A 113,075-nucleotide genomic window follows, 5' to 3' on the forward strand; every position below is an offset into this window, starting at 1 on the left:
TGGTGCGGTTCGACCGCGAGGTGCGCGGCATCGTGCGCGCCAACGGCGGCCTCACCACCCGTTCGACGCTGCTCGACGGCGTGTTCTGGTCGAGCGACCTGCAGCAGACGACGTTCGAACGGTCCCGCAAGTTCGACGTCACCCTCGGCGAGGAGGGCCTGCGCCACACCGCGTCCACGATCAGCAAGCAGTTCCGGCAGGAGTCGGTGCTCACGTTCCGCTTCCTGCCCGCGAACTCGCCGGAGGTCGACGCCGTCCAGGTCGAGGTCGACGGCATCACCGCGACGCAGGTCCGCGAAGGCCTGCTCGAGGACGCCGTCGCGCGCGAGAAGCTCGGCGGCGGCAGCGTCACGTTGCAGAACAAGGCCATCCTGATCGCGGACGTCAACGACCTCCCGACGGTGCGGGCGTTCGTCACGAACCTCGGCGGGGACATGCGCAAGGCCAAGGTCCGCAAGGGCACGTGGGAGTTCGTCAGCGCGGAAACTCCTTTGTGGAACCGGCAAAACGCGGCCTAACCTCGTTGTCATGGCAGCAACTGTGGTCCGCGGCCAGAACGTGGACATCCGAATGTGGACTCGGCCGGACGAGGTCGAGGAGTTCGCCATGCGACAGCTCCAGAACATCTCCGCGCTGCCGTGGGCCGTGAAGCACATCGCGGTCATGCCCGACGTGCATTACGGGAAGGGCGCCACGGTGGGCTCGGTGATCGCGCTGCGCGACGCCGTCTCCCCCGCGGCGGTCGGCGTGGACATCGGCTGCGGCATGGCCGCCGTGCGCACCTCGCTCACGGCCAGCGACCTGCCGGAGACGCTGCGCGGGTTGCGGTCCCGCATGGAGGCCGTGGTCCCCGTCGGTTTCGGCCAGCACAAGGCGACCGCGTTCACCGAGAGGGACGCGTCCGACTGGGGCACGTTCTGGAGGAAGTTCGACGACCTGACGCCGGCCGTGAAGGCGCGCGCCGACAAGGCGATGCACCAGATGGGCACGCTCGGGGGCGGCAACCACTTCCTCGAGGTCTGCCTCGACACCGCCCAGCGGGTGTGGGTCATGCTGCACTCCGGATCGAGGGGCATCGGCAACGAGCTTGCGCAGCACCACATCGCGGTGGCGCGCACGCTCGCGCACAACTCCGAGCTGCCGGACCCGGACCTCGCCGTGTTCCTCGCGGGCACGTCCGAGATGGCGTCGTACCGTCACGACCTGTACTGGGCTCAGGACTATGCGCGACGCAACCGCTCGGTGATGCTGCGCCTGGTCTGCGACGTGCTGCGCGCCGAGTTCCCGCAGATCGCGTTCGAGGAGCCGATCAGCTGTCACCACAACTACGTCTCCGAGGAGAACCACTTCGGCGAGGACGTGCTGGTGACGCGCAAGGGTGCGATCCGCGCCGGCCGTGGCGAGCTGGGCATCATCCCGGGCTCCATGGGCACCGGTTCGTACATCGTGCGCGGGCTCGGGAACCCCGACTCGTTCGAGTCGGCGTCGCACGGCGCCGGCCGGAGGATGTCGCGCAACAAGGCCCGCAAGACGTTCACGACACAGGATCTCGCTGACCAGACAAGTGGTGTCGAGTGCCGCAAGGACTCCGGGGTGGTGGACGAGATTCCGGGTGCCTACAAGGACATCGACACCGTGATGGCGAACCAGTCCGACCTGGTCGAGGTGGTCGCCAAGCTCAAGCAGGTGGTTTGTATCAAGGGTTGATGTTTCCCTTGTGGGTGAACGGGAAGCCTCCGGGACAGCAGAGTCTTACAGCCTGTCTTGGAGGTTTTCCATGTCAACGGGCGCCATCATCGGCCTGGTGGTCGCGGTACTCGTGGTGCTGGTGGTCCTCGCGTTCGTGTTGAGGCCCGCCATGCAGCGCAAGAAGCTGCGTGACCGCTTCGGCCCTGAATACGACCGCGCGGTCACCGAGAGCGACAGCAGAACCGCTGCGGAGAAGGAGCTCGCCGAGCGGGAGCACCGCCACAGCGAGTTCGATCTGAAGCCGCTTTCCCAGACGGCGCAGGAGAGTTACCGCCGTCACTGGGCGAACGTGCAGGCGAAGTTCGTCGACTCGCCGGAGAGCGCCATCGCTGACGCGGACCGGCTCGTGACCGACCTGATGGCCGAGCGCGGCTACCCCACCGAGGGGTACGAGGCGCAGCTGAGCGTCCTGTCCGTCGAACACGCGAAGACGCTGGAGCACTACCGCAAGGCGCACGACATTTCGGAGCGCCAGGAGATCGGCGAGGCGAGCACCGAGGATCTTCGCACCGCGATGGTGCACTACCGCGAACTGTTCACGGATCTGCTCGAACACGGCACCGAGCCGCGTAAGAACAGGGAAACCGTGCGGAAGGAGAAGACCGATGTCTGAGGCTCCCACCCACGCCGCTGGGGTTCCCACTCCGGCTCGGCCGCAGCAGGCCGAGCGCACCCCGCAGCAGACGCAGCGCACCGACGCGGAACGGACTGACGCCCAGCGCGTTGAGGCCCAGCGCGTCGATGGTCAGCGCACTGACGCGAACCGCACCGAAGCGCAGCGGACCGACGCCCAGCGCACGGACGCTCTGCGCACGGACGCTCAGCGGACCGAGCACCAGCGCTCCGAAGCGGTGCGCACCGAACGCGAGCGCGGCGAGCAGCACCGCACCGATCAGCAGCCGACGGGGTCGCAGCGCGCCGACCAGTCGCGCACCGAGCAGAAGCTGTCGAGCAAGCTCGAGGACGAGTGGCAGGCAGTGCAGTACGAGTTCGTCGACGACCCGAAGTCGGCCGTGCGCAAGGCGGACGACCTCGTGACCCGCGCGCTCGAGGAACTGAACACCCGGCACCGTTCCCTCACCAAGCAGCTCGAGGGAAACAGTGATCCACAGACCGAGGACCTGCGACTGGCTCTCCACCGCTATCGGGAACTCTTCAAGTCTCTGGTCGCCGTCAAATAAGTGCTGGAAGCCCCGGCGCCGTGGCCGTAACAGGTGGCGGCGCCGGCAGGCGTTTCCAGATCAGCTGGGCAGCTCGCGGATCTCCATCTCGAGGACGTCGATCTCGTCGCTGATGGCCTCGTCCAGCATGTCGTCCAGCAACTTGCGGCACTCCGCCGATCCGCATCGCGGTAGTCCCGTGCCGAACCTCGGCACCTGCTCCCACCACACCGCCGGGTTGTTCCAGAACGACCCGGACCCCTGGTCGACGCCTTCGAGGCACCGCAGTCTCTGATCGGTCGCCGGAAGAGCTCGAACGAACTCGATGAACAACGCGAGAGCGTCGGGATTGCTCACCGGAACCGCACCGTAACCGCGCAAGCAGTCCTCGAGTTCTGCGAGGAACTCCGCCTTGAAGGACACGGCACACCCCCGCTCCTCCGCACCCTCGCGGACGTCCTGAAGTTCGTGACAACAACAGTACCTCCGCAGCGCGGGCGGGAAACGAGTGCGAACGGGCGGTATCTTCCTGTGCGCACACGGGGTCCCGGTGACCCGCAGTCACGTCACCCGGTGGTCACGTTCCTTCGTGCGAGACGTGGTGCGACGCGAGGAAACCGTTGTCCAGCTTGATGCTCTGGCCCACGACCAGCTTGCCGGCCGGGTCTGCGCCGAACGTGCCGCTCGCGCCGGTCCGGTCGAACGTCAGCCTCCCGGACGCGCCCGGGAAGTCACGCAAAGTGCGCAGCATGTCGTAGAGGTTTCTCATGACGCCCCAACGGAGGTGTGCCGCGACACGACGCTGACGGCGTCATGGGCGAGCAGAACGGGTCCGTTGGGGCCCGAAAGGAATGCCTGGGCGCGTGCTTCTTCTGGGCTGCCTCGTACGTGGTGAAGAACTGTTGCGTCGACTGGGAATCGGCTCGCGGCCCGACGTCCACGCGAACGTCGCGAAGCAGAGCCGGCTGTCGACGAATCGTTTGATGTCTTCCAATCCGTGGAGTTCGTCGTCTCGAGCTGCATCAGGTCGTCACCGCCGAACACCACCGGGTCGGTGCAGTTGCTGTGGCTCAGCTCCGACAGCAGCCCGCCGGCCTCCGCGGTGCGGCCGGTGTAGCGGATGAGCGGGTTCGGTGACTTCCTGCAGATGTCCGTCACCAATCGACCCAGCTGCGTGGTCACGGTGCTGGCGGTCGTTGGCCGGGGCGACGCGGAAGAAGTACGGCTTCTGGCTGAAGGTCGTCGACGACAACGACGAGCCGACCATCGGGCCCAGCACGGCGAGCGCGGACTGCGTGGTCTCGCGGCTCTGGCCGAGCCCGGTCACGGTGATCACCGACGGGGTGCGTTCGACGTAGGCGCGGATCTACTCGGCGACCTTCACCGCGTACTTGGACTCACCGCCGAAGTTCGCGAGCACGAGTCGCACCAACGGGTTGCGGCCCAGTCCGTCGAACTGGTTCCGGTCGCACTGCACTCCGTCCACCTTGGACGTCTGCGTGCGTTCGCCGGAGAGGTTCGCGACGATCTCGGCGGGTTCCAGGATGCCGTAGCGCAGGCAGTGCGTTCTTCCTGGAGTTAGAAAGCCTTGCCGCACAAGACAGACAGCACCGCAATGAGATAGGCGGCCACGCGACGCATCGAGTTGCGGCCGGGCCAGGCGCACCACGCTGTCGTAACGGCGGTGCAGGTTCCGCGTGATGCCGCTCCTCAAGCGCTCCCACCAAGTGCGTGGTTCTTCGTCGTGCTCCGGTTCCCTCTCGCCGGGCGGCATCGAGGCTTCGGCGATGGCGGCGAGCTCGGTGCAGCACGAAGTTGTCGCCGTCCTGCCTCACGAAACTGAGCTGTGCCAGCAGAGCGCGCTCCTGCAGTTCCTCCACGAGCGCCTCGAACTCGACCGTGCTGCTGCGCGTGCGGTACCTAGGCACGTCGCTCGGCGAGCAGGCTGAGGAAGTCGGTCGGCCGTGCGGCGGGCCGTGGCCGTCTCGGTGGCAGGTAGGAATCGATGCCGTCGAGCAGCAGAAGGCTGTTCATCCTGCGGTAGCGGCGGAACCGGTAGGCCGCCGTGGATGTCGGCGAGGAACGCGGACACGAGCAGGCGGTCGATCTCCAAAGTCTCGCCGGCGCGGCTCAGGGTCCACATGTGCATGAGCACGGCGTCGAACTTCGGGCGTCCGGCGTAGTTCTCGAACCAGCGCAACGCACTCGCGACCCGCGGCCGACCTTGGCCGTGGGCGCGTCGCGGTAACGGCGGCGGACGTGGTCGAGCAACGACGCCTTGCCACTGCCGCCGGGGCCGAACGCGACGATCACCGGCAGGGGGTGTTTCGCGCGGCGTTCCTCCAGGGACTCCACCAGTGCGGCGATGTCGTCCCTGCCGACGAGCCCGATCTCCGGTTCCAGCGCCATGATCCTCAGTCGCCGCGGGGACCGCTGGTGTTCCGTGCCGGCTGGATCGGACTAGCGGTCGGCGTGCAGCCTCGCGACGAAGCTGAACCGGTCACCGCGGTAGAGCGATCGGGCGCGTTCGATCGGGTGGCCGTCGACGTCGTAAGAGACGCGGTGCAGCAGCAGCATGGGCAGCGCCGGGTTCGTGCCGATCAGCAGCGCCTCGCGGGGCGTGGCGAGCACCGTCTCGACGCGTTCCTCGGCCTCGGCGAACCGCACGCCCAGCCGTTCGGTGAGGCACGCGTAGAGCGATCCGGCGGGGTCGAGCTTCTCCAGCAGGTCCGGGAAGCGGCCGAGGCTGAGGTAGGTGGATTCGAGGCCGATGCGTTCGTCGTCGGCGAGCAGGACGCGCTCGAGGTGCACGATCGGGTCGCCCGGTTCGATCATCAGGTCGCGGGCCAGGCCGTCGTCGGCGCCGAGCTCCTCGACCGTGATCACAGTCCGGTTCGGCTCCACACCCTGCCGGCGCATGCCCTCGGTGTAGCTGACCAGCGACAACGGCTGCACGAGCTTGGGCGGCGCGACGAACGTGCCACTGCCCTGGCGGCGGATCAGCTTGCCTTCGAGCACGAGTTCGCTGACGGCCTGGCGCAGCGTGACGCGCGAGACGGAGAACCGTTCGGCGAGCTCGCGTTCGGACGGCAGGACGGTGCCTTCACCGAGGTTCTCGACGAGGTCGAACAGCTCGGCCTTGACCGCGTAGTAGCGCGGGACTCGGCCGTGTTCTGGGATGCCCGCGCGAACGGGTCGATCAGCGCGGTGCGGCGGGACGCGGTTCACGTGGCGTGAGCCTACGTGACGCCCCGTGTGATCACGGGGCCAGCTTCGGCGGATCGGGGATCTTGTAGCCGGAAGATCCGATGTTGACCTCGAGCGACTTGCGCCAGGCACCCGTGTCGATCATCTTCTGCATCGCGGCCTGGACCTTGGCCTTGCTGTCCGGGTCGTCGCGGTGCAGGCCGACGCCGTACTCCTCCTTGCTGAACGGGTCGCCGACGACCCGCAGGAGCTCCGGGTTCTGGGCGGCGTAGCCCGCGAGCAGCACGTCGTCGGTGGTGACGGCGTCGACGTTCTCGGCGAGCAGCGCCGTGACGCAGTCGCTGAACTTGGCGTACTCGACCATCTTCACGTCCTTCGCGAACTGGTCGCGGACGTACTCGGCGGACGTGGAGCCGGCGGTGGAGCACAGGCGGAGGCTGGCGTTGAGCGACTTCGGGCCCTCGATGCGGCTTTCGTTCATGCGCACCAGCAGGTCCTGGCCTGCGACGAAGTACGGGCCGACGAAGTCGACGATCTGCTTGCGCTTGTCCGTGATCGAGTAGGTGGAGACGACCATGTCGGCCTCACCGCTGGTCAGGAGCGTCTCGCGGTTGCCCGGCTGCGCTTCCTTCCAGGTGATGTTCTCCTCCGGGACGCCCAGTTCGTTCGCGATGTACTTGGCGACGTCGACGTCGAACCCGCGGTAGCTGCCGTCGAGCCTGCGCACCGCCAGTCCCGGCTGGTCGTACGACACAGCGATGACCATGCGGTCGCTCGAGCTGACCTTGCTGGCCATGCCGGACCCGCCGCCGCCGGCGCACGACGCGAGCAGGAGCACGGCAGCACATGTCGTTGCCACCAGGCGGAGAAGTGCTCTCGGCGTCATTCGTCCCTCTTACAGCGGTTATCAGCTACATCGCGTATTCCACGGGCATGCGCCTGCCCACCTCGTTCGGCGCTGCCCGGTGATGCGGGAAACCTAAGCGCCCAAAGGACGCATGTCCATACCTGCGCGCGAATGAAACATCGGAATCGTTGCGGTAACTCATCAGTACCGCGGTCACCTCAGACGGCGTGGACCGGCGTCGTGCAGGGACGGAGGCGGGCCGATCACGATGCGCGCGCTGCTCACGAAAGCCCCTGCGGCAGAAGCAAGAACGGGTTCGAGCTTGAGCGAACGCACCTCCGGAAGGTCCTCGGCCAGTGCCGCCAAACGGAGTACCAGATCCTGAAGTGCTTTCAGGTCCGCTGGTTCATCGCCTCGGTAGCCGGTGAGCAGAGGCGCTGCTTTCGGTGCCGCAACGAGTTCCGCCGCGTCGGTGTCGGTGAGGGGTACCGCCCGGTAGGCCCGGTCGCCGAGTAGGTCGCTGACCAGACCCGACAGTCCGAACCAGACCAGCGTGCCGAAGCTCGGGTCGTCCTGCAGGCCCAGGACGCAGCTGACTCCCTTGGGGGCCATGCGTTGCACGTACACGTCCGGTTTTCCGGAGAGTGCGGCGAGGTCGTGGTAGGCGGCCTTGACCGATTCCCCCTGGGCGATGTCGAGCCGGACGCCGACCAGGTCGGTGCGGTGGCGCAGGCGTTCGCTGGTCGCCTTCATCGCGACGGGGTAGCCGAGCTCGTCAGCCGCCTCGACGGCCTCGGCCTCGCTGTGGGCGATGCGGAACGGGACGACGTCGATGCCGTAGCACTCCAGCAGTTCGACGGCCTTGCGGTCGTCGAGGCGGAGCTCGCTGACCGGGTTGTCCACAATGGATCGGGCTCGGTCGAGGTCGATGCCGCCGGGCCGGACGAAGGTGCCCTGCGGTGCGGCGCGCCAGCGGGCGTAGCGGATGGTGCGGGCCAGGGCGAGCACGGCGCGTTCGGGACTGGCGTAGCTGGGGATCGAGCCCTTCCCGGGCATCTTGAGCTCGTCGGGGATGCCCTCGACCGCGAGGAACGTGGAGACGATCGGTTTCGTGCGGTGTGCGGCTTCCTTGAGCGCGCGGGCGTAGGCGGCGCCGGGGACCGCGATCGGGGGCACGAACACGACGACGAGGGCGTCGGTATCGGAGCGATCCAGGGCCTCCTGGACGGCCTTCGCGAACTCCTCAGGCGTCGCCTGGGCGCCGACGTCGACGGGATCGCCCGCGAGGTCGAGGTCCTGGGCGAGCAGCGTGTCGGCGGCGAGCAGGCCGATCGCGGTGGAGTTGCCGACGACGGCGACGCGCCTGCCCTTGGGCAGCGGCTGGTGGGCCAGCAGGAGCGCGGTGTCGAACAGTTGCGCCAGCGAGTCGACCCGGATCACGCCGGCCTGCTCGAACAGGGCTTGGACGCTCGCCTCGTCGACCTTCGCGCCGGTCGCGGCGAGGCCGGGGACGACGGCGTGCCGGCCGGACTTCACCGCGACGATGGGCTTGGTGCGGCCGAGCCTGCGGGCGAGCCGCGCGAACTTGCGGGGGTTGCCGAACGACTCCAGGTAGAGCAGGACGACGTCGGTGGAGGGATCGGTCTCCCAGTACTGCAGCAGGTCGTTGCCGGAGACGTCGGCGCGGTTGCCGGCCGAGACGAACGTGGACAGGCCGAGGCCCCAGCCCGCGGCGTTGGCGAGGATGGCCGTGCCGAGGGCACCGGACTGGCAGAAGAACCCCGCGCGGCCGCGTGCGGGCAGCTTCGGGGCGAGGCTCGCGTTGAGGCGGACCTTGGGGTCGAGGTTGATCACGCCCAGTGCGTTCGGACCGACGACGCGCATGCCGTGCGCTCTCGCCTCCGCCGCGAGCCTGCGTTCGGCCGACAGCCCGTCGGGTCCCGTCTCGCCGTAGCCGGAACTGACGACGACGAGCGCCTTCACGCCCTTGGCGAGACACCCGTCCATGACCTCGTCGACGCTGGCCGCGGGCACGGCGACGACGGCGAGGTCGACGTCGTCGGGGATGTCGAGGACGGTCGGGTAGGCGCGGACGCCCCGGACCGCCCGGTGCTCGGCGTTGACGGGGTAGACGGGTCCGTTGAAGTCGGCTTCGAGGAGGTTCTTGAGGACCGCGTGCCCGATCTTGGTCGGGTCGGTGGACGCGCCGATGACGGCGATGCTGCGCGGGTGCAGCAGGTTGTGCACGCTGCGGGCCTCGGCGGCCTGCTCGCGTGCTCTGGCGACGGCGACGGACTCGTCGGTCGGGTCGATCGCGAACTCCAGGTGCAGCACGCCCTCCTCGAACGCCCTGCTGACCTGGTAGCCGGCGTCGCGGAACACCCGCACCATCTGCCCGTTCTCGGCGAGCACCTCGGCCTCGAACCGGGCCAGCCCGACCTCCTTGGCCGCGGCGGCGAGGTGTTCGAGCAGGATGCTGCCCAGCCCGCGCCCCTGATGCCCGTCCTCGACGACGAACGCGACCTCGGCGCTGTCGCCCCGATGGGCTTCTCCCCGGTGGTCACCGTGTTTGTCACCCTGGAGCCGGTCGAACCGGCCGACAGCGACGATGTCGTCGCCCAGCAGGGCGATGAGCGCCACCCGGTCGTGGTGGTCGACGGTGCTGAACCGCTCCAGGTCGCGCTGCGGGATCCGCGGGTACGGCCCGAAGTACCGGAAGTACCGCGTCCGTTCCGACAGCCGGCCGTGGAACTCCCGCAGCTTCTCGCTGTCGTCAGGTGTGATCGGCCGCAGGTGGACGGTGCGGCCGTCGCTGAGCACGACGTCCGCCTCCCAGGTCCTCGGGAAGTCGAACGGATCTCTCGCGCTGTCCGGCACCGGTGTCAGTCCCTGGGGTCGTCGGGATCAAGTCCGTGCAAGGGGAATACCGCGCGACGCGTCTCGCGAACCGCCTTGTCCACCGGCTCTTCCGCGTCTCCGCCCCACGGCTGGTACCCAGCGTCGCACCCATCGGTCATGGACGCAGGCAAAGGCCACTCGGGTGCGATCCGCGTCGCATGGGCCACCCAGTCGGCCGGCAACGGCCGGTTCGGGTCGACGTCGCGGTCCAGCACCGTGGCCAGCAGGTGCGTCCACGACCGCGGCACCACCCTGAGCAGCTCGTACCCGCCGCCACCGAGTGCGAGCCACTTGTAGCCGTGCTCGATGACCAGGTCGCGGAACGCCTGATAGATCGCCCGGTGCCCGTCCACGCTCAACGACAGGTCCGCGAGCGGATCCTCCTTGTGCGTGTCGACACCGCACTGCGTGACCAGCACCTGCGGCCGGAACGCCCGCAACAACGACGGCACCGTCGCGTGGAACGCCCGCATCCACGCGCCGTCCCGCGTCCCGGCGGGCAACGGCACGTTGACCGCACTGCCCTCGGCCCCGGCGCCTCCGACCTCACCGGCCCACCCGGTGCCTGGCCACAGGCTCATCGGGTGCTGGTGCAACGAGATCGTCAGCACCCGCGGGTCGTCCCAGAACGCCGTCTGCACCCCGTCTCCGTGATGCACGTCGACGTCGACGTAAGCGATGCGCTCCACCCCGCTGCGCAGCAACCACTCGATGGCCACCGCGCAGTCGTTGTAGACGCAGAACCCGGCCGCGCTGTCCGGCATCGCGTGGTGCAACCCTCCGGCGATGTTGACGGCCCGGTCCGCCTCACCCGACGCGATGGCACGAGCCGCCGCCAGCGACCCGCCGACCACCAGCGCCGAAGCCTCGTGCATCCGCTCGAACACGGGGTTGTCCGGCGTCCCCAGCCCGTGCCCGACGTCCCACCCAGCCGTGGGAGCCGCCTGCACGGCACTCAGGTAGCCCGGCTTGTGCACCAGCTCGATCTCGTCGTCGACGGCCGGCTCGGGCACCCGCATCTCGATGCCGTCGAGCACCCCGAGCGCCGTGGCGAGCCTGATGGTCAGATCGAGCCGCACCGGATTCAGCGGATGGTCGCCACCGAGGTCGTACCCCAGGAAGGACCTGTCCCAGACAACAGCGGCTGGCTTACCCATGCCCAGCAACCTACAGTCGCGAGCCCGGAACCGATCTCACCGAACAGGGGTCAGAGGCGACATGCACCTGCGACCAGCGGCCGTCCTCCTCGCACTGGGCCTGACCCTCGCCGCCGTCTCGGGGTGCGCCGAACAGGTCAAGGGCCAGGCCAGGGCCGACGCCAACGCGACTCAAGAAGCCCCGGACCCCACCACGCCCTCGAAGAAGCCGCCCACCAGCACCGCGGCCTCGAAGCCGGCGGACCCCACCCCGCAGAAGCAGGGCGATGTGAAGATCGCCACCAAGAAGAAGGCGACCGGCCTCGAGACCTGCGGCATCCTCAAGACGGCGGACATCGAGGCGGCCACCGGCGGCAAGTCCTCGGCGGACGGCGGCTGCATCCACACCACCACCGGCCCGTCGACCGTCATCACCCAGATGGTCACCGTCCCCGACGTGGTGGACCAGGAAGGCGAGAAGAAGCAGATCGAGATCGGCGGCAACACCGCGTGGCAGGTCAGCGCCTCCAAGGAGGACTGCCAGGTCACCGTCATGCTGACCGACGACCCGACCGTCATCACGTCGGCCTTCTCGGTGAACGTCCTCGCGATCGAGGAGATGGACACCTGCGCGACGGCCCTGAAGCTCGCCACCGAGGGCTTCAACCGGATCCCCGCCGCCTGACGCGAGCGTCCGGCGGCTCCCGGGCCAGTCAGCCGCCGGTCGCGACCTCCCGGTCCAGCGCACACCAGTTGGACCACGACCCGGCGTACAACGCCGCCGGCCCCCCGGCCGACGTGATCCCCGCGACCTCCAGCGCGAGCACCACGGACGAGGCGGTCACCCCCGACCCGCAGTAAGCACCGATAGCCACATCACCCGACACCCCGAGCCCGGCGAACCGCGCGGCCAGCGCCTCCGGCCCGAGCCACCGCCCGTCTGCTCCGACGTGCCCGGTGGTCGGGGCGTTGAGCGCACCTGGGATGTGCCCGGCCTTGGGATCCACAGGCTCGGTCTCGCCGCGGTACCGGGCGGCCGCCCGAGCGTCGAGCAGCACGCCGTCCTGAGCGAGCGCCGCCGCCTCGTCCGCGTCGAGCACGGGCATCTGCCCGGGCCGCACCACCACGTCACCGGCGGCATCCCCCGTCAGCGGCGCCGGCACCTCCGCGGTCACCGGCAGCCCGGCGGCCTCCCACGCGGCGAACCCGCCGTCCAGCACCGCGACCTCGCCGAACCCCGCCCACCGCAGCAGCCACCAGACCCGTGCGGCGACCGAGCCGTCCGCTGCGTCGTACGCCACGACCTGAGCACCCTCACGCACCCCCGCGGCGCGCAACACCTCCTGCAACCGCTCCGGTTCCGGCAGCGGATGACGGCCCCCGGCACCGGGCGGAGCGGACAGCTCGGTGTCCAGATCCAAGTACACCGCGCCGGGGACGTGGCTGACCTCGTAGTCTTGGCGTCCGGGTGGTCCGCCGAGACGCCACCGGACGTCCAGCACGACGGTGGCCGAACGCGCACTCAGCGCATCGGCGAGGGCCTCAGGAGTGATCAAGGGATGCACGGCTCACATCCTGCACCCGCGCGGACACCTGTGTCCCCCGGCACGACTACCATCGACACCATACGAAGGGGAGCGGGTGTGAACGACCTCATCGACACCACGGAGATGTATCTCCGCACGATCTACGAGCTCGAAGAAGAGGGCGTGGTGCCTCTGCGCGCCCGCATCGCCGAGCGCCTCGGCCAAAGTGGACCGACGGTGAGCCAGACCGTCGGCCGCATGGAACGCGACGGCCTGGTGATCGTGGCGGAGGACCGCCACCTCGAGCTCACCGAGCAGGGCCGCAACCTCGCGATCGCCGTCATGCGCAAGCACCGGCTCGCCGAGCGCCTCCTCGTGGACATCATCGGGCTTGAGTGGGAGCACGTGCACAGCGAGGCATGCCGCTGGGAGCACGTGATGAGCGAGGCCGTCGAGCGCAAGCTCATCAAGCTGCTCGGCAACCCCACCACCTCGCCCTACGGCAACCCGATCCCCGGCCTCGACAAGCTGGGCGACGGCGAGCCCGCCCCGCCCGCCGAGGCGGACCTGGTGCGCGTGGACGAGGTGGCCCGCCGCGGTGGCGGCCGCGTCGAGGTGCGCCGCATCGCCGAGCACGTCCAGCTGGACCCGGACCTGATGGCCGAGCTCAAGGCCGCCGGCGTCGTACCGGGCGGCACCGTGGAGGTCGAGGCGCTCGGTGGCGCCAAGGTCATTCACGTGCGCGGCGGCAACGGCACCGCGGCAGAGCTCGACCCCGCGGTCGCCCACGCCGTCATGGTGCTCGCCCGGTGACCCAGGCGACGACACCGGCGGCGAAGGCGGCCGAGGCGTTCCAGCGCCTGCACGGACGCGCGCCCGATGGGGTCTGGTCGGCCCCGGGCCGCGTCAACCTCATCGGTGAGCACACCGACTACAACGACGGCTACGTGCTGCCGTTCGCGTTGCCCCACCGCATCGCGGTGGCGGCATCGCCCCGTGCCGACGGCGTCATGACCGTCAGCACGATGGGCGACGACGGCGGGCTGCAGGAAGCGGACCCGGTCGTGGTCGCCGACCTAGTCCCCGGCACCGTCAAGGGGTGGGCCGCGTACCCCGGTGGCGTCGCCTGGGCCCTGCGGGAGCAGGGGATCGCCGTCACCGGCGGGGCGGACCTCGTCATCGCGGGCGACGTGCCCGCCGGCGCCGGCCTGTCCTCCTCGCACGCCCTCGAGTGCGCCGTCGCGCTCGCGCTGCTCGGCCTCGCCGGCTCCGACGCCGAGCGGGCGGACATCGCGCGCTGGGTGCAGCGCTCCGAGAACGACTTCGTGGGCGCTCCGACCGGCATCCTGGACCAGACGGCATCGCTGTGCTGCATCGAAGCGCACGCCTTGTTTTACGACGTGCGCTCCGGCAAGCCCGAGCAGGTCGCGTTCGACGCGGCTGCCAGCGGGCTCGAGGTCCTCGTCATCGACACGCGCGCCAGCCACGCCCTCGTCGACGGCGGCTACGGCGCCCGGCGGGCGGGGTGCGAGCGCGCCGCCGGCATCCTCGGCATCCCCGCCCTGCGTGACATCGACATCGCCGAGCTCGACCAGACGCTCGTCCGGCTGCCCGAAGAGCTGCGTCCGCTGGTGCGGCACGTCGTGACCGAGAACGACAGGGTCCTGCGCACCGTCGAGCTGCTCCGCGCGGGCCGGCTCGCCGAGGTCGGGCCTCTCCTCTCGGGCTCCCACGCAAGCCTCCGGGACGACTACCGGGTCTCGTGCCTCGAGCTCGACGTCGCCGTCGACTCCGCGATGGCGGCCGGCGCCCTGGGTGCCCGGATGGTCGGCGGCGGTTTCGGTGGCTCGGCCATCGCCCTCGTGCCCGTCGAACGGCACGACGAGGTCGAGCGGTCCGTGCTCGCCGGTTTCGCCTCGCGCTCGCTCACGCGGCCGAGGCTCTTCACGGCGGTTCCGTCCGCGGGCGCGGGCAGGGACCGGTAGCCAAGAACGATCTTGATCAGGAATGCGAGGACTGTGGTGAAGCTGCTCGTCACGGGCGGGGCCGGATACGTCGGCAGTGTGTGCGCTGCCAGGTTGCTCGAAGCCGGGCACGAGGTGGTCGTCCTCGACGACCTCTCCACCGGCCACGAGGACGCCGTCCCCGCGGGAGCGCGCTTCATCCGGGGTGACATCGCCGAGGTGATCGGCGATGTCCTCGCGGAAGGGTTCGACGGCGTTCTGCACTTCGCGGCGAAGTCCCTCGTGGGCGAATCCATGCAGGACCCAGGCAAGTACTGGACGGGCAACGTCCTTACCGCGATTCGTCTCCTCGACGCGATGAAGGAGCACGGCACGCCGAAGCTCGTCTTCTCCTCGACTGCCGCGACGTACGGCGAGCCGCGGGAGGTTCCGATCCCCGAGACCGCCCCGACCGCGCCCACCAACACCTACGGCGCCACCAAGCTGGCCATCGACCACGCGATCACGTCGTACGCCGCCGCGCACGGCCTGGCGGCGACGAGCCTGCGGTACTTCAACGTCGCCGGCGCCTACGGCAGCATCGGCGAGCGGCACGCGACCGAGACCCACCTCATCCCGCTCGTGCTGCAGGTCGCGCTCGGGCAGCGCGAGCACATCTCGATCTACGGCGAGGACTGGCCCACCGAGGACGGCACCTGCGTCCGCGACTACATCCACGTCCTGGACCTCGCCGACGCCCACCTCCTGGCGCTCGAGAACGCCACCGCCGGCGAGCACCGGATCTACAACCTGGGCAACGGCACCGGCTTCTCGGTCAAGCAGGTCGTCGACACCTGCCGCGAGGTCACCGGCCACTCGATCCCCGCCGTCGTCGCTGCCCGCCGCGCCGGCGACCCGGCCGTGCTGGTCGCCTCCGCCGAGCGGGCTCGCGCCGACCTCGGCTGGAAGCCCGAGCGCGCCGACATCACCGGCATCGTCCGCGACGCGTGGGAGTTCACCCGCGCCCGGCACGGAGCCTGAGCCGGGATGACCGACTTCGCCTCCTTCGAGAGCTACACCGCCACCGCGCGGCTCGCGTCGCTCGCGCTGTCCCCGGACGGCACCCGGCTCGTCACGGTCGTGTCCACACTCGCGCCGGACGGCAAGACGTGGCAGGGGGCTCTCTGGGAGGTCGACCCCACCGGCGAGCGGGAGGCCGTCCGGCTCACCCGCTCCGCCAAGGGCGACTCCTCCCCCGTGTTCGCGGCGGACGGGTCGCTGCTGTTCCTCTCGGCCCGCCCGGACCCGCTCGCGAAGCCGGGCGAGTCCAAGGAGAAGAAGGCGCTGTGGCGGCTTCCGGTCCGCGGTGAGGCCGCCGAGGTGCTGCGACCGGGCGGCGGAGTCGGTCAGGTGCGTGCCGCCGGGGAGACGGTGCTGTTCACGTCGTCGGCGTACCGCTTCACGGAGTTCGGCGACGAGGACAACGCCAAGCGCAAGGCCCGCGAGGACGCCGGCGTGACAGCGATCCTGCACGAGTCGTACCCGATCCGGTACTGGGACGCGGACCTCGGTCCGGCCTACCCGCGGCTGCTGGCGGCGTCTCTCGCGGGCGTCACCGCCGAGACGATCACCGACCTGAGCCAGGACTCCGAGACCAGGCTCAGCGACGAGGACGTCGCGCTCAGCCCGGACGGGAAGTGGGCTGTCTACGGCCACGCCGTGGACGTCAGCGCCTCCTACGGCCGCAGGACAGAACTGCGAATCGTGGCCACGAGCGGTGGTGCGTCGAGGGCGATCGCATCCGAGGAGGGTTTCTCCTTCCACGGAGCCACGTTCACGCACGACTCCTCTGCCGTGATCGCCATCCGGTTCCGCGAGTCCACTTCGGACTCGCCACACCGGCGCGAGCTGGTACGCGTCGAACTGAGCGGCGACTCGATCACGCCACTGGCTGCCGGTTTCCAGGAGGAACCGGACCACCCGGTGGTGAGCCCGGACGGTTCGGCTGTCTTCTTCACCGCGAGCCACCTCGGCCACCAGCCGCTGTGGCGGCTGGACCTGGGAACCGGTGAGGTCACGAAGCTGACGGTCTCCGGTTACTACAGCGATCTGGTCGTGAGCCCGGACAGCAAGACGCTGTATGCGCTGCGCAACTCGGTCGACCACCCGCCGCAGCCAGTGCGGTTCGCCGCCACCGGAGCCGATCAGGACCCGGAACGGCTGCGCGCGCCCGGTGCCATCCCCTCCGTGCCCGGCACCCTCACCGAGATCTCCACGGTCGTCGCCGACGGCAGGACCGTCCGTTCCTGGCTGGTGCTGCCGGAAGGCGCCTCCGCCGACTCCCCCGTCCCGCTGGTCCTGTGGGTCCACGGCGGCCCGGTCATGAGCTGGAACGGCTGGACCTGGCGCTGGAACCCGTGGCTGATGGCCGCGCGCGGCTACGCCGTCCTGCTGCCCGACCCCGCTCTGTCGACCGGCTACGGGCCCGACTTCATCAAGGCCGGCTGGGGCCGCTGGGGCGCCGAGCCCTACACCGACCTCATGGCCATCACGGACGTCGCGGTCGAGCGGGCCGACATCGACGCGTCCCGTACCGCCGCGATGGGCGGGTCGTTCGGTGGCTACATGGCCAACTGGATCGCCACCCAGACCGACCGGTTCCGCGCGATCGTCACCCACGCGTCCTTGTGGCACCTCGACGCCTTCTCCGGCGCCACCGACAGCTCCTACTTCTGGATGCGGGAGATGGGCGATCCCCTCACGCAGCCGGAACGGATCCTGGCGAACTCCCCGCACCTGCGGGTAGCCGACATCAAGACCCCGATGCTGGTCATCCACGGGGACAAGGACTACCGGGTTCCCATCGGTGAGGGGCATCGCCTGTACTTCGACCTCGTCCGCCACGGGGTCAATGCGAAATACCTCTACTACCCAACCGAAAACCACTGGATCCTCACCCCTGGAAACTCTCGGATCTGGTACGAGACGGTGTGGGCTTTCCTGGCCGAGCACGTCCTGGATCAGGACTGGGAGCGGCCCGAACTGCTCTGAGTGCCGGCGAGGAGCTCACGGGCGCTGTCCATGTACTTGACCGACAGCTCCCGGATCTCCGACGGCGGGAACGCGGCGCTGACGACGGCTCGGACGAGCTTGGCGAGCGCGTGGCCGGGACAGGCTTCCTCGGCCACGTCGAGCGCGATGGACGCGATCCCGCCGTCGCCGCGCTGGTAGGCGTAGAACGCGAGCAGGCACGCGGGCTCGGCTCGTTCCGGTGCCGGGCAAGTTCTGGTGAGCTCGAGCCACAGGCGTTCGGCCAGCCTGGACCTGGGTTGCGCTGCGAACCCCATGCTCGCGTCGCGCACCTCGGGCACCGCCAGCGCCTTCGCGAGAGCGACGATCTCCTTGTCCGGCAACGATCCCTTGCGGTGCTCCACGGCGTCGATCGCGTCGCTCACCCGGCGCAGTTCGGTGCACGGGTCGGCGTCGGGCGAGCTCGTCATGAGCTCGTCGAGCAACGTGGATCTGCGTTCCAGAGCTTCAGGTGGATCCAGCGTGAGGATCGCGGCCATGGCGGCGCGCGACTCGAACGTCACGTTGCCCTCGTGTGCCGACGCGGCGGCGACAGCGGACAGCTGAGGATCCGGCAACGTGCCGTGACAGTCGATGTCGAGATAGCACAGCCACTGCGCGTCTTTCTGGCACGACGGCAGCCACACGGCTTCGACGACCTCGATGCCTATGCCGCCCAACCGGTGTCTGAGGGCGGTGACCAGTGGCTCGTGCGGCAGTTCTTCGGGCATGTGCTCGGATGGCGCGCATACGACGACGAGGATCAGTTCCGACGCGCCGTGTTCCTGCAGCGGGCCTTCCAGCTGGGCCGCGAGCAGACCCCTATGTCGTGGGCGTGGAAGGTCGACGCGCATGGTCATGCTGACCAGATGGTCTTTCAGCACCAGCACGACCAGCGAGTCGGCCGGGTGGAACCCCATCAGGTGCGGGATCGCGGCGTAGAGATCGCCTGCGTCACGGACTCGGATCGGCTTCGAGAGCGTTGAGGGCATGGGCCCACTGTGGAGGGCGGGCCGGGGTGGTGAGCCGGGTCGCCGCGAGGTTGTGGACAACTCAGCGGCTGTGGACAGGTTGAGATCTTGGAGTGCTCGGGAGCGGGGTTCTGTCGGGGGTGGGTGCTAGGTTGCCGCGCTTCGGCCCCTGGAGACCGAAGCGCGGCGACACGTCAGAACGACTGGAAAACGGAACGCCAGCCGCCGACGACCGGCAGCTCCACCGACGTCCGGGTGAGGTCCAGCGACAGTCCGGCACCCGGCTGCGGGCGCAGCGTGTAGTCGTAGTCGCTGGAGATCACGACGAACTCGAGCCGGTGACCGGCCTGCAGGACGTAGTCGTCCGGCACGATCGGCACCGCGACGTCGTAGAACTTGCCGGGCTTGATCGGCGACGTCTTGTCCGGCCGCTCCCGGTTCTGCGGGTCGGTCGAACCGCGCGTGATGACGTGCGACCTGCCGTCCGGCGCGCGGTCGACGAGCAGCGTCGTCACGTTCGCCGCGGGCCGGTCGAATGCAACCCGCAGGTTCGCCGTCGACCTGCCCGACAGCCGCACCGGCTTCTTCGCCGGCTCCGACGTGTAGGAGAGACGGTTCGGCGAGGTCGCCAGGTCGATCAGCGACTCAGCCGTCTTCGTCGCGTCGTCGGTCAGCTTCTCGACACCGCGACCGGGCAGGACTCCGATACCACCCTTGGCGGACCCGCCCGCGGACAGCCGCAGTCGCACGTCGGACGTGCCGGGAGCCGGCCAGTCCTTCTCGTCGACCCACGTCTTGTCCTCGCGCTGCAGCGTCGCCTTCGGTTCCTTGTCGACGCCGTTGCGGTGACCCCAGAGGTACTGAGTGAACCAGCGGTTGAGCGTGCGCCGCCACTCGACCGAACGCAGCGTGTCGGCGTCCGTGTGCCCGGACTGGTGCAGCCAGATCTTGTGCGGCGCACCGGTCTTCTTCAACGCCGAGTACCACTGCTCGACGTGGGTCATCTTGACGTTCCAGTCGTTGAGCCCGTGCACCGCCAGCACGGCCGCACGGACCTTGCGGACGTCGTTCATGTAGTTGCGCTTGTCCCAGAACCGGCTGTAGTCACCGGTGACGCGGTCCTGGTCCTTCGCGATCTCGGCGATGATCGGCTTGCAGATTTCCCTGTCCGCGCGCGTGTAGACGTACTCGGCGAGCACGTCGGCGTCCTCGCCCTGGAACGTGCCGGGTGCGACGACGGCGCCGTCCGCGCGGTAGTAGTCGTACCAGCTGGAGATCGCGGCGATCGGCACGATGGCTTCGAGCCCACGTACGCCGGTCGAGGCGACGGCGTTGGGCAGCGTTCCGTTGTAGGAGACGCCCATCATTCCGGTCTTGCCGGTCGACCACGTCGCCTTGATGGCTTCACCCGTCGCGGTGCGAGCGGTCGCACGGCCGTTGAGCCAGTCGACGACGACACGCGCGCCGACTGTTTCGTTGACGTCGCCCGTCGTCGGGCAGCCCGTCGACTTGCCGGTGCCGAGCGACTCGGCGTAGACGACGGCGTACCCACGTGCGATGAAGTAGGCCTCGTAGCGACCCGACGTGATCGGGTTCGGGCCGAGGGCGGCGGTGATGCGTTCGTCGGAGGAGGCCTTGAGCAAACGGCCGTTGCGCTTGTCCGGCACGTACAACTCGACGTCGACGTTGTGGTTGGCGACGTCGTTGCCGCCGGAGAAGTACGGGCTGACCATGTAGACGACGGGGACCTTGAGACCGCGTTCGGTGGCGCGTGGCCGGACGACCTCGGTGTAGACCTCGTCGTCCTTGCCGTCGCGGTCGCTGTCGACCGGTGCCCGGACCCAGAGGCTCTCCTTCACCACGTCCTTCGGATCGAAGACGGGTTGCGCCTCGCCGTCCTTGAACACCGGCCCTTCGGCGGCTTGGGCCGTCGTGGGCAGGAATGGCAGAACCAGCACCGCTGTCAGCAGTGCAACTCTTCGTGCGCCCCTCACGAGGCACCCCCAATGCGGAAGCCAGAGACAGGGATCGCCCTGCACCCTCTCCTTTGACTGCAAGACATGTCACCCGTCGAACGGCCCTTGACCTGAGAGCATGGACCGTGCACATTTCCGACTTCGTCCACGCGTTGCCGAAGGCCGAACTGCACGTCCACCTCGTGGGCGCGGCTTCCGTCGACACCGTTCTCGCGCTCGCGCGCAACCACCCGGGCGGGCGGGTGCCGGCCGACGAGGCCGCTTTGCGCAAGTTCTACGAGTTCAGGGACTTCCGCCACTTCATCACGGTGTACGGCATCGTCAACGACCTCGTGACCACCGGCGAGGACGTTCGCACGCTCGTCGTCGGATACGCGCGTGACGCCGCACGGACCAATGTCCGGTACGCAGAGTTGACGATCAGCGCGACCAGCCACCTTCGAGCGGGTATCGGGCCCGACGAACTCGTCGAGGCGTTGAAGGCAGGCCGCGACGAGGCGCTCGCCGTGCACGGCGTGACGTTGCAGTGGATCTTCGACGTTCCCGGCACCTGGGACCGCGACTGGGGCATGACGAGTGCGCGGTTCGCGACCGAGTACCGGCCCGAGGGGCTGGTCGGGTTCGGCTTGGGTGGATTCGAGTCGGACTCGCCGAGGACGAAGTTCCGCGAGGCGTTCGCGATGGCACGCGACGCCGGGCTGCACATGGTGCCGCATGCCGGTGAGACGACGCAGCCCAGTGAGATCTGGGCGGCGCTGCGCGATCTGCGTGCCGAACGGATCGGGCACGGCGTCAGCGCTGTGCAGGACCCTGACCTGGTGCGGCATCTCGCCGACGAGGGCGTCGTGGTGGAGGTGTGCCCGACGTCGAACATCCGCACGGGTGCCGTGATGTCGCTGGACGAGCATCCCTTGCCACGGCTGGTGGAGGCCGGCGTGCCGGTGACGATCAGCACCGACGACCCCGGCATGTTCCACACCGATCTCGACCGCGAGTACCTGCTGTGCCACGAGCGGTTCGGGTTCGGCCGCGACGAGCTCGCCGGCTTCGCACGGGAAGCCGTGCGGGCGTCGTACGCGCCCGCCGAACTGAAGGACCAGCTGCTGAAGGAGATCGACGCCCTGTGAGTGGTGCGAGTGTGGTGACGACGACGGTCGGCTCCGCCGAGGCTGCCGAGATCCTGGCGAGAGGCATCGTCGAGGCGCGACTTGGCGCGTGCGTGCAGATCATGCCGATCCGCAGCGTCTACCGGTGGGACGGCGAGGTGCGCGTCGACGACGAGTGGCAGTGCGTCGTGAAGACGTCTGCCATCCGCGCCGACCAACTCGTCGCGCACATCAAGGCGAACCACGACTACGACGTGCCGGAGGTCGTCGTCACCCCCGTGATCGGGGGTAACGACGACTACCTCACGTGGGTCTCAGAGGAGACCTCGTAGGTGACGTGGCAACGGTTCGGTGTGCAGGACGCCGAGCCGTTGCGTCGCCCTCGTCAGCGCCACGTACAGCTCGCTGGGTGACATGCGTTGCGGTTCGACGACGAGGACGACGTCGAACTCCAGGCCCTTCGCCGCTTTCGGCGGCATCCAGCCGTCGCCGATGACGGCGATCGTCCGTTCGTTGCACGCGTCAGCGTGCGCGTCGAGTTCGTCGCGAACCGCCGCCGATATATCAGTGACGTGGCAAGCCCACGGACGTACTCCGGCCTTGCGCACCGACACCGGCGCCGACGCGTCGGGGTCGACGAGCTTCAGGACCGGGGTGGCGACGGCCATGATCTCGCCGGGGGTGCGGTAGTTGACCTCCAGCCTGCGGTAGGTGAACCGGTCGAACACCGATCCCCAGCTCCGGACGCCGCCCGCCGCCTGGCGCTGGGCCAGGTCGCCGACGACGGTCATGGACCTGTTCGGGCAGCGACGCAGGAGCACGCGCCAGTCCATTGCGGACAGTTCCTGCGCCTCGTCCACGACGACGTGACCATAGGTCCACGTGCGGTCGCCGGCGGCTCGTTCGGCGAGAGTGCGCTGGTCGCGGGTCTCATGCCGGGCGGCCAGCACCTCTGCGTCGACGAAGTCCGTGACGATGTACTCGTCGGAGTCCGCGCGCCTGTCGATCGACAGGACGTCCATGACGCCGCGCGCGTATTCGAGCTGCTCCTCCTCTTCTCGCTTCGCCGCGCGCTCCGCGGCTCCGTCGGACCCGAGCAGGTCGGCGAGCTCGTCCAGCAACGGCACGTCGGACACCGTCCACGCTCCGGGATCTGGCCGGTGCAGTTCCGGTGCGCCGATCCGGAGACAGCGGTCGTCGTACAGGTCGGCGAGCAACTGCTCCGGTGTGAGCAGCGGCCACAGCCTGTCGACGGCGTCGCGCAATGCGGCGCTGCGCCGGAGTTCGTGGCGGACGTCCTCCTCTATCTCCGGCCAGTCGACGCCGATCAGCCGCATCGCCGGCGCGACGAGTTCCTCGGCGAGCGCGAGGAAGAAGTACTTGCGCGCGGCGTTGTGCGGCAGTCCGTAGTAGCGCGTCTTCTCCCGCGCGACGGCGGCAACGTGCGCGTCGAGCGGGACGACGACGTCCTCCAGCTCGATCTCGATGGGCTCGTCGGGAAGTTCCTGCCGGTCGGCGACGGCGACGGCCAGCAGGTCCAAGACTGATATGTCGCCCTTCAGCCGTTGCAACGCCGGAGTGTCCTCGACGTCGGTGACGATGCCGGGATACAGCTCGCCGGGGGTCGCGAACACGACGTCGGTCTCCCCCAGCGACGGCAGGACGTCGCCGACGTAGTGGAGGAAGCCGGTGTTCGGGCCGACGATCAACACTCCATGGCGCGACAGGCGTTCACGACGCGTATACAGCAGATATGCCACGCGATGCAGGGCCACGGCGGTCTTGCCCGTGCCTGGACCACCTTCGATCACCAGCACGCTGGGGCCCGAGTAGCGGATGATCTCGTCCTGCTCGGCCTGGATGGTCGAGACGATGTCACGCATCGTCGCGGTCCGCGGCGCGTTGAGGGCGTCGAGCAGTGCGGCCGTGTCGGTCAGCAGTTCGTCGTCGTGGAAGTCGCACAGCTCCCGGTCACGAACCCGGAAGTGCCGCCGCAGCACGACACCCTCCGGGTTCGCGGCGGTCGCCGTGTAGAACGGACGCGCCGCGGGCGCGCGCCAGTCCAGCAGCAGTGGTTCGAAGTCGTCGTCGAACAGCCCGACTCGTCCGATGTAGGTGCAGTCGCCGTTCTCCGAGTCGATGCGGCCGAAGCACAGACCCACCTCGGCCGCGCGGTACTTCCCCAGTTCCCTGGTGAGCACCTCGACGGAGGCCTCCCGGTCCAGTCGCGGGGTGACGGTGTCCCGCAGTGCAGCCGCAAGACCGGCGGCCGCTTTGTTCCGTTCTTCGTCGAGCCTTTCATACAGAGAGGTGATCCGTGCCTGTTCGCTCGCCAACACCTTGCCCCCTGTGATACAATCCTTTTATCTTCTCGGAAAATTCATTCCGAAAATCCAAAGCCATTCTTTTTATCACACTTCAGTCGCGCGCGGCACCCTTTGCGGGAGCCCGCGATGAACGTGATCGCCCTGGTCAGCGGCCTCGCAGAGCGTTCGCAGGCTTCGCCTCATACCAGCAGCGGTTCGACTGCCGAACGTCCGGCAATTCGCAGTAGACCGCACCTGGAAATGTAGGATTCAGCGAAGCGGCCGCCACCGCGGAAGAGGCCTGAATGGATGTGGTGAAGGCATGAAGCTGGTCATCCTGGGTGGGGGCGGCTTCCGCGTGCCACTCGTCTATCGCGCGTTGCTCGCCGATCGCTCGCCTGGTCGCGTGACCGAGGTCGTGCTGCACGATCTCGACGCTGCCCGGCTGTCCGCGATCGGAGGCGTTCTCGCCGAACTCGCGACCGACATAGCGGATGCACCGGCCGTGACGGCGTCGACCGACCTCGACGAGGCGTTGCGCGGGGCGGACTTCGTGTTCTCCGCGATCCGCGTCGGCGGGCTAGACGGACGCGCGGCCGACGAGAGCGTCGCGGCGGGCTGCGGTGTGCTCGGGCAGGAGACCGTTGGCGCCGGCGGCGTTGCATACGGTCTGCGTACCGTGCCCGTCGCACTCGACATCGCGCGTCGTATATCAGTGCACGCTCCGGACGCATGGGTCATCAACTTCACGAATCCCGCCGGCATGGTCACCGAGGCGATGGCGGCACACCTCGGCAGTCGCGTCATCGGCATCTGCGACTCTCCTGTCGGCCTCGGCAAACGGGTCGTGCGGGCGGTCGGCGCCGATCTCGCAGACGCGTGGCTCGACTACGCCGGCCTCAACCACCTCGGCTGGCTGCGGGGTGTCCACGTGCACGGGCGGGACGTGTTGCCAGACCTGCTCGCGGACACCGAGCGGCTCGAGTCGTTCGAGGAGGGCAAGCTCTTCGGCTCGGAGTGGCTGCGGACGTTGGGTGCTATTCCGAACGAGTATCTGCACTACTACTACTTCACGCGTGAGGCCGTGGCGTCCGGCGCGTCACGCGGGGCGTTCCTCCTGGAACAGCAGAAGCAGTTCTACGCGGCTCCTTCGTGGGGGAGCTGGGAGCGGACCCGTCTCGAACGCGAGCAGACGTACATGGCCGAGACCCGCGAGGACGAACGCGATAGCGACGACCTCGACGGCGGAGGCTACGAGCGAGTCGCCTTGGACCTGATGCACGCCATCGCGTCCGACAACCGAGCCACCTTGATCCTCAACGTGCCCAACAAGACGACGCTGGCGTGTCTGGACGCGGACGCGATCATCGAGGTGCCGAGCCTTGTCGATGCGAACGGCGCACGGCCCGTCTCGGTCAGCCAAGTGCCGGACGAGGGCGTCGGACTCGTCACCGCACTCAAAGTCGTCGAACGCGCCACCATCAAAGCCGCCATCAGTGGTGAGCGCGCACATGCGGTGAAAGCGTTGGCGCTGCATCCGCTCGTTGACTCCGTGAACATCGCCCGCAAGATCGTCGACGCGCATCCGCTCCTGTCCGGAGTTTTCCGCGCTACGTTCTGAGGTCGGGGAAACACAGCTGTTGCGACAAGCTCAACGACGACGTCTGGTACCCGTTCCCGCATGCTGCGGTCGGCTGGACGCGCCGGCGTTCCTGGGTCGAGCGCATCGTGGCGCACGAAGTCGCGAGCGAGCGCGGCATCTTCCAGCTCATGTCGACTCGGGCGGATGGCGACGAGCACACGTTCTATGGCCGCTTCCACACCTGCTCGCAACGCACGGACGGACGGTGGCGCATCTGCGTCGACTACGACACGGGCGAGCGATCGGCGACGCTGGACGAGGAGTTTCACGCGGCGATCGACGTTCACGACGTCGACGCGTTCAAGGAGTGACGAGGGTCTGATGCCGAGTGGTGGCGTTCTTAACTACGCTCGACCGCAAATGGACACCACCACCTCTCGCCGCGTGCCGCTCGTCATGGGCATCGCCGTGCTCGTGCTGCTGCTGGACCAGGCCACCAAGTTCTGGGCCGAGAGCGCGCTGACCGGCCGCGCGCCCATTCCCGTGCTCGGGGAGTTCCTGCAGCTCAGGCTCCTCTACAACCCCGGCGCCGCGTTCTCGATCGGCGCGGGGTCGACGTGGATCTTCACCATCGTCGCGGCCGTCGCCGTCGTGATGCTCGCGCGGTACGGCATGCAGCCGCAGACGAGGCTGCGGGCGGCCGCGCTCGCGTTGATGCTGGGCGGCGCGACGACGCACCTGCTCGACCGGCTGTTCCGGCCGCCGGGCTTCGCGCGCGGGCACGTCGTCGACTTCCTCGACTACAACGGCTGGTTCGTCGGCAACGTCGCGGACATCGCGCTGGTCTGCGGTGCGATCCTGCTCGTGCTGCTGAGCTTCACCCCGACGAAGCAACCTGCCGAGTGAGCGTGTCGGCGCGGCGGGTCGTCTCGGGCAGCCGGTAGCGCGGGGCCAGCCGCAGCACTTCGGCGCACGCCCGGTCCAGGTCGATCTTGTGGCCGACCGACACGAAGACGGGCTTCACGCCGTCCTGCGTGCGCAAGGCCCTGCCGACGACCTCGTCGCCGTCGTCACCGCCCATGACGAGGTCGTTCATCGAGCCGCGGGCGTGGCCTGGCTGCTCGAACGCGCCCATCGGGTTCTTCGCGACACCGATGCTCGGGATGCCCGTGTGCACACCGAGGTGGCACGCCAGGCCGAACCTGCGCGGGTGCGCGAGGCCCTGACCGTCCGCGACCAACAGGTCGGGTGCGACGGTCACCTGATCGAGGGCCCGCAGCAGGACCGGCATCTCGCGGAACGCGAACAGCCCGGCGATGTACGGGAAGTCCGTCGTGCCCTCGACGACGACCTCGTCGAGGATGGCCAGCGTCTTTGCATCGAACACCACGCAAACGCCCGCAACCGAGTCATTGCCACGGTAGCCGACGTCCAGGCCTGCGACGGTGTCTATCCGCAGGTCAGGGGCGCTTGTGGTGATCACCTGGGTCCGCAGGCGTTCTTGCATCGCGACGGCGTCGTCAACCGTTCTGGGCCACTCCACGGACGACAGTGTGCCGTGACGCGTCGTAGTGGGCGGCGAGGAGGTCGTCGCCGAAGTCACCTGAATGGCGACGCCAGACCGTGTGGACGTGATTGGCCTCGTTGGCCGTGTTGTCGTACTCGATGAGCAGGTTCGGGCCCTGTACTCGGTAGTAGTGGCCTTCGCCTCGGCGCAGGGAGCCTTCCCACGAGAAGTGCAGGCGCTCCGGGTCGATCTGGGCGAACTCCTCGTCGGCCAGTTCGTAGGAGAGCCGGTCGAGGTAGAAGCGGACGATGTCGACTAGCAGCTCCACTGCTGGTTTGCCGAGTTGGGCCGGCGTCACGCCGATCGGTTCGGACGGGCTGATTCGCGGCGAGTTGCCGCTGCGGATGTCGTGCGGAGCGGTGTCCGCGACGACGGCCAGGCGGCGGGCGGTCGGGCCCATGCGGTCCAGGAGTTCGCGGGCGAGCTCCTCTTCCAGTCGCAGTGGCTGGCTCACGACGCGGCCGCGGTAGGTGACGCGCGCCGGGTTCGCGCCCAGGAAGAACGGTGTCGCCGAGACGCGGCCGTCGGCGATGACGACGTTCACCGACAGGTGGTGTCCCTCGACTCGCCAACCCCACGGGTCGTCGCCGCCGGGCGTTCCGAACAGCACCGTCCAGAAGTCGCCGCTGTGCCGATCGCGGTGTCCGCCTTCGCGGTGGTCGAGCACGTCTTCCAATGCCATCACCGCTGCGGCCTGCGCATACGCGTGCGGGCTGAGCACGGTCGCGAGCATGCCGTGCACCGCCTTGCGCTGGTCCCGCTGAAGCTCACCTAGCGCGAGTCCGGGGCGTGTACCGGGTGTATACGCCCAGCGGTGCCTCAGGTCGTCGTCGGTGACCGCGCGGATCGCGTGTTCGCGCTGGTCAGCGGCGAGCAAACTGATATATCGGTGCGTGGCGTCTGCGACGTCGTGCAGCATGGTTCGAACTTATAGGCCTTGATGTCGCGGAGCAGCGGCTAGCGGGTTCGCGCCTGAGCCCTGGAGAGTCAGGCTCGACACCTCGACTCATAGGTGTTAAAAGCCTTACGTAATGAAGTTGCCACATGATGATGACGTCGTCTGGCGTGCCCTCGCGAATCCCCTGAGGCGCGCGATTCTCGACGTCCTGCGCACCGGACCGCGCACCACGGGCGAACTGGTCAAGGCGCTGGAGGCCAGTCGGCACGTCGTCATGCAGCACCTCGGCGTGCTCCGCGAGGCCGATCTGGTGCTCGTGGAGCCGCGGGGACGGAAGCGGGTCAACCACCTGAATCCCGTGCCCATCCAGCAGATCCACCAGCGGTGGGTCGCGCACTACGAGGAGAACTGGGCAGCGGCGCTGGTCGGCTTGAAGCTCACGGTCGAGAGCGCCGGACAGGAGGACGAGGACGTTGGCTGAACCTGGCACCGAGCTGTTGCACAGCATCGTGATCGCCGCGCCCATCGAGAAGGTCTGGGCGGAGATCACCAAACTCGACGGCAAGCAGCGCGCGATGATGGACGCGGTGCTCGACTCCGCGCTCGAACCGGGCGCGCCGCTGTACTACCGGTCCACCGATGGCAAGCGGGTCTTCGTCGTCGGCCGCGTCATCGAGGTCGACCCGCCCAGGCTGCTTTCCCACACCCAGCGGCTCACCATGCGCGACGATCCGTGGACCGTCGTCTCGTGGGAACTCGAAGAGGTCGACGGCGGCACGCGCGTGACGCTGCGCAACTCCGGTTGGCCCGAGGGCGTCAAGCGGCTCGACAAGGTCGACATGACCTGGAAGGGCATCCTCGCCGCGCTCAAGCAGGTCGTGGAGTCCGGTGATGTCGGCGCCGCGCTGAGGTTCCAGTACGCGATCATGCACGCCTTCATGTGGGCGATGCCGGCAGGCACCAAGACCGAGAACGTCCCTGAACCTCCCGGCATCGACCGGGCCGTCTGAACGTGAAACCTGGTTTGGCAATGACTCTGTTGACGTCGACGTCAACAGAGTCTTTGCCAAACAGCAGGTCAGAGCTGCGCGAGAAGTGCCATTGGGTGGCGTCAGGCGTGGCAGGCGATGGGGCCGCCGTGGAGTTCCATCATGTCCATCCAGACGCGAGGCAGTTCGAGGCGCTCGGAGAGCGGCTTGCCGTCCAGCTCGTGGTAGGCGCGGTGGAGGTTGCCGACCAGGCGTTCGGACTCCTGCCACGACGAGAAGCGCGACTCCCCCGCCTCCAGGACGACTTCCATCGGGGTCTTGCCGGCGGCGTGGCCGGACTTGGCGAGGTCCGAGAGGTAGGTCGTGTAGGCGACCAGGTCGTCGAGAACGCGAGCGATTTCGGGGCCTCGCAGTAGCGGACCGTGACCGGGGACGATCACGTCGGCGTTGAACGCGCGCAGGAATTCGAGTGCTGACAGGTAGCCGTGGATGCTGCCCTCGGCGAGGAACGGCTGGCCGCCTGCGAAGACCAGGTCGCCGGTGAACAGGACGCGCTCGGCCGGGAGCCACGCGACGGTGTCGCCTCGGGTGTGCGCTGGGCCGGGGTGGTGCAGTTCGACCACGCGCGTGCCCAGGTGCAGCGTCAGGGTTGTGCTGTAGGTGAGCGACGGCGGGCGGACCTCGATGTGACCGTAGTCCGGGCCGGTCAGGACCTGCGCGGCGATCAGGCCGGCGGCGAGCACCTCTTCGCGGCATGCCTCGTGGCCGATGATCACGGTCGAGGGCGGTACGAGCCAGTTGCCGAAGGTGTGGTCGCCGTGGTGGTGGGTGTTGATCACGTAGCTGGGCGCGGCGGCGGACACCGACGCCACCGAGGCGAGCAACGCGCGGTTGCGTGCCTCGGTGGACGTGGTGTCCACGAGCAGCAGCGTGTCGTCCGAGCCGACGACGACACCGGTGTTGTTGATCATCCAGGACCCGTCGGGCTGGATGTAGGCGTGGACCCCTGGTGCGACCTCCACCAGTTCTGGGACGAGTTCGGGCCGGTCAGGCGAAGGTTTCACCCGATCCAGCGTACTGAGGCGTCCCGGGTCCGCCGCCGGTCAGCCTTGGGAGATGTAGGCCTGCAGCTGGTCCTGCGATTGTTCGAGCTGCCCGATCCGGCTCTTCACCACGTCGCCGATGCTGACGATCCCGACGAGTCGCCCGTCGGACAGCACGGGTACGTGGCGGAAGCGCCGCTCGGTCATCACGACCGTGAGGCTGTCCACCGTGTCCGACGGCGAACAGGTGAAGACGTCGGCGGTCATGATCGCCGACACGGGAGAAGACAGCAGTTCGATGCCGACCTCGTGCAGCCGGCGCACCACGTCGCGCTCCGACACGATCCCCGCCACGCCGGAAGAACCGACGACGACGATCGCGCCGATGTTGTGTTCGGCGAGCGCTCTGAGCAGTTCGGACACCGGGACGTCCGGGTCGATTGTCGCGACCGCCGATCCTTTGGTACGCAAAACGTCAGCGATCCTCACCTGGCGCCTCCGATCCTGTCGGTCCGGTAGCAACTCAGGCTAGATCGGATCCGGACAGAACGGGAGATCAAGCCCACGAAGGGAGCAGGGGACGTAGCCGTTCGGCCACGTCCCCTGCCGGTGTCGCGCCTGGTTCGGCGTCGGCTACGCGGATCCTCCGCGGCGACGGGTCGCGAACTGGCGCGGATGGACCAGCGGCACACGCTGCTGCGGCAACTGGAAGTGCGTGTTCTGGTCCTGCTTGCCCCGCTTCTGCGCACGTCGCGCAGCACGGTTGCCCGGCTCGGGCTGGGGTTGGGTGGTGTCAGGCATGCGAAAGCCTCCTCGCGAAGAGGGCGTGCAAAGGGCACGGCGAAAAGACGGCCGTGAGAGATGGACCCGCGCATGGGTCACCGGAGACGCGCGCGACGACGAGGTCGCGAAGGGGCAGCGTCGAGAGCGCTGCGGGGCTTCATCAGATGAAGAGCATGTCCACAACGCTAGCGGGGCCGCCGCCCCGTGCCAACCGAATTAAGCCGAGTCTTAACCCCGGGCCCTGGCGGCGGCCGCGCCGGCACCGAGCATCACGAGGATGACGGTGACCATCGCCCACTTGCGGGACTTGGTCATCGGCGTGGTCTCCGGGTCGAGCGCGAGTTCCTTGCGCGGCTCGGGTTTCTGACGCGCGGCACGCACCGGCACCGGTTGCTGCGGCGCGACGGGCGGCGGCGTGGCCTCGGTGGGTGCCGGCGGCGGCACGACCGGTGCGGGCGCCGGAGCCGGAGCCGGGACCGGCGCGGGAGGAGCGGGCGGTGACGGGGGCGCCGGTACCTCGGGGCGGGGTGCGGGAGGTTCGACGCGCGGCGGCATCGGGTTCGGCAGGCAGCCCGCCGCGTCGATCATGCCCATCTGCGGGCCGGTCGAGAGTTCCGCGGCCGTGGTGCCCGTGATTCGGTAGACGCGGCTGCGGCCCTTGTAGCCGTTGTTGATGGCGTAGACGGTGCCGGCCGAGTCGATCAGCACGGCGCCGTACGTGGACCTGCCGGGCAGTTCGGCGATCTCCACCTTGGTCAGCACGCGCCCGGTCACCGGGTCGAACGTCACGACCTCGCCCGGCCCCCAGCCCGCGGCCGACACCCCGGTCAGCTTCCCGGTCACCGGGTCGGCGGTGAAGTCGTCGAGCGTCAGGGCGGGCCAGTCCAGCACCACGGAGCGCACGATCTTGAGGTACGACGGGCTGTCCGGGTCGATGTCGATGGCGTGCAACAGGGCGTGGTCGCGCACGTAGAACGTGGTGCCGACGACCCCGCCCGCCGACACGTCGTCGGTGCGGAACCAGTGCGCGTCAACGGGTCCGAGGTCGTTGACCACTCCCCTGGTGTCGATCAGCACGACGTGCGACGGGTTCTTCCACCAGCGGTGGCCCTTGGACGTGAGTCCGACCAGACGGCCCAGCGCCGACGAGTACCCCAGTGCATTCACCGCGTAATCCAGGCGAGCCACTTCTGTCACTCCACCGGATGACGCGTCCACTTTCGTGAACATCGAAAAGTCTCCACGATGGGATGAACGCACTTGATAAGCATCACAGTTCGGTGGTGCGGCTTGAGCAACGGCGCTGGTGAACGGCGCGGAAAGCACCAATAGCGACGAGACCGCGCCCAACGCGAGTGAATCCCGCCGCCACCGGTATGGAGTAACCCAATACGACAACCGGGTATTTGTGCTGTTGCCGCGCATTCCCACCTGACCATTACTCGTTAACCAGACCGTGCTGTACCGGTCACAGTAGACCGTGGTCTAATCCCACACCAGAAAGGAGCCGAATTGAGCATTTACCTCAGCGGCACGCTCTGGGTTCTCGGTGCCGCAGCCATCTCCGCCGTTCTCGTCGTCATCAGCCGCCGGTTCGGCTCGGAGGAAGTGGGCGAGAAGAACCTCGGCGCGGGCGGATCGGTGTTCAGCATCGTCGCCGGTCTTCACGCGGTGCTCGCCGCGTTCATCCTCATCTCCCTGTTCGACTCGGCGAACGGCGCCGAGGAACAGGTGCAGAAGGAGGCCAACGCGCTGGTCGCCGTCGACTGGTCGTCGGACTCGCTGCCGGACCCCGCGAAGTCGAAGGTCGACGAACTGATCCGCGACTACGTGTCGACCGTCGTCGACGACGAGTGGCCTCGTATGCGCGACGGCGAAGAGATCGGCAACCAGGGCTGGACCACGTTGAACCAGCTCAGGGACACGATCTCGACGGCGGCGCCGGACGGCGGCTGGCAGGAGGACCGCAAGGCCGAGGCGGCGAACCAGCTGTGGGAGGTCTACCAGGCCAGGCAGGAACGGCTGGACGCGGCGGACAACGGGGTCAACCCGGTCGTGTGGCTCGCGCTGCTGATCGGCACCGGGCTCTCGCTGCTGTTCCCGTACCTGTTCGGCGGGCCGACCCTGACCTCGCAACTGCTGATCACGATCACGCTGAGCTCGACCCTGGTCCTGCTGCTGTTCGCGATCTACCAGTTGCAGAACCCGTTCAGCGGCGGCGTGCTCATCCCGCCGGACGCGTTCAGTTCCGCGCTGGACCGGCTGAGCTAACGCTGATCGGTCGTTCCGTCCGCTTCCTCGATCTCGACGGACAGCACCTCGCCGTCGATGAACTTCGGCAACACGTCCGTGTGAGTGAAGTAGCGATTCGCGAATGCGCCGACCGCCCTGGTGGACGCGGCGTCGACGCCACCGCCGATGACGCCGCCCAGCAGCGGAACGCCCTTCGCCACGACCGTGCCGAGTTTTTTCGTACCGTATTTTGTGATGAGTGCCGACGCGGCCTTCTTGGTGAACTGCTTGATGCCGACCTTCTTGAACAGTTCGGTTCCGGCATTGCCGAGAAGGCACAGCAGGATCGCCATCTGCACCTCGTCGCTGTCCACGTCGTGGCCGCGCACCGCCGCGATGGACGCGATGAGGTGCGTCTGGATGACGTAGGTGGCCGCGACGTTGGACGGCAGCGAGATCGGTAGCGTGATCAGGCCGCCGAGGTTCGTGATGAAGCCCTGCGCGCCCGCCAGCGCCACGTGCGTGCGGACGAGGTGCTTGATCGCGTCGGTCTCGTCGCCCTTCTTGACGAGCGCGTCGGACGCCGCCTCGCGAGCGCTCTTGAACGGCCCGAAGCCGTCGACGCCGGCGCGCAGCAGGTAGTCGGCGATGCCCTGCTGGGCCTTGTTCAGCTCACCCTTGGACTCAGCCACGAACCCGACATTACGCGTCCGGCCGCCCTTCTGAGACCTCGACGGGCGACTCCAGCGTGATCACCGCGCCCGTGCTGCCGTCCACGGTGATCCGCTCGCCGGTTCTGATCCGCGTCACGGCCTCGCGCACGCCCACGACCGCCGGAATGCCGTACTCCCGCGCCACGACCGCGCCGTGCGAGTTCGCGCCGCCCATCTCCATCACCAGGCCGCCCGCCGTCAGGAACAGAGGCGTCCACCCCGGGTCCGTCGACGGCGCCACGAGGATCTCGCCCGGTTCGAGGTGCGCGCCGACCGGGTCCATGACGACGCGTGCGATGCCGGTGACCGTGCCCGCCGACGCCGGCGTGCCGACGAGGTCGCCCTCCGCAGGGACGCCGTGGTGCACGGCTTCGGGTTCCGTGCCGTCCGACAGCAGCACGCGCGGGATGTGCCTGCGCCGCATCTCCCGGTCGTAGACCTCACGGCGCCCGGCCACGACCGGACGCAGATCTCCTTGCGGGGACCGCATTTCCTCGAAGCTCAGGAAGAACACGTCTTCCACCACGTCCAGCCGCCCGGCCGCGACGAGTTCTGCTCCGATGGCGGCGACGCGCTTCCGCAGCGCACCGAACAACGTGATGATCAGGTACTTCGGGTACTCCCGCAGGCCGGCGAGCACCCTGGTGCGGCGCAAGGCGAAGCGCACGAACCAGCCCCGGCCTCGGGCACGGCGGGCGAGCGTCTCGATCATCGCCTCGGCTTCGGCGGCACCGCGCGCGAAGACCGCGTCGGGATGGCCCTGGTCGCCTTCCAGGCGCAGGAAGTTCTTGATGACGCCTATGACGTGCGCCGGTTCGTCGGACCACCGCGGCAGGCCCAGGTCGATCTCGGCGACGGCGCGGTGGCCCCACCGCGCGAGGAAGCGGTCGAGCGCGGCGGGGCGTTCGCCGTTCTGGAACCGCCGCAGCGCGACGGGATCGTGCCGGATCTCCTGCGCGAGGGCCCACATCGCCATGTCCATCTCGGTGGTGACGTTGTTCGGCAGGCCGCGCAGCACGGTCTGCAACTCCCCCGGCCCGGTCCTCACGACCTTGCCGACCAGGCCGAGCATGGCGAACCCGACCAGCGCGGTGGGCGCGAGACGGGGCAGCACGGGCACGACGCACTGCTGCAGCGCCTGCTCGATCGAGAGGGTCGCGGACTTCTCCAGGATCTGGCGTTCCCACCGCAACGCCTCGCGCACGGCCTTCTCGGGGTTCACCAGCGCCTTCATCGCCGTCACGGGCACGCGGAAGCGGCGGGCCAGCCGGAGAACGCGCTTCAACGCGGGCGTCGGTGACGAGTTCCTGATCGCGAACCTCGGATCGTCGAACAGGCCGCGCAGCACCTCGGAGGAGCGCGCCTCCATCACACCGAGCAGGCGTGTGACGAACTCGCGGCCCACCTTGCTCTGCAACACCTTGGTGACGTCGAAGAAGATGCGCTCGCCGGTCTCCACATAGGACTTGCTCCGCGGATCGCCGATCACGATCTCGAGGGCGGACTTGGAGATCTCCCGGAACGTCGCGCGCCCCATCGGCGTGATCGGTCGTTCGAGCCCCTGTGCGAGGCTGAAGCAGAAGTAGGCGTGCGCGGTGCCGTCCGGGTTGTCCGGCAACGGGAACAGCGTCGTGATCGGCCGCGCCTGGGTGAGGTGCAACTCGCCGTCGTCGTCGATCGCCCACTCGACGTCCTGTGGCGAGCCGTAGTGCCGCTGCACCTTGCGGCCGAGGACGGCGAGCCCGTGGATCTGCCCGTCGGTGAGGCATTGGGCGTCGCCGTCGCCGACCTCGACGTGTTCGGTGCCGCCACCGGGCAGCGAGCGGATGACGAGCTTCTTGTCCCCCAGCCGCTTCTCGACGATCTCGCTGCCGTCGACGACGAAGTGGTCGGGATTGACGGCACCGGACACCACGGCCTCACCGAGACCGGGGCTCGCGTCGATGACGATCTGGTCGCGCGTGCCGGTGACCGGGTTCGCCGTGAACATCACGCCGGACACCGCGGACTGCACCATCCGTTGCACGACAACGGCCAGGTAGGTGCTGGTGTGGTCGATGCCGTTGGTGTCGCGGTAGCTGACCGCGCGGTCCGTCCACAGCGACGCCCAGCACCGGCGCACGGCGTCGACGACCTCGTCCTCGCCGACGACGTTGAGGAACGTGTCCTGCTGGCCCGCGAAGCTGGCGAACGGCAGGTCCTCGGCTGTGGCACTGGACCGCACCGCGACCGGGACCTCGTCGCCGAGCTCGTGGTACTCGGCGACGATCGCGTCCCGGATCTCCTGCGGCACAGCGGTTTCCCGCAACGTCCTGCGGGCGTTCTCCGGAGTGGCTCTCGCCAGTTCGTCGGCCTGCGCGACGGCGCGGTAGGCGTCGGTGGTGACGCAGAAACCCGGCGGTACCGGGAAGCCGGCCCTGGTGAGCTCACCGAGGTTCGCGGCCTTGCCGCCCACCGTGGCGAGCATCGTGCCGTCGATGGACTTGAAGCCGATGGTGAGCGTCATGGTGCACCCCTCCAGGTTCCGCCTGAGGAGGAGGCTACGAGCATTCGGCCAGAAACTCAACACGTGATGAATAAATCACGCGCTCAGGACGACACCTCCCGATCGGAACGCTCGACCCAGTCCGGGAGGGGCTCGCGCTCCCGCCGCCACTCCTCTGGCGGGTTCGCGACGATGCCGCCGACGATCGCGGCCGTCGTGTCGACGTCGCCGCCGGCCCTGACGCACGCCGTGATGGCGGCGCGGTAGTCGTCGAGGTGGTGGGCGGCGACCCAGAGGGTGAACGGCACGGTGTCCTGCGCCGTCACCCGCGACCCGTTGCCGAGGACGTACACGGCCTCTTCGGCGTCACCGATCTTGCGCGCCTTGTCGATCCCCTTGCGCACGAACGAGTCTTCGAGGTGGTCGAGCACCGTTCCGAGCAGATCTCGTGGCGGCGTGCCCGTCAGCCGTGCTCTGGCCGCGACGGCCGCCGCGTGTGCCACCGCGAGGCCTCCCATGACGCCCTCGGGGTGCTGGTGCGTCACCTCGCTGGCCCGGATCGCCTGCGTCGTCACGGTTCGCGGGTCGTCGGCGAAGTACGCGCCCAGCGGTGCGATCCGCATCGCCGCCCCGTTGCCGCACGAACCTTGCCCGTCGAACGCGCTGGAGGCCGCGTCTTTCCACGGCGTGCCCTGGCGGATCTTGCGCAGGATGGTGAAAGCCCCAGCGCCGTAGCCGCGGTAGGGCTCGCACCGTTCGGCGAACGTCGTCGCGAGCCGATTCTGGTCGACGTCGCCGTGGTCACGGAGCTCGGCGACGAGGTTGCAGGCCATTTCGGTGTCGTCGGTCCACTCCCACGGACCCCGTGGCGGCTTGCCGGCCACGAGGTCGGGCAACGAGCGGCCGACCATGAAGAACTGAGCGCCCAGAGCGTCGCCGACGGAGAGCCCGTCGAGCGAGGCGTATGCGAGGTCCAGGCGCGCACGAGTGTGCAGGACTATGCGCATCACCTGCGATTTTACCGGTTTGGCCTACCCCGGGGCACGTGAATTCGGGTCGATCGAGGAGTTCATCGCGACAGCCCGGCAGGTGTGAAGACGAAGCTGTCGCGGAAGCCTCCGTCACCACGCCGCGTCGCCATCAGCCGCATCTCCGGCATGAAGTGGAAGAACACCAGCGCCCCCGAACGGTCCGGGTAGCCGAGCGTCTTCGAGTACTTGGGGTTCGTGCCGCCCAGCCACAACGGCGGCTCGCCGTACTCGGCGATCACGTCGTCGAGCAGGCAGTCCCGCTCCCCCAGCACGCCGGGGATCCGGCTGTCGGCGTCGAGCGACAGCCAGCCCTGCCGGTGCGCGAGGTCCGCGTACACCGAGGCCATGACGTCCTCGCTGCGGTGGCCGAGCGCCTCGTGCACCGCGCCGCTGACCATCGCCGCGTTCGCCGCGCCGCGCTTGACCAGCGCCTCGAGCTCGGTCTGCCACCGGTCCGTGCGGTCGTCGGCGAACGCCAGCGCGTCGAGCAGGGTGAGGATCACCGCCTCACCGCCGTACATGCCGGGGCGCCGGACAGCCGCGTTGAGCTGACCGAGCAGGTACCGGCGCAAGTCGTCGAACGAAGGCATCTCTCCCCCTTGATGCGAGATGTTCTATCAGTTGCGGGTGGGCGAAACGGAATCGCCTTCATGACCGACAGGGGAGGCAACAACTGGGGAAGGACCACATGAGCATCAGCAACCAGCAGATCGTCGCGTACCGGGTCGAGCACGAGGTCGAGCTCGTCATCGACTGGAGCACGGCTCACGAACGGTGCTGGCGCTGCGGTTACAGGTCCTCACTCGAGCAACACCTCGTCGTGCCTGCGTCGATGGGTGGCAGTCGCACCACGGACAACCTCGTGTTGTTGTGCGGGCGGTGCGTCAGCGAGTCGCCGAGCCACCAGGACCCGCAGTACCTGTGGCGGTGGCTGCGCGCGACCTCCGCCTCGTCCTACGACACGTACTGGACGTTGCGCGGGTGGGAGGAGTTCGAGGTCATCTTCGGCCGCAGGCCGCTGGAGTGCTTCGAGGAAGCGGCGGTCAACCACCGGTCGCTGAACGCGGAGTGCCGGGCGCTGGCCGCGGACGAGTTCGCGAAGACCGTCATGCGCTTCGGGGAGGGCCGGCTCAACCCGTCGACGATCGCGTGCGTGATCGCGGAGGTCGAGAAGAAGCTGGCGGACCGCCACGGCATCACGCTGCCATGACGGTCCGCCACCGGTTCAACTACGAGGATCAGCTGCAGCCGGACGTGCTGCCGCAGCCCTCGCACAGGTAGCACGAGCCGGCCGGACGCATCTTCGTGCCGCAGGTCATGCACAGCGGCGCGTCCGCGGCCTTGCCCAGGTGCAGCTCCAGCAGCTCGGTCGAGCTGCCGACGTGCTTCGGCGTCTCCACAGCGGCCTCGACCTGCTTCGGAGCGGCCTCCACGGAGCCGCGCAGACCCTCGAGGTCCACATCGGACGACGCCGGCGCGCCGTACTCGCCGGCCACCTGCGCCGAACGCTCGTCGGCGGTGAAGATGCCGAGCTGCGCGCGCTTGTCGTAGGACAGGTAGTCCAGCGCCAGGCGGCGGAACAGGTAGTCGAGCACCGACGTCGCGATGCGCACGTCCGGGTCGTCGGTCATGCCCGCCGGCTCGAAGCGCAGGTTCTGGAACTTCGAGACGTAGAACTCGAGCGGGATGCCGTACTGCAGGCCCACCGAGATGGACATGGAGAACGCGTCCATCACGCCGGCGAGCGTGGAGCCCTGCTTGCCCAGCTTGACGAAGATCTCGCCCAGGCCGTTGTCCGGGTAGGAACCGGCGTGCAGGTAGCCCTCGGCGCCACCGACCGTGAACGACACCGTCTGCGACGGGCGCTTCTTCGGCAGGCGCTTGCGGACCGGGCGGTACTCGACGACCGTCTCGGTCTTGGCCTCGGCGCCCTTGTTCGCGCCCTTGCCGGCGGACAGCGGCTGGCCGACCTTGCAGTTGTCGCGGTAGATCGCGAGCGCCTTCAGGCCGAGCTTCCAGCCCTGGTAGTAGATCTCCTCGACGTCCTCGACCGTGGCGTTCTCCGGCATGTTGACCGTCTTGGAGATCGCACCGGACAGGAACGGCTGCGTGGCCGCCATCATCCGCACGTGGCCCATGGGCGCGATGGAACGCTCGCCCATCGCGCAGTCGAAGACCTCGTAGTGCTCGCGGCGCAGGCCGGGCGCGTCGACGACGTGGCCGTGCTCGCCGATGAACTCGACGATCGCCTCGATCTGCTCGTCCTGGTAGCCCAGCGACTTCAGGGCGCGCGGCACCGTCTGGTTGACGATCTGCATCGAGCCGCCGCCGACGAGCTTCTTGAACTTGACCAGGGCCAGGTCCGGCTCGATACCGGTGGTGTCGCAGTCCATCATCAGGCCGATGGTGCCGGTGGGGGCCAGCACGGACGCCTGGGCGTTGCGCCAGCCGTTCTTCGCGCCGATCTCCAGCGACTGCTGCCACGCCTCGGTCGCGACCTTGTGCGTGGCGGCGTCGTTTCCGCCGTAGGTGCGGATCAGGTCGTTGGCGGCGGCGTGCTTGCGCATGACGCGCTGGTGGGCCGTGGCGTTGCGCTTGTAGCCGTCGTACGCGCCGACCATGCCCGCGAGCTCGGCGGAACGGCGGTACGAGACACCGGTCATCAGCGAGGTGATGGTCGCGGCGAGTGCGCGGCCGCCCTCGGAGTCGTACGCGTGGCCGGTCGCCATCAGCAGCGCGCCGAGGTTGGCGTAGCCGATGCCGAGCTGGCGGAACTTGCGGGTGGTGTCCGCGATCGGCTCGGTCGGGAAGTCCGCGAAGCAGATCGAGATGTCCATCGCGGTGATGATCAGCTCGACGGCCTTGGCGAACGTGACGGCGTCGAAGCGGCCGTCGTCACCGAGGAACTTCATCAGGTTCAGCGACGCGAGGTTGCAGCTCGAGTTGTCGAGGTGCATGTACTCGGAACACGGGTTGGACGCGGTGATGCGGCCCGACTCGGGGCAGGTGTGCCAGTCGTTGATCGTGTCGTCGTACTGGATGCCGGGGTCGGCGCAGGCCCACGCCGCCTGGGCGAGCTTGCCGAACAGCGACTTGGCGTCGACGCGCTCGATGACCTCACCGGTCTGGCGCGCGCGCAGGCCGAAGTCGTTGCCGCTCTCGTAGGCGTGCATGAACTCGTCCGACACGCGGATCGAGTTGTTCGCGTTCTGGTACTGCACCGACACGATGTCCGCGCCGCCGAGGTCCATGTCGAACCCGGCGTCGCGCAGCGCGCGGATCTTGTTCTCTTCCTTCGCCTTGGTCTCGATGAACTCCTCGACGTCCGGGTGGTCGACGTCGAGGACGACCATCTTGGCCGCGCGGCGGGTGGCGCCACCGGACTTGATGGTGCCCGCGGACGCGTCGGCGCCGCGCATGAACGACACGGGGCCCGAGGCGGTGCCGCCCGAGGACAGCAGCTCCTTCGAGGAACGGATGCGCGAGAGGTTCAGGCCGGCACCGGAGCCGCCCTTGAAGATCAGGCCCTCCTCGCGGTACCAGTTGAGGATCGACTCCATCGTGTCGTCGACCGCGAGGATGAAGCACGCGCTGACCTGCTGCGGCGAGCTCGTGCCGACGTTGAACCACACCGGCGAGTTGAAGCTGAACACCTGGTGCAGGAGCATGTAGGTGAGCTCGTGCTCGAAGATCTCGGCGTCGTGCTCGCCCAGGAAGTAGCCGTGCTCCTTGCCGGCGCCCACGTAGGTCTTCACGACGCGGTCGATCAGCTGGCGCAGCGACTGCTCGCGCTTCTCGCTGCCGACGGCACCGCGGAAGTACTTGCTGGTGACGATGTTCGTGGCGTTCACCGACCAGAACTCGGGGAACTCGACACCGCGCTGCTCGAAGTTCACCGAGCCGTCACGCCAGTTCGTCATGACGACGTCGCGGCGCTCCCACGTGACCTCGTCATAGGGGTGGCGGCCTTCGGTGGTGTAGACGCGCTGGATCTTCAGCGCGGCAGGCTTCGCAGCCGCCCGTGCGGCTGTCTTCTTGGCTGAGCCGCCGACGGTCTCGGTCACGGTGGATCTCCCTCGTACTGGTGCTTAGAAAAGATGATGGTCACGCGCGCTTGGGCGCACGCGGATCACTGCTCGGCCGGTGAGTCCTCGGCGCGGGCAGTGCGAAGATCAAGGATTTCCTTCTCGAAGTCCTCTACCGAGGAGAAGGAGCGATACACGCTCGCGAAGCGCAGATAAGCGACCTCGTCGAGCTCACGCAGGGGGCCGAGAATGGCGAGACCCACCTCGTGACTGGCGATTTCCGCGCATCCCGTCGACCGGATCGACTCTTCCACCCGCTGGGCGAGTTGCTGGAACGCGTCCTCGTCGACCGGGCGGCCCTGACACGCCCTGCGCACGCCGACGACGACCTTGTCGCGGCTGAACGGCTCCGTCACCCCGGAGCGCTTGACCACGGCGAGAACCGCTTCTTCGACCGTGGTGAACCTGCGGCTGCAGCTGTTGCAGGAGCGGCGGCGACGGATCACCTGTCCCTCGTCGACCTCACGGGAGTCGACCACCCGTGAGTCCGAATGACGGCAGAACGGACACCGCACGCCACTTCCCCCTTCTCAGCGCAGCACCCATCGCAGCAGCCGCACTGGTCGGGTTACCCACAACCTGTGGACTACTTACGACGGTGTAACCACTAGATGTAGGGGTAGAACCTAGATCGCTGCGGACGGCAACGCAACTCGACACACCACTCGAACGGGGGAACGTTGCGCCGAACAGCGACGATTACGCAAAAAAGCCCGCCGGTGACGGAGCGTTCACGTCACGGCGGGCACCGAAACACAAGATGTAGGGGCAGGCCTACGGGGTGACCCCCGCCTGCTGTAGGTAGAGCACGCCGAGCGCGACCACCGTGAGCGCACTCAGGACGCCGACCGCGATGAGCTCGAACAGCGACTCGCGCTTCGGCCGGACCTCGCACGAACTCGACTCGCGCGACGAGGGCACCACGAGCGGACGCGGCTTGGTCGCCGGCCTGCGGGGCATGACACGAGGGCCCGAACGGAGTGGACGTCCCGCTGCTACGTCCGCGTCTTCGACAACCCGCATCCGCTTCTCGACGAGCACCGCCATCACGACCTCCATCGCAGGTCAACCACCTTGATCGAACAGGGGTTCGATCGAACGTCCGTGCGAATTTCTACCAGACCCGCCGCCCTGACGCCACAACACGCGCCCAAATACCTCGAACAGGTGTTTGATCTGTGCAGCAAACACGACTACCGTCGACCACGAAGATCGACGGAGGCCGGAATCCCATTCGTACTGGGGGCGGCGAGGAGGACAGCGACCGTGGCAGGCAAGACGATCGAGCCGGACCCAGCTCTTGTGGGCGCAGCGGTGAGTGAGATCGCGGGAAACGCCGGCCTCACTTTGCGCCAGCGCAAAGTGCTCGACGTGATTCGCGATTGGGTCGACCGATTCGGTTACCCGCCGAGCGTGCGTGAAATCGGTGAGGCCGTGGGCCTGACGTCGACCTCGTCGGTCGCGTACCAGCTCCGCGCGCTGGAGCGGAAGGGCTTCCTGCGCCGCGACCCGAACCGCCCGCGTGCGGTGGGAATGCTGCCCAACGAGATCGACGCGGGCCTCGACCCGATGTCCAAGCCGACGCCCGCGTACGTGCCGATGCTCGGCCGGATCGCGGCCGGTGGCCCGATCCTGGCCGAGGAGTCGATCGAGGACGTGTTCCCGCTGCCGCGCGAGATCGTCGGCGAGGGTGAGCTGTTCCTGCTGCGCGTCGTCGGTGACTCGATGATCGACGCCGCGATCACCGACGGCGACTGGGTCGTGATCCGCAAGCAGCCCACCGCCGACCAGGGCGAGATCGTCGCCGCCATGATCGACGGCGAGGCGACCGTGAAGACGTTCAAGCGCAAGGACGGCCACGTGTGGCTGATGCCGCACAACACGGCCTACCAGCCGATCAACGGCGACGAGGCCACCATCCTCGGCAAGGTCGTGACGGTGCTCAGGCGCCTTCCCTGATTTCTCCAACAGCCCGCCGTCCAACTCGAGTCAGCTGGACAGCGGGCTGTTGCACGGGGACGGGAAGGGCTCGTAGGTGTTGTTGGCAGGGTCCTGCGCGTAGGCGGTCCAGCGCCCGTGGTCCCGTGCGGCCAGACGCGCGCCCAATGCGACGGCCATGGCGAGTCAGCCGCCTAGGAAGATCGCGTGCTGCCCGGTGCGCGCACTTTCGTGCAGCGACGCCCCCTGCCACTCGCGGCAGACCAGGTCCACCACGCGCGCGAGTGCCGACGCACTCCCGTTGCGCAGCGCGGGCGGCGAAGTGATCATCAGCAACAGGCCGATCCCGTCGCGCCTGCACGTGGCCTTGACCCGGTCGAAGTACTGATCGCCTGCGCTTTGCAGGTCCAGCGCGATGGCGACACGCGTCAGGTCGCCCCTCTCGATAGGCCGGAGCCGACCGTAGTACGACGTCTCCTCGGGAGCCGGAAGCGGACCTGGACCGGCTCGTCGCGGTGCTCGAACAGGCCCTGGTCCTGAACGACGGCAAGGCTCAGCAACGCACCGGTGATGCCGAGTTCACCGTGCACCGCGAACTGGGCGACGACGGCCGGGGGGAGGTCGACGTCGTCAAGCGGAACACCGGCGGTTCGATCGTCGGACGCCTGACCGGTCGCGTCCACGCGGCTGACCTGCCTCGGATGGCCGCGTTCCTCGCCGATCCTCCGGAGGCTCCCTAGGCGCGGCGGCGGAAGCGCAGGCCGATGACCAGGGCGGCGATCAGCACGAGGCCGCCCAGGGTCAGTGCCAGGGGCCAGTTCTGCCAGGACGACGACGCTGGCGGGGCCGCTTCGGACTGGTCGGCGGCGGGCGGCTGTGTCGTGGTCGCCGGCGGGGGTGGCTGGGCCAGGGCCGCGGCGCCCGCGACGGCGCGGATCGGGGTGCCGGTTCCCTCGGAGGCGGAGAGCAGGGTGCCGTCCGGGTCGAAGGCGATGGCCTCGCCCTGGGGTTCGTTCGGCAGCGGGACGCGGACCGGGTCGCCGGCCAGGGCCTTCACGACGTCGCCGTCGGGGACCGGGAACAGGTAGGCGTCGGTGTAGGTGCGCAGGGCGATGACGGAGCCGTCGGCGGTCGAGGCGGCTCCGGTCACCAGGCGCGAGTCGAGGGTGCCTTCCAGCGGGCCGCCCGGTGTGTCCGTCGACGACAGCGACACGCGTGTGACCTGCTCCAACGGCACCGGTGCATCAGTTCGGAGCGGGGCCGTCGGGCGATAGACCAGTGCGGAACCGAGAGGTTCTTTGGTGATGATGTACGGCGTCCCGGACTTGTCGATGAACAACGCCTCGGCGTCGTGCTTGCCGTCCGGGTAGGTGACGCGGAACCGCTCCACGGCGCCCGAAGGCGAGACCTTGTGCAGGGCGACCGTGGAGCGGGACTTGCCGTTGTCGCCGGTGTCGGACGCCCAGAGGGTGCCGTCCGGCGTCATCGCCAGGTCTTCGACGTCGTACGGGTCGACGGGCGCCGTGATCGTGCGCGTCACCACGCAGTCACGGCCCATGACCTGGATGCGCAGCGTGCCGTTGTCGCTGTCGCTGACGGCGAAGAACTGCTTTCCGTCGGACGTGAGCCCGGAGAGCTCCTGCATGGCTACCGGGCACACGTCCACCGGTGGAGGCGGGAGGATCAAGCAGGCGTCCCGTTCGTCGCGAACTCCTCGAGCACGTCGGCCAGGTCCGGGCGCACGCGGGCGTTGAGCAGCGTGCCCGACTCCGTGTGCTTCTCGGACAGCACCTCGCCGTCGCGGTGCACGCGGGCGACGACCTCGCCACGCGCGTACGGCACGAGAGCCTCGACCACGACCTCGGGGTGTGGCATCAGCTCGGCGATGCGGACCTTCAGCTCCTCGATGCCGAGGCCCGAGTGCGCCGACACGAACGACGCGTCCGGGAACAGGTGCCGCAACCGGGCCATGCCCAGGTCGCCCACGGCGTCGATCTTGTTCACGACGAGCAGCTCGCGCGGCATCGGCGTGTCGGTCTTGTCGTTGATCTCGGAGAGAACCTCGCGCACGGCCTTGACCTGCTTCTCCGGCATGCCGTCGGAACCGTCGACCACGTGCACGAGCAGATCGGACTGGCCGACCTCCTCCAGCGTCGAGCGGAACGCCTCGACCAGCTGGTGCGGCAGGTGCCGGACGAAGCCGACCGTGTCCGTCAGCGTGTACGGCAGGCCATCGGGCGTCAGCGCGCGGCGCGTCGTCGGGTCGAGGGTGGCGAACAGCGCGTCCTCCACCAGGACACCGGCGCCCGTCAGCGCGTTGAGCAGCGACGACTTGCCCGCGTTCGTGTAGCCCGCGATCGCGATGCTCGGGATCTCGTTCGCCGTGCGGCGGCCGCGCTTGGTCTCGCGGATGACGCCGATCGCGGCGATCTCGCGGCGCAGCTTGGAGATGCGCGCGCGGATCCGGCGACGGTCGGTCTCGATCTTGGTCTCACCGGGACCGCGCAGACCCACACCACCGTTGCCGCCACCGGCACGACCACCGGCCTGCCGCGACAACGTCTCACCCCAGCCGCGCAGGCGCGGCATCAGGTACTGCAGCTGGGCCAGCTCGACCTGCGCCTTGCCCTCCTTGGACCGCGCGTGCTGCGCGAAGATGTCCAGGATGAGCGCGGTGCGGTCGATGACCTTGACCTTCAGCTTCTCCTCCAGCTGACGCAGCTGGCCGGGAGAGAGCTCGCCGTCGCAGATCACCGTGTCCGCGCCGGTCGCCTGCACCACGTCACGCAGCTCGGCGACCTTGCCGGAGCCGATGTACGTCGCCGCGTCGGGCTTGTCGCGCCGCTGTACGACGCCTTCGAGGACCTCGGATCCCGCGGTCTCGGCGAGGCGGGCCAGCTCGGCCATCGACGCGTCGGAGTCCGCGGCGGTGCCCTCGGTCCACACCCCGACGAGCACGACCCGCTCCAGGCGGAGCTGCCGGTACTCGACCTCGGTGATGTCCTCGAGCTCGGTGGACAGGCCCGCGACGCGGCGCAGCGCGGCGCGCTCGACGCGTTCGTAGTCACCTGTGGAGAAGTCCTCCTCTTCCCAGGTGGCGTCGAACTCCGGGTCGAACTCTGTGCTCTGGATGTTTTCCGTCATTTGCCCTTCATCGTCCCACGGACAGTTAGTCCCCCGGATACACCGCGAGGTAGATCGCCACACGGGGAACATCCGGATTGACCGGTTGCGCGGCCAGCTCATCCATCAACGACGCGAGCCGCTGCTTTAGTTCCTCGGGGTCGACGGTGACGACCAGACGGCTCTGATCCACGTCACTGAGCCCGATGTCGGCAACCTCGCCGAGGAAAGCGTGCAGCATCGCCTCGCCGACGGCGACCGCATTTTCGCTGTTGTCGAGCTGCCAGGAAAGCCCTGTCGACCGATAGGGGATCTCCTTGGCTCCCCGGTTGCCCGCGCGGGACGGCATCGCCTCCAGGAATCCCGCGGCGACGAGCTTGCGCACGTGGTGCAGCGTCGTGGCGGGGTCCTTGCCCAGCCGCTGCGCCAGCTCCTTGTTGGTGAGCGGGCGGTCGAACGTCATGCGGATCATCCTCAGCCGCAGGTCAGAGCTCAGAGCGGCGGCTTCCTCGCTCGTCGCTGGACGTCTCTTCCGGGAGAGTGGCACGCGCCCAGCCTAAGCGATTGACAGTTTCCAATCACTCAGCGCAGACTCCCCCGCATGGCGCTTTGGGGGCATCACGACTTCCGCCGGCTGTGGATCGGCGACACCATCAGCCAGTTCGGCGCGAGTGTCGGCATCACGGTCATACCGCTGCTCGCGGCCGGCGTGCTGAACGCGACACCGTTCGAGATGGGCATGCTCGCCGCGGCGAGCACCGTCGCGTTCCTGCTGATCGGACTGCCCGCGGGCGTCTGGGTCGACCGGATGCGCCGCAAGCCGCTGATGATCGCGATGGACGTCGTCCGCGCCGCGCTGATGCTGAGCGTGCCGCTCGCGTGGTGGTTGGGGGTCCTCGACCTGCCGCAGCTGATCGTCGTGAGTCTCGCGATCGGCGTGTGCACGGTCTTCTTCGACGTCGCCTACCAGTCGTACCTGCCGTCACTGGTGGGACGCGACCAGCTCGTCGAAGGCAACTCGAAACTGCAGGCCAGCATGTCCGTGGCCGAGGTGTCGGGGCCGGCGATCGGCGGCTACGTGGCGCAGTTCCTCGGCGCGGCCAACGGCGTGCTCGCGACCGGCCTCGGCTACCTGAGCTCGGCGTTCTTCCTGTTCCGGATCAGGAACGTGGAGCCGGTGCCGGAGCGGCACCCCGACCCGCACCTGCGCCGCGAGGTCATGGAGGGGCTGCGGTTCGTCTTCGGCAACCCCACCCTGCGCAAGATCGTGGCCTGCACCGGCACGTCGAACTTCTTCCACGGCATCCAGAACGCCGTCAGCGTGCTGTTCCTGCTGCGGGTCGCCGGGCTGAACGAGGGCACGGCGGGCCTGGTCTTCAGCGCGAGCGGGATCGGCGGCGTGCTCGGCGCGATGGTCGCGCACCGGCTCGGCCTGCTGATCGGCCAGGCCAGGCTGATCTGGCTCGTACCGTTGCTGACCTGGCCGTTCGTGTTGCTGATGCCGTTCACCAAGCCGGGCTGGGGCGTCGTGTTCGCCATGGCGGGGCTCGCGATCAGCGCGTTCGGCGTCGTCGTCTACAACGTCGGCCAGGTGAGCTACCGGCAGGCGATCTGCCCCGACCACCTGCTGGGCCGGATGAACGCCTCGATCCGCTGGGTGGTGTGGGGCGCGACGCCGCTGGGCGCGCTGCTGGGCGGCGGGCTCGGCACGTGGATCGGGATCGTGCCGACGCTGTGGGTCTCGCTCGTCGGCTCGGTGGCTGGGATGGCGTGGGTGCTGTTCTCGCCGTTGCGGTCTATGCGGGACCTGCCGACCACGTCTAGCGTCGAGGCCCATGGCTGAGGCACAAAGAGCAGGCACCACGGTGCTGCGGGACGGTCTCCACTTCGGCGAGGGACCGCGACGCGGCCCCGACGGCCGCCTCTTCTACTCCGACTTCTACGCGGGCGAAGTGCACGCGCTCGACCTGACGACGGGCGAGGACGAGCTCGTCGTCGCCTTCGACGGCCAGCCCTCGGGCCTCGGCTGGCTGCCCGACGGACGCCTGCTCGTCGTGTCGATGCTCGACCGGACGGTCCGCCGCCTCGAAGGCGGTGACCTCGTCCTGCACGCCGACATATCGGACATCGCGACCTTCCACGCCAACGACATGCTCGTCGACGGCGAGGGCCGCGCGTACGTCGGCAACTTCGGCTTCGACCTGCACGGCCTGATCGACGACGTCGGCATCCCGCGGCTGCTCGAACCGGACTTCGACCCGCCGGGCGCCGCGCTCGCGCTCGTCGGGCCCGACGGCTCCGTCAGCGTCGTCGCCGAGGACCTGAAGTTCCCGAACGGCATGGCACTGCTGCCCGACCCGACGGGCGAATCCGAGAGCGGCAACATTCTGGTCGTCGCCGAGACCGTTGCGTTCAAACTCACTTCGTTTTCGGTCGACCGCAACGGATCGTTGCAAAACCGCAGGTTGTGGGCCGACGTGAAGGAGTTCGGGATCGCGCCGGACGGGATCGCGGGCGACGGGGACGGCGTGTGGGTGGCGCCGGCGTTGCAGCCGGCGGCGTTCCGCGTGACCGAGGGCGGCAAGATCACGCATCGCGTCGAGACGACGCAGACGGTGTTCGCCGTCGCGGTCGTCGACGACCACCTCGTGTGCCTGACGGCACCGGACTCGAACCCGAGCGTGGTCAAGCCGGACAGGCTCGGGAAGATCGAGATCTACAAGCTGAACTGATACGTCAGTTCACGCGAGGGCGTCCCACCAGGACTTGTCGAGCTCGCCGCGGGCGACGAGCACGGCAGGTCCGGTGAGGGTCGACGTCGTCGGCTCGATGGTCACGAAGACCTGGCCGCCGAGGACGTCGACGGTCGCCGAGCCGGTGGTCCTGCCCTGGCCCGCGAGCCAGGAGGCGACGGACGCGACGGTGCCGGTGCCGCACGAGCGGGTCTCGCCGACGCCGCGTTCGTAGACGCGCATGCGCAGCGCGCCGCCGCGAGCCGACTCCGGATCGATCACGTTGATGAGCTCGACGTTCACGCCGTGCGGGAACATCGCCGGGTCGAACCCAGGCGGCACGGTCAGGTCGAAGCTCCCGACCGGGACGTCGGTGACGCACGCCAGGTGCGGGTTGCCGACGTCGACCGCGAAGCCGCCGATGCCGGCGCCGTCGACCGCGGCGATGGACGTGCCGGTGACGCGTGCGGGGCCCATGTCGTTCGTGACGGAGCCGTCCGGGTGCGTGGTGACTGTCTTGTTGCCCGCGCGAGTGGCCACGACGAACGAGCCCTGCGGCTGGTGGCCCGCGTCGACCAGGTAGCGGGCGAAGACGCGCAGGCCGTTGCCGCACATCTCGGCGATGGAGCCGTCGGCGTTGCGGTAGTCCATGAACCACTCGGCCCCGGACTCGACGCCGGCGCGCACGACGCGCAGCACGCCGTCCGCTCCCAGGCCGCGCTGCCGGTCGCACAGCGCCTGCACGCGGGCGACGGTCAGGTCCAGCTGGTCATCGAGGTCGGGCAGGACGACGAAGTCGTTCTCCGTGCCGTGCCCCTTCACGAACTCCACGGGACAAGATTACCGGCGGCGTCCAAAAGATCAGGGCGAGCACCGTCGAGCCAGGTGATGCGCTGGTCACGCCGGAACCACGACCGCTGCCGACGCACGAACCGGCGGGTGGCGCGTTTGGTCTCCTCCGCGGCGAAGTCGATCGTGCAGGCACCGTCCATTGCGGACAGCACCTGCTGGTAGCCCAGGGCGCGCGACGCGGTCTTGCCGTCGCGCAGGCCGATCCGGACCAGGGCGCGCACCTCGGCCTCCAGTCCATCGGCGAACATCTGGTCGACGCGCAGGTCGACCCGCGCGTCCAGTTCGGACACCTCGCGGTCGACGCCGATCTGGACGGTGCCGTAACGCGCGGGGCCGGGCTTGGGGAGGTTCGCCGAGAACGGTTGGCCCGTCAGTTCGATGACCTCCAGCGCGCGCACGATGCGGCGGCCGTTGGACGGCAGGATCGCGATCGCGGCGGCGGGGTCGAGCTCCTGCAGGCGCCGGTGCAACGCCTCGGGGCCCGCGGACGCCAGTTCGGCTTCGAAACGCAGGCGCACGACGTCGTCGGTGCCGGGGAACTTCAGGTCGTCGAGCACCGCCTGCACGTAAAGCCCCGAACCACCGACGAGGACCGGCGGGCGCCCGGACGCGAGCAGGTCCTCGACGACGGCCCGCGTCTCGCGCTGGTAGGCGGCCACGGACGCCGTCTCGGTGACGGACAGGACGTCGAACAGGTGGTGCGGCACGCCCCGGCGCTCGGAGACGGGCATCTTCGCCGTGCCGATGTCCATGCCGCGGTAGAGCTGCATGGCGTCGGCGTTGACGACCTCTCCCCCGAACCGCTCCGCGAGCGCGACGGCCAGGTCGGACTTGCCGGTCGCGGTGGGTCCGACGACGGCGATGGGCGTGATCAAGGGCGCTCCCAGGCAGCGACGTGGTAGCCCACGCCGAACGGTGCGAAGAACTCGGCTCCGGAGCAGCGCCACGGTCCGGGCACGCCGGCGAGGACCTGCCACGCCGCACGGCCCTGCGCGCCCAGCTCGCGGGCGAGTTCGAGGTCGAGGCCGAGCAGGCCGTCCACGTCGGCGGTGGACAGCAAAGTGTGGACCAAAGAGTCGAAAGGTCCCGAACGCTCGTCTTCGGAACCGGGCGAGCGGGGGCCGTGGCGGGTGGAGCCGTCACCGAGGACCAGCAACCCGCAGTCCTCCTCCGCCAGTTGCCGTCCAAACGAGACACATTCGGAGGCGGGCAGGTCACGGGGAACGAGTTCAACGCGTGACACCTCGACTGCGCAGCGTTCGCGCAGCCACGCGGTGATCAGCACCGGCAACGGAATGCGGGCGTCCGGCGGCAGGTCACCGCCGAGTGACACGGGCAGATCGACCCCATAACCGAGAAATGTTCCCGACAACGGGGGCACGTACGTAGCACGACCGTCGTCACCCACCGCCACCGCGACCCACGGACCGGGCAGTTTTCCTGCTGCGGCAAGGGTTGCGGCGCGCACGGGCTCGGTTTCGGCGGCGGCTCCCACGACCAGTTCCGGCACCAGGAGGGGTGGGTGCGGCACCACCACAGCGCGCGTGATCACAACGAACGAGGCTACCTATCGTGGACTCCCAGTACCGAGTCGAGCTCTGACCTGTTTGAATGCGCGCGGGGAACTGGGGACGGGAGACCCTCCAGCGCCCGTATTGCATCGGCCCCGCCAACGGCGGGGCGCCCGTGGCAGGCACGGGCGTCAGATGGGAGGAACCGGCGATGTCGGAGCAGGACAGCACACCGGAGGCCGTGGCCGTGGCCACCCCCGTGGAGGTCGCAGCCGAGGGTGTGGTCGAGGAAACGCCGAAGGAGACCGCGCAGGCGACGCCTCCGGCCGTCCCCGTGGCGTCGGACCACCCTGACCGCTGGGGGCGCGTGGACGCCGACGGCACCGTGTACGTGAAGACCGAGGACGGCGAACGTGCTGTCGGGTCGTGGCAGGCCGGTGAGCCGGTCGAGGGCCTCGCGCACTTCGCGCGGCGCTTCGACGACCTGCGCACCGAGGTCGAGCTGCTCGTGTCGCGGCTCAAGTCCGGCGCCGGCGACCCCAAGCACGCCATGACCAGCGCGAAGCACGTCAAGGAGCAGCTCGCCGAGGCCGCCGTCGTCGGTGACCTCAAGGCGCTGGCCGCCCGCGTCGAGCACGTGCTGGTGCAGGCCGAGGCCGGCATGGAGAAGGCGAAGGAGGCCAAGGAGGCCGCCCGAGCCCAGTCCGTGGCGCGCAAGCAGGCGCTGGTCGACGAGGCCGAGTCGATCGCGACCGAGTCGACGCAGTGGAAGGTCGCGGGCGACCGGCTGCGCCAGATCCTCGACGAGTGGAAAACCATCCGCGGCGTCGACCGCAAGACCGACGAGCAGCTGTGGCGCCGGTTCTCGAAGGCGCGCGACGCGTTCAACCGCCGTCGCGGCTCGCACTTCGCGGACCTCGACCGCCAGCGTTCGGTGGCGAAGACCTCCAAGCAGTCGCTGGTCGAGGAGGCCGAGAAGCTCGTCGACTCCGACGACTGGGGCACCACGGCCGGTCGCTACAAGGAGCTCATGGTCGAGTGGAAGGCCGCCGGGCGTGCGCCCAAGGAGGCCGACGACGCGCTGTGGCAGCGGTTCCGGGCCGCGCAGGACGCGTTCTTCCAGAAGCGTTCCGAGGCGTTCAGCGAGCGGGACGCCGAGTTCACGGCCAACGCGAAGCTGAAGGAGGAGCTGCTCGCCGAGGCCGAGGCCATCGACCCGTCGGGCGACCTCGAGTCCGCGCGCAACGCCCTCTACAAGATCCAGGAGCGCTGGGACGCGATCGGCAAGGTGCCGCGCGAGCGCATCCGCGAGCTCGAGGGCAAGCTCCGCGCCATCGAGGAGCGGGTCCGCGGCGCGGTCGACGCCCAGTGGCGCCGGTCCGACCCCGAGGCCGAGGCGCGGGTGGCGCAGTTCCGCGAGCGCGTGGAGCAGTTCGAGGCGCAGGCCGCGAAGGCCCGTGCCGCGGGCGACAAGCGCCGCACCGAGCAGGCCGAGGCGCAGGCAGCCCAGTGGCGCGAGTGGCTCGCCGCCGCTGAGCAGGCGCTGGCGACCCGTTAGTTCGTGACGCGCTGAGGGCCCCTCTCCCGTGCGGAGAGGGGCCCTCGGGCGTTTCTGGCGGGCAATGCGGCACTGCTGGCCGGCGCCGCGCCCGTCACGCCCAGCGAATCGGGGGCGCGACGGGGTTCGTCACAGCTGCGGCGGCCGCGAAGCCGCGATCTTCACCCACTTCACCAGCAGGACGATGACCGCGATCGCCGCGATGATCAACCCGATCCCGGGGCCGGGACCGATCGTCTTGTTGCTCGTGGTCGTCTGCTGCGTCCAGATGGACAGCACGCCGATGATCGACCCCGCGAACAGGCCCAGCGAGCACACCCACGCGAGACCCCAGCGCCGCACGGCGAGCGTGATGCCGGAACCGAGCACGCCGACGCCCAGCGCGAGGTACGAGAACAGCCGTGGCAGGAACAGTTCCGACTCGCCGAGCAGGACCGCCAGCCCCGTGTGCTCCCCGACCCACGGCAGGATCAGCGAGACCAGCAACGCCAGCACGGCGATCGAGATCGTCAGCGCGCCGGTACCGGGGTCGATCCGCTTGGCCGCCTGGTGCTCGACCGCGTCGATCTCCTTGCGCAAGAAGTCCTCATCACTCACTGGGCTGCGCACCCCGACACGGCGGGCAGCGGCTCGGGCGCTCCGAACGACGGCAGACCGAGGCCGATGCCCGCGGTCTTGGGCTTGATGCCGGCCTCGGAACGGTCACCGGCCTTGGTGCGGCGCCACGACAGCGGTTCGCCGTCCGCGACGAGGTAGTGCGGGGCCCCGTACGTCACGACCGTCTCGACGACGTCGCCAGGACGCGGAACCGTCGTCCCCGGCGCGAAGTGCACGAGACGGCCGTCGCGCGCACGGCCGCTCATGCGGTGCGTCTCGGCGTCGCGCTTGCCCTCGCCGGTGGCGACGAGGACCTCGACCGTGCGGCCGACCTGCTCCACGTTCAGCGAGTGCGTCATCTCGTTCTGCAGCGCCACGAGCCGTTCGAAGCGCTCCTGCACGACGGCCTTGGGCAACTGGTCCGGCAGATCGGCGGCCGGGGTGCCGGGGCGCTTCGAGTACTGGAACGTGAACGCCGACGAGAAACGGGCCTGGCGCACCACGTCGAGCGTGCCCTGGAAGTCCTCTTCGGTCTCGCCGGGGAAGCCGACGATGATGTCCGTGGTGATCGCGGCGTCCGGCATGGCGGCGCGGACCTTGTCGATGATCCCCAGGTACTTCTCGGTGCGGTACGAGCGGCGCATCGCCTTGAGCAGGCGGTCGGAACCGGACTGCAGCGGCATGTGCAGGCTGTGGCACACGTTCGGCGTCTCGGCCATGGCGGCGATGACGTCGTCGGTGAAGTCCTTGGGGTGCGGCGAGGTGAAGCGCACGCGCTCCAGCCCGTCGATCCCACCGCAGGCGCGCAGCAGCTTGCCGAACGCGAGCCGGTCGCCGAACTCGACGCCGTAGGAGTTGACGTTCTGCCCCAGCAACGTCACCTCCAGCACGCCCTCGTCCACGAGCGTCTGCACCTCGGCGAGCACGTCGCCGGGACGGCGGTCCTTCTCCTTGCCGCGCAACGACGGCACGATGCAGAACGTGCAGGTGTTGTTGCAGCCCACCGAGATCGACACCCAGCCCGAGTAGGCGGAGTCGCGCGCGGCCGGCAGCGACGACGGGAACGTCTCCAGCGCTTCGAGGATCTCGACCTGCGCCTCTTCGTTGTGGCGGGCGCGTTCGAGCAGCACCGGCAGCGACCCGATGTTGTGCGTGCCGAACACGACGTCCACCCACGGGGCGCGCCGCACGATCTCGCTGCGGTCCTTCTGCGCGAGGCAGCCGCCGACCGCGATCTGCATGCCGGGGTTCGCCGTCTTCTGCGGGGCGAGGTGGCCGAGCGTGCCGTACAGCTTGTTGTCGGCGTTCTCGCGGACCGCGCAGGTGTTGAAGACGACGACGTCGGCCTGCTCGGCCTCTGCGGCCCGCGCGTAGCCCGCGTCCTCCAGCAGACCGGCGAGCCGCTCGGAGTCGTGCACGTTCATCTGACATCCGAACGTGCGTATCTGGAAGGTCTTCTGAACCTGCACGGTGCTCACGCCCATCACGATAACCCCTGGTCAGTGGCCCAACTTTGGCGGACCGCACAAAGCCCGCCCCATCCGCGCGCTGACCAGGCAGGACCTTCGTCGGGTGCAAGGGCCCGCCTGCCCCGTGGCACGATGCGCTGGTGCTGGGACGACTGCATGCCGCCTTGAGCCTGCTGACCGCCGCGACGGTCCTGACGGGCTGTAGCAGCACGGTGTCGGACATCAAGATCACGATGGCCACCGGCAGCGAGAGCGGCGTCTACTACTCGCTGGGCAACGGCTTGGCGGACATCTGGAGCGGGCGGCTCGGCATCGCGCGGCCCCAGGTCGTCCGCACGGACGGGTCCAAGGACAACGTCACCCGGCTCGTCAACGGCCAGGCCCAGGTCGGCTTCTCGCAGGCGGACGCGGTCGAGGGCGTCGAGGGTGCCTCCCGGTTGCGTGCGCTGGCGCGCATGCACGACGACTACCTGCAGGTCATCGTCCGCGCCGACCTGCCGGTGACGAAGCTGCGCGAGCTGTCGGGACGGCGGGTGTCGATCGGTGCGACCGGATCGGGCGTCGAGATCATCGCGAGCCGGCTGCTGCAGGCCGAGAACGTCACGCTCCAGGCGGTGAACCTGAGCCTCAACGAGTCGGCCCAGGCGATGCAGGAGGGCAGGATCGACGCGTTCTTCTGGTCGGGCGGCCTGCCCACGAGCAGGATCACCGACCTCACCAAGGGGCTCAACGTGCGGATGCTCGACCTGAAGGACGAACTGCCGAAGTTCCGCCAGCAGTTCCCGGTGTACGGGTCGGCGACGCTGCCCGCCTCGATCTACAACCTGCAGTCCGGTCCGGTCATCACCCTCGTCGTGCGCAACTTCCTGCTCGTCGACGAGGCGATGCCCGACGACGTGGCCGAGGCGCTCGTGCGGCAGCTGTTCGAAGGCCAGCCCGAGCTCGTGAAGGCCCACTCGGCGGCGCGCACGATCGAACAGCGCTCGGCGATCGAGACGTCGCCGGTGCCGTTGCACAACGGCGCCATGCGCTACTACCGCGACACGAAGGTCTAGACGGCTCAGGCTCAGACAGCTGGGAGCGTGATCACGACCTTCAGGCCGCCGTCCTCGGGCGACTCCAGCGACACGGTGCCGTCGACGCGTTCGACCAGCAGCCGCACGATCGAGAGCCCCAGCCCGGAGCCCGGCACGTTCTGGTGAGCGGGGCTGCGCCAGAACCGGTCGGTGGCCCGCTCGAGCTCGTCGGGCTGCAGGCCGGGCCCGTGGTCGGCGACGGAGAGCCGGATGGCGCCGTCGGCCTTGCGGGCGTCCACCACGATCAGCGTGCCCTCCGCGGTGAACTTCAGCGCGTTGTCGAGCAGCGCGTCCAGGATCGTCTCGACCCCGCGCGGCGGGACGAGGGCCATGCCGACCCGTTCCCCGTCGAGCACGAGGTGCACCTCCTTCGCCGCCGCGGCCGCCGACCACGCCGACAACCGCGCCGCCACGGACTTGTCGACGTCGACCGGCACCGGGTCCACGGAACTGGACTCGGCGCGTGCCATGGAGAGCAGTTCGTCGAGGATGCGGTTGAGCCGGTCGGTCTCGCTCAGCGCCTCGACCTGGTGCACCTCCGCCTCGGAGTCGACGTGACCCTCCAGGTTGGACAGCCGGAGTTTCAGCGCCGTCAGCGGGTTGCGAAGTTGATGTGACGCGTCGGCGACGAAGGCCCGTTGCGCGGCAAGCACATCGCTCACGTTCGCGGCCATCTGGTCGAACGACCGGGAGAGCTGACGCAGTTCCGGAGGCCCGGACTCCGCGCCCACCGGTGGCACCGGCCTGCCCGACACGACCGCGGCGAGCAGCTTCCCGGTCGCCTCGTCCAGCGCCTGGACCGGCCGCAACGTCCAGCGCACCACCGGCAGCGCCAGCAGCACCGCGAGGGCCAGCACCAGCAGGCTTCCCGCGAGCAGCAGGGCCCACCAGGCGAGCACCTCGAAGCGGGTCTTGGCCGTCGGCGAGAACGTGATCACCGCACCGCGCACCTCGCCGTCGACCAGCACCGGTTCGGCGAGCACGACCTTGGAGGCGCTCCACGGTGCGAACAGCTCCGGTGCGACCGGCAGGCGCCCGGCCAGCGCCTTGCTGACCAGGTCCTGCACGGCCGGGTCACCGAGCGCGAGGTCGTTGCGCGAGGCCACCAGCGGCACCGTCGGGGCGTCGCGCGCCACCACGGCCACGCCGATGTCGTACAGCTCGTCGTAGCGCTCCAGTTCGGCGCGCATCAGGTGCGGGCTGTCGTCGATCAACGGCCGTTGCGCCAGCGACGCGAACCGGCTCGTGTCGGTGAGCCGGTCGAGGAACATCTCCTGCTGTTCCGCGGCCGCCACGTTGCGGCCCAGCGGTACTCCGAGACCCACGAGCACCAGCACGATGAGGGCGAGCACCACGCCCAGCAGTCGAGACCTCACAGCCCGTCACCCCACCCGGTCACGACACGCCGACGAAAGATCACCCAATCGAGATCACACCTGCCCCAGCCGATATCCGACGCCTCGCACGGTCTCCAGCAACGACGGCCGCCCGAGCTTCGTCCTCAGCGTGGCGACGTGCACGTCCAGCGTCCGGTTCGCGCCGGACCACGTGCGGCCCCACACCTCGGCGAGGATCCGCTCGCGCGTGCACACCGCGCCACCCGCCGCCATCACCAGCGCGAGCACCTGGAACTCCTTGCGCGACAACGCGACCGACTCCCCCGCGACCGTGACCTCGTGGCGTCCCAGGTCGACGCGCACGTCGCCGGTCTCGAACACCTCCGTGGACACCGCGCCCACACCGACCGGGTCGGCACCGCGGCGGCGCCGGACGGCGTGCACGCGCGCGACCAGTTCTCCCACGTCGTAAGGCTTGACCAGGTAGTCGTCGGCCCCGGCGTGCAGGCCGAGGATCCGGTCGTCGATCTCCCCTCTCGCGGACACCACGATGATCGCGACGTCCGAAGCGGCCCTGATGGCACGGCACAGCGTGACACCGTCCATGTCGGGCAGGCCGAGGTCGAGCAGCACCACGTCGACGCCGGCGAGGCGGTCGAGCGTGCCGCGGCCCGTGGCTTGGCGGTCCACTTGGAAACCCCTTCTGGTCAGGGCTGGGACCAAGGCCTCGGCGACCCTGTCGTCGTCCTCGACGAGCAGCACGCGCACTTTCGCTACCTCCCGGGCAACCGATGTCTGCCTGTGACAGAGTTGAGACCCTAAGTCTTGCTCAATGTCCTGGACTGGTGTGGTGGCGGACACCTAGGTTTCCGCCAACGCCGACGACCCCATATGGAGGACTGGATGACTGCCGCCTCTGCACCGCCGATGATTCATGTGGCGGGTGTGGACAAGTTCTTCGGCCCGTTGCACGTGCTCAAGAACGTGCAGCTGGAAGTGCCGAAGGGGCAGGTCGTGGTCGTGCTGGGGCCGTCGGGTTCCGGTAAGTCGACCCTGTGCCGGACCATCAACCGCCTCGAGCCGATCGACTCCGGCGTCATCGAGGTCGACGGGCAGCCGCTTCCCGCTGAAGGAAAAGAACTGGCTCGCCTCCGTGCCGACGTCGGCATGGTGTTCCAGTCCTTCAACCTCTTCGCGCACAAGACCATCGTCGAGAACGTCATGCTCGCCCCGGTGAAGGTGCGCAAGACGCCCGCCGCCGACGCGCGCAAGACCGCGATGGAGCTGCTGGAGCGGGTCGGGATCGCGAACCAGGCCGACAAGTTCCCCGCACAGCTCTCCGGTGGGCAGCAGCAGCGCGCGGCGATCGCCCGCGCGCTCGCGATGAAGCCCAAGGTGATGCTGTTCGACGAGCCGACCTCGGCGCTCGACCCGGAAATGGTCCAGGAGGTCCTGGACGTCATGACGGGCCTGGCCAAGGACGGGATGACCATGCTGGTCGTCACGCACGAGATGGGCTTCGCCCGCAAGGCCGCGGACCGGGTGATCTTCATGTCCGACGGCGAGGTGGTCGAGGACTCGACACCCGAAGAGTTCTTCTCGGCCCCGAAGTCCAACCGCGCGAAGGACTTCCTTGGCAAGATCCTGACTCACTAGTAGTCAGCCCACTTTCGAACGAATGGCAGGAGAAGGACGATGAGGGTTCGCACCCTTGCGGCGGTGCTGCTGACGGGCGCACTGGCCCTGACCGCGTGTGGCAAGGAGGGCAGCCCGACCGACCAGCCGGCGCCCGCCGGCCTCTTCGAGGTCGCCAAGGACGTCAAGGTCGACGGCTCGCCCACGTTCGAGAAGATCAAGGCGCGCGGCGAGCTCATCGTCGGTGTCAAGGAAGACCAGCCGGGTCTGGGCTACAAGGACCCGACGACGAACAAGTACAGCGGCTTCGACATCGACATCGCGCGCCTGATCGCCGCGAAGCTCGGCTTCGACCCCGAGACGAAGATCCAGTACAAGACGATCCAGTCCGCCGCCCGCGAGCAGGCGCTGATCAACGGTGACGTCGACTACTACGTCGGCACCTACACGATCAACGCCGGCCGCAAGGAGAAGGTCGCCTTCGCCGGACCGTACTTCGTCGCCGGCCAGGACCTCCTGATCAAGGCCGACAACACCTCGATCACCGGCAAGGAAACCCTCAAGGGCAAGAAGGTGTGCTCGGTGACCGGCTCCACGCCGGCCAAGCGCATCAAGGAGGAGAAGCTGACCGAGGACGGCAACGTCCTCGAGTTCCAGGGCTACTCGCAGTGCGTCACCAAGCTCCTCAACGGTGAGGTCGACGCGGTCACCACGGACGACGCGATCCTCAAGGGCTACGCCGCCGCCGAGGAGGGCAAGCTGAAGGTCGTCGGCAAGACGTTCTCCAGCGAGCCGTACGGCATCGGCCTGCCGAAGGACGACAAGGCCCTGCGCGACAAGGTGAACGACGTCCTGCAGGCGTCGCTGGACGACGGCTCGTGGCAGAAGATCTACGACGGCACGCTGGGCAAGTCCGGCTCGTCCGCCGAGAAGCCGAAGATCGACAGGTACTGACGGTTCCTCACGTGGCCGGTGGATCCCGCGTGGGTCCGCCGGCCGTTCCTTTGAAGGCGGACGGACGGCAAGGAAACCGATGAGCGTCCTCACCAACAACCTAGATCTCTTCCTGCGCGCTTTCGGCCAGACGCTCCAGCTCTTCGCGGTCTCCGCGGTGCTGTCGCTGGTGCTGGGCACGCTCCTCGCGGCGCTGAGGGTCAGCCCGGTGCCGGTGTTCCGCGGTGTCGGAACGACGTACGTGACGGTCGTGCGCAACACCCCGTTGACGCTGGTCTTCGTGTTCTTCGTGTTCGCGTACCCGCTGCTGGACATCCTGAAGATCGAGCCGTACACCGCCGCGGTGGTCTCGTTGTCGCTCTACACGGCGGCGTTCGTCTGCGAGGTCGTGCGATCGGGCATCAACACCGTGCCGGTCGGGCAGGCCGAGGCCTCCCGCGCACTGGGTCTCACGTTCACGCAGATGCTCGGCTCCGTGGTGCTGCCGCAGGCGTTGCGCTCGGTCGTGCCGCCGATGACGAGCACGATGATCGCGCTGCTGAAGAACACGACGGTCGCGTCCGGCTTCGCCGTCGTCCAGGCGGGCAACATCCGCGAGCAACTGGCGGATCAGGGTGACAACGTCCTCATCGGACTCCTGTGGGTCGCACTCGGGTTCGTCATCCTGGTGATGCCGCTGACGTACGTCCAGCAGGTCTTCGAGAAGCGGTGGAGCGTGGCCCGATGAGCATGGTGCTGTTCGACGTCCCGGGTCCGAAGGCCCGCGTCCGTCACAAGATCATGGCCGTCGTCGGCATCGCGGCGGTGGCCGCGGCGCTGGTGTACGTGGTGATGCGGTTCATCGTCACCGACCAGTTCACCGCCCGCAGGCTCGACTGGATCAACTACAAGCAGATCCAGCTCTCGCTGGTCGAGGCGATCGGCAACACGCTCACCGCGTTCGTCGCCGGCGCGGCGCTGGCACTGGTGTTCGGCGCGATCTTCGCGGCGGCGCGGCTGTCCGACCACGGGTGGGTGCGCGCTCCGGCGGCGGTGATCGTCGAGGTCTTCCGCGCGATCCCGCTCGTGATCATGATGTTCTTCTTCTACTACGGCCTTCCCGTGGCCGGGGTGAAGCTGAGCGCGTTCACGGCCGTCGTGATCAGCCTGATGCTGTACAACGGCTCGGTGCTCGCGGAGATCTTCCGCGCGGGCATCAACTCGCTGCCGAAGGGCCAGAGCGAGGCCGCGTACGCACTGGGCATGCGCAAGACGCAGGTGATGACGTTCGTGCTGCTGCCGCAGGCGTTGCGGGCGATGCTGCCGACCATCATCAGCCAGCTCGTCGTGCTGCTGAAGGACACCGCGCTCGGCTTCCTCATCACCTTCGAGGAGTTGCTGCGGTGGGGTACGCGCATCGGCGGTGACGCGGTCAACTTCGGCCGTCCGATGATCCCGGTGATGATCGTGGTCGCCCTGATCTACATCGGACTCTGCCTGTTGCTGTCGTGGTTCGCCACGTACCTCGAGAAGCGCAACCGCCGCAACAAGAAGGTCATCAAGACCGACAACCCCGACGTGGAGAAGCCCGTCCTCATGGACGCTTCGGCCGCCGGCTGACGGAACACGAGCGGAACGGGGCGCGTCCACATCGGACGCGCCCCGTTCGCTGTTTTCCAGAGCACTGCTTCGCGATTGTTCGTCACGTAGCCGCCGCCTGGTCACCGCGTCGGCTCGATGTCCAACCCGGCGAAGTCAGACGTTCCAGTCGACGACACCGCACCAGTCCTGCCTCGCTTCCCCTACGACGTCGAGGCAGAACGTGGTGCCGGCACGGAAGTTCGTGCCGAGCAACCGGCGCGAGCGGTCACCCGCGGGGAACAGCACGGGGCTGCCCGCCACCCGGTGGTCGCCGTCGCGGGACCACCGGATCTCCAGATCGACCGGACTGGCCGTGACCCGGAGGTAGACGTCCGAGCCGTCGACGGTGATCGTGCGGACGGCGTGCAGGTCGGCGGATGCGGTGCGCATGTCGCGGAACGTATCGGCGTGAACGGAACCGGGTCGTCTCACGAAGAGTGGATCTCCCGTCAACTTTCGCGGTACGCTCGTGGTGGGGGATCTACCGCGGTGACGTCACATGAGTGAGGGGCATCGTGGCGCGCGTGCTTGTAGTGGACGACCAGCCGTTGTTCAGGGCCGGCCTGGTCGCGTTGCTGAACGCTTCACCTGATCTGACCGTCGTCGGCGAGGCCGGGGACGGTGTCACCGCGTCCGCGCTGGCCGAGTCGTCGAGACCGGACGTGATCCTGCTCGACATCCGCCTACCGGGACTGGCCGCGCTCAAACGCGTCGCGGCGTCCTCGCGGGTGCTGGTGCTGACCACGTTCGACCTGGACGAGTACGTCCACGAGGCGTTGCGGCTGGGCGCGGCGGGGTTCGTGCTGAAGGAATCCGAACCGGCCCGCCTGATCGCCGCCATCACCGCCGTCGCCTCGGGCGAGATGCAGTTCAGCCCCACGGTCATGCGCAGGCTCGTGGCGGCGTACCTGAGGGGTGATTCGGCTGTGTCGCCGTGGAGTTCGGTCGGGCTGGACGAGCTGACGGACCGCGAGCGCGAGGTGCTGCGGCTGGTCGGCACCGGGCTGACGAACACGGCGATCGCCACCCGGCTGACGGTCACGGAGGGCACGGTGAAGACGCACCTCAACCGCGTGATGACGAAGCTGCGGCTGACCAGCCGGGCGCAGGCCGTGGTGATGGCCTACGAGTCCGGGCTGGTCATACCGCAGGCCGTCGCTAAGACCGCTTGAACAGCTTGTTGCCGAGCCAGACGATCGGGTCGTACTTGCGGTCGGCGACGCGCTCCTTCATCGGGATGAGCGCGTTGTCGGTGATGTGGATGTGCTCGGGGCACACCTCGCTGCAGCACTTGGTGATGTTGCAGAGCCCGAGCCCGTGCTGGTCCTGCGCCTGGTCGACGCGGTCCGCGGTGTCGAGCGGGTGCATCTCCAGTTCGGCGACCCGCATGAGGAACCGCGGCCCCGAGAACGCCTCCTTGTTCTCCTCGTGGTCACGCACCACGTGGCAGGTGTTCTGGCACAGGAAGCACTCGATGCACTTGCGGAACTCCTGCGAGCGCTCGACGTCGACCTGCTGCATCCGGTACTCGCCCGGTGCCAGGTCCTTCGGCGGAGCGAACGACGGGACCTCGCGTGCCTTGGTGTAGTTGAACGACACGTCGGTGACGAGGTCGCGGATGATCGGGAACGTCCGCATCGGCGTGACCGTGATCGTCTCCGACTCCTCGAAGATCGACATGCGGGTCATGCAGAGCAGCCGCGGCCGTCCGTTGATCTCCGCCGAGCACGAACCGCACTTGCCCGCCTTGCAGTTCCACCGCACCGCGAGGTCCGGTGTCTGCGTGGCCTGCAGGCGGTGGATGATGTCGAGGACGACCTCGCCCTCGTTGACCTCGACGGTGAAGTCCTCCAGCCCACCGCCGGAGTCGTCGCCGCGCCACACCCGGAACTTCCCCTGGTAGCTCATGCCAACTCCTCGGCGGTGAGGTACTTCTCCAGCTCGCTGCGGTCGAACAGGTCCAGCAGGTCGTGCCGGATCGGGATCTGCGCCTTCTCCGTCACCTCGGCCCCGTCGCCGTCGGCTTTGCACACCAACAGCTTCCGGCGCCACTCGGCGTCCATCGACGGGTGGTCGTCGCGGGTGTGACCGCCGCGCGACTCGGTGCGCAGCAACGCCGCCTTCGCCACGCACTCCGACACCAGCAGCATGTTGCGCAGGTCGAGGGCGAGGTGCCAGCCGGGGTTGAACTGCTGGTGGCCCTCGACGGTCAGCGCCTGCGCGCGTTCCTTGAGCTTCTCCAGCCGCTGCAACGCCTCCTGCATCTCCCCGGCTTTCCGGATGATGCCGACGAGGTCGTTCATGGACTGCTGCAGCTCCATGTGCAGGGTGTACGGGTTCTCGCCGCCTTCCTGCTGGAAGGGTTTGAGCGCCGTGGCGCGCGCCTCGGTGACGATGTCCTCCGCCACGACAGGGCGTTCGGCCATCGCCCGCACGTACTCCGCGGCACCCGCACCGGCCCTGCGCCCGAAGACGAGCAGGTCCGACAACGAGTTGCCGCCCAGCCGGTTCGAGCCGTGCATGCCACCGGAGACCTCACCGGCCGCGTAGAGCCCTGGCACCGAGGAGGATCCGGTGTCGGGGTCCACCTCGACGCCGCCCATCACGTAGTGACAGGTCGGGCCGACCTCCATCGGCTGCGCGGTGATGTCCACGTCGGCCAGTTCCTTGAACTGGTGGTGCATGGACGGCAGCCGGCGGCGGATCTCCTCGGCGGGCAGACGTGTCGACACGTCGAGGAAGACGCCACCGTGCGGTGATCCGCGCCCTGCCTTGACCTCGGAGTTGATCGCACGGGCGACCTCGTCACGCGGCAGCAGTTCCGGTGGTCGCCGGTTGCTGGCCTGGTCGGTGTACCAGCGGTCGGCTTCTTCCTCGTTGTCGGCGTACTTGTCCTTGAACACCTCGGGGATGTAGTCGAACATGAACCGCTTGCCGTCGGAGTTCCGCAGCACACCACCGTCACCGCGGACGGACTCGGTGACGAGGATGCCCTTGACGGACGGCGGCCAGACCATCCCGGTGGGGTGGAACTGGATGAACTCCATGTTGATCAGCGAGGCACCGGCGCGCATCGCGAGCGCGTGGCCGTCGCCGGTGTACTCCCAGGAGTTCGAGGTGACCTTGAACGACTTGCCGATGCCGCCGGTCGCGAGGATCACCGCGGGCGCCTCGAACAGCACGAACCGGCCGGACTCGCGCCAGTAGCCGAACGCGCCGGCGATCTTGTCGCCGTCCTTGACGAGGTCGGTGACGGTGAACTCCTGGAACACCCGCAGACGTGCGTCGTAGTCGCCGAACTCCTTGAAGTCCTCCTGCTGCAACGACACGATCTTCTGCTGCAGCGTGCGGATCAGTTCGAGGCCGGTGCGGTCGCCGACGTGCGCGAGCCGCGGGTACTCGTGGCCACCGAAGTTGCGCTGCGAGATCCGGCCGTCCTTGGTGCGGTCGAACAGCGCGCCGTAGGTCTCCAGCTCCCAGACCCGTTGCGGCGCTTCCTGTGCGTGCAGCTCGGCCATGCGCCAGTTGTTGAGGAACTTGCCGCCGCGCATGGTGTCGCGGAAGTGGACCTGCCAGTTGTCGCTCTCGTTCGCGTTGCCCATGGCGGCGGCGATACCGCCCTCGGCCATGACGGTGTGGGCCTTGCCGAACAACGACTTGCAGAGGACGGCGGTGCGCAGGCCGTGCTCACGGGCCTCGATCGCGGCTCGCAGACCGGCACCACCCGCGCCGATCACGAGAACGTCGAACGAATGCCTTTCCAGCTCGGGCAAAACCACTCCTTAGTTGATGAAGCGGAGGTCGGAGATCGTTCCCGAGGCGACCAGCGCGACGTACAGGTCCGTGAGGCAGACGAAGATCAGCGAGGCCCAGGCGAGTTGCATGTGCCGGTTGTTCAGCTTCGAGATCTGCGTCCACGTCCAGTACCGGACCGGGTGCTTGGAGAAGTGCTTGAGCCGCCCGCCCGCGATGTGCCGGCACGAGTGGCACGACAGCGTGTACGCGGCCAGCAGGCTCACGTTGACCAGCAGGATGATGTTGCCCAGGCCGACGCCGGTGCCGAACGCGAGGACCGCGTCGTAGATGTTGATCAGCAGCAGGAGTGACGCCGCGTAGAAGAAGTAGCGGTGCAGGTTCTGGGCGATCAGCGGGAACCTGGTCTCACCGGTGTACTTGCTGTGCGGCTCGGCCACCGCGCACGCGGGCGGGGACGCCCAGGCCGCGCGGTAGTAGGCCTTGCGGTAGTAGTAGCAGGTGATCCGGAATCCCAGCAGGAACGGGATGATCAGCAGCGGCGGCGTCAGGAAGCCTGGCAGCGCCGGGAACCACTGACCGAAGTGCGAGGCCGCCGGGATGCACTCCTCCGTGAGGCACGGCGAGTACATCGGTGTGAGGTAGTGGTACTGGTCGACCCAGTAGTAGTCCCCCTGGAACGTGCGGAACGCCGCGTAGATCGAGATGAGCAGCAGGCCGACGAATGTCGTCAGCGGCGGCAACCACCATCGGTCCGTGCGCAGAGTCCTGGCGGCGATCTCTGCCCTCGCCATTGCTCACCTTTCTGGGGGTCCACGTCGTTGTGGAGGAAACGCGTAACGGCCCCCGCGGTCTGCGAGGGCCGTAAGTAAGGGCTGGGTCAGGTCCGGTTCCGGTACCCACCGAGTCCTTCGTCGTCCGCGTCCTTCCAGAGCGACTCGTCGTAAGGCGTGTCTGGCACGACCACGACCTCGCGTTCCACTTGAGGCGCTTCACGCTGCCTCGGGGTGCTCAGGTCGACGAGTTCGGTGGCGTCGATGTCCATGCGTTCCACGTCGTTGGCCAGGCGTTGCACGGCTGCCACATCGCCGTACCTGGTGCGCAGGTTGCTGACGGCATGCCGCATCTGGCCGATGACCCGGCGCAGCTCGACGATCTCCGTGGAGTTCATGGGACACCTCCGTTCCAAGGTCGTGCCCCGCACTCTGCCCAATCTCAAGCCATGTGACAAGCACCACACGCCAAGATTCAAAACTGGTCGCCTCCCATCTACTGAATCGTTTTTGTGTCCGCGACCAGCCATGACTTACTGTGTGTGGCGTCACGCCCGTCTGTGGGACGCCACCGTTGTCGTCTCGTAAGGGCCCCACCACGGCCCGTGATGACCCGGAGATCCCCATGACCGAACTGCATCCTGTTCTGACAGAGGTGACACGCCGGATCGCCGCCCGAAGCGCCGATTCACGCCGTGCGTACCTCGAGCGCGTGGCCGCCGCCGCGCAGGACGGAACGTCCCGGTCCGGCTTCGCTTGCAGCAACCTCGCGCACGGCTTCGCCGGAATCACCGGCGGCGACAAGGCCGCGCTGCGCGCGCTGCGCAAGTCCAACGTCGCGATCGTGTCGTCCTACAACGACATGCTGTCGGCCCACCAGCCGTTCCAGGAGTACCCGGCCTGGATCAAGGACGCGGTCCGCGCCGTCGGCGGCGTGTCCCAGTTCGCGGGCGGCGTGCCCGCGATGTGCGACGGCATCACCCAGGGCCGCGAGGGCATGGAGCTGTCGCTGTTCAGCCGCGACGTCATCGCGATGTCGACCGGCGTGGCCCTGTCGCACGAGATGTTCGACGCCGCGGTGCTGCTCGGCGTGTGCGACAAGATCGTGCCGGGCCTGCTGATCGGCGCGCTGTCGTTCGGGCACCTGCCGTCGATCCTGGTGCCCGCGGGCCCGATGTCGTCCGGCCTGTCGAACAAGGAGAAGGCCCGCGTCCGGCAGCTCTACGCGGAGGGCAAGGCGTCCCGCGAGGACCTGCTGGAGGCCGAGGCCGCCTCGTACCACTCCCCCGGCACCTGCACGTTCTACGGCACCGCGAACTCGAACCAGATGGTCGTCGAGGTCATGGGCCTGCACCTGCCGGGCGCCTCGTTCGTGCCGCCCGGCACCACGCTCCGCCGCGCCCTGACCGAGCACGCGGGCCGCCGCGCCGTCGAGATGGCCAAGGGCGAGGGCTACACCCCGATCGCGCACGTCGTCGACGAGAAGGCCGTGGTCAACGGCGTGGTCGCGCTGCTGGCGACCGGCGGCTCGACGAACCACACGATGCACCTGGTGGCCATCGCCGCCGCCGCGGGCATCGAGCTGAGCTGGGACGACTTCTCCGACCTGTCCGCGGTGGTGCCGCTGATCGCGCGGGTCTACCCGAACGGCGGCGCCGACATCAACCACTTCCAGGCGGCGGGCGGCGTCCAGTTCGTCGTGGGCACCCTGCTGGACTCGGGCCTGCTGCACGCCGACGTCAACACCGTCGCCGGCCACGGCCTGGACCGCTACCGCCAGGAACCGATGCTCGCCGACGGCGAACTGATCTGGGTCGACGGCCCCGGCCGCTCCCTGGACCTCGAGGTCCTGCGCCCGGCCTCCGACCCGTTCGCCTCGGACGGCGGCCTGCGCATGCTCACCGGCAACCTGGGCCGCGCCGTCATCAAGGTCTCGGCCGTGGCGACGGAGAACCACGTCGTCGAGGCCCCGGCCCGCGTCTTCACGACGCAGGAGGCGTTCCAGGAGGCCTTCCAGGCGGGCGAACTGGACCGCGACGTCGTCGTGGTGGTCCGTCAGCAGGGCCCCCAGGCCAACGGCATGCCCGAACTCCACAAGCTCACCCCGCCGCTCGGCGTCCTGATGGACCGCGGCTACAAGGTGGCGCTGGTGACCGACGGCCGCATGTCCGGCGCCTCGGGCAAGATCCCGGCCGCCATCCAGCTCACCCCGGAAGCCGCGGTCGGCGGCCCGCTCGGCCGGGTCCGCGACGGCGACGTCGTGCGTTTGGACGCCACCGCCGGAACCTTGGAGGTCCAGGTGTCGGTGGAGGAGCTGGCGACACGTCCGTTGGTGGACTTCCCGCCGACCAGCCGCGAGTGGATGGGCACGGGCCGCGAGCTCTTCGCCGCCCTGCGCCGTAGCGTCGGACCGGCCGACCGCGGCGCGACGGTGTTCGGCCCGATCACCGCCGACCACTTCGCCCCGGTCACCCACCACTAGCCGTCCGACCCGGCAGCACCAATATCTTGGTTCCAGCACACAGCTGACCTCACCACCCAGCCCGTCCGTGACCGCCCTGCCACCTGCCCGGATGCCATTGCAATGAGTCTTTTGACTTCGTCCGCAAACGTTTTTTGCATCCGGTTGGGGGCAGCAGGCACGAGCCCGACGGGCGTGAGGACAGCCGGCGCGGAGCGACAGGCAGACTGATAGCGATATATCGGTTTCAGATGCACACCCGGCCTCAGATTCGGCCCAGTTCGGCAAGGAGAGCAGCAGTGACCAACGGTGACAATCTTCGGGTGACGACCGGCGCGGACCTCCTCGGCCTGTCGCCCGTCATCCCCGTCGTCGTGGTCGACGACGCCGACCACGCGGTGCCGCTCGCCCAGGCACTGCTGCGCGGTGGCGTTCGCGTCATCGAGCTCACGCTGCGCACCCCTGCCGCGCTGGCCGCGATCGAGAACGTCGCGCGCGAGGTCCCGGAGATCGTGATCGGCGCGGGCACCGTCACGGCACCGGAGCACGCGGAGCAGGCGGCGAAGGCCGGGGCGGCGTTCCTCGTCACTCCCGGCACGACCGACCGGGTGCTCGACGCGGCCGACGCGACCGGGCTGCCGTACCTGCCGGGGGCGGCGACGGTGTCCGAGGTGCTGCGGCTCGCAGAGCGCGGGCTGACCGCGCTGAAGTTCTTCCCGGCCGAGGCGGCGGGCGGGGTCGACTACCTGAAGTCGATCGGCGGCCCGGTCCCGCACGTGCGGTTCTGCCCGACCGGCGGCATCACCCCGCAGACCGCGCCGAACTACCTCGCGCTGCCGAACGTCGGTTGCGTCGGCGGCTCGTGGCTGGCGCCCAAGGACGCGCTCGTGCAGGGCGACTGGGACCGCATCGAGACCCTTGCCCGCGAGGCTTCGCAGCTGGGGTAGCCCGGATCACGAACCGGTTGCTGGTCGCCGTCAGGACCACAAGGCGGCGACGAGCTCAGCTCGTCCCGTGATGCCGAGCTTGCGGTAGGCGCTCGACAGGTGCAGTTCCACCGTGCGCCGGGTGAGGTGCAGGGCTTCGGCGATCTGCCGGTTCGTCAGGCCCTGCGCCGCCATCCGCGCCACCCGGTTCTCCTGCTTGGTCAGGCCCTGCACCTGGTCGTCCTCGTCACGGACCTCGTTGCCCGCGAGTTTGGCCAGCGGGTGCGCGCTCAGCTGGCGGGCCAGTTCGAACGACCGCCGCAGGTGGTCCGCGGCCTCGTCGGTCCGGCACTTGCGGCGCAGGTGGTGGCCGAGCCAGTACAACGACTGGGCGTGCAGCAGGCGGTGCGGTGACGAGGCGAGGAGCTGTTCGGCCTCGGTGAGGACGTCGATGTCGTCGGTGCTCATGCCGACGCTCATCAACGCCGTGCCGATCACCCTCGTCGACCCCCACCGCTTGGCCAGGTCGAGTTCCTCGTGCGCGAGCCGTGCGGCGTCGTCACGGTTGCCCAGCGCCAGGTACGCGCGCACGGCGTGGTGCCGCCACGCCATGAGCGCGGGGTTGGGCATCTCGCGTGCGGCGAGCCGGCGACCTGCCTCCAGCAGGTCCTCCAGGGCCCCCTCGGCGTGGCACGACGCGAGCTTGAGCCGGCCGCGGGCGTAGACGATGTTGATGTGCTGCAACAGGTTGCCGTCCTCGGCGACGAGTGGGGCCGCCTCGTCGAACTGGCCCATCTCGATGCAGACCTCGGCGAGCTTCGCGGTCGCGAGCACGACGGCCGGGCACTCCACGTTGCCCGTCGAGACCGGCGGCGTCAGGAACGTGTACGCGCGCGCCAGGTCGCCGCTGTTGTGGAAGGCGCAGGCGCGGGCGATCATGCTGAGCATCCCGCGGCGCAGGTGCGGGTCGTGCGAGACCGGCGCGGTGCTGTGCGAGCGCCAGAACTTGTTGATGTGCGCGGGGTTGTCGCCGAGCACCGGCACGAGGAACGTGAAGATGTAGGACGCGCCGAAGACGTCGATCCACTCACCGTCCAGTGCCTCCAGCGCGTACTCGACGGCTTCGGAGTACGAGTCGCCGCTGCGGGCGTTGCCGACCGCGAGCAACGCGGACCGGGCACGCTTGAGGTTCGGGTCCTGCGGGACGTCGCTGACGAGGTCTTCGAAGTACTTGCCCGCGCAGTTGGCCATGTGCGCGTCGCGGTTGGCCGCCAGCAGATAGGTGGTGCAGACGAGGTTCCAGACCAGATCACGGTCTTCCGGCAGCAGGCGGGCGACGACCATGATCGCGAGTGAGACGGCGAAGTGCGCGTCCGAACCCGTGCACATGCGCTGGACCAACGCCAGCGCGACGTTCGCGGCGAGGTGCGGGTCCTCGCACCGCACCAGTGCGTCGCGGACCCGGTCGCGGCCCAGTGCGTTGTCCCGCAGGTGTTCCGTGTGCCCGAGTTCGACCACGACCGCCAGGCGGTCCTCTTCGGACAGGTGCTCTTCGAGCGCCCGTTCCAGGTGCTCGACGCCGCCGACCTCGCGCAGCAGGTCGACGGACCACGGTAAGCGCACGGACCTGGCTTTCAGCACGTGCTCGGCGACGCGCTCGTCCGGGGCGTCCGACTCGAACAGCAACCAGGCGGCGCGGGCGTGCGCGGCGGAACGGACCGCGATCGGCATGTCGGCGAGGATGCTGTTGCGCACGAACGGATACCGGAACGTCAGCGGGTCGGTGTCGGCGAGCACGCCGAGGCGGACGAGCATGTCGACGGCGGGCAGCGCGTCGAAGCCGGTGAGGGCGGAGAGCAGTTCCAGGCCGGCGTCGCTGTCGAGGACCGCCGCGGACCGCGCGACCTCGGCGGCGCCGGTGTACTCGCGCAGCCTCATGCCGATCATCTCGCCGACCGCGGCCGAACCCTCGCCTTCCTCGCGGAGCAAGGCTTGCAGCAGATAGGGGTTGCCGCCGGTGAGCTCGTGGCAGCGCTTCGCGTCCCGGCCGGGGAGGTTCTCGGTGAGGCTTTCGACGGCGGTGACGTCGAGACCGGCGAGGTCGAGGCGGTTCGGGTGGGCTCCGGCGATCTCGGGCAGCGTGACCTCGTCCGTGGCGAGGTAGCCCTGGGACGCGCCGAGCGCGATGACGACCGGCATCTCCTGGAGCCGTGGGCGCAGGTACGCGAGCGCGCGCTTGGAGAAGGTGTCGGCGACGTGCACGTCGTCGATGACCATCAGGATCGGTCCCTTGCGCGCGGAGTTCGCGGCGCGGGCGTACAGCTCCTCCAGGTCGTGCTCGTTCGCGAGGCACGGTGCGAGCTGCCGCACCACCGCGCCGGGGAGGTGGCTCTCCAGGCGGGCGCTCTTGGCGAGGCGGACGGTGAACCCGCGTGCGCGGGCGTCGGCGGCGAGCGCGTCGAGCACCGCCGTCTTGCCGATGCCGAACCCGCCGGTGACGACGACGCACGAGCCGGTTCCCTGGACGGCGTCGTCCAGCAGACGTCCGAGAGTCGCGAGTTCCGAGTCCCGGCCGAGTAGTGGAGATGTCACCTCTGTCTACCCCTGCCTTCGGTACCGAGAGGACCGCAGGTCGAAGGTTTCGGTGTTCCTTCGGTGCCGACCGTAGAGACCTGCGCTTCGTCGTCGGGCAAACTTACCCACAGGTAACGACTAACGGAACTGTGAGCTGTTCGCAGTGGTGAGCGGGTGCAACGCGATGATCTTCGCGAGGCTGGTGCGCGGGTGGTTCCGCCTCGCCTGCCTGCTCATCGGCTCCCGCCAGGGTTCACACCGGGCCCACCAGCGGAAACCTCTCGGCGTGGACAGATTCCGCGCGAGTGAGGGCGCCGGTGTCGACGGGGTTGTCCGCGTGCGAGGCCAGCGAGTCCACGACCGACAGCACCGCGGCGATGGCTACGACGACGCCGGCCGCCACCAGCAGGATGCTGCGGGCGATCGCGCACGGCTCGCGCACGCCGGGTGGGCTTACGGTCAACGCCGGCCGCAAGACCGGAGCGAACGCGCCGAAGTCAGCCGCGTCGCTCCGGCAGTCTTCGCACCCGGCTAGGTGCCGGGAGAAGCTCACGTGCTGTGCCGGGTCGAGGACCCCCAGCGCATACGCCGCCACATCACCGCACGGCCCTTCCGGGCTCGTGCGGTTCTCGTCGTCCTCCTGATCTCGGTCTGGTCCTGCTCCCGCGTGCTCGTGATGTGGTTGACGGGTCACCATCACTAGCTCCTGTCCTGCAGCGCCCGGCGGATCGTGTGCATCGCCTTGTACAACCGGGACTTGACGGTTCCTTCCGGGACACCGAGAACGATCGCGGCCTCCTTCACCGTTCGACCCATGACATACGTTTCGTAGATCGCTGAACGGTGTTCATCACTCAATTGGCGTACCACATCAGTGATGACCATTACTGAAAGTGTCTGTTCCGTGTTGTCCGGAGATTCGGCGATGTCCGGACGCAACAATTCGACTTCCTGCGGGCGGGCCTGCCGGCTCCGCCATCCGTCGATCACAATGCGACGAGCCACAGTACAAAGCCAGCCGCGCAACATACCCGGTTCACGAACGAGGTGCGCGGAGTTCTGCCAAGCCCTGATCAACGTCTCCTGGACGACGTCTTCCGTCCACTGGCGGTCGTAGTTGGTCAGGCACAGGACCTGCGAGAACAACATCCGCTGGAACTGCCCGTAGAGCAACGTGAGCAATTCTTCGTCCTGGTGGGCTTGTGCGACCTTGCCCTGATCAACCATGAAGCTGACAACCTCCCCAGATATCGGCGACAGGTTCGCTTCGGGTGGCGGTCCTAGCGACTCGGTGGCCGAGCACGGAATCGTCCAGATACTACATCGTGAACACGAAAAGCTCTCGGGTACGTAAATCACGACCGAATGGTTCGCGATTCCTCATGTGATGCACGTCACATGCATGCCTGGCCATGTCCTGTGAACCCCGACCCCACCTGCGCGTATCACCTTCGAAGGCAGCTCGATCGCGGGAGGGAACGGGCACTATGCGTTACCGATTGGACACGCTGGGACAGCACGTAGCGCTGTTCACCATCCTGTCTGTCGTATTTCTGGGGGCTTTCATCGGAGCCGTCCCGGCTAATGCGCAATCGACAGAAGTACAACAGTCAGACCGCTCGTTCATGGTTTCTCTGAGGCAAGCGAACTCTTGGTTGGTGCCGGTGAGCAAAGAAGCTCCGGCGCGTTCCACGGACGCCGGCATAAGCAATGCCGGGCGAGACGTCTTCGAAGGTCATTCACGACTGGACATCGATCTCCTGAAATCCGCCGAAGGACTGGGGGTGGTTCTGCCGAACGACGTCAGCAGTGAACACCAGTCACTCATCGATGAGATGGCAGGACGCACCGGGGACAACCACGACCGCGCCTACGCGACAATCGTCCGACAGGCGCAGGGCGGCCTTCTCATAATGGCCGTGCAAACGCGATCGACAACGCAGAACACCACAATTCGCACGCTCGCTCACCAAGCTTCGCAGATGCTGATTCGTACAATGACGGTCCTGGAGAACACCGGCAAGGCCGACGCGTCCGCATTCGAATTGGTGACCGCCAAGGCACAGGTGAACGCGGTCCGCGTCATCGGCCAGAACATCGAACCGTCGGACCGGGAATTGCTCGTGCTGCTCACCCAGCATTCGCTGTGGCAGAAACCGGCCAGCCGCGAGAGCTCCAACCGGGCCCGCGACGCGAAGGTCCGCAAGGTCGCGGGCCAGCTCGCCGCCGAGCACACGCAGCTGGCCCAGTCGGTCACGGAGGCCGCCCGCCAGATCGGCGTGGACCTCCCCTCCGAACCGACGACGGAACAGAAGTCGTGGGCGAACGCCATCTCGTCCAGCTCGGGCGAGGAGCTCGACAGCATGTACGCGAACCTGTCCCGCGCCGCCGACGGCTCGCTCATCAACCAGGTCGCCCAGGCCCGCGCGACGACCAGGAACGTCCCCGCGCGCATCGCGGCCCAGACGGCCCTGACCGTCCTGCTCAAGCACATGCTCCTGCTGGAGAGCACCGGCCTGGTGAAGGCGAACTCACTGCAGATGACCGACATCCCGGCCCTCACCCAGCCGAAGGCCAGCAGCAGCCCGCCACCGACCGGCGACTCGTCCACGAGCGTCGGCTTCCTCACCGGCATCGCCGTCCTGGTGGTGGCCGCCGCGGGCACCCTCTGGCTGGTCCGGGCAGTCGGCCACCACGGAGAACACCGCCGCTGACACTTGCTCACCGATGTATCGGCTGCCGCCCTCGCCAACCGATGTATCAGCGTCCGGCGGGCCTCCGCCAGCCCGCCGGACGCACCCATCACCCCTTGGCGATGAGTCTTTTGACGACGTCGTCAAAAGACTCATCGCCAAACCGCAGGTCAGCACGATGCCAGGTTGACATGACCAAGGTGAACGCTCGCGCAGCGACGTTCACGCCGCACCGGCGAACCTCAAGAGCGGGCCGAGGGCAGTGCCGTGTCCACCCGTTCGACGACGTGCGCCTCGGTGGGGTCGACCGCCTCCCACTTGCCGACGAGCCGGTCGATCACGGCAGCCGGCACCGGCTCCGGGCGGGCGCGGTTGCGAGCGTGGACCACGTTCCTCGGTGCTTCGAGTCCGACCAGGGTGATGCGAGCGCGGTAGTCGGCGGCGAGGCCGATGCAGCGCTCGCGCAGTTGCTGGGAGATGTTGGTCGCGTTCCAGACGAACCGCTCCCCCGCCCGCAACAGCACTCGGGCTTCCTCGAACGCGGCGGCGGACACAGCGCGCTGGTCGCCGTCGGGCGCGATGCCCAGTCGCGAGCGCACCGCGTCGAGGCTCACCACCGGCCAGCCTGGACGGTGGGCGGCGATCCAGTGGTCCTTGCCGACGCCCGGCAGGCCGGACAGCACCGTCACCTCGACGCGCGTGTCGTCGTAGGCGGCGTAGCCGGGGTCCCGGCCGGGCGTGCGGAAGTACTGGAACCGGGCGTGGTCGGACGGGAAGGCACGCGGCCGGTCCAGGCAGTCGCGTTCGCGGCAGTACTCCTCGAACAGCGCGATGTTCTCCAGCACCGAGCCGGCGTCGCCGCAGATCCGGCCGAGGATGTCGGCGCGCGCGAGTGTCGCCAGGTCGTCGTTGCGCGCGAGCAGGCTCACCCGGAACGCGATGCGGTCGAGGTCGGGGCGTTCCAGCGCCCAGAACGGCACCTGGTGGTGCCGCACCAGCGCGGCGACGTGCTCGCGCCAGGCGATCGGGCGTCCCATCTCCCACAACAGCTTGCGTGCCAGCAGGTCACCCGCACGGGAGTGGCCGTGCGCGGTGACACGGCCGTCGGCGATCTGCGTGCGGAACGGCTTCGCGGCGTCGTGCAGCAGCACCGTCGCGAACAGGCGCACTCGGTCCGCCTCGGAACGCGACCGCCATTCGGGCAGCGACACCAGGGCCTCGCACGCCATCCGGGTGTGCGTGGCGACGTCGCCCTCGGCGTGGTGCACGGGGTCCTGCGGCACGCCTTCGAGTGCGCGCACCCACGGGAACGCCGAGCGCACGGCGTCCCAGTCGAGAATCCACTGTGGACCAGCAGGGCAGAGTTGCTCAAACACGGGTCACCACCTGGTTCGGCAGGATCGGGCGGTCCTGCCAGTGGCTGCCCGAGTCCAGCACGGCGGTGTGGAACGTCGGCCGCACCCACTTGTAGCGCTCGACCGTGCGCCCGTTCTCCTCCACCTTGATGTAGAGGCCTTCCATGTCGTCGTCCGAATCCGTCTCCGCGACGACGACTTCCGGGTTCTGCCCCGCCGCCCGTGCCGCGTCGACCAGTGCGTCACGCCACCGAAGGGTGCGGCACGTGGACGGCCCGAGCAACGCGGTCAGGTCCTTCAAGCGGCGCAACGGTCCCTCGTGCAGCACCGGCACGGACACCACCGGCGTACCCGCGAGCACGCGACGGCGTTCCGGTGTGGACAGGAACTCTCCGGTCGTGCGGTCGAGCAGGTCGAACTCGCAGAAGTGGTGCGGCAGCGCGTCGTAGAACACGGTGTGCTTGGCGTACAACCATTCCCCGTAGAGCACGTACCGCGTGCCGAGCCGCTCCCACAGCACGCCCTGGTGCGTCGCGGCCCACGCCTTCAACGGCGCGAACTGCCGTTCTCTCGGCCCGCCCGCCAGGAAATGGCCGCGTGACTGGAGTTTCAGCACACCGCCGGAGTCGAAGCTGATGCCCGCGTTGGCACCGTCGAGCTTCTCCTCGACGACGAGGTGCCGCCCCGCGATCGCGCGGAACGGCACCTGGTCGAGGTCCTCGTCGCCTGGTTGCAGGCGCGAGCCCTCGAGGTGGGGCGTTCGCGGGTACTTGCGCAACATGCCCCGATTTGTATCCCGTCCGTACGCCCGCGAGCGAACGGTTTACGCCTGGCCGACGAACGCCGCCTTGTCGGAGTTGAAGGTCGGCTCGAACACGAGCTGCATCTCGCCGGGCTGCGCGCCGACCGAGTACGCGACGTGGAAGGTGTAGGCCTTGCCCGGCAGAACGGTCGCCGAGTCGAACGTGCTGTCACAGCCGCCGCTGGAGTCGAACACCATCTGGGCCTTCTGCCCGTTGAACTGCGCGTCGGTGCCGATCGACATCAACGCGGTCTCGAACGCGGCGCTCGTCCCGTTCGTGATGGTGATCTCGAACTTCACCGCACGGGCGATGTTCTGCGGTGCCGAGAACTGGCCGGGCGTGCACGCGACCGGTGCGGCGACGTCGACGGACAGGCCGTTCGCCCACGAGTACCGCTTGCCCCAGGTCGGGTTCTGGGCGAGCGCCTCCTGCTTCGGGGTCTGCCCGGCTTCGACGACCTGTCCCTGGTTCGTGGTGCCGTCGAGGATCTCGACCGCGGCCTGCGTCGCCATCACGGTGAAGGTGATGGCGGCGACGCACAGGACGACGCCGATGATCGCCAGGATCCTGCGGGTGCCGAACAAGGCGATGACGCCGAGCACGATCCCGACGGATGCCGCGATGGCGGTGAGGATGTTCAGGAAGATGACCCACGAGCAGACGACGCCGACGATCCCGAGGATCACCGCTGTCCACGCGAGCGCACCGAACTTCGTGGGCTTCTGCGGTGCGATCGGAGGCTGGGCGTAGACGGGCGGCGTCGGATAGGTCATGAAGGCTCCCGGCGGTTGCGATGTGTGACCACGACGTCGATTGGTCCGCTTCACCCGTTAGCCCCATCCAATTGCACCACCCGATCGAGTTACGAACGGCCAGTCGGATGACTCCTGCACGTAGCCGAGTGGCTACGATCCGTACATGGCACGACGACTCGCCGCGACCCTGCTGACCGTGATTGCCGCATTGGGAGTGGCAACGCCGCCCGCGCAGGCCGCCGTCGACTTCACCGGCACGGTGAAACTCAGCAACTGCTCCGGATCGCTTGTCCGCCTGCCGGGTTCGCGCCCCGCGGACAAGGCGCTCGTGCTCACCAATGGGCACTGCGTCGAGCTCATGAAGGTCGGCCAGGTGTACGTGGACCAGCCCGCGGACCGCACGTTCACACTGCTCGACGGCTCCGGCGCGGAGATCTCGACGCTGCAGAGCACCCGGCTCGTCTACGCGACGATGACCGGCACCGACGCCGCGTTCTACCGCCTCGACAAGACGTATCAGCAGATCCAGCGGCAGCACGGTGTCCGCGCGCTCGAACTGTCGGCCACGCGCCCCGTCGCCAAGGCGGAGATCCGGATCGCCTCCGGCTACTGGAAGAAGATCTACTCCTGCCGGATCGACGGATTCGTCCACCAGGTCAAGGAAGCGAGCTGGACCTGGCACGACTCGCTGCGCTACACGCCGTCGTGCGACACCATCGGCGGCACGTCGGGTTCGCCGATCATCGACGACGCGAGCGGCAAGGTCGTGGGCGTCAACAACACCGGCAACGAGAGCGGCGGGCGCTGCACGATGAACAACCCGTGCGAGGTCGACGCCGGCGGCAAGATCACCGTGCGCAAGGGCACCAACTACGGCCAGCAGACCTTCGGCTTCGCCGCCTGCTTCGGCCCCGGCACCGAACTGAACCTGTCGCTTCCCGGCTGCGAGGTCGCGAAGCCCTGAACGCGAAGAAACCGGGACGCCCCTGCCCGCGTCCCGGTTTCTTCGTCTTTCCCACTACCGCGCGGCGCGCACGATCAGGTCGGCCACGGTGTCCGGGTGCGACACGGCCACCGAGTGCGAGGCTCCCTCGACCTCGACGACCGCACGGCCGTGGGCGCGCTCGGCCATCCACTTCTGCGCGGCGATCGGGATGTTCTTGTCCTTGCCCGCCACCACGAAGTACGACGGAACGGCGTGCCACGCGGGCTCGCCGGCCTTCTCGGTCAGCGCGGTGTCGTTGATCGGTCGCTGTGTCGCCGCCGCCAGCGTCGCGTCCTTGCGGGACACGTCGGCCGCGAACTGCTGCCAGTACTTGTCCTGCTGGATCGTCAGGTCCTTGCTGCCGTCACCGATGTCGATGGTGGACAGCGTGTCTCCGAGGGTGCTGCCGGGGAACTTGTTCGACAGTTCGAGGGCGCTCTCGCCCTTCTCCGGTGCGAACGCCGCGACGTAGACGAGCGACTTCACGTTCGGGTTGCCGAGCGCCGCGGCCGACTGGACCATTCCGCCGTAGGAGTGTCCAGCGAGGACGATCGGCCCCTCGATGGAGGCGAGCACCTGGCGGAGGTAGTTCGCGTCACCGGTGACGGACCTGAGCGGGTTCGCCACCGCCACGACCGGGAATCCCTTGCGCTGTAGGCGTTCCACGACACCGTTCCAGCTGGATGCGTCCGCGAACGCGCCGTGCACCAGCACGATGGTCGGCTTCTTGGCGCCCTGCTTCTGCGTGTCCTCCGCCGCACCGGCACCGGACGGAACAACGGCGGCCAGCGCCAGGAGGGTCCCCAGAACCGCGAACACCTTGCGAACTCGCATTGGTCTCTCACTCTCTCGTCGGCCACCGTGGCGGTGGTTCATCGTGCTCGATTAGGTCGTGCACGATGTAAGTTACCCGACGAGTTACCTCGCACGCGATGTGTTTCAGCTCACTGGCGCTCTGCGCCGTGCTTCACCCTGTTCAGCGCCCTGCGGAGAATGGTGATCTCCTCGAGGGTCATGCCGAGCGCCTTGCCGAGCTGGTTGAACATCTCGGCACCGATCCACCGCAGCTCACGGCCCTTGTCCGTGAGCTGGACGAGCACGGAACGCTCGTCGTCGGGATGCGTGACGCGCACCAGCAGACCGCTCTTCTCCAGCCGCTTGATCAACGGCGAGAGCGTGCTGTACTCCAGGTCGAGCTCGTGCACGAGCTCCCGGATCGGCCTCGAGTCCTTCTCCCACAACAGCAGCATCACCAGGAACTGCGGGTAGGTGATGCCCGCCTTGTCGAGGATCGGGCGGTAGAAGCCGGTGACCGCTCGCGACGTCGTGTAGAGGTCGAAGCAGAGCAGGTCGGAGACCGTGGGGGTCACGACTGACGGCGCGTCGGGAGTAGTGCTCACGCTTTTCAGGCTACTCGGAGCCAACCACCCAAGCGGCGTGATCGGTTACGGCACCTCGAACGGGACCGGCCCTGGCCTACGACCAGGGCTCGTCCATCGCCGAGGCCTCGGCCCCCGCGGCACGCAGTTCGTCGCGCACCACGCGATAGGCGAGGCCCTCCGCATAACCCTTGCGCGCCAACGCACCTACGAGACGGCGGATCTTCGTCGTCTCGTCCACGCCGGACAGGGTGCGCAGACGTTTGCGGACGAGTTCGCGGGCACGTTCTTCCTCGGCCTCGTTGTCGACCGCGGCGACGGCCTCGGCCACCACCTCGTCCGCCACGCCCTTGCGGCGCAGTTCCATGACCAGGGCGCGACGACCCAGGCCGTTGTACGTGTGACGGGAACGCACCCACATCTCGGCGAACTGCGCGTCGTCGATCAGGCCGGCACGGTCGAACTTGCCGAGAACGACCTCGGCGACACCGGGACTGATCTCCTTGCGCAGCAGGGCGTCGTACAGCTCCTGCCGGGAGCGGGCCCGAGCGGTGAGCAGCGCGTAGCAGATGTCCCGCGCTTTGCGCTGCTCCTCAGCCTCGTCCAACCCTCACGACCTCAGAACTCGACCGGCGCGACGGGAACCGTCTCGTCGGCGTCGAGGGTGGCGCCGATGCCGAGCTTGTCCTTGATGCGCTTCTCGACCTCGTTCGCGATGTCCGGGTTGTCCAGCAGGAACTTGCGGGCGTTCTCCTTGCCCTGGCCCAGCTGGTCGCCCTCGTAGGTGTACCAGGCGCCGGACTTGCGCAGGATGCCCTGGTCGACACCCATGTCGATGAGCGAACCCTCGCGGCTGATGCCCTTGCCGTAGAGGATGTCGAACTCGGCCTGCTTGAACGGCGGCGCGACCTTGTTCTTCACGACCTTGACCCTGGTGCGGTTGCCGACGGGCTCGCCGCCGTCCTTCAGGGTCTCGATGCGGCGCACGTCCAGACGCACGGAGGCGTAGAACTTCAGCGCCTTACCACCGGTCGTGGTCTCCGGGGAGCCGAACATGACGCCGATCTTCTCGCGCAGCTGGTTGATGAAGATCGCGGTCGTGTTGGAGTTGCTGAGCGCACCCGTGATCTTGCGCAGCGCCTGGCTCATCAGGCGGGCCTGCAGACCGACGTGGTTGTCGCCCATCTCGCCCTCGATCTCGGCGCGCGGCACGAGGGCGGCGACCGAGTCGATGACCAGGATGTCGAGCGCGCCGGAGCGGACCAGCATGTCCGCGATCTCGAGCGCCTGCTCACCGGTGTCGGGCTGGGAGACCAGCAGCGCGTCGGTGTCGACGCCCAGCTTCTTCGCGTACTCGGGGTCGAGGGCGTGCTCCGCGTCGATGAACGCCGCGATGCCGCCGGCCTTCTGCGCGTTCGCCACGGCGTGCAGCGCCACCGTCGTCTTACCCGACGACTCCGGCCCGTAGATCTCGACGACCCGGCCGCGCGGCAGGCCACCGATGCCGAGCGCCACGTCCAGGGCGATCGCGCCGGTCGGGATCACGGCGATCGGGGCACGGCCCTCTTCGCCGAGGCGCATCACGGAGCCCTTGCCGAACTGCTTGTCGATCTGCGCCAGGGCCAGCTCGAGCGCCTTGTCCCGGTCGGGTGCTGCGGGTGCCATCTTGGGTCCACCTTTTGTCGTCTGCCGTTGCTTCGTCATGTTGGACCTGACGCTACTGGCGGGGTCTGACAATTCTGCGAAGCCGGGGGTCGGAGCCACTGTAGCCGAACACGTGTTCGAGCACACGCGACACTCCCGGCGCCTGGTTCAGCGGCGATTTTCCGGAACGTCGAACGCTTCGCAGATCGCGATCCAGACTTCCTTGGCCCCGGTTCCGGCCTCCAGCGCCTCGTCGGCGGTACGGCCGCTGAGCGCCGACAGCACGTGGTCACGGGCGATCATCTCGGCCCTGACCTGGCCGAACTCCCCCGCCATGAGTTTGCGGAACATGGTGATGCGCACCGGGAGACCCTAACGAACAGGCCTGCGCAGCGATGCGAAGAGGCACACGACCAGCAGCGGCAGCGCGGTGAAGCCGACGATCAGCCCGAGCGCCGCGTACGACCACGCCGTCACGACGACACCGGCCACCGCTCCCCCGATGGCGCCGCCGACGTTCATCATCAGATCGGACAGTCCCTGTGCGGCGGGCCGGTCGTCGACCCGCACGGACTCCGTCAGCAACGCGGACCCCGCCACCAGCCCGGCCGACCAGCCGAACCCGAGCAGCGCCAGTCCCGCGGCGAGCTGCGGGGCGTCGTGCGAGGGCGCCATCCCCGCGACCCCGGACGCCGCCACCACCAGCGACGCGCCGATCGCGAGCACCGGCACGCGGCCCATCCGGTCCGCCATCCACCCGAACAACGGGCTCGCGGCGTACATCGCGGCGACGTGCAGGCTGATCACGACGCCGACCACGCGCAACGAGGACCCGGCGTGGTTCATGTGCACCGGCGTCATCGACATCAGCCCGACCATCGCCGTGTGGCACAACATCACACCAACGAGTGCAAGTCGTGCCATCGGACCGAGCGTCGCCCAGATCTTCAGGCCTCGGGGACTCTCGCCGCTGGAGCCTCCGGCGCAGCAGTCCGCGGATTCAACCGGTCGTGTGCTCTTCACGACGACCAGCGGGTCCGGTCGCAGCCCGAACTGGATCACCAGCACCGCGGCCGCGAGCACCACGGCCGCCAGCAGGAACGGCCCGACGCCCGCCGGGAGACCCAGCGCACCGGCCGCGCGCCCGGCGGGATCGGCCAGGTTCGGGCCGATGATCGCGCCGATCATGGCCGCCCACACCACGCGGGAGAGTTCGCGCGCGCGGCGATGCGGGTGCGCCAGATCCGTTGCGGCGTACCGCGCCGCGTAGTTCGCGCTGGACGCCCCTCCGAACAGGAGGAGGCCCACGAGCAACATCTGCCACAGCCCGAGGCCCACGGCCACGGCGGCGATCAACGCGCCCAGCCCGCCCATGCCGTAGCCGAGGACGAGCGCGGGACGACGCCCGCTGCGTTGCGCGAGCCGGGCTCCCGGCAGGGCGAGCAGCGCGGCACCCGCGACGGCCGCGGTCTGCGCGAGCCCGCCGACGGCCTCGGACCCGGACAGCGATGCGGCGATCAGCGTGCTGAACGCGAGGCCGATCGTCACCGCCGCCGACCCCAGGATCTGGGTGCCGGTCAGGACCCGGACGACCTTGCGCTGCACGCGTTCGACCTGCGGCGCGACGGTCACCATGATCACGATCGTGACATGGCCGAACGTCTCGCCGACAGGTCCATCAGGGGCGGTTACTCCCCCGGTTGCACGGACTTCTCGAAGAAATCGGCCATTTCGTCCGCCTTGAGCTCGTCCGCGTTCTCCTCGGCGGTCTTGGTGAGGATGCCGAACATGGGACGGCCCTTGGCGGTGAACACCAGCACGCCGGTGCCGCTCGACGTGGCCGCGCGGTAGTCGCCTTCCAGGCCGTTGCCGGTCCAGTCGGCCTCGACGCTGTCGGTCTGGAACGACTTCGAGATGGAGGCCGCGTTGTTCTCCGCGCCGGTGACGCTGTCGGTGAGGATGTACTGGACCGCGTAGCCGTCGCGGATCGTGCAGCTCACGACCGTGCCCTTGATCTCCTCCATGCCGGTGATCTGCGCGGAGTCGGCCTTCTCGCAGCCGCCGCCGTCCGGCACGGTGCCCGCGAGCTGGCGCAGGCACTTCGTGAAGCCCTGGCCGTCCTGCGCGGTGTCGTCCTTGCACTCGTCGGCGCTGGGCAGGCTCGGGCCGGAGAACGCGAAGATCGCGCCGATCACGCCCGCCACCACGAGGACCGCGGCGCCGGCACCGATGAGGACCTTCTTGTCGTCCTTCTTCGGCGCCTGCTGCTGCGGGAAGTTCATCGGGTAGTTGCCGCTGGTGTTCGGGTTCACCTGATAGGTGCCGCTCGCCGAGTACGCACCGCTCGGGTACGAGCCACTCGGGTAGGAACCGCTCGGGTACGACCCGCTGGGGTACGAGCCGCTGACCACGGGGTTCGGGCCGCTGACGTTCGGGTTCACCGGGTGCGGACCGGTCACGGCGGGGCTGACCGGCGCGGTGACGACCGTGGGCGGCTCGACGAACTTGGGTTTGTCGTCCTCGGCCTTGAGCGTGATCATCGCCCGGTCCACGACCTGCGCGCCGGACGCGACGATCGTCTCCGGGTGGTCGGGGTTGGTCGGGACGATGCCGACCTTCTCCGCGATGATCTGCGCGACCAGCGGCATCCGGCAGGAACCGCCGACCAGGTAGACGTGCTCGGGCGTGACGCCGGCGCTGCGGACCGTGGAGATGAGCACCTCGGTGCTGCGGATCAGGCTCGGCCTGATCAGCGCCTCCAGCTCGCCGCGCGTGATGAGGACCTTCTCGAACGGCTCCGGCATGAGCACCTCGACCTGGGGCAGCTCGGAGAGGTCCTCCTTCGCGAGGCGCAGTTCCTCGCGCAGGCCCAGGCGGGCGCGGTGGTCGTCCACCGTGACCGGGCGCATCAGCCGCTGCCAGCCCGCCGGGTCCTTGTGGGAGACCGTGCGGCCGATGTGCTCCAGCAGCGCCTGGTCGATGTCGAGACCACCGACGTCGCTGAGGCTGCCGTCGGCGAGGATGCGGTGCTGGGAGTCGAGCACGGAGACGTCGAACGTGTCGGCGCCGAAGTCGTAGACGGCGAGCGGGCGGCCGCTGCCGAGCGAGGCCACCGCGATGGCCTCGGGAACGGGCACGAGTTCGCCGGTCATGCCCGCGAGCCGCGCCGAGGACAGCAGCTTGTTGCGCCTGCTCGGGCCCCACTCCGCCGGGTGCGTCAGGCGGATCTCGTCGAGGTGCTCGCCCTTCAGCAGCGCCGTCACGGCCTCCAGCACGCGGGCGTAGATGGCCGCGAGCGCGTCGTTGACCGGCAGGTTCTGCTCGCCGAGCTTGATCGTCACCTTGTCGATGTGGCGCTTGGGGTTCGCCTCGTAGCGCGAAGGGTCCTGGCGCGAACGCCGGTCCGCTTCTCGCCCGACGCGCAGGGAACCGTCCTCGTCGAGGTAGACGGACGAGGGCATCGTGGGCCCACCGTCCACATCCACCACACCGTGGTCGGACAGCACCGCAACCGTGTTGGCGGTGCCCAGGTCGACGGACAGGACGCGCACCGTGCTCCCCTCGCAGGACGTACCCGGTGATCGTGCCACAGAGGGCTGCGACGGGTGCTCGGACCTGCGTAATCAGAAATTGTCGGACCTCGGCGTCATGATGGTCGCCATGGACGTGATGGAGGCATTCTCCCCGGCGACCAGGCAGTGGTTCGCCGGGGCCTTCGCCGCGCCCACCCAGGCGCAGACGGGTGCGTGGGCGGCCGCGGCGGCGGGCGAGCACGCGCTGGTCATCGCCCCGACGGGTTCGGGCAAGACGCTGGCCGCGTTCCTGTGGGCGCTGAACAGGCTGGCTTCCTCCACCGCGCCGTCGGAGCCGAAGCGGCGGTGCCGGGTGCTCTACGTCTCGCCGTTGAAAGCGCTGGCGGTGGACGTCGAACGAAACCTGCGCGCCCCTCTGGCCGGCATCAGGCAGGCGGCGCACCGGCTCGGCCTGACGGAGCCGTCGATCACCGTGGGCATGCGCACGGGCGACACGTCGCCGGAGGAACGCCGGGCGTTCGGGCGCACTCCCCCGGACGTGCTGGTGACGACACCGGAGTCGTTGTTCCTGCTGCTGACGTCGTCGGCGCGCGAGTCGTTGCGCGGCGTGGAGACGGTGATCGTCGACGAGGTGCACGCGGTGGCGGGCACCAAGCGCGGCGCGCACCTCGCGTTGTCACTCGAAAGGCTGGACGCGCTGCTCGACCGGCCGGCGCAGCGGATCGGGTTGTCGGCGACGGTGCGGCCGGTCGACGAGATCAGCACGTTCCTGTCCGGCGGGCGGCCGGTGTCGGTGGTGCAGCCGAAGACGCCCAAGGTCATCCAGGTCGAGGTGGAGGTGCCGGTCGAGGACATGGCGCAGCTCGGCCAGCCGACGGGTGAGGTGTCGGGTTCCGCCGCCGGGGCCGAGCAACGCACTTCCATCTGGCCGTCGGTCGAGGCACGGATCCTGGAGCTGGTGCGGGCGCACCGCTCGACGATCGTCTTCGCGAACTCGCGGCGGCTCGCGGAACGGCTGACCGCGAGGTTGAACGAGCTCGCCGAAGAGGCCACCGAACTGGAGTCGTTCCCGGCCGAGGCCATCGGCCAGTCGGGCATGACGGTGCAGAAGACCGCGTCCGTCGCCCGCGCGCACCACGGCTCGATGTCGCGAGAACAGCGCACGGCCGTGGAAGAAGACCTGAAGTCCGGCCGGCTGCCGTGCGTGGTGGCGACGTCGTCACTGGAGCTCGGCATCGACATGGGTGCGGTCGACCTGGTGGTGCAGGTGGAGGCGCCGCCGTCGGTCGCGTCCGGGCTGCAGCGCGTCGGCCGGGCCGGGCACCAGGTGGGGGCGGTGTCGCGGGGCGTGATGTTCCCGAAGTTCCGCGGCGACCTGGTGTCGTGCGCGGTGGTGGCGGAACGGATGCGCGACGGCGCGATCGAGGCCGTGCGGTTCCCGCGCAACCCGCTCGACGTGCTGGCGCAGCACATCGTCGCGATGGTGGCGATGGAGACGTGGACGGTCGAGGAGCTGACGGCGCTGGTGCGACGGGCGGCCCCGTTCGCCGGGCTGCCGGAGTCGGCGCTGAACGCGGTGCTCGACATGCTGTCGGGCCGGTACCCGTCCGAGGAGTTCGGCGAGCTGCGGCCCCGGATCACCTGGGACCGGGTGAACTCCGAGCTGCGCGGACGTCCCGGTTCGCAACGGCTGGCGGTCACCTCCGGCGGCACGATCCCCGACCGCGGGATGTTCGCGGTGATGACACCGCCGTCGGAGAAAGGGCCCGGCTCACGCGTCGGTGAGCTCGACGAGGAGATGGTCTACGAGTCGCGGGTCGGCGACACGTTCCTGCTGGGCACGTCGTCGTGGCGGGTCGAGGACATCACGCACGACCGGGTGATCGTGGTGCCCGCGCCGGGTCAGCCCGCGCGGATGCCGTTCTGGAAGGGCGACGCTCCGGGGCGGCCGCTCGAACTCGGTCGTGCGATGGGGAAGTTCCTGCGCGAAGTGTCCACGATGGAGGATTCGGCGGCGCGCGAACGCGCCACGTCCGCCGGTCTGGACGAGTGGGCGACGGACAACCTGCTGGCGTACCTGGGCGAGCAGCGCGAGTCGACGCGGCACGTGCCGAACGACAGGATCGTTCTGGTGGAACGGTTCCGCGACGAGCTGGGCGACTGGCGGCTCGTCGTGCACTCCCCGTTCGGCGCTCAGGTCAACGCGCCGTGGGCGCTCGCGATCGCGGCTCGCCTGCGGGAGAAGCGCGGTGTCGAGGTGCAGGCGGCGCACTCCGACGACGGCATCGTGCTGCGGCTGCCCGACGCCCTGGACCACGAGGGCGTGGAGGTGACGGCGGGCGCGGAGGACGTGCTGCTCGACCCCGACGAGGTCGAGCAGATCGTGGTCGCGGAGGTGGGTGGCTCGGCGTTGTTCGCGGCCCGGTTCCGCGAGTGCGCGTCCCGTTCGCTGCTGCTCCCCCGCCGTGATCCCAAGCGCCGCACCCCGTTGTGGCAGCAGCGGCAGCGGTCGGCGCAGCTGCTGTCGGTCGCCTCGAAGTACGAGAGCTTCCCGGTGGTCCTGGAGGCGATGCGCGAGTGCCTGCAGGACGTGTACGACGTGCCGGGCCTGAAGGAGCTGATGTCGGACGTCCGCGCGCGCAAGGTGCGCGTGGTCGAGGTCGAGACCCCGTCGCCGTCGCCGTTCGCCCGCAGCCTGCTCTTCGGGTACGTCGGCATGTTCCTCTACGAGCTGGACGCTCCGCTGGCGGAACGGCGGGCGGCGGCGTTGTCGCTCGACTCGACGCTGCTCGCGGAACTGCTCGGCTCGGAGGCGATCCGCGAGCTGCTCGACCCGGAGATCGTGGCCGAGGTCGAACGCAGCCTGCAGCGCCTCTCCGAAGACCGCCGTCCGCGGCACGCCGAGGACGCCGCGGACCTGTTGCGGTTCCTCGGAGATCTCTCGGACGCGGAGGCGCTCGAACGCGGGGTGCCCCGCGAGTGGCTGGACGAACTGGTGGCCGAGCGCCGGGTGATCCGCGTCCGGATCGCCGGCGAGGAACGCAGCATCTCGATCGAGGACGCGGGCAAGGTCCGCGACGCGCTCGGCGTCGCTCTTCCGGTCGGCGTGCCGGAGGCCTTCACCGAACCGGTGGCGGATCCGCTGGGCGACCTGCTGAACCGCTACGCCCGCACCCACGGGCCGTTCCCCGCCTCCGAGCCCGCCGCCCGCTTCGGTCTGGGCGTGGCCGTGGTGACGGGTGTGCTGGAACGGATGGCGGCCACGGGCCGGTTGGTGCGCGGTGAGCTCCGTCCCGGCGGCACGCACACCGAGTACTGCGACGCGGACGTGCTGCGCCGCCTGCGCCGGGCCTCGCTGGCCCGGCTGCGGTCCGAGGTGGAGCCGGTCGAACCGGCCGCGCTGGGCCGGTTCCTGCCGCAGTGGCACGGCCTGGGCCGGCGGTTGCGGTCAGCGCCGACGGTCGACGACGTGTTCTCGGTGGTGGAACAGCTCGCGGGTGCACCGCTGCCCGCGAGCGCCTTCGAATCGCTGCTGCTCCCGTCCCGGCTGCCCGGTTACTACCCGGCGTTGCTCGACGAGCTGACGGCGTCCGGCGAGGTGACGTGGACGGGCTGCGGCTCGCTGGCCGGTGGCGACGGCTGGATCGCGCTCGCCCCCGCCGACGTGGCCGACCTGTTGCTGCCCGACCTGGTGCCGGAGTCGATCCCCGAGTCACCGCTGCACACCGCGGTCCTGGAGGCGCTGTCCGGCGGGGCGTTGTTCTTCCGCCAGGTGGTCGACCGGGCTTCGCTGTCCGTGACGTGCACGGACGCCGAGGTCGTCGGCACGCTGTGGGACCTGGTGTGGGCGGGGCTGATCACGAACGACACGTTGTCGCCGTTGCGCGCGTTGGTGTCCGGTGGCGGCGCGGCGCACAAACCCCGCCGCAGTGCTCCGCGTGGCCGTTATGCCCGCCTGCGTTCTCGTCCCGACATGCCTTCTCGCACGGGTCCGCCGACGGCCTCCGGCCGCTGGTCTCTGGCGGTGGCCCCGGCCGGCAACCCGACCCGCCGGGCGCACGCGCGTGCCGAGGCTTTCCTGGAGCGCCACGGCGTGCTGACGAGAGGCGCTCTGGACACCGAACGCGTGACGGGTGGGTTCAGCGGCGTCTACAAGGTGCTGCGGGCCATGGAGGAGTCGAACCAGGTCATCCGCGGTTACGTCGTCGAGGGGCTGGGTGCCGCCCAGTTCGCGGCACGGGGCGCGGTGGACCGCCTGCGGGCGTTGTCACGCCCGCCCGGTCAGCCCTCGCAGACCGACCAGGCCGCGGTGGTGCTCGCCGCGACCGACCCGGCCCAGCCCTACGGAGCCGCTCTGGCGTGGCCGGATCCGTTGGGCGAGGGCAAGCACAGGCCGGCCCGCAAGGCCGGCGCCCTGGCGGTGCTGGTCGACGGCACCCCGGCGCTCTACGTGGAGAGAGGAGGGAAGTCGCTGCTGTCGTTCACCGACGACGATCCGACCCTGCGCACCGCCGCGAACGCCCTGAGCCGGGCTGTCCGCGACGGCTGGCTGGGCCAGCTGGCGGTCCAGCGAGCCGATGGCGAGGTAGCACTCACCTCGCACCTGGCGACGGTCCTGCAGGAGGCCGGCTTCCGCGCCACTCCGAAGGGACTGCGCCTGCGGGCGTGACCTAGGCGGGAAACAGCGAGCTGTAGGCGTTGAGCGCCGGCTGCCCGCCGAGGTGGGCGTAGAGGACGGTGGAGTCGCGGTCGATCTCACCCGACGACACGAGGTGGATGAGCCCTGCCAGGGACTTCCCCTCGTACACCGGGTCGGTGATCATCGCCTCCAGGCCGGCACCGAGGCGCATGGCCTCCAGTGTGGACTCGTCGGCGATGCCGTAGGTGCCGGCGTGGAAGCGGTCGTCGAGGAGGATGTCCTCTTCGGACACCGTGACCTCGCGGAGCTTCGCGGTGTTGTGCGCGATGCGGGTGATCTGGTCCAGGGTCTCGGCGGGTTCGGCGGACGCGTCGATGCCCAGCACGCGACGGTTGGTGTCGTTCGCGAACCCGGCGACCATGCCCGCCTGGGTGCTGCCGGTGACCGAGCAGACGATGATCGTGTCGAAGAAGACGCCGAGCTGGGCTTCCTGCTGGCGGACCTCGTCGGCCCAGTTCGCGAACCCCATGCCGCCCAGCGGGTGGTCGGAGGCGCCGGCGGGGATCGGGTAGGGCTTGCCGCCGTTCGCGCGGACCTCGTCGATCGCCTGTTCCCAGGCCGGTTTGACGCCGATGCCGAACTCCGCGTCCACCAGCCGGACGTCGGCTCCCATCATGCGGCTGAGCAGGATGTTGCCCACGCGGTCGCTGCCGACGTCGGACCACTCGACCCAGCTCTCCTGCACCAGCACGGCCTTCAGGCCGGCGCGGGCCGCAGCGGCCGCGACCTGGCGGGTGTGGTTGGACTGGATGCCGCCGATCGACACGAGCGTGTCGCAGCCGGTGGCCAGGGCGTCCGCGACGAGGTACTCGAGCTTGCGGGTCTTGTTGCCGCCGTAGGCGAGGCCGGAGTTGCAGTCCTCGCGCTTCGCCCAGACGGCGGCGCCGCCGAGGTGGGCCGTGAGGCGATCCAGGCGGTGGACCGGAGAGGGACCGAAGAGAAGCGGGTATCTGTTCACAGTTCCTCCTTCAGGGTGCTCCAGTTCTGGTCGACCAAGGACGCGGCGAGCAGGTCGTCACGCTGCTCGCACGCCTCGATGATCTGCTGGTGCTGCGTCACGGAATGCCGTGCGTTCGGCGAGGAGAAACGGCTGTGCTCGATCCTGCGCACCAGCGGGGTGAAGCGGTCGATGGTCGCGGCGATGGCGAAGTTGCCGCAGCAGCGGACGGCCACGGCGTGGAACTCGTCGTCGGCGGCCAGCGCAGCACCGGCGTCGTCGGCGTCGAGCGCCTTCTTGAAAGCCTTGTTCGCGAGGCGCATCGCGGCGATGTCCTCGTCCGTCATCTTCGGCACCGCCAGGCCGATCGCGAGGGAGTGCATCGACTGCACGACGACGAGCGCGTCGCGCACGGGTTCCGCCTCGAGCGCGGTGACACGGGTGTACGCGTGCGGCTTGGTCTCGACGAGACCCTCGTCGGTCAGCGTGGCGAGCGCCTCGCGCACCGGGGTGCGGGACAGCCCCAGCCGTTCCGCCAGTTCGACGTCCTTGATGGGCGTGCCCGGCTCCAGATCACCGCGCACGATCGCCGACCGGATCTCGGCCGCCGCCCGCTCCTTCAGTGACCCATATCCAATATATTGCATATCGGCGAGACTAGGGCCGGAGCCAGGTGATCGCAACCAAAGCGACCTGACCTGCTGATATACAGACTTGCGCGCCAACCCACGCCTCACACCACGCCAACCCAGCACCCATTGCAACGAGTCTTTTGCGGACGTCCGCAAACGTTTTTTGCATGGCGATGACGCTCGACATGGCCGAGCCGGTAGGGCGGGGACCGTGCGCGTTCGGCTACGTCATGCCCGAGAAGAGCGGGCGGCGCAGGAACCGGACAGACCTTTGAGCCTGCTGGTCAGACCGGCAGTTTGCGGCCGAGGACCGCGAACGGGCGCGGGTCGCCGGTGAACTGGTAGTGCCGCAGCACGTCCTCGAAGCCGACGCGGCGGTAGAGCTTCCACGCCTTGCTCGGGCCTTCGGGTGTGGAGAGCAGCACGCAGGAGGACCGCACGCCCTCCAGCAGGCGGCGCAGCAGGTCCTCGCCGAGGCCACGGCCCTGCGCTCGCGGCAGCACGTGCAGTTCGGTGAGCTCGAAGTAGTCGGTGAGCCAGCTGTCGACGACGGCGGGGGGCGAGACCTGCATCAGTCCGCGCCGCACCTGCTCGTGCCACCACTGGCCGTTCGCACCTCGGTAGCCGTAGCCGATGCCGACGAGTTCGTCCTGCTCGCCCAGTGCGACGACGCAGCGCCAGTCCTCGCGCATCATGTGGGCGAGCCACATCGGGGCGCGCTGCTCGACGGTGGCGGGCGGGTAGTTCATCGCCGTCACGTAAAGCGCGAGGGCTTCGCCCAGCCGCTCGTTCAGTTCCGAGGCGGTGATCTCGACGATGCGCTCCAGGCGCGGCGAGGCCGTCATGCCTTCACCGCCGCGACGCGTCCGCCCGTCAGCGCCACCAGATCGGCGAAGGTGGTGGGGTAGACGGCGTGCGGGTGGCCCGCGGCCGCCCAGATCTCCTCGTAGCCGGACAGCGACTCGTCCACCACGGTCTCGATCGGCGCCGGGTGCCCGACCGGCGACACGCCGCCGATCACCTGGCCCGTGTGCTCGCGGACGAACTCGGGGTCGGCGCGCTTGACGGCGTCCGCGCCCACGAGTGCGGCGACCAGTGACGTGTCCGCGCGGTGCGCGCCCGAGGTCAGCACCAGCAGCGGGGCCGCCTCGCCGTCGCGCACCGCGGCGAACACCAGGCTGTTCGCGATCGCGCCTACCTGCACACCTACCGCCTCAGCCGCGGCCGCCGCGGTCCGCACGGCGTCCGGCAGCACGACGATGCGTGCGGCGGTGGCGGGCGGCAGGGCTTCCGCGACCTTGCGGATTCCGGGGTGTTCGAGCGCACTCACGTCTCCATGAGACCACGACTCGCGCCTACGCGGTGGGGCGGGTTGAGGAATCCATCGGCTGGCAGTTACTCTGAGGGGGACTCGAACAGGTGTTCGAGTCTCACCATGCCTCGGAGGTGGGGTGGGGGAAGCACCCCACCTCCGAGAGCCGCCGGCTTCCCCTCGGCGGTGACGTCGTTCACCGACGCCACGAGGAGGCCGAGATGACAGCCGATCTTTCGAATCCGGCAGCCTTCCCCATCCCGTTGCCACCCGCGTCCGCGCTCGTCCTGCTGAGGCAGGCCCACGACTCGCTCGCCGAGTCGGAGCGCACGCCCGAGCCCCCGGAGCGGTTCGCGACCGCTTACCTAGCCGCGTTGCGCGCTGCAGCCGCGGTGCTCGCTTTACGTGGACGACCCCACCGCGGGCGGTCGAGGCCGACCAGCGCGTGGGTGCTGCTCGCCGCGATGGCGCCGGAAATGACTGAGTGGGCCGCTTTCTTCGCGTCGTGGTCGTCCACACGGGCCGCCGTGCTCGCAGGGATCACCAGGCACGTCAACGCGCGCACGGCAGACGACCTGGTGCGCCAGACCCATCTGTTCGTGGCGCTCGTCGACCGCGTGATGAGCGAGGCGCAGCGGTGAACCACCTGGAAGTACTGCGCCGTGAGGCGGAGTTGCTCGTCATGTCCGCGATCGGCCAGCCACCGCACAAGGGCGTGCCCGCCTGCCCCGGCCTGAACCTCGGGGAGACGGTGCGGCACATCGGCGGCGGCTATCGCGGCGCGCTGGCGTGGATCAGGCTCGGGCGCGAGCCCGAGATCGGGGAGTGGCAGGACTTCCCGGAGCCCGGTGAGGACGCGCTGGAGTTCATGCGGTCGGGCGCGGAGGCCGTGATCGCGGAACTCGAGGCGCACGACGAGGACGAGCCGTGCGCGACGTGGTGGCCCGATCAGCAGAACTACGGGTTCTGGCGGCGACGGCTCGCACACGAGACGACGGTGCACCGCATGGACGTCCAGGGCGCCGCGGGCATGGAGGTCGGTGCCGTCGCCGACGAGGTCGCGGCCGACGGCGTCGACGAGGTGCTCACGTTGTGGCTGGGGCACAAGCTGGACGTGCTCGGCGTGCGGGGGTCGCGGGACAGCCTCGTCACCATCCAGGTCGAGGACCACCTGTGGCTCACGCGCTGCGGCCCGCACGGCGCGTCGGCGTGGCGCGTGATCGACCCGGAGGACACGCACGTCGCCGACGCACAGGTGTCCGCGGGCCCGATGACGATGTACCGCTGGCTGTGGGGACGGTTGCCCGACCGGATGGTCGAGGTGGTCGGCGACCACGACGCGATCGCGCAGTTGTGGGCGCTACTGCGACTCGCGACCAAGTAGGACGCTCGCGGTCTCCTCGCCCGCTGCCGAGATCAGCCGGTAGCGGGCGCGGCGGCCGTCGAAGTCCAGCAGTGCCACGGAGTTCCCGAAGTGCGGGCCGCTGGTCTTGCGCCAGTGCACCAGGTCCTGCGGCACACCGACCAGCGTCGCGAGCCGGCGGAACACCCACGAGGCCGGGCGGGACCACGACAGCCGGAACCCCGGCCGCAGGAACTTCGGCGCCTCGTTGTGGATGGGCGAGCACACGAGCTGCGCGACCACGGCCTTGGTGGGCCTGGAGAACTCGGCCTCCGCGACATAGCTGTGGTGGACGTCGCCGGAGAGCACGCACACCGTGGCGGAGCCGTTGTTCGCGGCCTTCTCGATCATGCGGGAGAGCCGGTCGAACGACTCTCGGAAAGCGGGCCAGTGCTCCAGGTCGACCGCCTGCCTGATGCCCTCCGCCGCCTTGCCCTGCCAGCCCGGCTTGCGCGCGCCGATCTCGTTGATGGACTGGAGGTGGCTGAGCGCGTGCGGCATCAGCCACGGCAGCGACGAGCCGATCAGCAGGTGGTCGAAGTCACCTTCGGTGTTCCGCTCGATCCACTCGAACTCCTCGTCGCTGACCATCTGCCGCTTGCCCTCGTCGAGGATGCGGCCGCAACGCGTGTCGACCATGAGCAGCCGCGCGCGGCCGAACTCGCGGCGGAAGCTCCACCACGTCGACTTGCGGCCCTCCACCTCCTTGTCCGCTTCCTCGGCGAACTCCTCCAGCAACGGCAGCACGTCCGTGTCCTGGGCCTTCACCTTGGCGTACAAGGCGTTGCGCGCGAGCTCCTCCGGGCCCAGGTTGCCGAGGTGCTGGTAGACCCAGTAGGAGGAGATGGCGCCGCGGATCCTGTCGCGCCACCACGGCTTGTCCGCCATCTCCCTGCGCCACACCGCGGACGTGTTCCAGTCGTCGCGCACGTCGTGGTCGTCGAAGATCATCGACGTCGGCACGACCGACAGCAGCCAGCGGATCTCCGGGTCGCCCCAGGTCTCGTGGTAGAGGCGGGCGTACTCGCCGAAGTGCACGACCTCGCCGTCGGGTTCCTTCGTGCCGTCCCTCTTGTCCCGCAGCCACTGCTTGGTGGCCTCGGTGGGTTCGTCGGCGTAGACCTGGTCTCCCAGCAGGACCAGCGCCTGCGGCCACGCCTCCTCCGGCAACTTCATCAGCCGCTGCGCGAACGCGTCGAGCGCGTCGGGGCCGACCGGCTGGTGCGGGGCGGCGCGACACGACCCGAAGGCGATCTGGCGGACCTCACCGGTGCGGATGACCGGTTTCGGGAAGTCGCTGCCGGGTTCCGGCCAGACGGTCTCGCCGTCCAGCCTCACGTCGTACTCGGTGCGGGGCCCCAGGTCCTCGAGCCGGACGAGCGCGAAGTGCTGCCTGCCCGCCTGGAACGTGCGCGCGGTGTGCCCGGCGATCGTGACCTCGCACGAGGCGTCGGTCTCGACCCACACCGTCGCGGACGATGCGTCGACATATCTGAGGAGGGGTCCGAGCACCAGCTTCGCCACGCGCGAGACAGTACCCTCGTACGAGTGGAAATCACGTTCGAGGCGGCGGATCCCTCCGCGCTGGCCGCGTTCTGGTCCGAGTTCGCCGGTGACGAGATCGAGCTGACGTTCGTGTGGAGCGACGCTCCGAAGATAGAGAAGAACCGGGTGCACCTCGACCTGGCGTCGACGTCGCCCGAACACCAGGCGGACATCGTGGCGCGGGCGTTGAAGCTCGGCGCCGAGCACGCCGACGTCGGTCAGGCCGACGTGCCGTGGGTGGTGCTGCGCGATCCGCAGGGCAACGAGTTCTGCGTCCTCGAACCCCGACCCGAGTACCCCGGCGTGATCGCGGCCGTGGTCGTCGACTCGCGTGATCCGCTGGCGTCGGCCGAGGCGACCGGGCACCCGGTGGCGCGCAGCGGCGACGGCTTCGCCTCGGTGCGGCCCGAACCGGGTCCGTGGCTCGAGTTCGTGCGGACCGACGACCCGGAGCCGATCACGAACCGCGTTCGCGTCCGGTGGGCCGATCCGGCGTAACTGCCGGAAGTGCCGCTCCGTCCGGCGGCAGCCTCACCGGCACGGCTTCGACATCCCCACGCGTCGTCGGCGACCACTGATATCCGATATATCAGCGCACCGATATCAGCTTGTGCAAAAAGACGTTCGCGGACGTCCGCGAACGTCTTTTGCACAAGGGTGGGTAAGCGCTGGTCAGGGCGTTGCGCCGGGTGGTGGCGTCAGAGGGCGGCCAACCGTTCACGAAGGGTGTCGAGGCCCATCGCGCCCATCTCCAGGGCCTCCTTGTGGAAGCGCTTGAGGTCGAAGTCGGTGCCCTTGCGGGTCCGCGCGTCCTCGCGGGCGGCGAGCCACAGGCGCTCGCCGATCTTGTACGCCGGTGCCTGGCCCGGCCAGCCGAGGTAGCGGTCGATCTCGTCGCGGATGTGCGCGGGCTCCGAGAGGGTGCGGGTCATCATGAACTCGAGACCGAGTTCGGGGGTCCAGCGCTCGCCGGGGTGGAAGCCGGTGCCGGCCGGGATCTCCAGTTCCAGGTGCATGCCGATGTCGATGATCACGCGGGCCGCGCGGAACAGGTGCGCGTCGAGCATGCCGAGCAGGTCGCCGTCGTCGTCGAGGTAGCCGAGTTCGCGCATGAGGCGTTCCGCGTAGAGGGCCCAGCCCTCGCCGTGGCCCGACACCCAGCACATGAGGCGCTGGAAGTCGTTCAGCGTCTCCGACTGGTACACGGCCGTCGCGCACTGGAGGTGATGGCCCGGCACGCCCTCGTGGTAGACCGTCGAGGTCTCGCGCCACGTCGGGAACACCGACTTGCCCTCGGCGATCGACCACCACATGCGGCCCGGGCGGGAGAAGTCGGCGGTCGGCGGCGTGTAGTAGGCGCCGACGGCACCGCCGGGCGGGGCGATCCTGCACTCGAGGTTCATCAGCGCGTCCGGCAGGTCGAGGTGCACGTCGCGCAGGTCGAGCAGGGCCTTGTCGGACAGTTCCTGCATCCACGCCTGCAGGCCGTCCTGGCCGTGCACCTGGTAGCGCGGGTGCTCGTCGAGGAACGCCGCGGTCTCCGCCAGGGTGGCGCCCGGCTTGAGCCGCGCGGCCACCTCCTTCATCTCGGCCTCGATGCCGAGGAACTCCTCCCAGCCCCATGCGTAGGCCTCGGCGAGGTCGAGCCGCGAGCCGGTGAAGTAGCGCGAGCCGAGGCGGTAGCGCTCCTCGCCGACCGCGTCCTTCGTCGGCGCCTGGGGAGCCAGCGTCGTGCGGAGGAACGAGGCGAAGTCCGCGTAGGCGGCGGCAGCGGCGGTGGCGCCGGCGTCGAGAGAGGTGCGCACGGAGCCGTCGACGTCGGCGGAGGCGGCGAACGGGCCGAAGAACGTCGTGGCGAAGGTGTCGCACTGCTTGGCGACCTGGGTGACCTGACGCAGTGCGGAGACGTGGCCGCGGGAGGCGGCGTGTGAGAGAGAAGCGCGCAGGCCGTCCAGTGCGGCGGGCACGGCGGAGAGGCGGCGGCCGATGGTGGCCCACTGCTCCGGCGTGTCGGTCGGCATCTGGTCGAAGATGTCGCGCACGGACTGGATCGGGCTCGCGATGACGTTCAGCGAGGACTCGGTCTCACCGGCCTCGTACAGCTCGTGCTCCAGGCCCGTGCGTTCCAGGAAGACGGCGCGGGCCGCTTCCTCCGAGGCATCCGCGGGCTGTGCGGCGGTGATCGCGGCGAGAGCGCGGACGGCGAGTTCGTCGCGCGCCGCGTGCCCTTCCGGGGAGAGGTCCGTCAGCTGGTCGTCGGAACCCGCGAAGCCGAGACTCGTGGCCGCGATGGGGTCGAGCGCCACGTAGTCGCTGACGAATTTGTTGCTGATCTCGTGCACGGATGCCATGCGCCGAGACGCTACCTCGCGCCTCTCGACACCAAAAGGTAGTTAGTCAAGCTCACGACCTTCGGAGGGAACCTGCGTCGTTTGGGCCGTACTGGCAGGATGTCCGCCGTGCGTCGTTCCCGGGCACTGCTGCTGCCGGTCTTCTTGCTGCTCACCCTGTTCTCGCTGAGTGGTTGCGTTCGCGTGTACGCCGCCATGGCCGTGTCCGACGACGACCGCATCTCCGGCGAGATCGTCGCGGCCACGCCACCGACGCAGGACAACGACCCCGGCCCGCAGCTCAAGGTGCCGCCCGAGCTCGCGAGCCGCGTCACCACCAAGCCGTACCGGGTGGAGTCGTACGCGGGCACGCAGCTGTTCTTCAACGGCCTGTCGTTCGACGAGATGCGGACGCTGTCGACGTCCACCAGCTCGTCGAACAGCCGCTACAGCCTCAACTTCCGCCGGTCGGGTGATCTTGTCACGCTCTCGGGGTCGGTCGACCTGACCCAGGTGCCCGTCGAACGCGCGGACATCCAGATCAAGGTCAGCTTCCCCGGCAAGGTCGTGAACACCAACGGCCGCGAGGAGGAGAACAACACGATCGCGTGGTCTCCGAAACCCGGTCAGGCGTCGATGCTGCAGGCCACCGTGCAGTACGCGGGCGAGAACTCCAGCTCGTTCTTCGGCTGGGCGCTGCTGGTCGCCGGGCTCACCGGCGGTGCCGCGCTGATCGTCGTCGTCCTCGCGCTCATCGCGCACAAACGCAACGTCACGCTCTAGTGGTGTGGCTCGGAGGTTGCCGGGCGAATTCGCGGTCAGACGGATGTCTCGTGGTGCCCTGCTGAGCGTGAACCACCCCAGCCAGCCCTCCGAGCCACACCACTAGGCGCGCGTCACCAGGCCCAGGCGCCCGAGCACTTCCTTCGTCGCCTTGGACCTGTTCATCGTGTAGAAGTGCAGCGCGGGAACGCCCTCGTCGAGCAGTCGCTGACACATCTCGGTCGCGATGTCGATGCCGGCCGCGCGGAACCCGACGGCGTCGTCCAGGTACGGCTCCAGCCGGCGGGAGACGTCGAGCGGCAGGTCCGCGCCGGACAGCTCCACGATCTTGGCCAGGCCGCGCGGCGAGAGCATCGGCATGATCCCGGGCAGGATCGCCGCGGAACAGCCCGCGGCCGCCACCCTGTCGCGCATCCGCAGGAACGGCTCCGGCGCGTGGAACAGCTGGGCCACCGCGTAGTCCGCGCCCGCGTCGAGCTTGCGCAGCAGGAACTTGAGGTCGGTGTCGAGGTCGCCCGAGCGCGGGTGCCCGTACGGGAACGCCGCCACGCCCACGCAGAAGTCGCCGAGCTCGCGGACCAGTCGCACCAGCTCGTCGGCGTAGTTGAGGCCTTCCGGGTGCGCGACCCACTCGCCCATCGGGTCGCCGGGAGGGTCGCCGCGCAGCGCCAGGATGTTCCGCACGCCGATCGCCGCGTACCAGCCGATGACGTTGCGCAGCTCCGCCACCGAGTGCTCGACGGCGGTGAGGTGCGCGACGGGGAGCAGCGTCGTCTCCTGCGCGATGCGGCCGGTGGCGCGGATCGTGCGGTCGCGGCGCGACCCTCCGGCGCCGTAGGTGATCGACACGAACGCCGGGTCGAGGCCTTCCAGTTCGCGGACGGCCTTCCAGAGGACCTTCTCGTCCTCCGCGTCACGGGGAGGCAGGAACTCCACCGAGAACTTGGGTGACTCACCCCGGAGTCGCTCCACCACCGACGTCATACGACCAACCCTAGTGGGTCTTCCGGCAGGTGGGACTGCTGCTCACCATGTGGTACGCGGCCCCCGACATGCGGGTGGCCCCGGACACAGCGGAACATGGACGTGTGTCCCACCACCCCATCGACGTTGCGTTGCCCCAGCACGTCGAAGCAGCGTTGACCACGTATCTGGCCTCCCGCCGCGCGTCCGGCGAGGCGATGGACCCGAGCTTCGCGAGCGCCGTCGACGCGCTCTCCGGCTTCGTGCTGGGTGGTGGCAAGCGCATCCGCCCGACCTACGCGTGGTGGGGCTGGCGCGCGGCCGGTGGCGATCCCGACGGCGAGCTCGCGGACGAGGTGCTCACGGCGGTCAGCTCGCTGGAGCTGATCCAGGCGTGCGCGCTGATCCACGACGACCTGATGGACGCCTCGTCGGTGCGCCGGGGCAAGCCGACCGTGCACATCGCGTTCGGTGAGAAGCACCGCGAGCAGGGGTGGCTCGGCTCGGCGGAGCGGTTCGGCATGTCGGCGGCCGTGCTGATCGGCGACGTCGCGCTGGCGTGGGCGGACGACATGCTCTTCGCCGCCGGGCTGCCGTCCGAGGTGCTGCGCCGGATGAGCGAGCCGTGGCGGGACATGCGCACGGAGATGCTCGCGGGCCAGTACCTCGACGTGCTGACGCAGGCCCGGGGCGACTCGTCCCCCGACGCCGCGTTGCGCATCGACCGGCTCAAGACCGCCGCGTACACCGTCGAACGGCCGCTGCACATGGGCGCGGCGATGGCGGGCGGCTCGCCCGAGCTGATCGACGGGCTGCGCGCGTTCGGTGCCGACATCGGCGTCGCGTTCCAGCTGCGCGACGACCTGCTCGGCGTGTTCGGCGACCCCGGGGTGACCGGCAAGCCCGCGGGTGACGACCTCGCCGAGGGCAAGCGCACGCTGCTCGTCGCGCTCGGCATGCAGTTCGGCGCCGACGTGCTGGACACCGCTCTGGGCAGGCCCGACCTCGACCTCGACACCGTCGAGCAGGTCCGGCGCGCACTCGTCGAGGTCGGCGCCGTCGACGCCGTCGAGGAGCGCATCGAGGAGCTGACGAAGAGCGCGCTGGCCGCCCTCGACGACGCTCCCGTGGCCGAACCGGCCGCCACCAAGCTCGCCGACCTCGCGATCAGCTCGACGAAGCGGACCTTCTGAAGTCGATCATGCACCTCGTTCGCCGAGGGTTGATTAAGTCCTCGTGACCGTGTGGGCCGTTGCTTGCTGACGCTTACGCGCGTTGTGCAACGATGTTCGGGCGATGGCAGCAACTCCGTCCCTACCCCGCACGAGCTCCGAGGCGTCGATACAGGAGCTTCAACCAGTCGTGCGCACGAACACCTACGCCATCCCCATCCGCACGACCATGCTCGGCCTGCTGGGCGTGGCGCTGATCGCGCTCGGGGGCATGGGTGCCGGCGCGATCCTGGAGCGCGACCCGCTGCTCGCCCAGGTCGGGCTGAGCTGGCTGCGCTACGGCCACGGCCGCGACCTCGCGAGCATGGTCCTGTACCTGGGGCTCGGCCTCGTCATCTGGGCGTGGATCCGGCTCGGCCGCCTCGTGCGGTGGGGCGAGATCGGCGACTTCGCGGTGCTGGTCGCGGTCACGGTCTGGACGTTGCCGCTGCTGTTCGCGCCGCCGCTGTTCAGCAAGGACATCTACAGCTACCTGGCCCAGGGCCAGCTCGCGCTGAGCGGCTACGACCCGTACACGGTCGGGCCCGCGGTCCTGCAGAGCACTCTCAGCGAGAACGTCAGCTGGGTGTGGCAGCACACGCCGGCGCCGTACGGGCCGTTGTTCATCCTGATCGCCAAGGCGATCGTCTGGATCACGGACGCGAGCGTCATCCTCGGCGTCGTCGCCATGCGCTTCTCCCTCGCGGGCGGCCTGGTGCTGCTGTGCTGGGCGCTGCCGGGCCTGAGCAGGCACCTGGGCGGCAAGTCGGCGATCGCGCTGTGGCTGGTCGCGGCGAACCCGCTGGTGCTGATCCACCTGATCGGCGGCGCGCACAACGACCTTCTGATGATCGGGCTGATGGCGGCCGGCGTGCTGCTGGTGCTCGACCGCAGGCACGTGCTCGGCTTCGTGCTGCTCGCCCTCGCGTTCTCGGTGAAGGCCACGGCGGTCGTGGTCGTGCCGTTCCTCGTCTGGATCTGGGCGGCGCGCCTGGAGGGCGACAAGCGCGCCCAGTTCCGCAAGGCGCTGCTGCCGAGCCTCGTCGCGTTCCTCGGCACGTTCGCGGTGTGCACGGTCGTCGCCGGGGTGAACCTCGGCTGGATCCCGGCGCTGCGCAGCTCGTCGATGATCATCAACTGGTTGTCGCTGCCGAGCGCGGTCGGCGACTTCGTGCGCATGGTCGTGAACTGGTTCGTCTACGTCGACGGCGGCATCTTCATCGGCGTGGCGCGGGCGCTGGGCTCCGTCGTGCTGATCTGGATCGCGTACACGCAGTGGTGGGCGGCGCGCGACGGCGAGGTGCGCGACGCCATCCGGCGCGGCGCGCTGACGATGCTGGCCGTGGCGCTGCTGTCGCCCGCGACGCTGCCCTGGTACTTCACCTGGCCGCTGGCGCTGGCCGCCGGGTTCGCGTGGAGCACGGGCGCGCTGGTCACGGTGACGATCGCGTCGCTGTTCCTGCTGCTGGTGACGTTCCCGAACGGCGACACGGCGCTCTACTCGTGGGGCTACCTGTTCTTCGCGCTGGCGGTGTCGGGCCTCGCGGCGCGGTCGCTGGTGAAGCCGGACCCGTTCGGCCTGTCCACGCGCTACGAATGAGCCCCGGGACCGTGGACCTGGGCTCCGCCTATGCCGCCTGCCGCCGGGTCAACGCCCGGTACGGCCGGACGTTCTTCCTGGCGACGACGCTGCTGCGGCCTGACCAGCGGCCCGCGGTGCACGCCTTGTACGCGTTCGCGCGCTGGGCCGACGAGATCGTCGACGCCGCCGGCGTGAACGACCGCGCGGGCGAGCTCGACGAGGTGGAACGACTCCTCGACGAGGAGCCGTCGAACCCGGTCCTGCTCGCACTGGCCGACACGGTGCGCCGCTACGACATCGACAGATCGCTGTTCACCGACTTCCTCGCGTCGATGCGGATGGACCTCGACGTGACCGAGTACGCGGACCTCGACGCGCTCGGTGTCTACATGCACGGCTCCGCGGAGGTCATCGGGCTGCAGATGCTGCCGGTGCTCGGCACCGTCGTGCCCCGCGAGGAGGCCGCACCGCACGCGGCACGGCTCGGGACGGCGTTCCAGCTCACGAACTTCCTGCGCGACGTCGGCGAGGACCTCGACCGAGGACGGGTGTACCTGCCGCAGGACGTGCTCGCCGCACACGGCGTCGACCGAGATCTGTTGCAATGGGTTCGTCGTCATCGGCGCGCAAACGACCGGGTGCAAAGGGCGCTCGACGACCTCGTCGCGCACTCGTATGCGACATATCAGTCGGCGGAGCCGGGCGTCGACATGCTGTCCGCGGTGTCGCGCCCCTGTGTGCGCACTGCATACACGCTGTATCGCGACATCCTCGGCCTCATCGGCTGCGAGGTGCTGTGGCGGCGCGTGGCCGTTCCGAACTCACGACGGCTGGCCGTGGCGGTGCCCGCCGCCGGCCGAGCCCTTCTCGCCCGTGCGAGGACCCGCGGGGTGTCGGGGTGAGCCCCGGCTCCTTAGCCGCGCACAGGGGTTCCAGACGCCTCTCACCTTCGGAGACGCCTGGAACCGCCGTGGTCGGTGAACTAGAAGCCCATGGCTTGCGCGCGGCGCTTTACCTCACGCCCACGGTCTCCGCGCAATGCTTCGATCGGAGTGCCGGGGAGGCTTTCGTCCTCCGTGAAGAGCCAGCGCAGGATCTCGTCCGTGGAGAAGTTCTGGTCGCGCAGCACCGTGATGGTGCCGGTCAGACCCTTCACCACCCCTCCGGCAGCGATGAACGCCTCGGGGACGACGAGAACGCCGGCCCGCCGCTCGGCGAGCAGTTGCCCGTCGCGCAACATTTGGTGGACCCGGGTGACCGGAAGTCCCATTCGGTCGGCCACCTCGGGGAGAGGAAGAACCTCCAGGTCGGCAGCCAATACATCCGCAGCGGCAGGAATCGCACTCACGGGGGTCACGATGCCATAACCGAACTGGGAACGCCCTTCCGCCAACCGGGTCATCCTGAGCTTTACCATCTCGCACTGTGGAGAGGTCGGTTTCGAACGTGATGGGTGGACTGCTGGAGCAGCGCTACCGGGTGGACTCCGTGCTTGCGCGCGGTGGCATGTCCACCGTCTATCGAGGTCGCGACACCCGCCTCGATCGCGATGTGGCCATCAAGGTGATGGATCCGCACCTGACGGCGGACCCGGCGTTCGTCGCGCGCTTCGAGCGCGAGGCACGCGCGGCGGCCCAGTTGCACCACCCGGCAGTGGTGTCCGTGCACGACCAGGGCGTCGACGGTGACCAGGTGTACCTGGTGATGGAGCTGGTCGACGGCGGCAACCTCCGTGACCTGCTCAACCAGCGCGGCAAGCTCGTTCCCGCCGTGGCGTTGAGCATCCTCGGGCCGGTGCTGTCGGCGTTGGGCGCCGCACACCGCGCCGGGCTCGTGCACCGGGACGTGAAGCCGGAGAACGTGCTGATCGGACCTGGTGGCCAGGTGAAGGTGGCCGACTTCGGACTGGCCCGTGCGATCGCCGAGAACGGCGTCACGAGCGACAGCGAGATACTGGGCACCGTCGCCTATCTTTCACCTGAACAGGTGGAATCTGGTTCGGCGAACGCGCGCAGTGACGTCTACTCGGCCGGGATCGTGCTCTACGAGATGCTGGCCGGTCAGGCGCCCTACCGCGGCGAGACGCCCATCTCGGTGGCCTACCAGCACGTGAACTCGGACGTCCCGTCGGTTCCGGAGATCCCGCTGGCGCTCGACACGCTGGTGCGCAAGGCGACGCGGCGCGACCCGGTGCTGCGGCCCCCGAACGCCGACGCGTTCCTGGCCGAACTGGAGCGCGTGGGCTCGGAGCTGGGCCTCACACCGCAGCCGGTGCCCGTGCCCGGTTCGGCGCCCGAGAACGACAGGACCGTCATCATGCGGCCGGTCCCCGTCGCGGTCGGCGCCACTCCCCCCTCGGCCGCCGAGCTGACCAGGCCGGTGGTGCCGAAGCCGCCCCTGAACTCGGCGGCGATGACGACAGTCAGCACCGGGCCTCCTCCGACGCCGCCTCCCGGCATTCCCCTCGGCAACTCGGCTACGCGCACGATGCAGCGGCCGGAGCCGCCGCGCCGCCGTCCCCCGCAGAAGCGCAAGCCGAAGGTCGACCCGGTCGAGGCGGAGCGCAAGCGGCGCAAGAAGCTCTTCACGATCTGGGGTTCCGTGGCCGCCGTCGTGGTGGTCCTCGTCGGGCTGTTCTTCTGGTACGTCAGCGCGAACCGCTACACGGAGATGCCGTCGGTGGCCGGGCAGTCCGAGCAGAACGCGATGCTGCTGCTCTCGAAGGCCGACCTCACCGGGCTGGTCGAGAAGGTGCCGTCCAACGACGTCCCCAACGGCACGGTCATCAGCTCCGACCCCGGACCTGGAGCCGAGCTGCGCAAGAACGAGCAGGTGAAGCTCGTCGTGTCGCGCGGCAGGCCCGTGGTGCCGTTCATCACCGCCGGTGCCGAGCAGGAGGCCGCGACCAAGGAGATCCAGGCCGCGGGGTTGAAGACGGCCAAGGACCCCGCGAAGGACGCGTTCCACGACACCGTGCCGATCGGCAAGGTCGTGGGCGTCGACCCGCGTCCCGGAACGGCGCTCAACCTCGACGCGCCCGTGACCCTCATCCTGAGCAAGGGCCCGCCGCCACGCTTGCCCGTGCCGAACGTGACGGGCAAGACGAAGGACGAGGCGACCGCTGAGCTGCAGCGCGCCGGTCTGGAGGCGGTCGACGCGGGTGGCGAGGACGCGCCGGAGAACAACGGGTCACGTGTGGTGCGGACGGATCCGCCCGCGGGCACGGTGCTGGACCCGACGCAGAACAAGCGCGTCACGCTCTTCTACCAGAACAACCAGGAGATCGAGGTCCCCGACGTCACCCGGCAGAAGGTGCGGGAGGCCAAGGAGGAGCTCGAACGAGCCGGCCTGAAGGTGAAGGTCGAGTTCAACAAGAGCAACAACGCGACCGTGGTGAACCAGTCGATCCCGCCGCGCACGCGGGTGAAGCGAGGAACCGAGATCACGATCGTCGGCCTCTGACACGGGCAAAGCGAAGGGCCCCGCGTTCTCGACGCGGGGCCCTTCGTTCTTCAGCTCGTCTTCAGGAAACCGTCAGGACCGCAGCATCTCGGCGACGAGGAACGCGAGCTCGAGCGACTGCTGCGTGTTCAGGCGCGGGTCGCACGCCGTCTCGTAGCGGCCGGCGAGGTCGTCGTCGGAGATCTCCTGGGCGCCACCGAGGCACTCGGTGACATCCTCACCCGTGAGCTCGATGTGGATGCCGCCGGGGTGCGTGCCGAGGCGGCGGTGCACCTCGAAGAAGCCCTGGACCTCGTCGACGATGCGGTCGAAGTGCCGGGTCTTGTAGCCGGTCGACGACTCGTGCGTGTTGCCGTGCATCGGGTCGCACTGCCAGATGACCTTGTGGCCGCTGGCCTCGACCTTCTCGATGATGGCGGGGAGCACGTCGCGCACCTTCTGGTTGCCCATGCGCGAGATGAGCGTCAGGCGGCCCGGCTTGTTGTGCGGGTCGAGGCGCTCGACGTACTCGACGGCCATCTCCGGCGTCGTCGTCGGGCCGATCTTGAGACCGATCGGGTTCGCCAGCATCTCGGCGAACGCGATGTGCGCGCCGTCGAGCTGACGGGTGCGCTCACCGATCCACACGAAGTGCGACGACAGGTCGTACAGCTTGGGCTCGTCGCCCGTCGTGTCGAGGCGGAGCAGCGCGCGCTCGTAGTCGAGGAGCAGCGCCTCGTGCGAGGCGAAGATCTCCGTGCCGTGCAGCGACTGGTCGTTCACGCCGCACGCCGACATGAACTTCAGGCCGCGGTCGATCTCGCCGGCCAGGGCCTCGTAGCGCTCGCCCGCGGGCGAGGTGCGCACGAAGTCGCGGTTCCAGTCGTGCACGCGGTGCAGGTCGGCGAGACCCGCGCCGGTGAGCGCCCGCAGCAGGTTCATGGCCGCGCCGGCGTTCGCGTACGCGCGGATCATGCGGCCGGGGTCGGCGACACGAGCCTCGGGCGTCGCGACCAGGGAGTTGATGATGTCGCCGCGGTAGGACGGCAGACCGAGCGCGTCGATGCCCGACGAACGCGGCTTGGCGTACTGGCCGGCGATGCGGCCGACCTTCACCACCGGAAGGCTCGCGCCGTAGGTCAGCACGACAGCCATCTGCAGCAGGGTCCGGATGTTCGCGCGGATGTGCGGCTCGGTGTTGTCAGCGAACGTCTCCGCGCAGTCACCGCCCTGCAGGAGAAATGCCTCACCGTTCGCGACCTGCGCCAGTTGCGTGTGCAGCCGGTCGATCTCGGCGGGCACGGTGATCGGCGGCACGCTCTCGAGCACGGTCCGCACGCGACGCACCTGTTCGGCGTCGGGCCATTCGGGCTGCTGGGCAGCCGGGCGCGACAGTGCGTCGTCCAGGCGCTTGCGCATCTCGGGAGGCAGCGGCGGAAGCTCGGGAAGCGTGTCGATGGGCACGTCCACGGTCCAGTTCACGCTGCTCATCCTAGTTGTCCCACACTGAGAGACCGGGCCGGGCCTGTCAGCGCTCGCAGGGGTGCCGGCCTGGGCGTCATCCGGTGCGGCGGCCGTCACGTCCGGCGGGGTGAAGTCTGTTACTTGTCAACTACCGCCCTCTGCCCAGTTGAGACGTCGCATTGCATGATGTGGCCATGAACGCCACCCGTTTGGATGACAGCACCGCGACCCGGCTGCTGGGCATCGCGGTCGACAACATCCAGCGCGACCACCCGGTCCACTGGACGCACGTCATCGACGGCGACGACCGGCTCGTGCCGCAGCGGGTGCTGCACCCCGTGTTCGCCGGGTCGTTCGACTGGCACTCGTGCGTGCACCAGACGTGGCTCGCCGTGCGCCTGCTGCGGCTGCGTCCCTCTCTCGCAGGAGCGGACACGGCCCGCAACGCCCTCGACAAGCTGATCACCCCGGACAACTGCGCCACCGAGGCCGCGTTCTTCGCCTCCCCGGCCGGGCGGCACTGGGAGCGGCCGTACGGCTGGGCGTGGCTGCTGCTGCTCGACGCCGAACTGCGCACCTCCGGACTGCCGTGGTCGGTGGCACCGATCGCGGAGGTGCTGCGCGACCGGTGGCTGGAGTGGGTCTCGGCGGCACGGCTGCCGATCCGCACCGGCACCCACAGCAACACCGCGTTCGCGACCGGCCTCGTGTTCGACGCAGCCCAGGCGACCGGCGACACCGAACTGGCCTCCGCGTGCGCCGCCGCGGCACTGCGGTGGCACCGCGACGAAGCCGGGTACGGCGGTTTCGAACCGGACGCCGCCGACTTCCTCTCCCCCGCGCTGACGACGGCCGACCTGATGCGGCGCGCCCTGGACACAGCGGAGTTCGCCGGATGGCTCGACGCCTACCTGCCGGAGCTGGAGTCGGAGCGGTGGCGCGTGCTGCGCGAGCCCTTCCCTGTCGACGACCCCAGCGACCCCTACGGCTCGCACCTCGCCGGGCTCGCGTTGTCGCGCGCGTGGAACTGGGAGGCGATCGCGGAGGCACTGCCGGATGGGCACCGGTACACCTCGCTGGCCCGCGCGGCGTCGTCGGCGCATCGCGAAGCCGGGTGGACGTACGTGTTCGGCGGGCACGGCTACATGGCCGACCACTGGCTCGGGACGTTCGGCGCCTACCTTGATGCCAAAGCTTTCTGACCTGCGCATACACCCCTTGCGCAAAGAACGTTTGCGGACGTCCGCAAACGTCTTATGCGCAAGGTCGGGCAGCGATGTGTCGGATGTCAGGTGCCGGACGACAGCGTGGCGCGCCGGATCAGGGTCAGCGCGATGCCCGTCGCCGCCGCGTGCACCGAGGCCGCGTGCGCACGGGGGTCGAACCGGGTGGTCGGCCCGGCGACGCTGACCGCGGCCACCACGGCACCGTCGTGGCCGAGCACCGGCGACGCGACGCAGGCGAGGCCGACCCTGGACTCCTCGAACTCGTAGGCCACGCCCGTCTGCCGGATCGTGGCCAGCTGACGGCGGAGCATGCCGGGCGTGACGACCGTGCGCAGGGTCAGGCGGGCCAGCGGGGCGGACAGGACCCCGGTGCGCAGGGACGGCGGGGAGTGGGCGAGCAGGGCCTTGCCGATCGCGGTGGAGTGCAGGGGCATCCGACCGCCGAGGCGCGACGGTGAGGACGCCTGGCGGTGGCCGCCGATCTTGGCGGCGTGGACGACCTCGTTGCCTTCCAGGAGTCCCAGGTGGACGGTCTCGTGGGTGCGTTCGTAGAGGTCTTCCAGGTACGGCGTGGACACCTCGACCAGGCGGCGTTCGACCGACGCGCGGATGCCCAGCTGGAACAGGTGGCCGCCCAGGCGGTAGCCGCGTGCGCCGCGGTCGAGCAGGCGGACCTCGGCCAGGTCGCCGAGGAGGCGGTGCAGGGTCGCCTTCGGGAGGCCGGTGCGCCGGCCCAGTTCCGCGAAGCCGAGCTCGTCGTCGTCGGCTCCGAACGCGGTCAGCACCGACATCACCTTGCCCAGCAGGGTGTTCGGCACCTCGGTCATCACTCGATCGTGCCACCGAGTTCCCGTCAGCGGAACTCCGCAGTCACCGGATCGCCGCGGGCACCGCCACGATGGGCGGCATGAGTGAAGTCCGAACCGCAGCGGAGCGCCTGGCGAAAGCGGCGCGCGAGAAGGTCACCTGTGCGCCCGTCCGGGATCTCGTCGGTGACGCCGAGGCGTACGCGGTCCAGCAGCACAACATCGCGGCGCGCATCGCGGCCGGCGCCGGCCGGGGAAGAGCAGCGCGACGACGGCGAAGATCAGCAGGCCCACGGTTCACCTCACCGCCGGCAGGTCGCTGGACATGCGCAGGAACTGCTGGACCAGCGGTCCCCGCACCAACGGCCCGATCGCGCGGACGAACTCCTGGACGTACGGCTCGGCGAGGTGCTTCTCGAGGTCCTGCTTCGACCGGAACATCTCGTAGATGACGAACTGCGACCGGTCGGCGCGGTCGCGGTGGACGTGGAACTCGATCGAGCCCTCTTCGGCGCGCAACGGCTCCACGAGGCCGAGGATCAGCGCCTCGACCTGGTCCTCGCAACCGGCTTTGGCCGTCGCGAACCCGAGGTGCGTGTAGGGCCCTGTCTCGTCGGCGTCCGGCTCTGGCAGGACGACTCTCGCGTGGCTCATCAGGTCTCCCTCAACTGCTCAACGGATGGTGGATTCACCATCGCAGTCAGCGAGAGCCGGGTCACAGCGCGAGTCCCAGCGAGCGGGACTTTCCGCTCCAATGCAAAAGACGTTTGCGGTCGTCCGCAAACGTCTTTTGCACAGGCGGTGTGTCGGATAGCCGATATCGCCGGATCAGGCCAGGTCAGAGGCCAGATCAGGCGCCGAAGAAGACCTCGGCCTCTTCGTAGCGCTCGGTCGGAACCGTCTTGAGCTCGGCCGTCGCCTCCGACAGCTTCACGCGGACGATGTCCGTGCCGCGCAGCGCGACCATGGTGCCGAAGTCACCGGCGGCGACGGCGTCGACGGCGTGCAGGCCGAAGCGGGTCGCGAGGACGCGGTCGTAGGCGGTCGGCGTGCCACCGCGCTGGATGTGGCCGAGGACGGCCGCGCGGGACTCCTTGCCGGTGCGGTCCGCGATCTCCTCCGCGAGCCACTGGCCGACGCCACCGAGGCGGACGTGACCGAAGGCGTCGCGCTCACCGGAGTGCAGCACCTCGGCGCCGCCCTCGGGGATCGCACCCTCGGCGACGACGATGATCGGGGCGAACTCGCTCTCGAAGCGGCGCTCGACGTGCTCGACGACCTTGTCGACGCTGAACGGGCGCTCCGGGACGAGGATGACGTTCGCGCCACCGGCGAGACCGGAGTGCAGCGCGATCCAGCCCGCGTGCCGGCCCATGACCTCGACGACGAGCGCACGGTGGTGCGACTCGGCCGTGGTGCGCAGGCGGTCGATGGCCTCGGTCGCGATGTGGACGGCCGTGTCGAAGCCGAACGTGTAGTCCGTGGCGCCGAGGTCGTTGTCGATCGTCTTCGGCACGCCGACGACGCCGATGCCGTCATCGGTGAGGCGCTTGGCGACACCGAGGGTGTCCTCGCCGCCGATCGCGATGATGGCGTCGACCTGGTTCTCCGCGATGGTCTCGCGGATGGCGTCGACACCGCCCTCGACCTTGTAGGGGTTCGTGCGCGACGAGCCCAGGATCGTGCCACCGCGGGTGAGGATCTCCTCGACGTCCGCGAGGTCGATCGACTTGGTGAGGTTCTCGATCGGGCCCTGCCACCCGTTGCGGAACCCGACGATCTCCCAGCCGTGTGCCTTGATGCCCTTGCGGACCACGGCCCGGATCACGGCGTTCAGACCGGGGCAGTCACCACCGCCAGTGAGCACACCGATGCGCATCTGCTTCCCCATCTCTCGTGTTCTGTGTCACGCAGACTGTCACGAGCTGTATCGGTGCAGCAACGCGGGTCTCACTTACCGGACGGGAAACCCGATTTTGAGCCGCTGTTCCTCGATCACCTTCCAGCGCGCGAGGTTGTGCCGCGCGTCGGCGAGAGCGTCGTGCGCGTCCACCGGAGGGGCCGGCAGCTTGGGGCGGCCGACGTCGTCCCAGCGTTGCCGCAGGTCACGGGTGAACCGGGGCAGCGAGCGCGGCAACGCCGGCATCGCACCCCACAGCTGCGCCAGCGCCACGTGGTCGTAGGCGGCGAACCAGGCCCACAGTTCGATCTCGTCACGCGCCGCGTTGCGGGCGCCGAGGAAGTCGAGCAGATCCTCGCGGATGCGCTCGCGGCTGCGCCACGCCTTGTCCGCGGGCGAGGGCAGCTGGTTGAGGACGTTCTGCCGCACCCACGGCCCCGCGCGATCGGGGTCGAACTCGGTGGACACGGCGTAGAACTCGCGGCCTTCCTCGTCGACCACACCGATCGACACGAGGTCGATCGTCAGCCCGTCCTCGATGAACTCACAGTCGTAGAAAAACCGCACCGCGACACCCTAGGGGTGCGGTCAGCTCGCCTTCTTCTCGGGCACCCGGTCGCCCTTCCCGCCCTGTTCCGACGCGGCGGCGGGCAGCTCCTTGGCCTTCGACGCGTAGACGTCGACGTACTCCTGACCGGAGAGCTCCATCAACGCGTACATGATCTCGTCGGTGATCGACCGCAGCACGAACCTGTCGCCGGACAGGCCCTCGTAGCGGGAGAAGTCGAGCGGCTTGCCGATCTTGATGCGGATCGGGTGCGGCTTCCACATCCTGGAGCCGATGGGGTTCGCCTTGTCCGTGCCGAACATCGCCACGGGGATGACCGGCGCACCGGACTCCAGCGCGATCCACGCGACGCCGACCTTGCCCTTGTAGAGACGGGCGTCGGGCGAACGCGTGCCCTCGGGGTAGATGCCGAGCAGCTTGCCCTCGCGCACGATCCGGACACCGGTGTCGAGCGCCCCCTGCGCGGCGGACGCGCTGGACCGGTCGATCGGCACCTGGCCGACGCCGGTGAAGAACCACTTCTGCAGCCTGCCCTTGAGTCCCGTGCCGGTGAAGTACTCGATCTTCGCCGGGAAAGTGACGCGCCGCGACAGCATCAGCGGCAGGAAGAACGAGTCGGAGACGGCGAGGTGGTTGCTCGCCAGAATGGCTCCGCCGTCCTTCGGGATGTTCTCGGCGCCCTCGATGATCTTCGGCTGGAAGAACAGCCGCAGAACCGGTCCCAGGAGGACGTGCTTCATCAACCAGTACAGCACCTTGGGAAGCGCCTCCCTTAAGACCCCGCGGACCTTGATCCCGACAATCAGCCTACGGAGCCGACCGCACCTCACACAACGAGTCCCGGGTTAGTGCGTCACGGCCGTGCCGGATACACGCGACCGGGACGCACCGGGAACGTTCCCGAGAACGTGACTGAGCCGACTGCCGTAACCCGCA

At 69.0% G+C, this 113,075-nt stretch carries 113 protein-coding genes and 1 pseudogene (1 of these 114 only partly in view); 45 read left to right on the forward strand and 69 right to left on the reverse strand.

Annotation, left to right across the window (positions count from 1 at the left end; all coding sequences use genetic code 11):
- From DFR72_RS42410 to DFR72_RS42425, 4 genes are all read left to right on the forward strand, one after another.
- Positions 1-518, forward strand: partial view of a hypothetical protein gene (locus tag DFR72_RS42410; RefSeq protein ID WP_177224658.1) — the 3' portion only. Its footprint begins 154 nt before the window's first position; 518 of the gene's 672 nt are visible here — the last part of the coding sequence; its start codon lies off the left edge, out of view; the stop codon is at positions 516-518.
- Between the two features lie 10 nt (positions 519-528).
- Positions 529-1,707 (forward strand): RtcB family protein, encoded by a 1,179-nt coding sequence (locus tag DFR72_RS42415; protein ID WP_090073354.1) that lies wholly within the window; start codon positions 529-531, stop codon positions 1,705-1,707.
- Positions 1,708-1,777: 70 nt separating this feature from the next.
- Positions 1,778-2,362, forward strand: a complete 585-nt coding sequence (locus DFR72_RS42420) for a hypothetical protein (RefSeq protein WP_090073352.1) — start codon at positions 1,778-1,780, stop codon at positions 2,360-2,362.
- Entirely contained in the window at positions 2,355-2,930 is a 576-nt protein-coding gene (locus DFR72_RS42425; RefSeq protein WP_090073350.1) for a hypothetical protein, read from the forward strand. Before DFR72_RS42420 ends, DFR72_RS42425 begins: the two co-directional genes overlap by 8 nt.
- Before the next feature lie 60 nt (positions 2,931-2,990).
- Here DFR72_RS42425 and DFR72_RS42430 read toward each other — a convergent pair whose 3' ends face one another.
- The gene (locus DFR72_RS42430) at positions 2,991-3,332 is read right to left on the reverse strand and encodes a hypothetical protein (protein ID WP_090073348.1); all 342 of its coding nucleotides are present in this window, start codon (positions 3,330-3,332) and stop codon (positions 2,991-2,993) included.
- Between the two features lie 154 nt (positions 3,333-3,486).
- Positions 3,487-3,678 (reverse strand): hypothetical protein, encoded by a 192-nt coding sequence (locus tag DFR72_RS45205; protein WP_143087003.1) that lies wholly within the window; start codon positions 3,676-3,678, stop codon positions 3,487-3,489.
- A gap of 427 nt (positions 3,679-4,105) precedes the next feature.
- On the opposite strand from DFR72_RS45205, the gene DFR72_RS46085 reads away from it, so the two are divergent.
- Positions 4,106-4,267 (forward strand): hypothetical protein, encoded by a 162-nt coding sequence (locus DFR72_RS46085; protein WP_170176659.1) that lies wholly within the window; start codon positions 4,106-4,108, stop codon positions 4,265-4,267.
- A gap of 8 nt (positions 4,268-4,275) precedes the next feature.
- On the opposite strand, the gene DFR72_RS42435 is transcribed toward DFR72_RS46085, so the two are convergent.
- From DFR72_RS42435 to DFR72_RS42460, 6 genes are all read right to left on the reverse strand, one after another.
- On the reverse strand, positions 4,276-4,506 hold the full coding sequence (locus tag DFR72_RS42435) for a hypothetical protein (RefSeq protein WP_090073346.1): 231 nt from the start codon (positions 4,504-4,506) through the stop codon (positions 4,276-4,278).
- A gap of 533 nt (positions 4,507-5,039) precedes the next feature.
- A complete protein-coding gene (locus DFR72_RS42440; protein ID WP_090073345.1) occupies positions 5,040-5,318 on the reverse strand; it encodes a P-loop NTPase family protein in 279 nt (92 codons plus the stop codon).
- A gap of 51 nt (positions 5,319-5,369) precedes the next feature.
- Positions 5,370-6,137 carry a GntR family transcriptional regulator gene (locus tag DFR72_RS42445; RefSeq protein ID WP_090073343.1) on the reverse strand — a complete coding sequence of 256 codons (768 nt, stop codon included), beginning with the start codon at positions 6,135-6,137 and terminating at the stop codon, positions 5,370-5,372.
- A gap of 31 nt (positions 6,138-6,168) precedes the next feature.
- Positions 6,169-7,002, reverse strand: a complete 834-nt coding sequence (locus DFR72_RS42450; RefSeq protein ID WP_090073341.1) for a glutamate ABC transporter substrate-binding protein — start codon at positions 7,000-7,002, stop codon at positions 6,169-6,171.
- 174 nt (positions 7,003-7,176) lie between these two features.
- Positions 7,177-9,840 carry a bifunctional acetate--CoA ligase family protein/GNAT family N-acetyltransferase gene (locus DFR72_RS42455; RefSeq protein WP_090073339.1) on the reverse strand — a complete coding sequence of 888 codons (2,664 nt, stop codon included), beginning with the start codon at positions 9,838-9,840 and terminating at the stop codon, positions 7,177-7,179.
- 5 nt (positions 9,841-9,845) lie between these two features.
- The gene (locus DFR72_RS42460; RefSeq protein ID WP_090073337.1) at positions 9,846-11,018 is read right to left on the reverse strand and encodes an acetoin utilization protein AcuC; all 1,173 of its coding nucleotides are present in this window, start codon (positions 11,016-11,018) and stop codon (positions 9,846-9,848) included.
- A 61-nt stretch (positions 11,019-11,079) separates the two neighbouring features.
- On the opposite strand from DFR72_RS42460, the gene DFR72_RS42465 reads away from it, so the two are divergent.
- On the forward strand, positions 11,080-11,682 hold the full coding sequence (locus tag DFR72_RS42465; RefSeq protein WP_090073335.1) for a DUF3558 domain-containing protein: 603 nt from the start codon (positions 11,080-11,082) through the stop codon (positions 11,680-11,682).
- A gap of 28 nt (positions 11,683-11,710) precedes the next feature.
- On the opposite strand, the gene DFR72_RS42470 is transcribed toward DFR72_RS42465, so the two are convergent.
- Positions 11,711-12,562 carry a sulfurtransferase gene (locus tag DFR72_RS42470; protein ID WP_090073332.1) on the reverse strand — a complete coding sequence of 284 codons (852 nt, stop codon included), beginning with the start codon at positions 12,560-12,562 and terminating at the stop codon, positions 11,711-11,713.
- Between the two features lie 78 nt (positions 12,563-12,640).
- Here DFR72_RS42470 and DFR72_RS42475 point away from each other — a divergent pair, with 78 nt between their 5' ends.
- From DFR72_RS42475 to DFR72_RS42490, 4 genes are read left to right on the forward strand one after another with little or no spacing between them, the layout of a single operon-like run.
- The gene (locus DFR72_RS42475; protein ID WP_090073330.1) at positions 12,641-13,336 is read left to right on the forward strand and encodes an iron-dependent transcriptional repressor DtxR; all 696 of its coding nucleotides are present in this window, start codon (positions 12,641-12,643) and stop codon (positions 13,334-13,336) included.
- The gene (galK, locus tag DFR72_RS42480) at positions 13,333-14,508 is read left to right on the forward strand and encodes a galactokinase (protein ID WP_090073328.1); all 1,176 of its coding nucleotides are present in this window, start codon (positions 13,333-13,335) and stop codon (positions 14,506-14,508) included. The genes DFR72_RS42475 and galK overlap by 4 nt, the downstream gene beginning before the upstream one ends.
- Before the next feature lie 36 nt (positions 14,509-14,544).
- A complete protein-coding gene (gene galE / locus DFR72_RS42485) occupies positions 14,545-15,507 on the forward strand; it encodes a UDP-glucose 4-epimerase GalE (protein WP_090073502.1) in 963 nt (320 codons plus the stop codon).
- Between the two features lie 6 nt (positions 15,508-15,513).
- A complete protein-coding gene (locus DFR72_RS42490) occupies positions 15,514-17,517 on the forward strand; it encodes a S9 family peptidase (RefSeq protein ID WP_090073326.1) in 2,004 nt (667 codons plus the stop codon).
- On the opposite strand, the gene DFR72_RS42495 is transcribed toward DFR72_RS42490, so the two are convergent.
- A complete protein-coding gene (locus tag DFR72_RS42495; RefSeq protein ID WP_090073324.1) occupies positions 17,487-18,527 on the reverse strand; it encodes a DUF4192 domain-containing protein in 1,041 nt (346 codons plus the stop codon). The genes DFR72_RS42490 and DFR72_RS42495 overlap by 31 nt on opposite strands.
- A gap of 173 nt (positions 18,528-18,700) precedes the next feature.
- On the reverse strand, positions 18,701-20,500 hold the full coding sequence (locus DFR72_RS42500; protein ID WP_090073322.1) for a Xaa-Pro dipeptidyl-peptidase: 1,800 nt from the start codon (positions 20,498-20,500) through the stop codon (positions 18,701-18,703).
- Positions 20,501-20,607: 107 nt separating this feature from the next.
- Between DFR72_RS42500 and add the strand changes: the two genes are divergently transcribed.
- Together add and cutA are read left to right on the forward strand one after the other, a co-directional pair.
- Positions 20,608-21,609: an adenosine deaminase gene (add, locus tag DFR72_RS42505; RefSeq protein ID WP_245983927.1), complete on the forward strand. Its 1,002-nt coding sequence runs from the start codon at positions 20,608-20,610 to the stop codon at positions 21,607-21,609.
- Positions 21,606-21,920 (forward strand): divalent-cation tolerance protein CutA, encoded by a 315-nt coding sequence (gene cutA / locus DFR72_RS42510; protein ID WP_245983929.1) that lies wholly within the window; start codon positions 21,606-21,608, stop codon positions 21,918-21,920. The genes add and cutA overlap by 4 nt, the downstream gene beginning before the upstream one ends.
- Here cutA and DFR72_RS42515 read toward each other — a convergent pair.
- Positions 21,903-23,927 carry a helicase domain-containing protein gene (locus DFR72_RS42515; protein WP_281273468.1) on the reverse strand — a complete coding sequence of 675 codons (2,025 nt, stop codon included), beginning with the start codon at positions 23,925-23,927 and terminating at the stop codon, positions 21,903-21,905. The genes cutA and DFR72_RS42515 overlap by 18 nt on opposite strands.
- A 289-nt stretch (positions 23,928-24,216) precedes the next feature.
- Between DFR72_RS42515 and DFR72_RS42520 the strand changes: the two genes are divergently transcribed.
- From DFR72_RS42520 to lspA, 3 genes are all read left to right on the forward strand, one after another.
- On the forward strand, positions 24,217-25,515 hold the full coding sequence (locus DFR72_RS42520; protein WP_090073320.1) for a 6-phospho-beta-glucosidase: 1,299 nt from the start codon (positions 24,217-24,219) through the stop codon (positions 25,513-25,515).
- A 107-nt stretch (positions 25,516-25,622) separates the two neighbouring features.
- Positions 25,623-25,847, forward strand: coding sequence for a hypothetical protein (locus DFR72_RS42525; protein WP_090073318.1), 225 nt, complete (start codon positions 25,623-25,625; stop codon positions 25,845-25,847).
- A 49-nt stretch (positions 25,848-25,896) separates the two neighbouring features.
- Positions 25,897-26,382, forward strand: coding sequence for a signal peptidase II (lspA, locus tag DFR72_RS42530; RefSeq protein WP_090073316.1), 486 nt, complete (start codon positions 25,897-25,899; stop codon positions 26,380-26,382).
- Here the strand turns inward: lspA and DFR72_RS42535 are convergent.
- Positions 26,354-26,983, reverse strand: a complete 630-nt coding sequence (locus DFR72_RS42535) for an endonuclease V (RefSeq protein ID WP_090073493.1) — start codon at positions 26,981-26,983, stop codon at positions 26,354-26,356. The genes lspA and DFR72_RS42535 overlap by 29 nt on opposite strands.
- Before the next feature lie 13 nt (positions 26,984-26,996).
- Positions 26,997-27,962 carry a DUF3500 domain-containing protein gene (locus tag DFR72_RS42540; RefSeq protein ID WP_090073314.1) on the reverse strand — a complete coding sequence of 322 codons (966 nt, stop codon included), beginning with the start codon at positions 27,960-27,962 and terminating at the stop codon, positions 26,997-26,999.
- Positions 27,963-28,074: 112 nt separating this feature from the next.
- Between DFR72_RS42540 and DFR72_RS42545 the strand changes: the two genes are divergently transcribed.
- On the forward strand, positions 28,075-28,422 hold the full coding sequence (locus DFR72_RS42545; protein ID WP_090073312.1) for an ArsR/SmtB family transcription factor: 348 nt from the start codon (positions 28,075-28,077) through the stop codon (positions 28,420-28,422).
- Positions 28,415-28,951, forward strand: coding sequence for an SRPBCC domain-containing protein (locus DFR72_RS42550; RefSeq protein WP_090073310.1), 537 nt, complete (start codon positions 28,415-28,417; stop codon positions 28,949-28,951). Before DFR72_RS42545 ends, DFR72_RS42550 begins: the two co-directional genes overlap by 8 nt.
- 101 nt (positions 28,952-29,052) lie before the next feature.
- Here DFR72_RS42550 and DFR72_RS42555 read toward each other — a convergent pair whose 3' ends face one another.
- From DFR72_RS42555 to DFR72_RS46585, 4 genes are all read right to left on the reverse strand, one after another.
- Complete coding sequence (locus DFR72_RS42555) at positions 29,053-29,994, reverse strand: MBL fold metallo-hydrolase (RefSeq protein ID WP_245983931.1); 942 nt, start codon at positions 29,992-29,994, stop codon at positions 29,053-29,055.
- 39 nt (positions 29,995-30,033) lie between these two features.
- Positions 30,034-30,462: a CBS domain-containing protein gene (locus DFR72_RS42560; RefSeq protein ID WP_090073307.1), complete on the reverse strand. Its 429-nt coding sequence runs from the start codon at positions 30,460-30,462 to the stop codon at positions 30,034-30,036.
- A 144-nt stretch (positions 30,463-30,606) separates the two neighbouring features.
- Positions 30,607-30,774, reverse strand: coding sequence for a hypothetical protein (locus tag DFR72_RS46090; protein WP_170176661.1), 168 nt, complete (start codon positions 30,772-30,774; stop codon positions 30,607-30,609).
- A gap of 210 nt (positions 30,775-30,984) precedes the next feature.
- Complete coding sequence (locus DFR72_RS46585; protein ID WP_090073305.1) at positions 30,985-31,944, reverse strand: DUF6923 family protein; 960 nt, start codon at positions 31,942-31,944, stop codon at positions 30,985-30,987.
- A gap of 324 nt (positions 31,945-32,268) precedes the next feature.
- Here DFR72_RS46585 and DFR72_RS42570 point away from each other — a divergent pair, with 324 nt between their 5' ends.
- Positions 32,269-33,027, forward strand: coding sequence for a bestrophin-like domain (locus DFR72_RS42570; protein WP_090073302.1), 759 nt, complete (start codon positions 32,269-32,271; stop codon positions 33,025-33,027).
- Here DFR72_RS42570 and DFR72_RS42575 read toward each other — a convergent pair.
- The 4 genes from DFR72_RS42575 to DFR72_RS42590 form a co-directional block, all read right to left on the reverse strand.
- A complete protein-coding gene (locus DFR72_RS42575; RefSeq protein ID WP_090073300.1) occupies positions 33,024-33,680 on the reverse strand; it encodes an EcsC family protein in 657 nt (218 codons plus the stop codon). The genes DFR72_RS42570 and DFR72_RS42575 overlap by 4 nt on opposite strands.
- A gap of 10 nt (positions 33,681-33,690) precedes the next feature.
- On the reverse strand, positions 33,691-36,207 hold the full coding sequence (locus tag DFR72_RS42580; RefSeq protein ID WP_090073297.1) for a PEP/pyruvate-binding domain-containing protein: 2,517 nt from the start codon (positions 36,205-36,207) through the stop codon (positions 33,691-33,693).
- Between the two features lie 83 nt (positions 36,208-36,290).
- Positions 36,291-37,193 (reverse strand): ADP-ribosylglycohydrolase family protein, encoded by a 903-nt coding sequence (locus DFR72_RS42585; protein WP_090073488.1) that lies wholly within the window; start codon positions 37,191-37,193, stop codon positions 36,291-36,293.
- 62 nt (positions 37,194-37,255) lie between these two features.
- Complete coding sequence (locus DFR72_RS42590) at positions 37,256-37,807, reverse strand: hypothetical protein (protein WP_090073295.1); 552 nt, start codon at positions 37,805-37,807, stop codon at positions 37,256-37,258.
- Positions 37,808-37,905: 98 nt separating this feature from the next.
- On the opposite strand from DFR72_RS42590, the gene DFR72_RS42595 reads away from it, so the two are divergent.
- On the forward strand, positions 37,906-38,427 hold the full coding sequence (locus tag DFR72_RS42595; protein WP_090073293.1) for an HNH endonuclease: 522 nt from the start codon (positions 37,906-37,908) through the stop codon (positions 38,425-38,427).
- 28 nt (positions 38,428-38,455) lie between these two features.
- Here DFR72_RS42595 and DFR72_RS42600 read toward each other — a convergent pair whose 3' ends face one another.
- The 3 genes from DFR72_RS42600 to DFR72_RS42610 all read right to left on the reverse strand — a co-directional run bounded on the left by DFR72_RS42600 (position 38,456) and on the right by DFR72_RS42610 (position 42,361).
- Positions 38,456-41,281 (reverse strand): vitamin B12-dependent ribonucleotide reductase, encoded by a 2,826-nt coding sequence (locus tag DFR72_RS42600; RefSeq protein WP_090073291.1) that lies wholly within the window; start codon positions 41,279-41,281, stop codon positions 38,456-38,458.
- Positions 41,282-41,346: 65 nt separating this feature from the next.
- A complete protein-coding gene (gene nrdR / locus DFR72_RS42605) occupies positions 41,347-41,817 on the reverse strand; it encodes a transcriptional regulator NrdR (RefSeq protein ID WP_030474703.1) in 471 nt (156 codons plus the stop codon).
- 259 nt (positions 41,818-42,076) lie between these two features.
- Entirely contained in the window at positions 42,077-42,361 is a 285-nt protein-coding gene (locus tag DFR72_RS42610) for a hypothetical protein (protein ID WP_090073289.1), read from the reverse strand.
- Positions 42,362-42,583: 222 nt separating this feature from the next.
- On the opposite strand from DFR72_RS42610, the gene lexA reads away from it, so the two are divergent.
- The gene (lexA, locus tag DFR72_RS42615; RefSeq protein WP_211335766.1) at positions 42,584-43,261 is read left to right on the forward strand and encodes a transcriptional repressor LexA; all 678 of its coding nucleotides are present in this window, start codon (positions 42,584-42,586) and stop codon (positions 43,259-43,261) included.
- 30 nt (positions 43,262-43,291) lie between these two features.
- Here lexA and DFR72_RS47640 read toward each other — a convergent pair whose 3' ends face one another.
- The gene (locus tag DFR72_RS47640) at positions 43,292-43,420 is read right to left on the reverse strand and encodes a hypothetical protein (protein WP_256240704.1); all 129 of its coding nucleotides are present in this window, start codon (positions 43,418-43,420) and stop codon (positions 43,292-43,294) included.
- 6 nt (positions 43,421-43,426) lie between these two features.
- The gene (locus tag DFR72_RS46100) at positions 43,427-43,570 is read right to left on the reverse strand and encodes a hypothetical protein (protein WP_170176662.1); all 144 of its coding nucleotides are present in this window, start codon (positions 43,568-43,570) and stop codon (positions 43,427-43,429) included.
- Between the two features lie 185 nt (positions 43,571-43,755).
- On the opposite strand from DFR72_RS46100, the gene DFR72_RS42620 reads away from it, so the two are divergent.
- Complete coding sequence (locus DFR72_RS42620) at positions 43,756-43,980, forward strand: hypothetical protein (RefSeq protein ID WP_090073287.1); 225 nt, start codon at positions 43,756-43,758, stop codon at positions 43,978-43,980.
- Here DFR72_RS42620 and DFR72_RS42625 read toward each other — a convergent pair.
- The 3 genes from DFR72_RS42625 to DFR72_RS42635 are packed head-to-tail and all read right to left on the reverse strand — an operon-like array spanning position 43,977 to position 46,910.
- On the reverse strand, positions 43,977-44,927 hold the full coding sequence (locus DFR72_RS42625) for an SdiA-regulated/phytase-like domain-containing protein (protein ID WP_143087002.1): 951 nt from the start codon (positions 44,925-44,927) through the stop codon (positions 43,977-43,979). The genes DFR72_RS42620 and DFR72_RS42625 overlap by 4 nt on opposite strands.
- Positions 44,924-46,384, reverse strand: a complete 1,461-nt coding sequence (gene hflX, locus DFR72_RS42630; RefSeq protein ID WP_090073283.1) for a GTPase HflX — start codon at positions 46,382-46,384, stop codon at positions 44,924-44,926. Before hflX ends, DFR72_RS42625 begins: the two co-directional genes overlap by 4 nt.
- Positions 46,385-46,409: 25 nt before the next feature.
- A complete protein-coding gene (locus DFR72_RS42635; RefSeq protein ID WP_256240699.1) occupies positions 46,410-46,910 on the reverse strand; it encodes an ArsR/SmtB family transcription factor in 501 nt (166 codons plus the stop codon).
- 54 nt (positions 46,911-46,964) lie between these two features.
- Here DFR72_RS42635 and DFR72_RS42640 point away from each other — a divergent pair, with 54 nt between their 5' ends.
- The gene (locus DFR72_RS42640) at positions 46,965-48,206 is read left to right on the forward strand and encodes an MFS transporter (RefSeq protein ID WP_090073279.1); all 1,242 of its coding nucleotides are present in this window, start codon (positions 46,965-46,967) and stop codon (positions 48,204-48,206) included.
- Complete coding sequence (locus DFR72_RS42645) at positions 48,199-49,095, forward strand: SMP-30/gluconolactonase/LRE family protein (protein WP_090073277.1); 897 nt, start codon at positions 48,199-48,201, stop codon at positions 49,093-49,095. The genes DFR72_RS42640 and DFR72_RS42645 overlap by 8 nt, the downstream gene beginning before the upstream one ends.
- Positions 49,096-49,104: 9 nt before the next feature.
- Here DFR72_RS42645 and dapF read toward each other — a convergent pair whose 3' ends face one another.
- The 3 genes from dapF to DFR72_RS42660 are packed head-to-tail and all read right to left on the reverse strand — an operon-like array spanning position 49,105 to position 51,499.
- Entirely contained in the window at positions 49,105-49,926 is an 822-nt protein-coding gene (gene dapF / locus DFR72_RS42650) for a diaminopimelate epimerase (RefSeq protein WP_090073275.1), read from the reverse strand.
- Complete coding sequence (miaA, locus tag DFR72_RS42655; RefSeq protein ID WP_177224656.1) at positions 49,914-50,822, reverse strand: tRNA (adenosine(37)-N6)-dimethylallyltransferase MiaA; 909 nt, start codon at positions 50,820-50,822, stop codon at positions 49,914-49,916. The genes dapF and miaA overlap by 13 nt, the downstream gene beginning before the upstream one ends.
- Entirely contained in the window at positions 50,819-51,499 is a 681-nt protein-coding gene (locus DFR72_RS42660; protein WP_090073273.1) for a class III extradiol ring-cleavage dioxygenase family protein, read from the reverse strand. Before DFR72_RS42660 ends, miaA begins: the two co-directional genes overlap by 4 nt.
- Before the next feature lie 170 nt (positions 51,500-51,669).
- Here DFR72_RS42660 and DFR72_RS42665 point away from each other — a divergent pair, with 170 nt between their 5' ends.
- Entirely contained in the window at positions 51,670-53,016 is a 1,347-nt protein-coding gene (locus DFR72_RS42665) for a DUF349 domain-containing protein (RefSeq protein WP_090073271.1), read from the forward strand.
- A gap of 129 nt (positions 53,017-53,145) precedes the next feature.
- On the opposite strand, the gene DFR72_RS42670 is transcribed toward DFR72_RS42665, so the two are convergent.
- Positions 53,146-53,613, reverse strand: coding sequence for an Rv2732c family membrane protein (locus DFR72_RS42670; RefSeq protein WP_090073269.1), 468 nt, complete (start codon positions 53,611-53,613; stop codon positions 53,146-53,148).
- Positions 53,610-55,091, reverse strand: a complete 1,482-nt coding sequence (gene miaB, locus DFR72_RS42675; protein ID WP_256240694.1) for a tRNA (N6-isopentenyl adenosine(37)-C2)-methylthiotransferase MiaB — start codon at positions 55,089-55,091, stop codon at positions 53,610-53,612. The genes DFR72_RS42670 and miaB overlap by 4 nt, the downstream gene beginning before the upstream one ends.
- A gap of 131 nt (positions 55,092-55,222) precedes the next feature.
- Here miaB and DFR72_RS42680 point away from each other — a divergent pair, with 131 nt between their 5' ends.
- Positions 55,223-56,137, forward strand: a complete 915-nt coding sequence (locus DFR72_RS42680) for a TAXI family TRAP transporter solute-binding subunit (RefSeq protein WP_245983936.1) — start codon at positions 55,223-55,225, stop codon at positions 56,135-56,137.
- Positions 56,138-56,148: 11 nt separating this feature from the next.
- Here the strand turns inward: DFR72_RS42680 and DFR72_RS42685 are convergent, their stop codons facing one another.
- Both DFR72_RS42685 and DFR72_RS42690 read right to left on the reverse strand, forming a co-directional pair.
- A complete protein-coding gene (locus tag DFR72_RS42685; protein WP_090073265.1) occupies positions 56,149-57,534 on the reverse strand; it encodes a sensor histidine kinase in 1,386 nt (461 codons plus the stop codon).
- 54 nt (positions 57,535-57,588) lie between these two features.
- Entirely contained in the window at positions 57,589-58,263 is a 675-nt protein-coding gene (locus DFR72_RS42690; RefSeq protein ID WP_090073263.1) for a response regulator transcription factor, read from the reverse strand.
- A gap of 159 nt (positions 58,264-58,422) precedes the next feature.
- On the opposite strand from DFR72_RS42690, the gene DFR72_RS42695 reads away from it, so the two are divergent.
- The 4 genes from DFR72_RS42695 to DFR72_RS42710 all read left to right on the forward strand — a co-directional run bounded on the left by DFR72_RS42695 (position 58,423) and on the right by DFR72_RS42710 (position 61,683).
- Positions 58,423-59,151 (forward strand): amino acid ABC transporter ATP-binding protein, encoded by a 729-nt coding sequence (locus DFR72_RS42695; protein ID WP_177224660.1) that lies wholly within the window; start codon positions 58,423-58,425, stop codon positions 59,149-59,151.
- A gap of 39 nt (positions 59,152-59,190) precedes the next feature.
- Positions 59,191-60,084 carry a glutamate ABC transporter substrate-binding protein gene (locus tag DFR72_RS42700; protein ID WP_090073261.1) on the forward strand — a complete coding sequence of 298 codons (894 nt, stop codon included), beginning with the start codon at positions 59,191-59,193 and terminating at the stop codon, positions 60,082-60,084.
- 79 nt (positions 60,085-60,163) lie between these two features.
- Positions 60,164-60,811 (forward strand): amino acid ABC transporter permease, encoded by a 648-nt coding sequence (locus DFR72_RS42705; protein ID WP_090073259.1) that lies wholly within the window; start codon positions 60,164-60,166, stop codon positions 60,809-60,811.
- Positions 60,808-61,683 carry an amino acid ABC transporter permease gene (locus tag DFR72_RS42710; RefSeq protein WP_090073478.1) on the forward strand — a complete coding sequence of 292 codons (876 nt, stop codon included), beginning with the start codon at positions 60,808-60,810 and terminating at the stop codon, positions 61,681-61,683. The genes DFR72_RS42705 and DFR72_RS42710 overlap by 4 nt, the downstream gene beginning before the upstream one ends.
- 135 nt (positions 61,684-61,818) lie before the next feature.
- On the opposite strand, the gene DFR72_RS42715 is transcribed toward DFR72_RS42710, so the two are convergent.
- Positions 61,819-62,094: a hypothetical protein gene (locus tag DFR72_RS42715; RefSeq protein ID WP_090073257.1), complete on the reverse strand. Its 276-nt coding sequence runs from the start codon at positions 62,092-62,094 to the stop codon at positions 61,819-61,821.
- Between the two features lie 113 nt (positions 62,095-62,207).
- Here DFR72_RS42715 and DFR72_RS42720 point away from each other — a divergent pair, with 113 nt between their 5' ends.
- Positions 62,208-62,876, forward strand: coding sequence for a response regulator (locus DFR72_RS42720; protein WP_342768730.1), 669 nt, complete (start codon positions 62,208-62,210; stop codon positions 62,874-62,876).
- On the opposite strand, the gene DFR72_RS42725 is transcribed toward DFR72_RS42720, so the two are convergent.
- The 4 genes from DFR72_RS42725 to DFR72_RS42740 all read right to left on the reverse strand — a co-directional run bounded on the left by DFR72_RS42725 (position 62,863) and on the right by DFR72_RS42740 (position 66,628).
- On the reverse strand, positions 62,863-63,612 hold the full coding sequence (locus tag DFR72_RS42725) for a succinate dehydrogenase/fumarate reductase iron-sulfur subunit (protein ID WP_090073254.1): 750 nt from the start codon (positions 63,610-63,612) through the stop codon (positions 62,863-62,865). The genes DFR72_RS42720 and DFR72_RS42725 overlap by 14 nt on opposite strands.
- A complete protein-coding gene (locus tag DFR72_RS42730) occupies positions 63,609-65,477 on the reverse strand; it encodes a fumarate reductase/succinate dehydrogenase flavoprotein subunit (protein WP_090073474.1) in 1,869 nt (622 codons plus the stop codon). Before DFR72_RS42730 ends, DFR72_RS42725 begins: the two co-directional genes overlap by 4 nt.
- Before the next feature lie 9 nt (positions 65,478-65,486).
- Positions 65,487-66,251, reverse strand: a complete 765-nt coding sequence (locus tag DFR72_RS42735; protein ID WP_090073252.1) for a hypothetical protein — start codon at positions 66,249-66,251, stop codon at positions 65,487-65,489.
- An 86-nt stretch (positions 66,252-66,337) separates the two neighbouring features.
- A complete protein-coding gene (locus DFR72_RS42740) occupies positions 66,338-66,628 on the reverse strand; it encodes a hypothetical protein (protein ID WP_030474675.1) in 291 nt (96 codons plus the stop codon).
- Between the two features lie 227 nt (positions 66,629-66,855).
- Between DFR72_RS42740 and edd the strand changes: the two genes are divergently transcribed.
- Positions 66,856-68,712 (forward strand): phosphogluconate dehydratase, encoded by a 1,857-nt coding sequence (edd, locus tag DFR72_RS42745; RefSeq protein ID WP_170176663.1) that lies wholly within the window; start codon positions 66,856-66,858, stop codon positions 68,710-68,712.
- Between the two features lie 302 nt (positions 68,713-69,014).
- On the forward strand, positions 69,015-69,638 hold the full coding sequence (gene eda, locus DFR72_RS42750) for a bifunctional 4-hydroxy-2-oxoglutarate aldolase/2-dehydro-3-deoxy-phosphogluconate aldolase (RefSeq protein WP_090073250.1): 624 nt from the start codon (positions 69,015-69,017) through the stop codon (positions 69,636-69,638).
- Between the two features lie 30 nt (positions 69,639-69,668).
- Here the strand turns inward: eda and DFR72_RS42755 are convergent, their stop codons facing one another.
- The 3 genes from DFR72_RS42755 to DFR72_RS42765 all read right to left on the reverse strand — a co-directional run bounded on the left by DFR72_RS42755 (position 69,669) and on the right by DFR72_RS42765 (position 73,418).
- Positions 69,669-72,209, reverse strand: a complete 2,541-nt coding sequence (locus DFR72_RS42755; protein ID WP_090073248.1) for a helix-turn-helix transcriptional regulator — start codon at positions 72,207-72,209, stop codon at positions 69,669-69,671.
- A 235-nt stretch (positions 72,210-72,444) separates the two neighbouring features.
- On the reverse strand, positions 72,445-72,888 hold the full coding sequence (locus tag DFR72_RS42760; RefSeq protein ID WP_090073470.1) for a zf-HC2 domain-containing protein: 444 nt from the start codon (positions 72,886-72,888) through the stop codon (positions 72,445-72,447).
- A gap of 2 nt (positions 72,889-72,890) precedes the next feature.
- Positions 72,891-73,418, reverse strand: coding sequence for a sigma-70 family RNA polymerase sigma factor (locus DFR72_RS42765; RefSeq protein WP_090073245.1), 528 nt, complete (start codon positions 73,416-73,418; stop codon positions 72,891-72,893).
- 260 nt (positions 73,419-73,678) lie between these two features.
- Here DFR72_RS42765 and DFR72_RS48035 point away from each other — a divergent pair.
- Both DFR72_RS48035 and DFR72_RS47360 read left to right on the forward strand, forming a co-directional pair.
- Positions 73,679-74,167, forward strand: a pseudogene (locus DFR72_RS48035) (DUF4142 domain-containing protein); the annotation flags it as partial.
- Positions 74,168-74,173: 6 nt separating this feature from the next.
- Entirely contained in the window at positions 74,174-74,905 is a 732-nt protein-coding gene (locus DFR72_RS47360; RefSeq protein WP_245983938.1) for a DUF4142 domain-containing protein, read from the forward strand.
- A gap of 221 nt (positions 74,906-75,126) precedes the next feature.
- On the opposite strand, the gene DFR72_RS42775 is transcribed toward DFR72_RS47360, so the two are convergent.
- Genes DFR72_RS42775 through DFR72_RS42785 form a run of 3 tightly spaced genes read right to left on the reverse strand, consistent with a single transcriptional unit; the run spans position 75,127 to position 77,815 of the window.
- Positions 75,127-76,260: an AAA family ATPase gene (locus tag DFR72_RS42775; protein WP_090073240.1), complete on the reverse strand. Its 1,134-nt coding sequence runs from the start codon at positions 76,258-76,260 to the stop codon at positions 75,127-75,129.
- Positions 76,253-77,020, reverse strand: a complete 768-nt coding sequence (locus DFR72_RS42780; RefSeq protein WP_090073238.1) for an RNA ligase family protein — start codon at positions 77,018-77,020, stop codon at positions 76,253-76,255. The genes DFR72_RS42775 and DFR72_RS42780 overlap by 8 nt, the downstream gene beginning before the upstream one ends.
- A 42-nt stretch (positions 77,021-77,062) precedes the next feature.
- Positions 77,063-77,815, reverse strand: coding sequence for a hypothetical protein (locus DFR72_RS42785; RefSeq protein WP_090073235.1), 753 nt, complete (start codon positions 77,813-77,815; stop codon positions 77,063-77,065).
- 145 nt (positions 77,816-77,960) lie between these two features.
- On the opposite strand from DFR72_RS42785, the gene DFR72_RS42790 reads away from it, so the two are divergent.
- Positions 77,961-78,761: a S1 family peptidase gene (locus DFR72_RS42790; protein WP_090073233.1), complete on the forward strand. Its 801-nt coding sequence runs from the start codon at positions 77,961-77,963 to the stop codon at positions 78,759-78,761.
- A 54-nt stretch (positions 78,762-78,815) separates the two neighbouring features.
- On the opposite strand, the gene DFR72_RS42795 is transcribed toward DFR72_RS42790, so the two are convergent.
- From DFR72_RS42795 to DFR72_RS42825, 7 genes are all read right to left on the reverse strand, one after another.
- On the reverse strand, positions 78,816-79,616 hold the full coding sequence (locus DFR72_RS42795) for an alpha/beta fold hydrolase (RefSeq protein WP_090073231.1): 801 nt from the start codon (positions 79,614-79,616) through the stop codon (positions 78,816-78,818).
- Positions 79,617-79,726: 110 nt separating this feature from the next.
- Positions 79,727-80,182, reverse strand: a complete 456-nt coding sequence (locus DFR72_RS42800; protein ID WP_245983941.1) for a MarR family winged helix-turn-helix transcriptional regulator — start codon at positions 80,180-80,182, stop codon at positions 79,727-79,729.
- A 76-nt stretch (positions 80,183-80,258) separates the two neighbouring features.
- Positions 80,259-80,768, reverse strand: coding sequence for a regulatory protein RecX (locus DFR72_RS42805; RefSeq protein WP_090073226.1), 510 nt, complete (start codon positions 80,766-80,768; stop codon positions 80,259-80,261).
- Between the two features lie 11 nt (positions 80,769-80,779).
- Positions 80,780-81,826: a recombinase RecA gene (recA, locus tag DFR72_RS42810; protein ID WP_090073224.1), complete on the reverse strand. Its 1,047-nt coding sequence runs from the start codon at positions 81,824-81,826 to the stop codon at positions 80,780-80,782.
- A gap of 147 nt (positions 81,827-81,973) precedes the next feature.
- Positions 81,974-82,168 (reverse strand): DUF3046 domain-containing protein, encoded by a 195-nt coding sequence (locus DFR72_RS42815; protein WP_090073221.1) that lies wholly within the window; start codon positions 82,166-82,168, stop codon positions 81,974-81,976.
- Positions 82,169-82,177: 9 nt separating this feature from the next.
- Complete coding sequence (locus DFR72_RS42820; protein ID WP_090073468.1) at positions 82,178-83,440, reverse strand: MFS transporter; 1,263 nt, start codon at positions 83,438-83,440, stop codon at positions 82,178-82,180.
- Between the two features lie 53 nt (positions 83,441-83,493).
- On the reverse strand, positions 83,494-85,356 hold the full coding sequence (locus DFR72_RS42825) for an Hsp70 family protein (protein ID WP_090073219.1): 1,863 nt from the start codon (positions 85,354-85,356) through the stop codon (positions 83,494-83,496).
- Positions 85,357-85,465: 109 nt separating this feature from the next.
- On the opposite strand from DFR72_RS42825, the gene DFR72_RS42830 reads away from it, so the two are divergent.
- Positions 85,466-90,007, forward strand: a complete 4,542-nt coding sequence (locus tag DFR72_RS42830; RefSeq protein ID WP_425459948.1) for an ATP-dependent helicase — start codon at positions 85,466-85,468, stop codon at positions 90,005-90,007.
- Between the two features lies 1 nt (position 90,008).
- Here DFR72_RS42830 and DFR72_RS42835 read toward each other — a convergent pair whose 3' ends face one another.
- The 4 genes from DFR72_RS42835 to DFR72_RS42850 form a co-directional block, all read right to left on the reverse strand.
- Complete coding sequence (locus tag DFR72_RS42835) at positions 90,009-90,995, reverse strand: 1-aminocyclopropane-1-carboxylate deaminase (RefSeq protein WP_090073217.1); 987 nt, start codon at positions 90,993-90,995, stop codon at positions 90,009-90,011.
- A complete protein-coding gene (locus DFR72_RS42840; RefSeq protein ID WP_090073215.1) occupies positions 90,992-91,621 on the reverse strand; it encodes a GntR family transcriptional regulator in 630 nt (209 codons plus the stop codon). The genes DFR72_RS42835 and DFR72_RS42840 overlap by 4 nt, the downstream gene beginning before the upstream one ends.
- Before the next feature lie 269 nt (positions 91,622-91,890).
- On the reverse strand, positions 91,891-92,451 hold the full coding sequence (locus DFR72_RS42845) for a GNAT family N-acetyltransferase (RefSeq protein ID WP_090073213.1): 561 nt from the start codon (positions 92,449-92,451) through the stop codon (positions 91,891-91,893).
- Positions 92,448-92,936, reverse strand: coding sequence for a YbaK/EbsC family protein (locus DFR72_RS42850; protein ID WP_090073211.1), 489 nt, complete (start codon positions 92,934-92,936; stop codon positions 92,448-92,450). Before DFR72_RS42850 ends, DFR72_RS42845 begins: the two co-directional genes overlap by 4 nt.
- A 203-nt stretch (positions 92,937-93,139) precedes the next feature.
- Here DFR72_RS42850 and DFR72_RS42855 point away from each other — a divergent pair, with 203 nt between their 5' ends.
- Positions 93,140-93,559: an SAV_6107 family HEPN domain-containing protein gene (locus DFR72_RS42855; RefSeq protein WP_090073464.1), complete on the forward strand. Its 420-nt coding sequence runs from the start codon at positions 93,140-93,142 to the stop codon at positions 93,557-93,559.
- The gene (locus DFR72_RS42860; protein WP_245983944.1) at positions 93,556-94,302 is read left to right on the forward strand and encodes a maleylpyruvate isomerase N-terminal domain-containing protein; all 747 of its coding nucleotides are present in this window, start codon (positions 93,556-93,558) and stop codon (positions 94,300-94,302) included. The genes DFR72_RS42855 and DFR72_RS42860 overlap by 4 nt, the downstream gene beginning before the upstream one ends.
- Here the strand turns inward: DFR72_RS42860 and DFR72_RS42865 are convergent.
- On the reverse strand, positions 94,279-95,844 hold the full coding sequence (locus DFR72_RS42865) for an alkaline phosphatase D family protein (protein ID WP_090073207.1): 1,566 nt from the start codon (positions 95,842-95,844) through the stop codon (positions 94,279-94,281). The two genes, DFR72_RS42860 and DFR72_RS42865, sit on opposite strands and share 24 nt — an antisense overlap.
- A 24-nt stretch (positions 95,845-95,868) precedes the next feature.
- On the opposite strand from DFR72_RS42865, the gene DFR72_RS42870 reads away from it, so the two are divergent.
- A complete protein-coding gene (locus tag DFR72_RS42870) occupies positions 95,869-96,363 on the forward strand; it encodes a VOC family protein (RefSeq protein ID WP_090073205.1) in 495 nt (164 codons plus the stop codon).
- Positions 96,364-96,563: 200 nt separating this feature from the next.
- Here the strand turns inward: DFR72_RS42870 and DFR72_RS42875 are convergent, their stop codons facing one another.
- Positions 96,564-98,216: a DUF885 domain-containing protein gene (locus DFR72_RS42875; protein ID WP_090073203.1), complete on the reverse strand. Its 1,653-nt coding sequence runs from the start codon at positions 98,214-98,216 to the stop codon at positions 96,564-96,566.
- Between the two features lie 99 nt (positions 98,217-98,315).
- Between DFR72_RS42875 and DFR72_RS42880 the strand changes: the two genes are divergently transcribed.
- Positions 98,316-98,978, forward strand: a complete 663-nt coding sequence (locus tag DFR72_RS42880; protein ID WP_425459949.1) for a DUF3153 domain-containing protein — start codon at positions 98,316-98,318, stop codon at positions 98,976-98,978.
- A 102-nt stretch (positions 98,979-99,080) separates the two neighbouring features.
- Here the strand turns inward: DFR72_RS42880 and DFR72_RS42885 are convergent, their stop codons facing one another.
- Complete coding sequence (locus tag DFR72_RS42885; protein ID WP_090073201.1) at positions 99,081-99,962, reverse strand: methylenetetrahydrofolate reductase; 882 nt, start codon at positions 99,960-99,962, stop codon at positions 99,081-99,083.
- A gap of 68 nt (positions 99,963-100,030) precedes the next feature.
- Between DFR72_RS42885 and DFR72_RS42890 the strand changes: the two genes are divergently transcribed.
- The 3 genes from DFR72_RS42890 to DFR72_RS42900 all read left to right on the forward strand — a co-directional run bounded on the left by DFR72_RS42890 (position 100,031) and on the right by DFR72_RS42900 (position 103,636).
- Positions 100,031-101,134, forward strand: a complete 1,104-nt coding sequence (locus DFR72_RS42890) for a polyprenyl synthetase family protein (protein WP_090073458.1) — start codon at positions 100,031-100,033, stop codon at positions 101,132-101,134.
- Between the two features lie 169 nt (positions 101,135-101,303).
- Positions 101,304-102,752 (forward strand): polyprenol phosphomannose-dependent alpha 1,6 mannosyltransferase MptB, encoded by a 1,449-nt coding sequence (gene mptB, locus DFR72_RS42895; RefSeq protein WP_245983949.1) that lies wholly within the window; start codon positions 101,304-101,306, stop codon positions 102,750-102,752.
- The gene (locus DFR72_RS42900) at positions 102,749-103,636 is read left to right on the forward strand and encodes a phytoene/squalene synthase family protein (protein WP_090073198.1); all 888 of its coding nucleotides are present in this window, start codon (positions 102,749-102,751) and stop codon (positions 103,634-103,636) included. Before mptB ends, DFR72_RS42900 begins: the two co-directional genes overlap by 4 nt.
- 80 nt (positions 103,637-103,716) lie before the next feature.
- On the opposite strand, the gene DFR72_RS42905 is transcribed toward DFR72_RS42900, so the two are convergent.
- Positions 103,717-104,082: an Rv2175c family DNA-binding protein gene (locus DFR72_RS42905; RefSeq protein ID WP_245983951.1), complete on the reverse strand. Its 366-nt coding sequence runs from the start codon at positions 104,080-104,082 to the stop codon at positions 103,717-103,719.
- Between the two features lie 101 nt (positions 104,083-104,183).
- On the opposite strand from DFR72_RS42905, the gene pknB reads away from it, so the two are divergent.
- Positions 104,184-106,196, forward strand: coding sequence for a Stk1 family PASTA domain-containing Ser/Thr kinase (gene pknB, locus DFR72_RS42910; protein ID WP_425459950.1), 2,013 nt, complete (start codon positions 104,184-104,186; stop codon positions 106,194-106,196).
- A 72-nt stretch (positions 106,197-106,268) separates the two neighbouring features.
- On the opposite strand, the gene DFR72_RS42915 is transcribed toward pknB, so the two are convergent.
- A complete protein-coding gene (locus tag DFR72_RS42915) occupies positions 106,269-107,657 on the reverse strand; it encodes a class II 3-deoxy-7-phosphoheptulonate synthase (protein WP_090006472.1) in 1,389 nt (462 codons plus the stop codon).
- A 176-nt stretch (positions 107,658-107,833) separates the two neighbouring features.
- Here DFR72_RS42915 and DFR72_RS42920 point away from each other — a divergent pair, with 176 nt between their 5' ends.
- A complete protein-coding gene (locus tag DFR72_RS42920) occupies positions 107,834-108,841 on the forward strand; it encodes a DUF2891 domain-containing protein (protein ID WP_090073194.1) in 1,008 nt (335 codons plus the stop codon).
- An 86-nt stretch (positions 108,842-108,927) separates the two neighbouring features.
- Here the strand turns inward: DFR72_RS42920 and DFR72_RS42925 are convergent, their stop codons facing one another.
- The 5 genes from DFR72_RS42925 to DFR72_RS42945 form a co-directional block, all read right to left on the reverse strand.
- Positions 108,928-109,692: an IclR family transcriptional regulator gene (locus DFR72_RS42925; protein ID WP_090073193.1), complete on the reverse strand. Its 765-nt coding sequence runs from the start codon at positions 109,690-109,692 to the stop codon at positions 108,928-108,930.
- Between the two features lie 276 nt (positions 109,693-109,968).
- Complete coding sequence (locus DFR72_RS42930) at positions 109,969-110,325, reverse strand: putative quinol monooxygenase (RefSeq protein WP_090073190.1); 357 nt, start codon at positions 110,323-110,325, stop codon at positions 109,969-109,971.
- Between the two features lie 196 nt (positions 110,326-110,521).
- Positions 110,522-111,550 carry a 6-phosphofructokinase gene (locus tag DFR72_RS42935; protein WP_090073451.1) on the reverse strand — a complete coding sequence of 343 codons (1,029 nt, stop codon included), beginning with the start codon at positions 111,548-111,550 and terminating at the stop codon, positions 110,522-110,524.
- Between the two features lie 75 nt (positions 111,551-111,625).
- Entirely contained in the window at positions 111,626-112,138 is a 513-nt protein-coding gene (locus DFR72_RS42940; RefSeq protein WP_090073187.1) for a polyadenylate-specific 3'-exoribonuclease AS, read from the reverse strand.
- A 21-nt stretch (positions 112,139-112,159) separates the two neighbouring features.
- Positions 112,160-112,894, reverse strand: coding sequence for a lysophospholipid acyltransferase family protein (locus tag DFR72_RS42945; protein ID WP_090073185.1), 735 nt, complete (start codon positions 112,892-112,894; stop codon positions 112,160-112,162).
- Positions 112,895-113,075: the final 181 nt, after the last annotated feature.

The organism is Lentzea flaviverrucosa, assembly GCF_003350445.1.
In the GTDB taxonomy this organism is placed as follows: domain Bacteria; phylum Actinomycetota; class Actinomycetes; order Mycobacteriales; family Pseudonocardiaceae; genus Lentzea; species Lentzea californiensis.

Excerpts from the sequence above, each read along its gene's own strand:
- DFR72_RS46090 (WP_170176661.1), bottom strand. The coding sequence starts at position 30,774 with ATGCCTGACACCACCCAACCCCAGCCCGAGCCGGGCAACCGTGCTGCG.
- DFR72_RS42880 (WP_425459949.1), top strand. The coding sequence starts at position 98,316 with ATGTCCGCCGTGCGTCGTTCCCGGGCACTGCTGCTGCCGGTCTTCTTG.
- DFR72_RS42765 (WP_090073245.1), bottom strand. The coding sequence starts at position 73,418 with ATGGTTGATCAGGGCAAGGTCGCACAAGCCCACCAGGACGAAGAATTG.
- DFR72_RS42830 (WP_425459948.1), top strand. The coding sequence starts at position 85,466 with ATGGACGTGATGGAGGCATTCTCCCCGGCGACCAGGCAGTGGTTCGCC.
- DFR72_RS42845 (WP_090073213.1), bottom strand. The coding sequence starts at position 92,451 with ATGACGGCCTCGCCGCGCCTGGAGCGCATCGTCGAGATCACCGCCTCG.
- DFR72_RS42790 (WP_090073233.1), top strand. The coding sequence starts at position 77,961 with ATGGCACGACGACTCGCCGCGACCCTGCTGACCGTGATTGCCGCATTG.
- DFR72_RS42415 (WP_090073354.1), top strand. The coding sequence starts at position 529 with ATGGCAGCAACTGTGGTCCGCGGCCAGAACGTGGACATCCGAATGTGG.
- DFR72_RS42545 (WP_090073312.1), top strand. The coding sequence starts at position 28,075 with ATGAAGTTGCCACATGATGATGACGTCGTCTGGCGTGCCCTCGCGAAT.
- DFR72_RS42780 (WP_090073238.1), bottom strand. The coding sequence starts at position 77,020 with ATGTTGCGCAAGTACCCGCGAACGCCCCACCTCGAGGGCTCGCGCCTG.
- DFR72_RS42590 (WP_090073295.1), bottom strand. The coding sequence starts at position 37,807 with ATGCCTTCGTTCGACGACTTGCGCCGGTACCTGCTCGGTCAGCTCAAC.
- DFR72_RS46100 (WP_170176662.1), bottom strand. The coding sequence starts at position 43,570 with ATGATCACTTCGCCGCCCGCGCTGCGCAACGGGAGTGCGTCGGCACTC.
- DFR72_RS42495 (WP_090073324.1), bottom strand. The coding sequence starts at position 18,527 with ATGCCCTCAACGCTCTCGAAGCCGATCCGAGTCCGTGACGCAGGCGAT.
- DFR72_RS42935 (WP_090073451.1), bottom strand. The coding sequence starts at position 111,550 with ATGCGCATCGGTGTGCTCACTGGCGGTGGTGACTGCCCCGGTCTGAAC.
- DFR72_RS42665 (WP_090073271.1), top strand. The coding sequence starts at position 51,670 with ATGTCGGAGCAGGACAGCACACCGGAGGCCGTGGCCGTGGCCACCCCC.
- DFR72_RS42885 (WP_090073201.1), bottom strand. The coding sequence starts at position 99,962 with ATGACGTCGGTGGTGGAGCGACTCCGGGGTGAGTCACCCAAGTTCTCG.
- DFR72_RS42705 (WP_090073259.1), top strand. The coding sequence starts at position 60,164 with ATGAGCGTCCTCACCAACAACCTAGATCTCTTCCTGCGCGCTTTCGGC.
- recA (WP_090073224.1), bottom strand. The coding sequence starts at position 81,826 with ATGGCACCCGCAGCACCCGACCGGGACAAGGCGCTCGAGCTGGCCCTG.
- DFR72_RS42695 (WP_177224660.1), top strand. The coding sequence starts at position 58,423 with ATGATTCATGTGGCGGGTGTGGACAAGTTCTTCGGCCCGTTGCACGTG.
- DFR72_RS42855 (WP_090073464.1), top strand. The coding sequence starts at position 93,140 with ATGACAGCCGATCTTTCGAATCCGGCAGCCTTCCCCATCCCGTTGCCA.
- DFR72_RS47640 (WP_256240704.1), bottom strand. The coding sequence starts at position 43,420 with ATGGCCGTCGCATTGGGCGCGCGTCTGGCCGCACGGGACCACGGGCGC.
- DFR72_RS42900 (WP_090073198.1), top strand. The coding sequence starts at position 102,749 with ATGAGCCCCGGGACCGTGGACCTGGGCTCCGCCTATGCCGCCTGCCGC.
- DFR72_RS47360 (WP_245983938.1), top strand. The coding sequence starts at position 74,174 with ATGCTGATTCGTACAATGACGGTCCTGGAGAACACCGGCAAGGCCGAC.
- DFR72_RS42580 (WP_090073297.1), bottom strand. The coding sequence starts at position 36,207 with ATGACGCTCACCATCGGCTTCAAGTCCATCGACGGCACGATGCTCGCC.
- DFR72_RS42890 (WP_090073458.1), top strand. The coding sequence starts at position 100,031 with ATGCGGGTGGCCCCGGACACAGCGGAACATGGACGTGTGTCCCACCAC.
- hflX (WP_090073283.1), bottom strand. The coding sequence starts at position 46,384 with ATGACGGAAAACATCCAGAGCACAGAGTTCGACCCGGAGTTCGACGCC.
- pknB (WP_425459950.1), top strand. The coding sequence starts at position 104,184 with ATGGGTGGACTGCTGGAGCAGCGCTACCGGGTGGACTCCGTGCTTGCG.
- DFR72_RS42795 (WP_090073231.1), bottom strand. The coding sequence starts at position 79,616 with ATGCGAGTTCGCAAGGTGTTCGCGGTTCTGGGGACCCTCCTGGCGCTG.
- DFR72_RS42450 (WP_090073341.1), bottom strand. The coding sequence starts at position 7,002 with ATGACGCCGAGAGCACTTCTCCGCCTGGTGGCAACGACATGTGCTGCC.
- DFR72_RS42785 (WP_090073235.1), bottom strand. The coding sequence starts at position 77,815 with ATGACCTATCCGACGCCGCCCGTCTACGCCCAGCCTCCGATCGCACCG.
- DFR72_RS42735 (WP_090073252.1), bottom strand. The coding sequence starts at position 66,251 with ATGGCGAGGGCAGAGATCGCCGCCAGGACTCTGCGCACGGACCGATGG.
- DFR72_RS42610 (WP_090073289.1), bottom strand. The coding sequence starts at position 42,361 with ATGGAGGTCGTGATGGCGGTGCTCGTCGAGAAGCGGATGCGGGTTGTC.
- DFR72_RS45205 (WP_143087003.1), bottom strand. The coding sequence starts at position 3,678 with ATGAGAAACCTCTACGACATGCTGCGCACTTTGCGTGACTTCCCGGGC.
- DFR72_RS42840 (WP_090073215.1), bottom strand. The coding sequence starts at position 91,621 with ATGCAATATATTGGATATGGGTCACTGAAGGAGCGGGCGGCGGCCGAG.
- DFR72_RS42585 (WP_090073488.1), bottom strand. The coding sequence starts at position 37,193 with ATGCGCATAGTCCTGCACACTCGTGCGCGCCTGGACCTCGCATACGCC.
- DFR72_RS42715 (WP_090073257.1), bottom strand. The coding sequence starts at position 62,094 with ATGCGCACCGCATCCGCCGACCTGCACGCCGTCCGCACGATCACCGTC.
- DFR72_RS42540 (WP_090073314.1), bottom strand. The coding sequence starts at position 27,962 with ATGCTGCACGACGTCGCAGACGCCACGCACCGATATATCAGTTTGCTC.
- DFR72_RS42425 (WP_090073350.1), top strand. The coding sequence starts at position 2,355 with ATGTCTGAGGCTCCCACCCACGCCGCTGGGGTTCCCACTCCGGCTCGG.
- DFR72_RS42645 (WP_090073277.1), top strand. The coding sequence starts at position 48,199 with ATGGCTGAGGCACAAAGAGCAGGCACCACGGTGCTGCGGGACGGTCTC.
- DFR72_RS42520 (WP_090073320.1), top strand. The coding sequence starts at position 24,217 with ATGAAGCTGGTCATCCTGGGTGGGGGCGGCTTCCGCGTGCCACTCGTC.
- DFR72_RS42595 (WP_090073293.1), top strand. The coding sequence starts at position 37,906 with ATGAGCATCAGCAACCAGCAGATCGTCGCGTACCGGGTCGAGCACGAG.
- DFR72_RS42420 (WP_090073352.1), top strand. The coding sequence starts at position 1,778 with ATGTCAACGGGCGCCATCATCGGCCTGGTGGTCGCGGTACTCGTGGTG.
- DFR72_RS42820 (WP_090073468.1), bottom strand. The coding sequence starts at position 83,440 with ATGGTGACCGTCGCGCCGCAGGTCGAACGCGTGCAGCGCAAGGTCGTC.
- DFR72_RS42460 (WP_090073337.1), bottom strand. The coding sequence starts at position 11,018 with ATGGGTAAGCCAGCCGCTGTTGTCTGGGACAGGTCCTTCCTGGGGTAC.
- DFR72_RS42465 (WP_090073335.1), top strand. The coding sequence starts at position 11,080 with ATGCACCTGCGACCAGCGGCCGTCCTCCTCGCACTGGGCCTGACCCTC.
- DFR72_RS42700 (WP_090073261.1), top strand. The coding sequence starts at position 59,191 with ATGAGGGTTCGCACCCTTGCGGCGGTGCTGCTGACGGGCGCACTGGCC.
- DFR72_RS42930 (WP_090073190.1), bottom strand. The coding sequence starts at position 110,325 with ATGAGCCACGCGAGAGTCGTCCTGCCAGAGCCGGACGCCGACGAGACA.
- lspA (WP_090073316.1), top strand. The coding sequence starts at position 25,897 with ATGGACACCACCACCTCTCGCCGCGTGCCGCTCGTCATGGGCATCGCC.
- DFR72_RS42725 (WP_090073254.1), bottom strand. The coding sequence starts at position 63,612 with ATGAGCTACCAGGGGAAGTTCCGGGTGTGGCGCGGCGACGACTCCGGC.
- DFR72_RS42640 (WP_090073279.1), top strand. The coding sequence starts at position 46,965 with ATGGCGCTTTGGGGGCATCACGACTTCCGCCGGCTGTGGATCGGCGAC.
- DFR72_RS42440 (WP_090073345.1), bottom strand. The coding sequence starts at position 5,318 with ATGGCGCTGGAACCGGAGATCGGGCTCGTCGGCAGGGACGACATCGCC.
- DFR72_RS42490 (WP_090073326.1), top strand. The coding sequence starts at position 15,514 with ATGACCGACTTCGCCTCCTTCGAGAGCTACACCGCCACCGCGCGGCTC.
- DFR72_RS42920 (WP_090073194.1), top strand. The coding sequence starts at position 107,834 with ATGAACGCCACCCGTTTGGATGACAGCACCGCGACCCGGCTGCTGGGC.
- DFR72_RS42760 (WP_090073470.1), bottom strand. The coding sequence starts at position 72,888 with ATGGTGACCCGTCAACCACATCACGAGCACGCGGGAGCAGGACCAGAC.
- DFR72_RS42875 (WP_090073203.1), bottom strand. The coding sequence starts at position 98,216 with ATGGCATCCGTGCACGAGATCAGCAACAAATTCGTCAGCGACTACGTG.
- DFR72_RS42925 (WP_090073193.1), bottom strand. The coding sequence starts at position 109,692 with ATGACCGAGGTGCCGAACACCCTGCTGGGCAAGGTGATGTCGGTGCTG.
- DFR72_RS42740 (WP_030474675.1), bottom strand. The coding sequence starts at position 66,628 with ATGAACTCCACGGAGATCGTCGAGCTGCGCCGGGTCATCGGCCAGATG.
- edd (WP_170176663.1), top strand. The coding sequence starts at position 66,856 with ATGACCGAACTGCATCCTGTTCTGACAGAGGTGACACGCCGGATCGCC.
- DFR72_RS42535 (WP_090073493.1), bottom strand. The coding sequence starts at position 26,983 with ATGCAAGAACGCCTGCGGACCCAGGTGATCACCACAAGCGCCCCTGAC.
- DFR72_RS42710 (WP_090073478.1), top strand. The coding sequence starts at position 60,808 with ATGAGCATGGTGCTGTTCGACGTCCCGGGTCCGAAGGCCCGCGTCCGT.